Origin of the sequence: Streptomyces sp. M41(2017) (assembly GCF_002078175.1) — a bacterium.
Taxonomy (GTDB): domain Bacteria; phylum Actinomycetota; class Actinomycetes; order Streptomycetales; family Streptomycetaceae; genus Streptomyces.
The window spans coordinates 1543695-1658784 of the sequence record NZ_MWFK01000001.1; the positions used below are offsets into that span (position 1 = coordinate 1543695).

General features: G+C 73.1%; 96 protein-coding genes and 2 pseudogenes (1 of these 98 running past the window's edge). 42 read left to right on the plus strand and 56 right to left on the minus strand.

Translation table 11 applies throughout. The features are described from left to right. The 5 genes from B0675_RS06710 to B0675_RS06730 form a co-directional block, all read right to left on the minus strand. Window positions 1-1407: the 5' portion of a D-aminoacylase gene (locus tag B0675_RS06710; protein WP_081217826.1), read on the minus strand. 324 nt of this gene lie to the left of the window's left edge; only the first 1407 of its 1731 coding nucleotides appear in the window; it begins with the start codon at window positions 1405-1407; its stop codon lies off the left edge, out of view. A 14-nt stretch (window positions 1408-1421) separates the two neighbouring features. Continuing rightward, window positions 1422-2540 (minus strand): LLM class flavin-dependent oxidoreductase, encoded by a 1119-nt coding sequence (locus tag B0675_RS06715; protein WP_081217827.1) that lies wholly within the window; start codon window positions 2538-2540, stop codon window positions 1422-1424. 98 nt (window positions 2541-2638) lie between these two features. Further along, window positions 2639-3415 (minus strand): glucose 1-dehydrogenase, encoded by a 777-nt coding sequence (locus tag B0675_RS06720; protein ID WP_081217828.1) that lies wholly within the window; start codon window positions 3413-3415, stop codon window positions 2639-2641. Window positions 3416-3425: 10 nt separating this feature from the next. Further along, window positions 3426-4367 carry an LLM class F420-dependent oxidoreductase gene (locus B0675_RS06725; RefSeq protein WP_081217829.1) on the minus strand — a complete coding sequence of 314 codons (942 nt, stop codon included), beginning with the start codon at window positions 4365-4367 and terminating at the stop codon, window positions 3426-3428. A gap of 111 nt (window positions 4368-4478) precedes the next feature. Continuing rightward, the gene (locus B0675_RS06730; RefSeq protein ID WP_081221631.1) at window positions 4479-5738 is read right to left on the minus strand and encodes an amidohydrolase family protein; all 1260 of its coding nucleotides are present in this window, start codon (window positions 5736-5738) and stop codon (window positions 4479-4481) included. A gap of 247 nt (window positions 5739-5985) precedes the next feature. On the opposite strand from B0675_RS06730, the gene B0675_RS06735 reads away from it, so the two are divergent. After that, the gene (locus B0675_RS06735; protein ID WP_081217830.1) at window positions 5986-8943 is read left to right on the plus strand and encodes an AfsR/SARP family transcriptional regulator; all 2958 of its coding nucleotides are present in this window, start codon (window positions 5986-5988) and stop codon (window positions 8941-8943) included. 243 nt (window positions 8944-9186) lie between these two features. Next, on the plus strand, window positions 9187-9366 hold the full coding sequence (locus tag B0675_RS06740; protein WP_081217831.1) for a hypothetical protein: 180 nt from the start codon (window positions 9187-9189) through the stop codon (window positions 9364-9366). 292 nt (window positions 9367-9658) lie between these two features. On the opposite strand, the gene B0675_RS06745 is transcribed toward B0675_RS06740, so the two are convergent. Further along, window positions 9659-11257: a FadD3 family acyl-CoA ligase gene (locus B0675_RS06745; protein ID WP_081217832.1), complete on the minus strand. Its 1599-nt coding sequence runs from the start codon at window positions 11255-11257 to the stop codon at window positions 9659-9661. 99 nt (window positions 11258-11356) lie between these two features. Here B0675_RS06745 and B0675_RS06750 point away from each other — a divergent pair, with 99 nt between their 5' ends. From B0675_RS06750 to B0675_RS06760, 3 genes are read left to right on the plus strand one after another with little or no spacing between them, the layout of a single operon-like run. Beyond that, window positions 11357-12505: a lipid-transfer protein gene (locus B0675_RS06750; protein WP_081217833.1), complete on the plus strand. Its 1149-nt coding sequence runs from the start codon at window positions 11357-11359 to the stop codon at window positions 12503-12505. A gap of 13 nt (window positions 12506-12518) precedes the next feature. Continuing rightward, the gene (locus B0675_RS06755) at window positions 12519-12944 is read left to right on the plus strand and encodes a zinc ribbon domain-containing protein (RefSeq protein WP_081221632.1); all 426 of its coding nucleotides are present in this window, start codon (window positions 12519-12521) and stop codon (window positions 12942-12944) included. Next, window positions 12941-13774: an enoyl-CoA hydratase/isomerase family protein gene (locus B0675_RS06760; RefSeq protein WP_081217834.1), complete on the plus strand. Its 834-nt coding sequence runs from the start codon at window positions 12941-12943 to the stop codon at window positions 13772-13774. Before B0675_RS06755 ends, B0675_RS06760 begins: the two co-directional genes overlap by 4 nt. A gap of 16 nt (window positions 13775-13790) precedes the next feature. Here B0675_RS06760 and B0675_RS06765 read toward each other — a convergent pair whose 3' ends face one another. The 3 genes from B0675_RS06765 to B0675_RS06775 all read right to left on the minus strand — a co-directional run bounded on the left by B0675_RS06765 (window position 13791) and on the right by B0675_RS06775 (window position 17833). Continuing rightward, window positions 13791-14423 carry a hypothetical protein gene (locus B0675_RS06765; RefSeq protein WP_081221633.1) on the minus strand — a complete coding sequence of 211 codons (633 nt, stop codon included), beginning with the start codon at window positions 14421-14423 and terminating at the stop codon, window positions 13791-13793. 62 nt (window positions 14424-14485) lie between these two features. Beyond that, window positions 14486-16813, minus strand: a complete 2328-nt coding sequence (locus tag B0675_RS06770) for a serine/threonine-protein kinase (RefSeq protein ID WP_081217835.1) — start codon at window positions 16811-16813, stop codon at window positions 14486-14488. Window positions 16814-17077: 264 nt separating this feature from the next. Further along, entirely contained in the window at window positions 17078-17833 is a 756-nt protein-coding gene (locus B0675_RS06775) for a VOC family protein (protein ID WP_081217836.1), read from the minus strand. A 158-nt stretch (window positions 17834-17991) separates the two neighbouring features. Between B0675_RS06775 and B0675_RS06780 the strand changes: the two genes are divergently transcribed. Further along, window positions 17992-18639 carry a TetR family transcriptional regulator gene (locus B0675_RS06780; protein WP_081217837.1) on the plus strand — a complete coding sequence of 216 codons (648 nt, stop codon included), beginning with the start codon at window positions 17992-17994 and terminating at the stop codon, window positions 18637-18639. Between the two features lie 337 nt (window positions 18640-18976). On the opposite strand, the gene B0675_RS41880 is transcribed toward B0675_RS06780, so the two are convergent. The 3 genes and pseudogenes from B0675_RS41880 to B0675_RS06795 form a co-directional block, all read right to left on the minus strand. Then, window positions 18977-19447, minus strand: a complete 471-nt coding sequence (locus B0675_RS41880) for a nitroreductase family deazaflavin-dependent oxidoreductase (protein WP_241539907.1) — start codon at window positions 19445-19447, stop codon at window positions 18977-18979. Further along, a pseudogene (locus B0675_RS40435) lies at window positions 19439-19651 on the minus strand (nitroreductase family deazaflavin-dependent oxidoreductase); the annotation flags it as partial. The pseudogene B0675_RS40435 and the gene B0675_RS41880, both read right to left, overlap by 9 nt. Before the next feature lie 467 nt (window positions 19652-20118). Next, window positions 20119-21306 carry an acyl-CoA dehydrogenase family protein gene (locus B0675_RS06795; RefSeq protein ID WP_081217840.1) on the minus strand — a complete coding sequence of 396 codons (1188 nt, stop codon included), beginning with the start codon at window positions 21304-21306 and terminating at the stop codon, window positions 20119-20121. Window positions 21307-21448: 142 nt separating this feature from the next. Between B0675_RS06795 and B0675_RS06800 the strand changes: the two genes are divergently transcribed. Continuing rightward, on the plus strand, window positions 21449-22642 hold the full coding sequence (locus B0675_RS06800) for an acetyl-CoA acetyltransferase (protein WP_081217841.1): 1194 nt from the start codon (window positions 21449-21451) through the stop codon (window positions 22640-22642). Window positions 22643-22708: 66 nt separating this feature from the next. After that, on the plus strand, window positions 22709-23365 hold the full coding sequence (locus B0675_RS06805) for a pyridoxal 5'-phosphate synthase (protein WP_081221634.1): 657 nt from the start codon (window positions 22709-22711) through the stop codon (window positions 23363-23365). On the opposite strand, the gene B0675_RS06810 is transcribed toward B0675_RS06805, so the two are convergent. The 4 genes from B0675_RS06810 to B0675_RS06825 form a co-directional block, all read right to left on the minus strand. Then, window positions 23313-24302, minus strand: coding sequence for a GNAT family N-acetyltransferase (locus tag B0675_RS06810; RefSeq protein WP_107482573.1), 990 nt, complete (start codon window positions 24300-24302; stop codon window positions 23313-23315). The genes B0675_RS06805 and B0675_RS06810 overlap by 53 nt on opposite strands. 102 nt (window positions 24303-24404) lie before the next feature. Then, the gene (locus B0675_RS06815; RefSeq protein WP_081217842.1) at window positions 24405-25010 is read right to left on the minus strand and encodes a GNAT family N-acetyltransferase; all 606 of its coding nucleotides are present in this window, start codon (window positions 25008-25010) and stop codon (window positions 24405-24407) included. Between the two features lie 31 nt (window positions 25011-25041). Continuing rightward, entirely contained in the window at window positions 25042-25488 is a 447-nt protein-coding gene (locus tag B0675_RS06820; RefSeq protein WP_241539716.1) for a Zn-ribbon domain-containing OB-fold protein, read from the minus strand. Then, entirely contained in the window at window positions 25485-25937 is a 453-nt protein-coding gene (locus tag B0675_RS06825) for a DoxX family protein (protein ID WP_081217843.1), read from the minus strand. The genes B0675_RS06820 and B0675_RS06825 overlap by 4 nt, the downstream gene beginning before the upstream one ends. Before the next feature lie 435 nt (window positions 25938-26372). Here B0675_RS06825 and B0675_RS06830 point away from each other — a divergent pair, with 435 nt between their 5' ends. Continuing rightward, window positions 26373-27587, plus strand: a complete 1215-nt coding sequence (locus B0675_RS06830) for an NAD(P)/FAD-dependent oxidoreductase (protein ID WP_081217844.1) — start codon at window positions 26373-26375, stop codon at window positions 27585-27587. A 148-nt stretch (window positions 27588-27735) separates the two neighbouring features. On the opposite strand, the gene B0675_RS06835 is transcribed toward B0675_RS06830, so the two are convergent. Further along, the gene (locus tag B0675_RS06835; protein ID WP_081217845.1) at window positions 27736-28161 is read right to left on the minus strand and encodes an SRPBCC family protein; all 426 of its coding nucleotides are present in this window, start codon (window positions 28159-28161) and stop codon (window positions 27736-27738) included. Window positions 28162-28238: 77 nt separating this feature from the next. Between B0675_RS06835 and B0675_RS41885 the strand changes: the two are divergent. The 3 genes and pseudogenes from B0675_RS41885 to B0675_RS06850 form a co-directional block, all read left to right on the plus strand. After that, window positions 28239-28573, plus strand: a pseudogene (locus B0675_RS41885) (flotillin family protein); the annotation flags it as partial. Window positions 28574-28673: 100 nt separating this feature from the next. Continuing rightward, complete coding sequence (locus B0675_RS06845; protein ID WP_081217846.1) at window positions 28674-30899, plus strand: acetate--CoA ligase family protein; 2226 nt, start codon at window positions 28674-28676, stop codon at window positions 30897-30899. A gap of 58 nt (window positions 30900-30957) precedes the next feature. Further along, window positions 30958-31893, plus strand: a complete 936-nt coding sequence (locus B0675_RS06850; RefSeq protein ID WP_081217847.1) for an enoyl-CoA hydratase-related protein — start codon at window positions 30958-30960, stop codon at window positions 31891-31893. Between the two features lie 66 nt (window positions 31894-31959). Here the strand turns inward: B0675_RS06850 and B0675_RS06855 are convergent, their stop codons facing one another. Beyond that, entirely contained in the window at window positions 31960-32928 is a 969-nt protein-coding gene (locus tag B0675_RS06855; protein ID WP_081217848.1) for a hypothetical protein, read from the minus strand. A gap of 157 nt (window positions 32929-33085) precedes the next feature. Here B0675_RS06855 and B0675_RS06860 point away from each other — a divergent pair, with 157 nt between their 5' ends. Next, window positions 33086-33700, plus strand: a complete 615-nt coding sequence (locus tag B0675_RS06860) for a flavin reductase family protein (RefSeq protein WP_081221636.1) — start codon at window positions 33086-33088, stop codon at window positions 33698-33700. A gap of 71 nt (window positions 33701-33771) precedes the next feature. Here the strand turns inward: B0675_RS06860 and B0675_RS06865 are convergent, their stop codons facing one another. Next, window positions 33772-35106, minus strand: a complete 1335-nt coding sequence (locus tag B0675_RS06865; RefSeq protein WP_081217849.1) for an MFS transporter — start codon at window positions 35104-35106, stop codon at window positions 33772-33774. Between the two features lie 71 nt (window positions 35107-35177). Between B0675_RS06865 and B0675_RS06870 the strand changes: the two genes are divergently transcribed. Then, window positions 35178-36221, plus strand: a complete 1044-nt coding sequence (locus tag B0675_RS06870; protein ID WP_081217850.1) for a helix-turn-helix domain-containing protein — start codon at window positions 35178-35180, stop codon at window positions 36219-36221. 81 nt (window positions 36222-36302) lie between these two features. Here B0675_RS06870 and B0675_RS06875 read toward each other — a convergent pair whose 3' ends face one another. From B0675_RS06875 to B0675_RS06885, 3 genes are all read right to left on the minus strand, one after another. Next, the gene (locus tag B0675_RS06875; protein ID WP_081217851.1) at window positions 36303-37352 is read right to left on the minus strand and encodes a Zn-dependent alcohol dehydrogenase; all 1050 of its coding nucleotides are present in this window, start codon (window positions 37350-37352) and stop codon (window positions 36303-36305) included. A gap of 71 nt (window positions 37353-37423) precedes the next feature. After that, window positions 37424-38659 (minus strand): acyl-CoA dehydrogenase family protein, encoded by a 1236-nt coding sequence (locus B0675_RS06880; RefSeq protein WP_081217852.1) that lies wholly within the window; start codon window positions 38657-38659, stop codon window positions 37424-37426. A gap of 45 nt (window positions 38660-38704) precedes the next feature. Further along, entirely contained in the window at window positions 38705-39616 is a 912-nt protein-coding gene (locus tag B0675_RS06885) for an SDR family oxidoreductase (RefSeq protein ID WP_081217853.1), read from the minus strand. A 95-nt stretch (window positions 39617-39711) separates the two neighbouring features. Here B0675_RS06885 and B0675_RS06890 point away from each other — a divergent pair, with 95 nt between their 5' ends. After that, window positions 39712-40638, plus strand: coding sequence for a cyclase family protein (locus B0675_RS06890; RefSeq protein WP_081217854.1), 927 nt, complete (start codon window positions 39712-39714; stop codon window positions 40636-40638). A 460-nt stretch (window positions 40639-41098) separates the two neighbouring features. Here B0675_RS06890 and B0675_RS06895 read toward each other — a convergent pair whose 3' ends face one another. From B0675_RS06895 to B0675_RS06915, 4 genes are all read right to left on the minus strand, one after another. Further along, window positions 41099-41560 carry an ATP-binding protein gene (locus tag B0675_RS06895; RefSeq protein ID WP_081217855.1) on the minus strand — a complete coding sequence of 154 codons (462 nt, stop codon included), beginning with the start codon at window positions 41558-41560 and terminating at the stop codon, window positions 41099-41101. Between the two features lie 488 nt (window positions 41561-42048). Further along, on the minus strand, window positions 42049-42951 hold the full coding sequence (locus B0675_RS06905) for an acyl-CoA dehydrogenase family protein (RefSeq protein WP_081217857.1): 903 nt from the start codon (window positions 42949-42951) through the stop codon (window positions 42049-42051). Window positions 42952-42958: 7 nt separating this feature from the next. After that, the gene (locus B0675_RS06910) at window positions 42959-44113 is read right to left on the minus strand and encodes an acyl-CoA dehydrogenase family protein (RefSeq protein WP_081217858.1); all 1155 of its coding nucleotides are present in this window, start codon (window positions 44111-44113) and stop codon (window positions 42959-42961) included. Next, a complete protein-coding gene (locus B0675_RS06915; RefSeq protein ID WP_081217859.1) occupies window positions 44113-45300 on the minus strand; it encodes an amidohydrolase family protein in 1188 nt (395 codons plus the stop codon). The genes B0675_RS06910 and B0675_RS06915 overlap by 1 nt, the downstream gene beginning before the upstream one ends. 208 nt (window positions 45301-45508) lie before the next feature. Here B0675_RS06915 and B0675_RS06920 point away from each other — a divergent pair, with 208 nt between their 5' ends. Next, window positions 45509-47041, plus strand: a complete 1533-nt coding sequence (locus B0675_RS06920) for an AMP-binding protein (RefSeq protein WP_081217860.1) — start codon at window positions 45509-45511, stop codon at window positions 47039-47041. A gap of 105 nt (window positions 47042-47146) precedes the next feature. Here the strand turns inward: B0675_RS06920 and B0675_RS06925 are convergent, their stop codons facing one another. Next, the gene (locus B0675_RS06925; protein ID WP_081217861.1) at window positions 47147-47659 is read right to left on the minus strand and encodes an EF-hand domain-containing protein; all 513 of its coding nucleotides are present in this window, start codon (window positions 47657-47659) and stop codon (window positions 47147-47149) included. Between the two features lie 227 nt (window positions 47660-47886). Then, window positions 47887-48255, minus strand: coding sequence for an STAS domain-containing protein (locus B0675_RS06930; RefSeq protein ID WP_081221637.1), 369 nt, complete (start codon window positions 48253-48255; stop codon window positions 47887-47889). A 539-nt stretch (window positions 48256-48794) separates the two neighbouring features. Between B0675_RS06930 and B0675_RS06935 the strand changes: the two genes are divergently transcribed. Continuing rightward, window positions 48795-49376, plus strand: a complete 582-nt coding sequence (locus tag B0675_RS06935) for a sigma-70 family RNA polymerase sigma factor (protein WP_081217862.1) — start codon at window positions 48795-48797, stop codon at window positions 49374-49376. Beyond that, window positions 49373-50752, plus strand: a complete 1380-nt coding sequence (locus B0675_RS06940; RefSeq protein ID WP_081217863.1) for a zf-HC2 domain-containing protein — start codon at window positions 49373-49375, stop codon at window positions 50750-50752. The genes B0675_RS06935 and B0675_RS06940 overlap by 4 nt, the downstream gene beginning before the upstream one ends. 168 nt (window positions 50753-50920) lie before the next feature. Here B0675_RS06940 and purU read toward each other — a convergent pair whose 3' ends face one another. Both purU and B0675_RS06950 read right to left on the minus strand, forming a co-directional pair. Further along, window positions 50921-51805, minus strand: coding sequence for a formyltetrahydrofolate deformylase (purU, locus tag B0675_RS06945; RefSeq protein WP_081217864.1), 885 nt, complete (start codon window positions 51803-51805; stop codon window positions 50921-50923). Between the two features lie 102 nt (window positions 51806-51907). Then, window positions 51908-52408 (minus strand): hypothetical protein, encoded by a 501-nt coding sequence (locus B0675_RS06950; RefSeq protein WP_081217865.1) that lies wholly within the window; start codon window positions 52406-52408, stop codon window positions 51908-51910. Between the two features lie 116 nt (window positions 52409-52524). Between B0675_RS06950 and B0675_RS06955 the strand changes: the two genes are divergently transcribed. Next, a complete protein-coding gene (locus tag B0675_RS06955; RefSeq protein ID WP_081221638.1) occupies window positions 52525-53826 on the plus strand; it encodes an ABC transporter substrate-binding protein in 1302 nt (433 codons plus the stop codon). Between the two features lie 141 nt (window positions 53827-53967). On the opposite strand, the gene B0675_RS06960 is transcribed toward B0675_RS06955, so the two are convergent. Together B0675_RS06960 and B0675_RS06965 are read right to left on the minus strand one after the other, a co-directional pair. Continuing rightward, window positions 53968-55680 (minus strand): hypothetical protein, encoded by a 1713-nt coding sequence (locus tag B0675_RS06960; protein WP_081217866.1) that lies wholly within the window; start codon window positions 55678-55680, stop codon window positions 53968-53970. A 368-nt stretch (window positions 55681-56048) separates the two neighbouring features. Continuing rightward, window positions 56049-57434: a transcriptional regulator gene (locus B0675_RS06965; protein ID WP_081217867.1), complete on the minus strand. Its 1386-nt coding sequence runs from the start codon at window positions 57432-57434 to the stop codon at window positions 56049-56051. 306 nt (window positions 57435-57740) lie between these two features. Here B0675_RS06965 and B0675_RS06970 point away from each other — a divergent pair, with 306 nt between their 5' ends. The 3 genes from B0675_RS06970 to B0675_RS06980 all read left to right on the plus strand — a co-directional run bounded on the left by B0675_RS06970 (window position 57741) and on the right by B0675_RS06980 (window position 60934). Then, the gene (locus B0675_RS06970; RefSeq protein WP_081217868.1) at window positions 57741-58394 is read left to right on the plus strand and encodes a bifunctional DNA primase/polymerase; all 654 of its coding nucleotides are present in this window, start codon (window positions 57741-57743) and stop codon (window positions 58392-58394) included. A 132-nt stretch (window positions 58395-58526) separates the two neighbouring features. Further along, window positions 58527-59324, plus strand: coding sequence for an ABC transporter ATP-binding protein (locus tag B0675_RS06975; RefSeq protein WP_081217869.1), 798 nt, complete (start codon window positions 58527-58529; stop codon window positions 59322-59324). Further along, on the plus strand, window positions 59321-60934 hold the full coding sequence (locus B0675_RS06980; RefSeq protein ID WP_081217870.1) for a transporter: 1614 nt from the start codon (window positions 59321-59323) through the stop codon (window positions 60932-60934). Before B0675_RS06975 ends, B0675_RS06980 begins: the two co-directional genes overlap by 4 nt. Before the next feature lie 52 nt (window positions 60935-60986). Here the strand turns inward: B0675_RS06980 and B0675_RS06985 are convergent, their stop codons facing one another. Both B0675_RS06985 and B0675_RS06990 read right to left on the minus strand, forming a co-directional pair. Then, window positions 60987-61853 (minus strand): alpha/beta hydrolase, encoded by an 867-nt coding sequence (locus B0675_RS06985; protein WP_081217871.1) that lies wholly within the window; start codon window positions 61851-61853, stop codon window positions 60987-60989. Between the two features lie 775 nt (window positions 61854-62628). Continuing rightward, window positions 62629-63321 (minus strand): metal-dependent transcriptional regulator, encoded by a 693-nt coding sequence (locus B0675_RS06990; protein ID WP_081217872.1) that lies wholly within the window; start codon window positions 63319-63321, stop codon window positions 62629-62631. 383 nt (window positions 63322-63704) lie between these two features. Here B0675_RS06990 and B0675_RS06995 point away from each other — a divergent pair, with 383 nt between their 5' ends. Continuing rightward, a complete protein-coding gene (locus B0675_RS06995; protein ID WP_081217873.1) occupies window positions 63705-64460 on the plus strand; it encodes an SIS domain-containing protein in 756 nt (251 codons plus the stop codon). Window positions 64461-64542: 82 nt separating this feature from the next. Here B0675_RS06995 and B0675_RS07000 read toward each other — a convergent pair whose 3' ends face one another. After that, window positions 64543-65925 carry a PAS domain-containing protein gene (locus tag B0675_RS07000; protein WP_081217874.1) on the minus strand — a complete coding sequence of 461 codons (1383 nt, stop codon included), beginning with the start codon at window positions 65923-65925 and terminating at the stop codon, window positions 64543-64545. A 903-nt stretch (window positions 65926-66828) separates the two neighbouring features. Between B0675_RS07000 and B0675_RS07005 the strand changes: the two genes are divergently transcribed. Then, window positions 66829-67893 carry a 2-oxoglutarate and iron-dependent oxygenase domain-containing protein gene (locus tag B0675_RS07005; protein ID WP_081217875.1) on the plus strand — a complete coding sequence of 355 codons (1065 nt, stop codon included), beginning with the start codon at window positions 66829-66831 and terminating at the stop codon, window positions 67891-67893. A 39-nt stretch (window positions 67894-67932) separates the two neighbouring features. Here B0675_RS07005 and B0675_RS07010 read toward each other — a convergent pair whose 3' ends face one another. Further along, window positions 67933-69033 (minus strand): citrate synthase 2, encoded by a 1101-nt coding sequence (locus tag B0675_RS07010; RefSeq protein WP_081217876.1) that lies wholly within the window; start codon window positions 69031-69033, stop codon window positions 67933-67935. 444 nt (window positions 69034-69477) lie between these two features. Between B0675_RS07010 and pdxH the strand changes: the two genes are divergently transcribed. After that, window positions 69478-70116, plus strand: a complete 639-nt coding sequence (pdxH, locus tag B0675_RS07015) for a pyridoxamine 5'-phosphate oxidase (protein WP_081221639.1) — start codon at window positions 69478-69480, stop codon at window positions 70114-70116. 149 nt (window positions 70117-70265) lie between these two features. On the opposite strand, the gene B0675_RS07020 is transcribed toward pdxH, so the two are convergent. The 11 genes from B0675_RS07020 to B0675_RS07070 all read right to left on the minus strand — a co-directional run bounded on the left by B0675_RS07020 (window position 70266) and on the right by B0675_RS07070 (window position 86041). Then, window positions 70266-70883 carry a TetR/AcrR family transcriptional regulator gene (locus B0675_RS07020; RefSeq protein WP_081217877.1) on the minus strand — a complete coding sequence of 206 codons (618 nt, stop codon included), beginning with the start codon at window positions 70881-70883 and terminating at the stop codon, window positions 70266-70268. Continuing rightward, window positions 70871-71605, minus strand: coding sequence for an enoyl-CoA hydratase family protein (locus B0675_RS07025; protein WP_081217878.1), 735 nt, complete (start codon window positions 71603-71605; stop codon window positions 70871-70873). The genes B0675_RS07020 and B0675_RS07025 overlap by 13 nt, the downstream gene beginning before the upstream one ends. Beyond that, window positions 71602-73167, minus strand: a complete 1566-nt coding sequence (locus B0675_RS07030) for a 4-coumarate--CoA ligase family protein (protein WP_081217879.1) — start codon at window positions 73165-73167, stop codon at window positions 71602-71604. Before B0675_RS07030 ends, B0675_RS07025 begins: the two co-directional genes overlap by 4 nt. 17 nt (window positions 73168-73184) lie before the next feature. Beyond that, on the minus strand, window positions 73185-74348 hold the full coding sequence (locus B0675_RS07035) for an acyl-CoA dehydrogenase family protein (RefSeq protein WP_081217880.1): 1164 nt from the start codon (window positions 74346-74348) through the stop codon (window positions 73185-73187). 87 nt (window positions 74349-74435) lie between these two features. Continuing rightward, window positions 74436-76307, minus strand: a complete 1872-nt coding sequence (locus B0675_RS07040; RefSeq protein WP_081217881.1) for a biotin carboxylase N-terminal domain-containing protein — start codon at window positions 76305-76307, stop codon at window positions 74436-74438. Window positions 76308-76315: 8 nt separating this feature from the next. Beyond that, window positions 76316-77914: a carboxyl transferase domain-containing protein gene (locus B0675_RS07045; protein WP_081217882.1), complete on the minus strand. Its 1599-nt coding sequence runs from the start codon at window positions 77912-77914 to the stop codon at window positions 76316-76318. After that, window positions 77911-79629 carry an acyclic terpene utilization AtuA family protein gene (locus B0675_RS07050; protein WP_081217883.1) on the minus strand — a complete coding sequence of 573 codons (1719 nt, stop codon included), beginning with the start codon at window positions 79627-79629 and terminating at the stop codon, window positions 77911-77913. The genes B0675_RS07045 and B0675_RS07050 overlap by 4 nt, the downstream gene beginning before the upstream one ends. Next, window positions 79626-80429 carry a TIGR03084 family metal-binding protein gene (locus tag B0675_RS07055; protein WP_081217884.1) on the minus strand — a complete coding sequence of 268 codons (804 nt, stop codon included), beginning with the start codon at window positions 80427-80429 and terminating at the stop codon, window positions 79626-79628. The genes B0675_RS07050 and B0675_RS07055 overlap by 4 nt, the downstream gene beginning before the upstream one ends. A gap of 288 nt (window positions 80430-80717) precedes the next feature. After that, window positions 80718-81680 (minus strand): EamA family transporter, encoded by a 963-nt coding sequence (locus tag B0675_RS07060; RefSeq protein WP_081217885.1) that lies wholly within the window; start codon window positions 81678-81680, stop codon window positions 80718-80720. 207 nt (window positions 81681-81887) lie between these two features. Beyond that, window positions 81888-83012, minus strand: coding sequence for a peptidoglycan bridge formation glycyltransferase FemA/FemB family protein (locus tag B0675_RS07065; RefSeq protein WP_081217886.1), 1125 nt, complete (start codon window positions 83010-83012; stop codon window positions 81888-81890). Between the two features lie 80 nt (window positions 83013-83092). After that, window positions 83093-86041, minus strand: coding sequence for an FAD-binding and (Fe-S)-binding domain-containing protein (locus tag B0675_RS07070; RefSeq protein WP_241539908.1), 2949 nt, complete (start codon window positions 86039-86041; stop codon window positions 83093-83095). A 421-nt stretch (window positions 86042-86462) separates the two neighbouring features. On the opposite strand from B0675_RS07070, the gene B0675_RS07075 reads away from it, so the two are divergent. The 7 genes from B0675_RS07075 to serC all read left to right on the plus strand — a co-directional run bounded on the left by B0675_RS07075 (window position 86463) and on the right by serC (window position 93675). Then, entirely contained in the window at window positions 86463-88454 is a 1992-nt protein-coding gene (locus tag B0675_RS07075; protein ID WP_081217888.1) for an ATP-binding protein, read from the plus strand. Continuing rightward, entirely contained in the window at window positions 88451-88858 is a 408-nt protein-coding gene (locus tag B0675_RS07080) for a roadblock/LC7 domain-containing protein (RefSeq protein ID WP_081217889.1), read from the plus strand. The genes B0675_RS07075 and B0675_RS07080 overlap by 4 nt, the downstream gene beginning before the upstream one ends. Then, window positions 88855-89211, plus strand: a complete 357-nt coding sequence (locus B0675_RS07085; RefSeq protein WP_081221640.1) for a DUF742 domain-containing protein — start codon at window positions 88855-88857, stop codon at window positions 89209-89211. Before B0675_RS07080 ends, B0675_RS07085 begins: the two co-directional genes overlap by 4 nt. Beyond that, window positions 89192-89830: an ATP/GTP-binding protein gene (locus tag B0675_RS07090; RefSeq protein ID WP_239155265.1), complete on the plus strand. Its 639-nt coding sequence runs from the start codon at window positions 89192-89194 to the stop codon at window positions 89828-89830. Before B0675_RS07085 ends, B0675_RS07090 begins: the two co-directional genes overlap by 20 nt. Next, window positions 89827-91041, plus strand: coding sequence for a cytochrome P450 (locus tag B0675_RS07095; protein WP_081217890.1), 1215 nt, complete (start codon window positions 89827-89829; stop codon window positions 91039-91041). Before B0675_RS07090 ends, B0675_RS07095 begins: the two co-directional genes overlap by 4 nt. Before the next feature lie 99 nt (window positions 91042-91140). Further along, entirely contained in the window at window positions 91141-92373 is a 1233-nt protein-coding gene (locus B0675_RS07100; RefSeq protein ID WP_081217891.1) for a cytochrome P450, read from the plus strand. Between the two features lie 183 nt (window positions 92374-92556). Further along, complete coding sequence (serC, locus tag B0675_RS07105; RefSeq protein WP_081217892.1) at window positions 92557-93675, plus strand: phosphoserine transaminase; 1119 nt, start codon at window positions 92557-92559, stop codon at window positions 93673-93675. A 127-nt stretch (window positions 93676-93802) separates the two neighbouring features. Here the strand turns inward: serC and B0675_RS07110 are convergent, their stop codons facing one another. Continuing rightward, the gene (locus B0675_RS07110) at window positions 93803-94813 is read right to left on the minus strand and encodes a hypothetical protein (protein ID WP_081221642.1); all 1011 of its coding nucleotides are present in this window, start codon (window positions 94811-94813) and stop codon (window positions 93803-93805) included. 178 nt (window positions 94814-94991) lie between these two features. Here B0675_RS07110 and B0675_RS07115 point away from each other — a divergent pair, with 178 nt between their 5' ends. Both B0675_RS07115 and B0675_RS07120 read left to right on the plus strand, forming a co-directional pair. After that, window positions 94992-95675, plus strand: a complete 684-nt coding sequence (locus B0675_RS07115; protein WP_081217893.1) for an SGNH/GDSL hydrolase family protein — start codon at window positions 94992-94994, stop codon at window positions 95673-95675. Between the two features lie 122 nt (window positions 95676-95797). Further along, entirely contained in the window at window positions 95798-96790 is a 993-nt protein-coding gene (locus B0675_RS07120; protein WP_081217894.1) for an aldo/keto reductase, read from the plus strand. Window positions 96791-96919: 129 nt separating this feature from the next. Here the strand turns inward: B0675_RS07120 and thpR are convergent, their stop codons facing one another. The 3 genes from thpR to B0675_RS07135 all read right to left on the minus strand — a co-directional run bounded on the left by thpR (window position 96920) and on the right by B0675_RS07135 (window position 99799). Further along, entirely contained in the window at window positions 96920-97510 is a 591-nt protein-coding gene (gene thpR / locus B0675_RS07125; protein WP_081217895.1) for an RNA 2',3'-cyclic phosphodiesterase, read from the minus strand. Window positions 97511-97679: 169 nt separating this feature from the next. After that, the gene (locus B0675_RS07130; RefSeq protein ID WP_241539717.1) at window positions 97680-99254 is read right to left on the minus strand and encodes an MFS transporter; all 1575 of its coding nucleotides are present in this window, start codon (window positions 99252-99254) and stop codon (window positions 97680-97682) included. 107 nt (window positions 99255-99361) lie between these two features. Continuing rightward, window positions 99362-99799 (minus strand): MarR family transcriptional regulator, encoded by a 438-nt coding sequence (locus B0675_RS07135; protein ID WP_081217896.1) that lies wholly within the window; start codon window positions 99797-99799, stop codon window positions 99362-99364. Between the two features lie 144 nt (window positions 99800-99943). On the opposite strand from B0675_RS07135, the gene B0675_RS07140 reads away from it, so the two are divergent. Beyond that, the gene (locus tag B0675_RS07140; protein ID WP_081217897.1) at window positions 99944-100126 is read left to right on the plus strand and encodes a ribbon-helix-helix protein, CopG family; all 183 of its coding nucleotides are present in this window, start codon (window positions 99944-99946) and stop codon (window positions 100124-100126) included. Between the two features lie 33 nt (window positions 100127-100159). On the opposite strand, the gene B0675_RS07145 is transcribed toward B0675_RS07140, so the two are convergent. Then, on the minus strand, window positions 100160-101611 hold the full coding sequence (locus B0675_RS07145) for an NCS2 family permease (RefSeq protein WP_081217898.1): 1452 nt from the start codon (window positions 101609-101611) through the stop codon (window positions 100160-100162). Window positions 101612-101851: 240 nt separating this feature from the next. Here B0675_RS07145 and B0675_RS07150 point away from each other — a divergent pair, with 240 nt between their 5' ends. Further along, window positions 101852-102124, plus strand: a complete 273-nt coding sequence (locus B0675_RS07150) for a DUF2530 domain-containing protein (protein ID WP_081217899.1) — start codon at window positions 101852-101854, stop codon at window positions 102122-102124. A 124-nt stretch (window positions 102125-102248) separates the two neighbouring features. Beyond that, entirely contained in the window at window positions 102249-104648 is a 2400-nt protein-coding gene (locus B0675_RS07155) for a cation-translocating P-type ATPase (RefSeq protein ID WP_081217900.1), read from the plus strand. 25 nt (window positions 104649-104673) lie between these two features. Here the strand turns inward: B0675_RS07155 and B0675_RS07160 are convergent, their stop codons facing one another. The 3 genes from B0675_RS07160 to B0675_RS07170 all read right to left on the minus strand — a co-directional run bounded on the left by B0675_RS07160 (window position 104674) and on the right by B0675_RS07170 (window position 110171). Then, a complete protein-coding gene (locus B0675_RS07160; RefSeq protein WP_081217901.1) occupies window positions 104674-105531 on the minus strand; it encodes a DUF5707 domain-containing protein in 858 nt (285 codons plus the stop codon). Window positions 105532-105750: 219 nt separating this feature from the next. Next, window positions 105751-109005: a molecular chaperone Hsp90 gene (locus tag B0675_RS07165; RefSeq protein WP_081217902.1), complete on the minus strand. Its 3255-nt coding sequence runs from the start codon at window positions 109003-109005 to the stop codon at window positions 105751-105753. Between the two features lie 239 nt (window positions 109006-109244). Beyond that, window positions 109245-110171 (minus strand): DUF3027 domain-containing protein, encoded by a 927-nt coding sequence (locus B0675_RS07170; protein WP_081217903.1) that lies wholly within the window; start codon window positions 110169-110171, stop codon window positions 109245-109247. A 415-nt stretch (window positions 110172-110586) separates the two neighbouring features. Between B0675_RS07170 and B0675_RS07180 the strand changes: the two genes are divergently transcribed. From B0675_RS07180 to B0675_RS07195, 4 genes are all read left to right on the plus strand, one after another. Continuing rightward, the gene (locus B0675_RS07180; RefSeq protein WP_081217904.1) at window positions 110587-112011 is read left to right on the plus strand and encodes an MFS transporter; all 1425 of its coding nucleotides are present in this window, start codon (window positions 110587-110589) and stop codon (window positions 112009-112011) included. A gap of 94 nt (window positions 112012-112105) precedes the next feature. Further along, entirely contained in the window at window positions 112106-112603 is a 498-nt protein-coding gene (locus tag B0675_RS07185; protein WP_081217905.1) for a DUF2771 domain-containing protein, read from the plus strand. 26 nt (window positions 112604-112629) lie between these two features. Beyond that, window positions 112630-113328: a futalosine hydrolase gene (locus B0675_RS07190; protein WP_081221644.1), complete on the plus strand. Its 699-nt coding sequence runs from the start codon at window positions 112630-112632 to the stop codon at window positions 113326-113328. Further along, a complete protein-coding gene (locus B0675_RS07195; protein ID WP_081217906.1) occupies window positions 113312-114175 on the plus strand; it encodes a 1,4-dihydroxy-6-naphthoate synthase in 864 nt (287 codons plus the stop codon). Before B0675_RS07190 ends, B0675_RS07195 begins: the two co-directional genes overlap by 17 nt. Before the next feature lie 43 nt (window positions 114176-114218). On the opposite strand, the gene B0675_RS42415 is transcribed toward B0675_RS07195, so the two are convergent. Next, window positions 114219-114602 (minus strand): cold-shock protein, encoded by a 384-nt coding sequence (locus B0675_RS42415; protein ID WP_081217907.1) that lies wholly within the window; start codon window positions 114600-114602, stop codon window positions 114219-114221. Between the two features lie 210 nt (window positions 114603-114812). Between B0675_RS42415 and B0675_RS07205 the strand changes: the two genes are divergently transcribed. Beyond that, window positions 114813-115064, plus strand: a complete 252-nt coding sequence (locus tag B0675_RS07205; protein WP_081217908.1) for a hypothetical protein — start codon at window positions 114813-114815, stop codon at window positions 115062-115064. Window positions 115065-115090 lie beyond the last annotated feature (26 nt).

A 115090-nucleotide genomic window follows, 5' to 3' on the forward strand; every position in this document is an offset into this window, starting at 1 on the left:
GCCGCGCAGACAGTCGCCGAGGAACCGGGTGGTGTACGGGGCCCCGCACATCCGGTCGAGATGGGCGCCGGCGTCGGACCCGCCGAGCAGGACGTCGGGGTGCTGCCAGGTCTCGGCGCGCAGCGCCCAGGAGTCGGGGTCGTTGTCGGTCGGCATCGGCCACAGGACCGTGCGCAGGTCGTCGGCCGCGCAGATCTCCACCAGGCAGGCGAAGGGTTCCTGACCGCGTTCGGCGGCGATGTCGCGGACCACCCGCCCGGTCAGGCCCTCGTTGGCGGCGCTGTAGGTGTCGCCGATGACGTAGCGGCCGAAGTCGGCGAGCCGTCGGAAGACGCCCGCCTCCTTGCTGTTCGCGCGCCGCAGCATCTCGGCGCGGACCTCCGGTTCGCGGAGCCGCTCGATCCGCTCGGGGACGGGCAGTCCGAGGACCGGTCCCCAGCCGGGGATCAGGTTCAGCGCGCAGAAGGTGCCGAGCGACATGTTCATCGGGGTGAGGATCGGCATGGTGAGCGCGACGACCCGGCCGCCGGACTTGCGGGCGCGTTCGCTCGCCTCCAGCTGGCGCGGTACGCGCTCGGGGACGGCGGCGTCGATGGTCAGGACGTTCCAGTTGAGCGGCCGGCCCGCCGCGGCGCTCATCTCCGCGAACAGGTCGATCTCGGCGTCGCTGAACTGGTCGAGGCAGCCGGCCACGATCGCCTCGATCTGCGTGCCCTCGTGCTCCCCCACGGCCCGGGCGAGGGCGAGGAGTTCCTCGGGGCCCGCGTGCCGGGAGGCGACCGGGCGGCCGTCACCGTCGGAGTGGGTGGAGGACTGGGTCGTGGACAGGCCCCACGCGCCGGCGTCCATGGCCTGGTGGAACAGGGCGAGCATGGCGTCGAGCTGTTCCGCCGTCGGCCGGCCGCCCACCGCGTCGGCGCCCATCACGTACCGGCGCAGCGCGCAGTGCCCCACCATGAAACCGGCGTTGACGGCGATCCGCCCCTCCAGGGCGTCGAGGTACTCGCCGAAGCTGTGCCAGGTCCAGGGGGCGCCCTCCTCCAGCGCGACCAGGGACATGCCCTCGACCTTGGACAGCATGCGGCGGGTGTAGTCGGCGTCCTCGGGGCGGTCGGGGTGCAGCGGGGCGAGGGTGAACCCGCAGTTGCCGCCCGCGACCGTGGTGACCCCGTGATTGAGGGACGGGGTGGCGTAGGGGTCCCAGAAGAGCTGGGCGTCGTAGTGGGTGTGCGGGTCGACGAAGCCGGGGGCGAGGACGAGTCCGTGCGCGTCCTCGCCGGTCCGGGACGGCTCGGTGACCGAGCCGATCACGGCGATGCGGCCGTCCCGGATCCCGACGTCCGCGGTGTGGGCGGGCGCGCCGGTACCGTCCACGACGGTCGCGCCCTTGATCAGGTGGTCGAGCATCGCGGAAGTACCCCCTAGACGGCTTGGCGGAACCGGGTCGTGCGGTGCACCGGGTCCGTGTCGATCTTCGGAATGACGTGTTCGCCGATCAGCCGGATCGTCTGGAGGGTCTCCTCCTTGGGGACGCCGACGGGCAGTCCGAAGCTGAGCTGGTCGGCGCCGGCCTGCTCCCAGCGCTTGCACTGGCTGAGCACCTCGCCGGGGTCGCCGCAGATCAACAGCTCCTCCTGGATGAGGAGTTCGACGAACTCGGCGTTGTACTCCGGGAGGGTCTCCGGCCAGACGGGGAAGCCCTCGGGGCGCGGGAAGGTGTCGTGGTAGCGGAAGACGAGGGAGGGCAGATAGTGCAGTCCGCCGGCGACGGCGATGCGGATCGCCTCGTCGTGGGTGGGGGCGCAGATCGCGGTGGTGGTCACCATCACGTTGTCGTTGACGAAGTCGCCGATGGGTTCGGCGTTCACGACGGCGGTCTTGTACTGCTCCAGGACCCACTCCATGTCGGAGACCTTCTGCACGCTGAAGCCCAGCACGCCGAGCCCCTTGCGGGCGGCCATGGAGTACGAGGGCGGCGACCCGGCGGCGTACCACATCGCGGGGTGCGACTTCCCGTACGGCTTGGGCAGGATCTTGCGCGGCGGGAGCTGCCAGTGCTTGCCCTGGAAGCCGACGTACTCGTCCTGGAGCCACATCTTGGGGAACTCCCCGATGGTCTCCTCCCAGATCTCCTTCGTGTAGTTCATGTCGGTGATGCCGGGGAGGAAGCCGAGGATCTCGTGCGAGCCGGCGCCGCGCCCGGACCCGAACTCGAAGCGGTTGCCGGTGAGATGGTCGAGCATGGCGACCTTCTCGGCGACCTTCACCGGGTGGTTGACCTGGGCGAGCGGGTTGAAGATGCCCGAGCCCAGGTGGATGCGGTCCGTGGCGTGCGCCAGATAGCCGAGGTAGACGTCGTTGGCCGAGAGGTGCGAGTACTCCTCCAGGAAGTGGTGCTCGGAGGCCCAGGCGTACTTGAAGCCGGACTTGTCCGCCTGGATGACGTACTCGGTCTCCTCCATCAGCGCCTTGTGCTCCGCGAGCGGATCGGTCTCGGCCCGCTTGCCCACGTATCCCTGTACAAAGAGCCCGAATTCCAAGGAGGTTCACCGTCCCCATCCCGTTATCTGACGAACCGTCAGATCGTGTGAGCCGACTGTTCCACCGCGCGCATGGACCGTCAAGAGCTGATACGGCGTCAGAGAACGCTGACGCCCGCGAGCCAGCCCCCGTCGACCACGAACGGCTGCCCGGTGATGTACGAGGAGTCCTCGCCCGTCAGAAACAGGGCGAGCCGCGCCACGTCCTCGGGCCTGCCGATCCGGCCGAGCGGCACGAGTTTGCTGTAGAAGGCGTCCAGCGCCTGCGAGGCCTCCGCGCCGTCCGTGCCGGGCGAGAGCTGCGCCGGGTTGCTCATGGCCGTGTCGACGGCGCCCGGGCAGACCGCGTTGACGCGGATCCCCTTCTCGGCGAGTTCGAGCGCCGCCACCCGCGTGAGGCCCACGATGGCGTGTTTCGTCGCCGCGTAGGCGCCCACGTACGCCATGCCCGTGAGTCCCGTGAACGAGGCCGTGTTCACGATCGTGCCGCCGCCCGCCTCGGCGATCTCGGGCGCGAGGGTCCTGATCCCGAGGAACACGCCGATCTGGTTGACCTGCACGATCCGCACGAACTCGTCGAGGGGCGTGTCGACGAGCGCGTTGAAGCGCAGGATGCCGGCGTTGTTGACCAGTCCGTCGATCCGTCCGTACGCGGCCTTCGCCGAGCGCACCGCCTCCGCCCAGTCGGCCTCCTGGCTCACGTCCAGATGGACGTAGTGCGCGCCGATCTCCTTCGCCAGCGCCTCCCCCTGCTCGTCGAGCACGTCCGCGACGACGACGCGCGCGCCCTCCGCCACGAAGAGCCGCGCCTCCTGTTCGCCCTGCCCGCGCGCCGCGCCGGTGATGACGACGACGCGCCCGTCCAGCTTGCCCATGACCGACTCCCTAGTTGAGGTGGGGTGCGACGTCCGAGCCGAACGCCGCTATCTGGTCGAGGAGTTCGGCGCGGTCCCGGCTGCGGAACCGCACCTGGATCTGGTGCACGCCCATCGCGCCGTACGCCCGCAGCGACTCGGCGAGCGCCTCGGGCGCGCCGTGCAGCGTGCGGCGTCCGACCGCCCAGCCGGGCTCGCCGACGTAGAGCGGTTCGGTGATCGCGCCGACCGTGAGGGGTTCCTCGACGCCCGCCGCCTCGCGCAGTTCCCGCAGCCGGGCGATCTGGCCGGGCAGCCGGTCGCGCGGATCACCCTGCGGCAGCCAGCCGTCGCCGCGCAGGGCGGCCCGGCGGACGGCCGCGGGCGAGGAGCCGCCCACCCACACGGGCACCCGCTGCTGGGTGGGCCGGGGGCGCTGGCCGAGCCCCTCGAAGTCGTACGTCTTGCCGTGGTGGACGGGGAACTCGTCCGGCCCGAGCGCGGCGCGCAGCGCGTCGATCGTCTCGTCGAGGACGGCTCCCCGGTGGGTGAAGTCCGCTCCGACGGCGGTGAACTCCTCCTCCACGTGGCCGGCCCCGACCCCGAGGACGAGACGGCCGCCGGACAGGTGGTCGAGGGTCGCGTACTGCTTGGCGGTCACCAGCGGATGCCGGAGCCCGACGATCGCGACGTGGCTGAGCAGCCGCACCCGTTCGGTCACCGCCGCGAGGTGGGCGAGGGTGGCGACCGGGTCGTACCAGACGGTACTCATGGCGTCGGCGAGCCGGTGCGGGATGGCGACGTGGTCGCAGGCCGCGACGTAGGCGAAGCCGGCGCGGTCGGCGGCGCGGGCGATGTCGACGAGGTCCGCGGGTCCGGCGTCCGCCTCCCACGCCTCCGCGTACATGGTGCTCTGCGACTGGACCGGGAGCTGCATCCCGTACGCCAGCCGCCCTTCGGGCAGTACCTGCATGGGCCCGCACCCCTTATCTGACAGACCGTCATGTGACGGCTGTCGCCATCGTCGTAGCTGACGGTCCGTCAGACAAGGGGTCGGCGGACACCGGGGCCGCCGCCGGGTGCCTCAGCCGGCCCAGAGCCCTTCGGGGGTGAGCCCGAGGAGGTCGATCGCGTTGCGCCGGACGATCCGGTCGACCACGTCGGCGTCCAGGTGGCCCATCTGGGCCTCGCCGACCTCCCGGGACTTCGGCCAGGTCGAGTCGGAGTGCGGGTAGTCGGTCTCGTAGAGGACGTTGCCGACGCCGATCGCGTCGAGGTTCCTCAGTCCGAAGGCGTCGTCGAAGAAGCAGCCGTAGACGTGCTCGGTGAACAGTTCGGACGGCGGCCGGTGGACCTTGTCCGCGACACCGCCCCAGCCGCGGTTCTCCTCCCACACCACGTCGGCGCGCTCCAGGATGTAGGGGATCCAGCCGATCTGCCCCTCGGCGTACATCACCTTCAGGTTCGGGAAGCGCTCGAACTTGCCGCTCATCAGCCAGTCGACCATCGAGAAGCAGCAGTTGGCGAAGGTGATCGTGGAGCCGACGGCGGGCGGCGCGTCGGCCGAGGTCGACGGCATCCTGCTGCTGGACCCGATGTGCATGGCGATGACGGTGCCGGTCTCGTCGCAGGCGGCGAGGAAGGGGTCCCAGTCGTCGGTGTGCACGGAGGGCAGCCCGAGATGGGGCGGTATCTCGGAGAAGGCGACCGCCCGGACACCGCGCGCCGCGTTGCGCCGCACCTCCTCCGCCGCGAGCCGGGCGTCCCAGAGCGGGACGAGCGTCAGGGGTATCAGCCGCCCCCGGGCCTTCGGCCCGCACCACTCCTCCACCATCCAGTCGTTGTACGCCTTCACCCCGAGCAGCCCCAGCTCGCGGTCGTCCGCCTCGGTGAACGTCTGGCCGCAGAAACGGGGGAAGGTGGGGAAACACAGGGCGGACTGGACGTGGTTGACGTCCATGTCGGCGAGCCGCTCGGGCACGTCGTACGAGCCGGGGCGCATCTGCTCGTAGGTGATGATCTCCAGCTTGATCTCGTCGCGGTCGTAGCCGACGGCCGTGTCGAGGCGGGTGAGGGGGCGGTGCAGGTCCTCGTAGACCCACCAGTCGCCCACCGGGCCCTCGTCACCCGGGGCACCCATGACGGGCGCGAACTTCCCGCCCAGGAAGGTCATTTCCTTCAGGGGCGCCCGGACGATGCGCGGGCCGGTGTCCTGGTACTTCGCGGGCAGCCTGTCCCGCCAGACGTCGGGCGGTTCGACCGTGTGGTCGTCCACCGAGATGATCCTCGGAAAGGCGGTCCCGTCGTCCGCCGAGGGGCTCTGCGGGGATTCCGTGGTCTCCATACCGGCCACGGTAGCGCCGATCTGACGACCCGTCAGCTCCCTGTCGGGCCCGCTGTGGACGACCTCCGTCCGGCAAGTGATCGTGCGCGGAGCAGCGCGGATGACCGCGGGCGGGTGCGAAGGCCGTGTGAGGACCCTGTGGGGCAGCCGTGCCCCGCCCTGTGATCGCTGTCTCGCACGGCTGACGCATCCCCCGAGAACAAGGCAAACTGGCCTCGTTGTACTGACGTTCGGCAGGGGGACAGCGATGGACGGTGTGCCGCGGGTACCGGAGCAGCGGCGCCCGGGCTCCGAGGAGCCCGCCGCGTTGCGCTTCAGCGTGCTCGGACCGGTGCGCGCCTGGCTCGGCGAGGAAGCGTTGCCGGCGGGGTCCCCGCAGCAACGCGCGCTGCTGGCCGCGCTGCTGCTCCGCGACGGCCGCACGGCCACGGCCGCCGAACTGATCGACGCCCTGTGGGGCGACGAGCCGCCCTCCCAGGCCCTGGCCGCCGTCCGCACGTACGCCTCCCGGCTGCGCAAGGCGCTCGGCCCGGAGGTCCTGGTCAGCGAGTCCGGCGGCTACGCGATCCGCTCCCTCGGCGAGGGGGCGCTCGACCACACCCGCGCCCAGGAACTCGCCGGCCTCGCGGAGAAGGCGCGCGCCGAGGGCGACCTGCCCCGCGCCCGCGACCTGCTCCGGGACACCCTCGCCCTGTGGGACGGCGAACCCCTCGCGAGCATCCCCGGCCCGTACGCGGAGACCCAGCGGGCCCGGCTGGAGGAGTGGCGGCTGCAACTCCTGGAATCCCGCCTCGACATGGACCTGGAGCAGGGCGCTCACGCGGAGGCCGTCTCCGAACTCACCGCGCTGACCGCCGCACACCCGCTGCGCGAGCGGCTGCGGGAGCTGCTGATGCTGGCGCTGTACCGCTCCGGCCGGCAGGCCGAGGCCCTCGCGGTGTTCGCCGACACCCGGCGGCTGCTCGCCGACGAACTGGGGGTGGACCCGCGGGCGGGCCTGCGGGAGCTCCAGCAGCGCATCCTGCAGGCCGATCCCGGCCTCGCGGAACCCTCCGCACCGGCGGCCGAACCCGCCGCCGCTCCCGTGCGCCCCGCCCAGCTCCCGGCCACGGTGACCGACTTCACCGGGCGCGCCGCCTTCGTCCGGGAACTGAGCGACGTCCTCGCCGCCGCCTCCTCCGAGGAGGGCCGCGTCATGGCCGTCTCCGCGCTGGCGGGCATCGGCGGTGTCGGCAAGACGACCCTCGCCGTGCACGTGGCGCACCAGTCGCGCGGCGCCTTCCCCGACGGGCAGCTGTACGTCGACCTCCAGGGCGCCGGATCGCGGGCCGCCGAACCCGAGGCGGTGCTCGGCGCCTTCCTGCGGGCCCTCGGCACGGCGGACACCGCCATCCCCGACTCGCTGGAGGAGCGCTCGGCGCTGTACCGCTCGGTCCTCGACGGCCGCCGCGTCCTCGTGCTGCTCGACAACGCCCGGGACGCCGCCCAGGTGCGCCCGCTGCTGCCCGGCACCGAGGGCTGCGCCGCCCTGGTGACCTCCCGGATGCGGATGGTGGACCTCGCGGGCGCCCATCTCGTCGACCTCGACGTGATGTCCCCCGAGGAGGCCCTGCAGCTCTTCACGAAGATCGTCGGCCGGGAGCGGGTGGCGTCCGAGCGGGAGGCGGCGCTCGACGTGGTCGCCGCGTGCGGGTTCCTGCCGCTGGCGATCCGTATCGCGGCGTCCCGGCTCGCCGCGCGGCGCACCTGGACGGTGTCGGTGCTCGCGGCGAAGCTCGGCGACGAGCGGCGCCGGCTGGACGAGCTCCAGGCCGGCGACCTCGCCGTCAAGGCCACCTTCGAACTCGGCTACGGCCAGCTGGAGCCCGCCCAGGCCCGCGCCTTCCGGCTGCTCGGTCTGGCCGACGGCCCCGACATCTCCCTCGCGGCCGCGGCGGCCGTGCTCGACCTCCCGGCCGAGGACACCGAGGACCTCCTGGAGTCCCTCGTCGACACCTCGCTCCTGGAGTCCGCCGCCCCCGGCCGCTACCGCTACCACGACCTCGTCCGCCTCTACGCCCGATCCTGCGCGGAACGCGACGAACAGCCCCCGACGGAACGGGCGGCGGCGCTCTCCCGCCTGCTGGACTTCTACCTGGCCACGGCGGCGGGCGTGTACGCCCTCGAACGGCCGGGGGACCGGCTGGTGGACCATCTGGAGCCGACCCGGACGGAGGGCCTCGCCTTCGCCGACCGGAAGGCCTCCTGGGACTGGCTGTACTCGGAGGCCGTCCCGCTGCTCGCCTGCGTACGGCAGTCGGCCACCGGTCCGACGCTGCGCCGCGCCATCGACCTGCTGTGGGCGGCGGTGGACCTCGCCGAGTCCGGAGCCAACTCCAAGGAGTACGAGGCGGCGGCCGCGGCCCTGCGCGACGCCGCCCGCGGCGCCTCGGACACCCGCGCCGAAGGGCGCGCGGGCGTCGTCCTGAGCAACGCGCTCCTGTTCTCCGGGGTGTTCGACCAGGCGTACCGGGAGGCCCAGCAGGCACTCCGGCTCGCCGAGGCGTCCGACGACCCGCTGCCCTGCTGCTGGGCGGCGAACATCCTCGGCAGCATCGCCTTCTACCAGAAGCGCTATGCCGACGCGGAGGGCTACTTCAGCCGGGCCATCGAGGAGTTCCGCGGCTGCGGCGACCTCGCCGGGTCGGCGAGCCCGCTCTGCAATCTGTCGCGGCTGCACCTCGCGACGGGGCGGGCCGACAGCGCCGTCGTCCTCGCCGGCCAGGGCACCGAGATCTACGAGACCCTCGGCCACACCCTGCGCGTGGCCAACGGCCGCTACGCCCTCGGGATGGCCCTCGGCAAGAGCGGCCGGCATTCCGACGCCACGAGCGAGCTGGAGGAGGCGCTGCGGGTTTTCCGCGACAGCCGCCAGCGCCTCTGGGAGGGCATGGCCCTGTGCCGCCTCGCGGAGGTCGACCTCGACGCCCGCAAGCCGGCCCGCGCCGCGAGCAACGCGGAGATGGCGCTGACCGTGCTGCGGGGCATCGGGGGTGAGTGGCGCCGGGGCAACGTCCTGACCGTCCTGGGCAAGTCGCTGAGCGGCATCGGCCAGTCCGGCCGGGCGCAGGTCTGCTGGCGCGAGGCCCTGGAGATCTACGAGAAGCTGGACTCCCCGGAGGCCGCGGAGGTCCGCACCCTGCTGACCCCGGTCGCCGCCGCGTAGAGCCTGACGGGAGCGCTCGCCGCGAGGAGCCAGTCCGCAGCGGGCGTTCATCGTTCGTTTATCGCCACGCGGCAGTCTCTGTGTTGTCGATCCGTCGCGTCGGGGGGCAGACGGACCGCCGAAGTGGTCGCCGAACTCGCAGTCTAGGGTGGGCGATCCGAGTGGCCCGCCCGGCCGTCCTCGGGGGAATGGCCGGGCGGGCCCCGTAGTCCCATGAAGAGCCACCAAAGGGGAGGCAGCACCATGAGCGAGACCGAGAAGCCGATCGCCGAGCCGGACAACACGCACGTCACCGGTGGTGAGGACGGCGAGGAGATCACCCCGCTGAACACCCACGTGACGAGCAGCCCGATCAAGCCGCTCGCCGCGTCGGACGGCGAGGCCAAGCCGGACAACACCCACGTGACGGACAACCCGGCCTAGAGCCGCACCGGACGGGGACCGTGGGCCGCGGCGGCGCGGAGGGGGAGCCGCCGCGGCCGACGTGTGCCGGGGGACGGCCCGTGGGGGGACCAGCGGGGGCCGGCCGTGTCCGGACGCGGACCGGAGGGAGCGACGACGGGGGAACGACGGCGGCGGGTGTCCCGGGGGGGCGCCCGCCGCCGTCGGCGTGCCGTGGGCGTGTGCCGCCGTCGGCGTGCGCCCGGGACGGCGTCGGCCACGGCCGGCCCGGGTCCCCGGGGGCGGCGGCCCCACCGTGCCGCCGGCCCGTGTCTCACCGCCCCCGCAGCTCCCCCTTCACCACCTTCCCGCTCGCGTTGCGCGGGAGTTCGTGGACGAAGTCGACCGTGCGGGGGACCTTGTAGTTGGCCATCTCGCGGCGGGACCAGGCGATCAGGTCGTCCGCGGTGAGGGTCGAGTGGGCACGGCGGACGACGTAGGCGCGGCCGACCTCGCCGAGGCGGGTGTCCGGCGTGCCGACGACCGCGACGTCGGCGACGTCCGGGTGCAGGCCGAGGAGTTGCTCTATCTCGGCGGGATACGCGTTGAAGCCGCCGACGATGAACATGTCCTTGATCCGGTCGGTGATGCGGAGGTTCCCGGCGGCGTCCAGGACACCCACGTCCCCGGTGCGCAGCCAGCCGTCCGGTGACACCACCTCCGCCGTCGCCGCCGCGTCCTCGAAGTAGCCGCTCATCACGTTGAATCCGCGCACCAGCACCTCGCCGGGCGTGCCGGGCGGCGCGTCGGCGCCCGTGGTGTCCACCACCCGTACCTCGGTGTCCGGGACGGCCCGGCCCGAGGTCGTGGCGATCACCTCCGGCGGGTCCCCCCTGCGGCACATGGTGACGATGCCGCTCGCCTCGGAGAGGCCGTACGCCGTCAGGACCGTGGCCACCCCGAGTTCCGTGCGCAGGCGTTCCACCAGGCGCAGCGGCACCACCGCCGCACCGGTGACGACCAGGCGCAGGGCGGAGAGGTCGTGCGCGTCCCGGGAGGGGTGGTCGAGCAGCGACTGGTGGAGCGTGGGCGGGCCGGGCAGGACGGAGACGCGTTCCGCCGCCACGTTCGCGAGGACCGTGTCCACGTCGAACACCGGCTGCGGGATCATCGTCGCCCCGCGCATCAGGCAGGCGATGATCCCGGCCTTGTAGCCGAAGGTGTGGAAGAACGGGTTCACGATCAGATAGCGGTCGCCCTCGCGCAGTCCGGCGAGGTCGCTCCAGATCTCGTAGCCGCGCAGGGTCTGCGCGTGGGTGATCAGGGCGCCCTTGGGACGGCCGGTGGTGCCGGAGGTGAAGACGATGTCCGAGGGTTCGGCACCGGACACGGCGGCGGCCCTGCGGCGGACCGCGTCGTCCCCCACCGCCTCCCCCGCCGCGAGGAAGTCCTTCCAGGTGCGGAAGTCGGCGGGGGCGTCGTCCGCCAGGACCACGACCTGTTCCAGGTGCGGGAGCCCGGGCAGCGGGCCGGGACCGGGCCCCTCGCCGGCCGCCCGCCGCAGCGAGGCCACGTACGAGGTGCCGAGGAACGTGCCGGTGACGAACAGCAGCTTCGCCCGGCTGCGGTCCAGCACGTACGCCGCCTCGGCGCCCTTGAAGCGGGTGTTGAGCGGCACGAGGACCGCGCCCGCCGACACCGCGCCGAGGGCGGAGACGATCCAGTCGAGCGTGTTCGGGGCCCAGATGGCCACCCGGTCGCCGAGCCGGACACCGCTCGCCATGCAGGCCGCCGCCGCCCGCTCCACCCGGGCGCCCAGCTCCTCGTAGGAGACACGGGTCCGGCCCTCGACGACCGCCTCGCGGCCGGCGAAGCGTGTGGCCGCCGACCGCACCAGCCCCGGGACGCTTCCCCACTCCAGGTCACCGCGCATCGCGTACCTCCCGCCGCAGCACCACTAGCTGACTGACCGTCAGATTAGCTGTAGCCTGACGGCCTGTCAGCAGCCGGGACCGGTCGCGGAGGTGCACCCATGCCAGGGATCAAGGACGCCACAGCTGTCGTCGGCATCGGCCAGACCCCCTTCGCCAAGCAACTCCCCGACTCCGAGAAGACCCTGGCCTGCCAGGCGATCCTCGCCGCGCTCGACGACGCCGGCATCGCGCCCGCGGAGGTCGACGGCCTCGCCTCGTACACCATGGAGGAGACCGACGAGGTGGAGGTCGCCAAGGCCGTCGGGCTCGGCGACCTCAGCTTCTTCAGCAAGGTGGGCTACGGCGGCGGCGGTTCGTGCGCCACCGTCGCCCATCTCGCCGGTGCGATAGCCGCCGGCCAGGCGACGGTGGGGGTGGCCTGGCGGTCACGGAAGCGCGGTTCGGGACCCCGGCCGTGGAAGAACACCGCCGTGCAGCTCCCCACCCCGGCCCAGTGGACGCGACCCTTCGGGCTCCTGCGGCCCGCCGACGAGATCGGCATGCTCGCCCGCCGCTATCTGCACGAGTTCGGCGCGACCCGCGACCACCTGTTCAACGTGGCACTGGCCTGCCGCAACCGCGCCAACCAGAACCCGGCCGCGATGATGTACGAACGCCCGCTGACCCGCGAGATGTACATGACCTCCCGCTGGATCAGCGAGCCCCTCTGCCTCTTCGACAACTGTCTGGAGACGGACGGCGCGCTGGCCTGCGTGATCGTCTCCGCCGAGCGCGCCCGCGACTGCCGGCAGCGGCCCGTGTACGTCCACTCCGCCGCCCAGGGCCTGCCCGCCCAGCACCACGGCATGGTCAACTACTGGAACGACGACCCGCTCACCGGCCCCGCCTGGGCCGCCGCCCGACACCTGTGGAAACACGCCGACTTCACCCCCGACGACGTGGACGTCGCGCAGATCTACGACGCGTTCACCCCGCTCATCCCCCTGTCCCTGGAGGGCTACGGCTTCTGCGGCCGGGGCGAGGGCGCGGCCTTCACGGAGGGCGGCGCGCTGGAGATCGGCGGCCGGCTGCCCGTGAACACCGGGGGCGGCGGGCTCAGCGAGGCCTACGTGCACGGCTTCAACCTCATCAACGAGGGCGTGAAGCAGTTGCGCGGCACGAGCACGGCGCAGGTGCCGGGTGCGGCGACCTGCCTGGTCACCGCGGGGGAAGGGGTCCCCACCTCCGCTCTTCTGCTGAGGAGTTGAGATGGACGAGTCCCTGCTCTCCCCCGTCCTCGACGACGACGGCGCGCCCTTCTGGGAGTACGCCGCGCAGGGCGAACTGCGGGTCCAGGGCTGCGCCGACTGCGGCGAGCTGCGCTTCCCGCCCCGGCCCTGCTGCCCGCACTGCCACTCCTTCGCGAGCGCGTGGCGCAGGATGACCGGGCGGGGCAGGATCTGGTCGTACGTCGTCCCGCATCCGCCGCTCCTGCCCGCCTACGCGGAGCTGCCCGGCTACAACGCGATCGTGGTGGAACTGGCCGACGCGCCACGGATCCGGCTGGTCGGGAACCTGGTGAGCGGTCCGGACGCGGCCCTCAACTCCGTCTCCCCGGACCGGATCCGCATCGGGGCCCGGGTGCAGGCGGTGTTCACCGAGGTGAACGGCGTGACCGTGCCGCGCTGGGTCCTGGAGCGGGCGTGAGCGGCGAGCGGACCCGGACCACCGGCACCGGAGGCCCGGCGGGCGGCGACGGCGGCCGGGGCCTCGCGGTCGCCGTCGACCAGGACACCGGCGTCGCCGTCCTCACCCTGGACCGGCCGCATCGGCTGAACGCGATCGACCCGGCGACCGCCGCCGAACTGGCGGCCACCTGGCAGGCGTTCCGGTTCGACGACACCGTACGGGCGGTCGTCGTCACGGGCGCCGGGCAGCGCGCGTTCTGCACCGGCATCGACCGGGACGCGCAGGTGCCGCAGCCCTCTTCCCCGTACATGGTGGACGACCCGCTCGCCACGATCGGCCCGAAGGCCAACGACCTGTGGAAGCCGGTGATCGCCGCCGTGCACGGGATGGCGTGCGGCGGCGCCTTCTACCTGCTCGGCGAGGCGGAGTTCGTGGTCGCGGACGAGACGGCGTCCTTCTTCGACCCGCACACGACGTACGGCATGGTCAGCGCCTACGAGTCGGTCTACCTCGCCCAGCGCATGCCGTTCGGGGAGGTGGCCCGGATGGCGCTGATGGGAACCGCCGAACGGATCTCGGCCCGCCGCGCGTACGAGGTCGGACTGGTCTCCGAACTCACGCCCCCGGGAGGCGCGGTGGCGGCGGCCGTGGCGTGCGCGGCCGTCATCGCGTCCTATCCGGCCGACGCCGTGCAGGGCACCGTGCGGGCGCTCTGGCAGGCGCAGGAGGCGACCCGGGCGGCAGCCCTCGCGCACGCCCCGCAGCTCGTCTCCCTCGGCAACCTGCCCGGCGACCGTCAGGCGGAGCTGTTCGCGGGGCGACGCCCGGGGGGATTCCGGACGCGGTGAGCGCCGCCGGGGGTCGTCAGCGGTCGACCGTGGCCCGTCGGTCGACCACGCAGTGGTCCAGCCGGTCCACGGCCCCCGTACTCGCGACGGCGACGCGGACGGTCGCCTTGCCGTTCGCGGGCACCGTCACCTGGTCGCCCGACTCGGCCAGGGTGGAACCGGACGCGTCCTTGTACGTGATGTTCACCGTGAAGACCGCCTCGCGCCCGTTGGGGTTCCTGACCTCGGCGGTCGTGTACGGGTCGTCGTCCGTGCTCGCGCACCGCTTGAGCACCGCGGTGCCGTCCTTCAGCGGCCGGGAGGTGCCGGACGAGGTCGCGGTGGCAGTGGAACGGTGAGTGGGCCGCGAACGGTACGTGCCGCCGCTGGTGCCGGTCCCGGAGCCGTACGCGTCGTCGGACGAGCCGCCGTACGGGTCGCTGGACGAACCGCCGTACGGGTCGCTGCTGGACGAGCCGCCGCCGTACGAACCGCCGCCCGACGTCGATGTCGACGACGAACTGTCGTGGTCCTGGCGGGAACTGCTGCATCCGCCGCCGCTGCTGTGATGACTGCGGCTCCCGTGACGGCCTGTCGAGAAGCCGGTCAGAGCCAGCACGACCATCACCGACACCGCTGTGAACCTGAGTGTGCGCCCCCGCGTGTACATGACCGTCACCCTACCCAGGACGGCCGGACGCACTCCGCCGAGGGACGCACCGGCGCGGAGCCTCAGGTCGTCCGCGCCGTGCCGGTCCCCTTCTCCGCGTCCAGCGCGTACACGCAGCGGTCCTTGCTGCACGCGTAGACCACACCGTCCTTGACGACGGGGGCGCCGGTGATCTCGCCCCCGGTCGCCAGCTTCCAGCGCAGCCGGCCGTCGTCGGCCTTCAGCGTGTAGAGCAGGTGGTCCGTCGAGCCGAAGTGGATGCGGCCCTCGGCGACCGCGGGGGCCCCGACCAGGTCGCCGCCGGCCTGGAAGCGCCACTTGGGGGTGCCGGTCACCGCGTCCAGCGTGTACAGACCCTTGCCGCTGCCCACGTGGACGTGGCCCGCGGCGACGAGGACCGGCTCCACGGAGGCGCGGGACTCGGTGGCGATGCGCCAGCGGTCGCGGCCGTCGGTGGCGTCGAGGGCGTACACGGTGCCCAGGTAGTCGGCGAGATAGACCCCGCCGCCCGTCACGGCCGGACCCGGGGCGAAGGTGGGCGGGCTGAGGAAGACGGCCGGGGCCTCGAAGTGCCAGCGGACCCGCCCGCTCGCCACGTCGACGGCGAGGACGCGGGTGCCGGCGGAGATGTACACGTAGCCGTCGGGGGCGTGGGTGATCCGCACCGGTACGCCGCCGCAGGAGGCCGCGTCACCGATCGGGTAGGACCAGCGCTCCTCGCCGGTACGGGCGTCCAGGGCGCGCAGCCGGGCGTCCTTCCAGACGTACACCGTGCCGTCGTGGACGGAAGGGCCCGCCTCCGGCGACTCGAAGTCCGTCTGGGCCCCGCTGATCTCCCAGAGTCTCTGGCCGTTCGAGGCCTCCCAGGCCTGGACGCCGCCGCCGCGCGTGCCGGTGACGACCGTTCCGCGGTCGGCCTTGAGCGAGTAGACCCAGCCGTCCGTGGACAGCCGCCACAGGTCGGCGCCCTCGCGGGCGTCGAGCGCGAACAGGGTCGGCCCGTCGGAGGCGTGGATCCGCCCGTCCGCGACGGCCATCGACCAGGCGACGTCCCGCGTCTTGAAGCGGCGGCGGCCGGTCGCCACGTCGAGGGCGTGCACCTCGAAGGAGGTGACGTAGACCAGGTCACCGGCGACCGAGGGCGTGCCCCACACGTCGTTCGACATGCGGAAACGCCAGGGACGCCAGCCGGCGGGAGCGTCGGGCGAGGGGGCCGGCGGAGCGACCGTGGGCGCCGGGTCGGCGCCGTTGACCCCCGCGCGCGGCCGGGACCAGGAGGCCGCGAGACCGGCCTCCGGCGGCGGCGCCTTGACGGCGGCGGCGCGGGCGTCGGCCACCCGCGGACCGGGCCCGATGGGCACCTTGGCGCCCGCGAGGCGCACCGGGCCGGTGTCGGGCGCTCCGACCACGACCGGGGCGTGCGACGGGGGCGGCGGCAGCGCGGGGCGTCCGCCGCCGCTGCGCGCGCCGACGGACGCGGGCTTCACCGGCGGACGGCCGCCGCGGCGCGTCTCGATGAGGCCCACCGCCCGCTCGGGCAGCCACGCCGACGCCGTACCGCTGTCGTCGGAGCCGGAGCCGAAGAGGTGGGGGGCGAGCTGTGCCTGGAGGTCGGCGGGGTTGGGGCGGGCCGTGGCGTCCATCTGCATGCAGGACTCGATGAGCGGGCGCAGCTCCTCGGGGAGCCCTTCGAGGTTCGGTCCCTCGCGGAGCAGCATGAACACCGTCTCGACGGGGTTGGCGCCGTGGAAGGGCGCGTGTCCGGTCGCGGCGAAGACCAGCATCGAGCCGAGCGAGAAGACGTCGCTGGCGCCGGTCACGCTGCGCGAGTCCTTCGCCTGCTCGGGCGACATGTACGCGGGGGTACCGACCGCGACGTTCGTCATGGTCAGACGGGTGTTCGAAACGCCGGACGCGATGCCGAAGTCGATCACCCGCGGTCCGTCCTCGACCACCAGGACGTTCGACGGCTTCAGGTCACGGTGGACGAGACCGGCGCCGTGGATCGACTGGAGCGCCTCCGCGACGCCCGCCGCGAGCCAGCGCACCGCCTGGGCCGGGAGCGGCCCGCACTCGTTCACTATTTCCTCGAGCGAGGGGGCGGGGACGTAGGCGGTGGCGAGCCAGGGCACCGCGGCGCGCGCGTCGGCGTCGACCACGGCGGCCGTGTAGAAACCCGACACGGCGCGGGCCGCCTCGACCTCGCGCGAGAAGCGGACCCGGAACAGCTGGTCCTCGGCGAGTTCCGTCCTGACCGTCTTGATCGCCACACGCCGGCCGGAGGCCGAGCGCGCGAGATAGACCAGCCCCATGCCGCCGGCACCCAGCCGTCCCAGCACCTCGAACGGCCCGATCCGCCGCGGATCGTGCTGCGTCAGCTGATCCACCACTTGCCTGCCACCTCCCCGTACGGGTCGCGTCATCCACGTGTGAACGCGGCCCAGTGCAGCGTCTCACCACCGCACCGCCGTGGCGGCACGCACCCCGATTCTTCCTGGCCGAGCCACAGGTTGCGAACCCGGACGCGGATCGGGGTGTCTCATGACAAAACACCCGCTCCAGGAGGAGTACGGGCGGCCCGGTCCGGCCGTTCACGGCTGAATGACGCCGCTCGTCCGGGATGTACCCCGTCCCCCGGTGCCGGATGTCCCGTCTCAGCGTTCGAGGACGGCGAACGACGCACCCTGATTGTCCGTGACCACGGCCACCCGTCCGTACGAGGCGTCGAAGGGCGGCACCTGGACCCGGCCGCCGAGCCGGATCACCGTCGCGAGCGCCTCGTCGCAGTCGCCGACCCCGAAGTGCACGAGGAAGTGGGGCGGCATCTCGGCCGGGAAGACGCCGGTGACGGGGACGCGGCCGAAGTCGGGGGTCGCGTCGGGCCCGAAGAGGGCGTCGTGGAACAGGGTGCCGTAGAAGCGGTCGACGGTCGCGGTGTCCCGCGCGTACAACTCCGCCCAGCAGAAGGTGCGGCGTTCGTGGCGGCGGCCGAATCCGGCGTGGCTGCCGGGCTGCCACAGGCCGAACACCGCACCCTCGGGGTCCGTGACGAGGGCGGCGCTGCCGAGGTCGCCGGAGGATCCGGGCAGTTCGGTCGGCGCGGTGATGACGTGTCCGCCCGCCGCCGCGATCCGCCGGGTCAGTGCCCGCGCGTCCGGCGTCGCGAAGTACACCGTCCACACCGTGGGCATGCGCCCGTCCCGCTTGGGCGTGAGGCCCGCGACCGGCGCACCGTCCAGCTCCGCCGGAATCATCGGGCCGGCGCCCGCGGTCTCGTCGGCGGTCTCCGGGAACGTCCAGCCGAACAGTTCGCCGTAGAAGCGCTTGCCCGCCCGCACGTCGGGCAACTGGACGTCGACCCAGCAGGGCACACCCTCGGAGAACCCGGCGACAACGGCAGATTCGGCCATGCGATCAAGCTAACGGCCGCGCGCTCATCGCGCAGGGCGGGCGCATCCGCACCGGTGACACCCCTGTGCAGGGCGTCCACGACCCCTGTGACGGAGGGCCGCACCCCATTTGCAGTCGGCCGAATCGCGCTCCGATCACCCCTCGGTAAGCTGACGGCATGACAGGACAAGTGCGTACCGTCGACGGCCGCGTGGCCGGACGGCGTGGGCAGGCGACCCGGCAGAAGCTGCTCGACTGCCTCAGCGAGATGCTCAGCTCGTCGCCCTACCGGGATGTCAAAGTCATCGACGTCGCCAGGAAGGCGGGCACGTCGCCGGCGACCTTCTACCAGTACTTCCCGGACGTCGAAGGCGCCGTCCTGGAGATCGCGGAACACATGGCCGCCGAGGGCGCCGGGCTGACCCAGCTGCTCGAAGGGCGCTCGTGGGTCGGCAAGGCCGGCTGGCAGACCGCACAGGAACTCGTGGACGGTTTCCTGGAGTTCTGGCGGAAGAACGACGCGATCCTGCGCGTGGTCGACCTCGGCGCGGCCGAGGGCGACAAGCGCTTCTACAAGATCCGCATGAAGATCCTGAACTCCGTGAACAACTCGCTCACGGACTCGGTGGCCGACCTCCAGGCCAAGGGCAAGGTCGACAAGGACGTGAACCCGGCGGCCATGGCCGGTTCCCTCGTCGCCATGCTCGCCGCGGTCGCCTCGCACCAGAGGGGCTTCCAGACGTGGGGCGTCAAGCAGGCTGAACTCAAGCCGAACCTCGCGCTGTTGGTGCATCTGGGCGTGACCGGGAAGAAGCCGACGAAGTAACTTAATCGATCTTTTTCGCCCCAACTCCTGTCATGCGGGCGGTAGTTCATCTCGGAGGCACACTCCGGCGGACTGCCGCCCGCTGCGCTGTGCGGTGGCGGGAGCACACGGCGCCGGTCACGAGAGTACGCGGCGCCGGTCCGGGCACGGGAGCGCACAGCACCGGTCCGGGCACGGGAGCGCACAGCACCGGTCCGGGCACGGGAGCGCACAGCACCGGTCCGGGCACGGGAGCACACGGCGGCGGTCCGGGCACGGGAGCGCACGGCGCCGGTCCGGGGCACGGGAGCACACGGCGGCGGATCGTCCACGGCGTCCGGGCGCCGGGCGGGGCCGGCTACGCGGGCGGTGGTCCGTCCACGGCGTCCGGGGTGACGGTCGCCTGTCGCCGGACGATCCTGAAGAGCCGGATCTCCCGGTCCACCCGCGCCTGGTAGGTGGCGTAGGGCGGCCAGAAGGCCAGCGCGGTCCGCCACACCGCGGCCCGTTCCTCCCCCGTGAGCAGCCGCGCCGTCACGGGGATGTCCTCGCCCTTCCAGCTGATGACCGCGTCGGGGTGCGCGAGGAGGTTGGCGGTCCAGGCGGGGTGGCCCGTACGGCCGAAGTTGGAGCCGACGAGGATCCAGCCGCTCTCCGGAGCGCCCGCGCCCCCCTCGGCCTCCGGTGTCCGCCCGGCGTCCGGCGTCCCCCCGGTGGCCACGCTCCCTCCGGTTCCCCCGGTTCCCCCGGCCGTCCCGGTCCTCCCGGTGGCCGCGGCCCCTCCGGCACCCGTCTCGTCCCCGACCCGCGCCGCCCCGGCCTCCGGCATGCAGGCCAGGGGTGTGCGGCGCTCCAGCCCGCTGCGGGCGCCGCGGGCGGTGAGGACGATCCCCGGCAGCATCTGGGCGCTGAGCAGCACCTTTCCCCGGGTCAGGCGGTGCACGGCCCGGTCGAGGGCCGGGATGAGGTGGGGGGCCACCTTGGCGAAGGCCCGCGTCGAGGAGACCCGCTGCACCAGCCGGACCCCGGGCATCCTCCGCGCCCCGGTCCCGGTCCCGACGGCGGCACCGGGCGCCCCTCCGACCGGACCTCCCCCTCCACTCGTCCCGGACCCCTCTCCGCTCGTACCCCCGACACCGGTCACCCCGGGCGGCCCTCCGCTCGTCCCGCCCGCGGCCGCCGCCCGGGACGAGCCCCCTGCAGGCCCTTCGGCAGCGCCCACCCCGGGCGGTCCCCCACCCGGGCGGTCACCACCCTTCACCCCGGGCGCCCCTCCGGCCGGCCCGCCGTCACCGGTCACCCCGGGCGGCCCTCCGCCCGGGCCCCCGTCACCGCTCGCCCCGGCCGCCCCGCCACCGGACCGTCCGCCGTCCCGACTCCCCGCACCGTTCACCGCGTCACCCTCCGCCCCGTCACCACTCGCCTCGTCCGCACCGGCATCCACCGCGCTCGCCATGTCCTCCCCCTCGGCCTCCCCCGGGCCCCTGGCCGCCGGCGGCATCAGACCCTCACCTCTCCGGCGTCGAAGAGGCGGGCGGCGTCGGCGGCGTGGGCGCGCAGGCGGTGGACGGGGCCGAAGAGGAGTTCGTCGCCGGCGGCGCGCTTGAAGGAGAGGTGGGCGTCGTGCTCCCAGGTGAAGCCGATGCCGCCGTGCAACTGGATGCCCTCGGAGGCGGCGGTGCGCAGGGCCTCCAGCGCCTGGGCCAGTGCGAGTCCGCCCACACGCTCCGCGCCCGCTCCCGTGGCCCAGGCCGCGTAGTACGCCGCCGAGCGGGCCGCCCGCACGCCCACGTACACGTCGGCGAGCCGGTGCTTGACCGCCTGGAAGGAGCCGATCGCGCGGCCGAACTGCTCGCGCGACCGCACGTGTTCGACGGTGCGTTCCAGCGCCCGGTCGGCGGCGCCCACGGCCTCGACCGCGAGGACCGCGGCCGCCGCGTCGCCGGTCGCGGCGAGGGCGGCGGGCACGTCGGCGCCCTCGTCGCCCAGCAACTCGGCCCGTACGTCGCGGAGTTCGATCCGCGCCTGGGGACGGGTCGCGTCGAGCGCGGTCTGCCGTGCGCGGACCATGCCCGCCGCCTCGGCCCGCACCAGGAAGAGCAGGGTCCGGGAACGGGCGAAGCCGCCGGTGTGGGCGGCCACCACCAGCAGCCCGGCACTGTGCCCGTCCAGGACCTGCGCCGCCTGTCCGTAGAGCCGCCACCCACCGTCCGCGCGGCGGGCCTGGACGCCTCCGGCGCGGCCGTCGCCCGCCCAGTCGCCGCGGTTGTCGCCGACCAGCGCGAGCGCGGTGGCCAGGCCCGCGCCCGGTACGGCGAGGGCGGCGGTCAGTTCGCCGGAGGCCAGGCGGGGCAGCAGGGCGGCGCGCTGCGCCTCACCGCCGAGGGCCAGGATCAGCGGGGCGGCGAGGGCGGCGGTGGCGAACAGCGGCGTGGGGGCGAGGGCGCGGCCCGACTCCTCGCAGGCCAGGGCGAGTTCGGTCACCGAGCAGCCGATCCCGCCGTAGCGCTCGGGCAGCGCGAGGCCGGGCAGTCCGAGCTGCCGGGAGAGGGTCTCCCAGAGCGCCCGGTCGTGGCCCTCGGGGCTGCGCGCGGCGGCCCGGAGGTCGTCCGGGCCGCACCGTTTGACCAGCACCTCCCGCAGGGTGCGCCGGACCTCCTCCTGCTCCGCGGTGAGACGGGCGTCCATGGGCGAGCTCCTCCCTGGGGCAGCCTGCGGGATCCGCCGATCCCCAGATCTGACGGGCCGTCATGTTAGGTCGGCCGGTTCCAGATGCACAGGGGTGCGGGCACCTCCCGGCGACGCGGTTATCTGATGTACCGTCAGATCCATGACGCATGCCACCCCGGGCCGGAGCGGTCGCAAGGTCGCCGTCGTCGGTATATCCCTCTCCGACTGCGGTCGCGTGGACGAGGCGACTCCCTACGCGCTGCACGCCCAGGCGGCCCGGCGCGCGCTCGCCGACTCGGGCCTGGACCGCTCGGTGGTCGACGGTCTCGCGTCGGCGGGCCTCGGCACCCTCGCCCCCGCCGAGGTGGCCGAGTACCTGGGGCTGCGGCCGACCTGGATCGACTCGACCTCCGTCGGCGGGTCCACCTGGGAGGTCATGGCGGCCCACGCGGCCGACGCCGTCGCGGCGGGCCACGCCAACGCGGTTCTGCTCGTCTACGGCTCCACCGCCCGTGCCGACATCAAGGCGGGGCGGCGCACCGGGAACCTGTCGTTCGGCGCCCGGGGACCGCTCCAGTTCGAGGTCCCGTACGGGCACACCCTGATCGCCAAGTACGCGATGGCCGCCCGCCGTCACATGCACACCTACGGCACCACGCTCGAACAGCTCGCCTCGGTCGCCGTCCAGGCCCGCGCGAACGCCGCCCACAACCCGGAGGCGATGTTCCGCTCCCCCGTCACCGTCGACGACGTCCTGTCGGGGCCGATGATCGCGGATCCCTTCACCAAGCTGCACTGCTGTCTGCGCTCCGACGGGGGCGCGGCGGTGCTGCTGGCGGCCGAGGAGTACGTACGCGACTGCCGTACGGCGCCGGTGTGGGTGCTCGGCGCGGGGGAGCACGTCTCGCACACGAGCATGTCGGAGTGGGCGGACTTCACCGTGTCCCCGGCGGCGGTGAGCGGCCGGCTCGCCTTCGAGCGCGCCGGGGTGCGGCCCGAGGAGATCGACGTCGCGGAGATCTACGACGCCTTCACCTACATGACCCTGGTGACCCTGGAGGACCTCGGCTTCTGCGCGAAGGGCGAGGGAGGCGCGTTCGTGGAGGCGGCGAAGGGGCGGCTCCTGGTCGGCGGGGAACTGCCGGTGAACACCGACGGAGGCGGGCTGTCGGCCCAACACCCGGGCATGCGGGGCCTGTTCCTCCTGGTGGAGGCCGTACGGCAACTGCGCGGCGAGGTACCGGAAGCCCGTCAGGTGCGCCGGGCCGACGGCGCTCTTCCGCAGTTGGCGGTGGCGTCGGGGACGGGCGGATGGTTCTGCTCGTCGGGAACGGTGGTGCTGGGCCGGGGGTGAGACGGCGTGTGCCGGTGTCCGTCCGGCGACGGCGGGCGTCCGCGCTCCGGGGCGATACTCGACGGCATGGAACCGGATCTTCATGAGCTGCTGAGATCACTGCGGGTGTGGGACACGGAGCTGCCGGGCTTCGAGCCGGAGAGCGCACCGGCGGACCCGCTGACCCTGTTCGCCCGGTGGCTCGCGGAGGCCGCGGCCGCGGGGCAGACCGAGCCGCACACGATGTCGCTGGCGACGGCCGACGAGGACGGGCTGCCCGATGTCCGCACGGTGATGCTGCACGGCGCGGACGACCGGGGCTGGGCGTTCGCTACCCACGTGACCAGCCGCAAGGGCCGCCAGCTCGCCGCCCGCCCGCACGCGGCCCTCGGCTTCTACTGGCCGGCGCAGGGGCGCCAGGTCCGGCTGCGGGGCCCGGTCACCGTCGCCTCGGCCGAGGAGAGCCGGGCGGACCTGCATGCACGCTCCACGGGCGCGCTGGCCGCGGCCCTGGTGGGCCGGCAGAGCGACGTCCTGCCCTCCCTGGCGGACCTGGAGCGCGCGTCGGACGCGGCCTGGGAGCAGGCCGAGCGGTCCCCGGACACCCCGGCGCCCACCTGGACCCTCTACCGTCTCCGGCCCACGGAGGCGGAGTTCTTCCAGGGCGACCCCCGCCGCCGCCACGTACGCCTCACCTACCACCGCACGACCGAGGGCTGGACGACGGACCTGCTGTGGCCCTGAGGCCCCCCGGGGCGGCCCGTGGGCCGCTCTGGCTCCGGCCCGCGCCGGCGGTCCCGCCGTCCCGTCCCCGGGCGCCCGTGAAGGCGTAGGCGGCGAAGTCCGCGACGGGGCGGTAGCCGATGCGCCGGTAGAGGCCGTTGCTCGTGGGATGGGCGAGGTCGGCGAAGAGCAGTACCTCCTGGGCTCCGGCCGTCCGCGCGGCCCGGCTCACCTCGACGGTGACGGCGCCGGCGTAGCCGCGGCCGCGCAGGGAGGCCGGGGTGTAGACGGGGCCGACGCGCACTTGGCCGGCGACCGGCGGTGTCGCGCCCGCCATCGCGACCGGGGTGCCGTCGGGCGTCTCCCAGAGCGAGACCCCGCCGTAGGAGATCCGGTCGTCGGCCCACTCCCCTTCGTCGCGCTGCGCGGTCCCGCCGATGGCGTCGGCGAAGTCCCGGTACCAGCGGGCGAGCAGCCCCCGGTCGGCGGCGTTCGCCACCCTGGCGCGCCCGGCGGGCACGGGGCCGGGAGGCGTCAGGTCCGCGAGCCGGTACAGCCGATCGCTGCCGTCCCGTACCGCCGTGGCCCCCGTGCGCCGCCGCCAGGCCTCGGCGAAGGCGCCGCCCGTGTCCGGCTCCGCCATGACGCCGGGCAGCGCGCCGTCCACGTCCGCGAGCCGCGCGGCGAGGGCGTCCGCGTCCCGCTCGTCCACGGCCGTGAGGTTCAGCCGGTACGGCGGCGTGCGGAAGAAGGCCCCACGAACGGCACCGCCCCGCTCCAGCACGCCGAAGAGCGGCGGGTCATCGCCGTACCCGCCCGTCCCCCGCCTGCGCAGGGCGTCCGTCACCGTCAGCGCAACCGTGTGCCGCGCGGGCCTCGACCGCAGGAAGCCCCCGGCCCGGCCGAGGAACTCGTCGAGGTCGCGGGTGAGCTGCCAGTCGTACGCCACGGACGTCATACGCGATGATCCCGTGAGCCCGTGGCCGGACGCCTCGGGTTTTTCGGCGGTCGTCCGCCCCGGACCCGCTCCCGCCGGGCTCCGGGAGGCCGCCGGCCTGCCTCACCCCCCGGCCGCCGGCTCCGGGTCCCCCGCGACGCGGCCGTGCAGGTGGACGTCGCGGAACGCGTCGTGGCGGCCCGCCTCGAACATGGCGCCGCGCAGGGTTCCCTCGGCTCGGAAACCGCAGCGTTCGGCGACGTGGCAGGAGATCTCGTGGCCCAGGGCGTGGCCGAGTTCCAGGCGGTTCAGGGCGAGGTCGTCGAAGCCGTGGCGGGCGGCGAGGGTCAGGGCGCGGGTGGCGACCCGGCGGCCCCGCGCGTCCGGGAGGACCCAGTAGCCGACGCGGGCGGAGCTCATGACGTGGTCGATCTCGTTGACGCCGATGTGGCCCAGGATCTCGCCGCTCTCCGCTTCCGTGACGCAGAACGAGACGTTGGTGCCGTTCGTGGCGCTCGCGATCCGGGACCGCAGCGCCTCCCGGGCGCCGTCGATGTCCCGGACGAACCGCAGCGGGGTGTTCCAGCGCTGGAACTCCGGATCCGTCAGCCCGCGCAGAAACGCCGAGACGTCGGCGTCCGACTCCGCTTCCCAGGGACGCAGCCGAAGACCGAGCCCGCTCAGCTCGGGAAACGGGTGGACGGCGAACTGTTCGTGGACCTCGGCCATCCAGCCATTGAAACCCCTTCGGCCACCGGGGTCACGTCCGGGGCCGTCCCGGCCCACCCGCCCCGGCCGGCCCGAAGACGGGGATCCCGGACCGGAAAGCGACCTCCAGGTCCATGCCGATCCGCAGCTCCGCGTGCTCGCATCCGACGACCTCGGTCATCATCCGGGGCCCCTCCGCCAGGTCGACGACGGCGGCGACGTACGGCACACGGCTCCCGAACGGCGGCAGGTCGTTCCGGTGGACGACGGACCAGGTGTAGAGCGTGGCCCGGCCGCTCGCGGGCCGCCAGCTCACGTCCTCGCTCCAGCAGAGCGGGCAGAACTCCCGGGGGTAGTGGTGGACGCGGTCGCAGGCCGCGCAGTGCCGGATCAGCAGCCGCCCCTCGGCCGCCGCGTCCCAGTAGGGGCGGGTGAACGCGTCCACGTCCGGCAGGTCGAGGCCGCGCTGCGTCCCCGGCCCGCCCACCGTCCCGCTCACCGGAACAGTCCCAGCGCGTCGTCCAGCGACCAGGTCTGCCAGGCCATCCCGAACAGCGCGACGGCCGAGATCAGCGCCATCATCGCGTTCTGCCCCTGCTCCGCCCAGTCGTGGATCATCAGCGTGAAGTAGAGGAGATTGAGGAGCAGGCCCGCGATCAGGGCGACGGGGGTGAGGAATCCGGCCACCAGGCCGAGCCCGAGGGCCAGTTCGGCGTACACGACGACGTACGCCATCGCCCGCGGGCGCGGGGCGACGACGGTGTCGAAGCCCGAACGCACCGCTCCCCACCGGTGCTTGTGCGCGACGTCCGCCGCCCACGCGATCCCGGTCCCCCGCTCGAACCAGCCCTTCTTGTCCTTGTGCCGCCAGCTCTCCAGCCACCACAGCCCGAGGCCGATCCGCAGCACGGCCAGCCACTCCGCACCGCCGAGCCAGATCGTGTCCATGGAGCAACCTCCCGGGGAACGCCGTGGGTGCGGCCGGCCGAAGCCGTATCTGACGGTACGTCAGTTTCGATGTTCCGGGCAGGCGCGCGCAAGAGGCGGGGCACGGACACCCTTGCGGTCCGGGCGTGGACGCCCGTGCGGGCGGGGCGAGTTGGGCCGCACGCTCGACCGCCCGCGCGGAGTCACCCCCGCGCGACGCACCCGCGCTCCGGCGAAGGGGCCCCGGAGCGCCACGCCCCCTCGTCCCCTCACCCCCGAACGGGCCGTGGACCCACCCCCCACCTGCCACGATCACTCCCTTCCCGCCCCCCTCCACCCCGATGAGGTGACCTACGCCACCGGCCGCACCCCTCCTCCACCAGCCGTGATCAGTTCGCAACCGATTCCGGTCTTGACCGAGACCTATCAACCGAAGTCGTGATTACGCTCGCGCACATGGCCGACTCGACTGCTTCCACGACATCCCGCCCGGTGCCGTCCCACGAGGACCGCCCCGTGTACGTGATCGGGGGCGGCCCCGGCGGACTCGCCGCGGCGCACGCGCTGCGCGCCCGGGGCGTACGGGCCGTCGTGCTGGAGAAGTCGGACCAGGTCGGCGCGTCCTGGCGGCGGCACTACGACCGGCTCCACCTGCACACCACCCGGCGCCTCTCGGCGCTTCCGGGACTCCCGATGCCGCGCAGGTTCGGACGCTGGGTGTCGCGCGACAACGTGGTGCGCTACCTGGAGAAGTACGCCGAGCACCACCAGTTGGAGATCGTCACCGGCGTCGAGGTCTCACGCATCGAGCCCGCCCCGGGCGGCGACGGCTGGCTGCTGCACGCCACCGGCGGCCGGGAGCTGACCGGCAGCGCCGTGGTCGTGGCGACCGGCTACAACCACACCCCGCGCATCCCCGACTGGCCCGGCCGCGACACGTACACCGGTGAGCTGCTGCACGCCGGCGAGTACCGCAACCCCGCGCCCCACGCCGGCCGCGACGTCCTCGTCGTCGGCGTGGGCAACACGGGCGCCGAGATCGCCGTGGACCTCGTCGAGGGCGGGGCCGCGCGCGTACGGCTCTCGGTGCGCACCGCGCCGCACATCGTCCGGCGCTCCACGGCAGGCTGGGCGGCCCAGTTCACGGGGATCGCCGTACGGCGCCTCCCGGTCCGTCTGGTGGACGCGCTCGCCGGACCGATGGCGAAGCTGAGCGTGCCCGACCTGGCCGCGCAGGGCCTGCCCCGGCCCGACACCGGGCTCTACTCCCGGGTCAACGAGGGGTCCATCCCCGTGCAGGACGTCGGCCTCATCGACGCCGTGCGCAAGGGGAACGTCGAGGTCGTGGCCGCGGTGGAGGGATTCGAGGACGGCAAGGTGGTCCTCGCGGACGGCGACAGGATCGGCCCGGACACCGTGATCGCCGCGACCGGCTACGACCGCGCCCTGGAGGGCCTCGTCGGACACCTCGGCGTGCTCGACGGCCGTGGCCGTCCGGCCGTGCACGGCGCGCGCACCCCGAAGGACGCGCCCGGCCTGTACTTCACCGGGTTCACCAACCCGATCAGCGGCATGTTCCGCGAACTGGCCCTGGACGCGGAGAAGATCGCGAAGGCGGTCGCCCGGCACACCGGTTCCGCACGCCGGGACACGGCGGCCACCACGGGCTGAACCGCTTCCCTTCTCCGCCCTTCGCGAAAGGCGCAATCCGCTCCGGCGAACGCGTCGCGGAGGCGGAGGAGGAGGTCAGGGCCGCACTGTGACAGCCCACGGCGCCCCGCCCGTGCACGGGCGGGGCGCCGCCGTCACGCGGCCCCGGTCAGGAGGCCGCCGTCAGTTCCGCCAGCTTCTGGAACTCGCCGAGGTCGTAGTTGGCGAGCGTCGAGTCGAGGTTCGTGAGCGCGCCGAGCCGCTCGACGAAGCCCTTGGGGTCGTACTCGATCTGCACGGTGACGCGGCTGGTCGTGTCGCTCAGCCGGTGGAAGGTGACCACTCCGGCGTGTTCGACGCCCTCCACGGTGTGCCAGGCGATGCGGTCCTCCGGGACCACCTCGGTGAGCTCCGCGACGAAGTTCTTGTCGGCGCCGGGCAGTTGGAGCTGCCAGGCGAAGCGCTGTCCGTCCAGCCTGTCGACCCGGCGCACGTGGCTCAGGAAGGCCGGCCACCGGGTGACGTCGCTCCACAGTGCCCATGAGACGGAGACGGGGGCCTGGACATCGACGGTTTCGACCAGAGAGGCGGACAAGGCGACTCCTCACAGATTCCGGGCTCCGGACGGAGCGTTCCGGCGGTTCCGAGTACCCCCACCGGGACCACGCATGCGACGCCGCCCGCTACCAGGCCGAGCAGGAGGCAGAGGCCCGCCGCATCGCCCTGGCCGAGCAGGCCGAGGCGGACGCCCGGCGCTCCCCGCTGACGGGTGAGGGCGAGAAGGCGCACCGCGCCGCGCTCGCCGACGCGGTCCGGACCGAGGGCGAGGCCGAGGCCGCCGCGATCGGCGCCAAGGGGGCCCCGAGGCCGAGGCGATGCGCAAGAAAGCCGACGCCTGCGCCCGGTACGGTGACGCGGCCGTGCCGCAGACGCCGGTCGAGGTGCTGCCGCAGGTCGTCGCCAAGGCGTCCGGGCCGCTGAGCGCCAACGACAGGATGACGGTCCTCCGAGCCTTTGCCTGCACAACTATTCCTGACACGGCGTCAGTTACGTAATCTGACAGTGCGTCAGTTATCAGTTGGCTGTCACACAGGAGCGGGCGGACCGATGCTTGGATCAACCCACGGCACCCTCACCACCGACTCCCGCCGGGCCCGGGTCATCGCCTGCGGCGAGCAACCTTCGCCGGTCGTGCACGGACGGCCGGCCGAGGTCGACGACCTGGACGTCAGCGGGCGCCCGCTGTACGCCGACGCACCCGACCTGGACCGGTTCTTCCGGCCCGGGTCGGTGGCCGTGATCGGCGCCTCCGACGCGGAGGGGCGGCCGAACACCGGGATCACCCGGCAGCTGATCGGCTGGGCCGAGCGGGTCGGCGCCCGGCTGCACCCCGTGCACCCCACCCGGGCGTCCGTCTTCGGCCTGCCCTGCCTCCCCTCCGTCGCGGACCTGCCCGAACAGGTCGACCTGGCCGTCCTGCTGGTGGCGGACCCCCTCCCGGTGATCGAGGAACTCGCCGAGGCGAAGGTGCGGTTCGCGGTCGCCTTCGCCTCCGGGTTCGCCGAGACGGGGGCCGAGGGCGCCGCGGCGCAGACCCGGCTCGCCGACGCCGTGCGCCGCTCGGGCCTGCGGCTGCTCGGGCCCAACACCAACCTCAACGCCTTCGAGCACTTCCGCGACGACCTGGAGGGCCCCTCGGTCGCGCTGATCACCCAGTCCGGACACCAGGGGCGCCCGGTGTTCGCCCTGCAGCAGCTCGGTGTCCGCCTCTCCCACTGGGCTCCCACCGGCAACGAGGCCGACCTGGAGACCGCCGACTTCATCTCCTACTTCGCCGAGCGGCCCGAGGTCGGCGCCATCGCCTGCTACATCGAGGGCCTCAAGGACGGCCGTTCCTTTCTGCTCGCCGCCGACCGTGCCGCCCGGCGCAAGGTGCCCGTCGTCGCGGTCAAGGTCGGCCGCACCGAGACCGGCTCACGGACCGCCGCCTCGCACACCGGCAAACTGACCGGCGCCGACGCGGTGGTGGACGCGGCGATGCGGCAGTACGGCGTGATCCGCGTCGACGGACTCGACGAGCTCCAGGACACCGCCGCCCTGCTGGCCCGCGCCCGCGCTCCGCAGGCCGACGGCGTCGTGGTCTATTCGATCTCCGGGGGCACGGGGGCGCACTTCGCTGACCTGGCCGGCGCGGCGGGCCTCGACCTGCCCGTGCTGTCCGACGCCAAGCAGGCCGAACTGCACACGTGGATACCGGACTACCTGAACGTCGCCAATCCGGTCGACAACGGCGGCCACCCCGTCGGCGACTGGCGCGGCCCGAAGATCATCGAAGCGCTCCTCGCCGACCCGGCCGTCGGCGTGCTGATCTGCCCCATCACCGGCCCCTTCCCGCCGATGAGCGACAAGCTGGCGCAGGATCTGGTGGACGCGGCGGAGCGGACGGACAAGCTGGTGTGCGTGGTCTGGGGGTCGCCGGTCGGCACCGAGGACGCCTACCGCACGACCCTGCTCGGCTCCTCCCGGGTCGCGACCTTCCGCACCTTCGCCAACTGCATCACCGCCGTCCGCGCCCACCTGGACCACGCGCGGTTCACCGCCGCCTACCGCTCGCCCTTCGACGAGGCCCCGCGCACCCCCTCTCCCTCGTTCCGCAAGGCGCAGGCGCTGATGCGCCCGGGTCACCAGCTCAGCGAACACGCGGCCAAGCAGCTGCTGCGCGCGTACGGGATCCGGGTGCCGCGCGAGCAGTTGGTGACCAGCGCGGCGGCCGCCGTGCGCGCGGCGAGCCAGGTGGGCTACCCGGTGGTCATGAAGGCGTCCGGCGCGCAGCTCGCCCACAAGACGGAACTCGGCCTCGTGAAGATCGGGCTGACCTCCGCCAGCCAGGTCCGCGACGCCTACCGCGAGCTGACCGACATCGCCCGCTACGAGGGGCTGCCGCTGGACGGTGTCCTCGTGTGCCAGATGGTGGAGCGGGGCGTCGAGATGGTGGTCGGGGTGACGCACGACCAGCTCTTCGGGCCGACCGTGACCGTCGGGCTCGGCGGGGTGCTCGTCGAGGTGCTGCGCGACGCGGCCGTACGCGTGCCGCCCTTCGGCGACGGCGAGGCGCGGGCCATGCTCTCGGAACTGCGCGGCCGGGCCCTGCTCGACGGGGTGCGCGGGGCGCCGCCGGCGGATGTGGACGCGCTGGTCGAGGTCGTCGTCCGGGTGCAGCGGATGGCGCTCGAACTCGGGGACGAGATCTCCGAGCTGGACATCAACCCGCTGATGGTGCTGCCCCGCGGGCAGGGAGCGGTGGCCCTGGACGCCCTGGTGGTGTGCAGCTGACCGCCACCGCGGCTCCGGCCGACCGCGCGAACACCCCCGTACGAAACGGAGCAGCCCCATGACCGACTCCCGCACGCCCGAACCCCGGACTCCCGCTTCCCCCACGCCCGTCTCCCCCCGCGCGTCCGACGCCGCGTCCCGCGCCTCCGCGGAGTCCGCGGGCGCCACCGAACCGGCCGATTCCCCCGAACCGGCCGAAAAGCCCCTCGCCTCCTTGATACGGCACAGCACTGACAACGCCGTCTCGTGGATCACGCTGGACCGGCCCGAGGCGATGAACGCGCTCACCTGGGACCAGCGGGAACGGGTGATCGCGCTGCTCGCGGAGGCGTCAGCCGACCCGGGGGTGCGGGCGGTGGTGATCACCGCGACCGGCCGCGGCTTCTGCGCGGGCGCCGACCTGCGGGGCGGTCCGCCGTCGGGTGACCGGGTCGCGGGCGACGTCGCCCGCACCATCCGGCTCGGCGCGCAGCGCCTGATCGGCGCCGTCCTCGACTGCGAGAAACCGGTGATCGCCGCGGTCAACGGCACGGCGGCCGGGATCGGGGCGCACCTCGCCTTCGCGTGCGACCTCGTCCTGGCGGCCGAACCGGCCCGGTTCATCGAGGTGTTCGTCCGCCGCGGCCTCGTACCGGACGGCGGCGGCGCCTACCTGCTGCCCCGGCTGATCGGGCCGCAGCGGGCCAAGGAGCTGTTGTTCTTCGGCGACGCGCTGAGCGCCGTGGACGCGGAACGGATCGGGCTGGTCAACAGGGTCGTACCGGCGGAGGAGCTGGAGAAGACCGCGCGCGCGTGGGCCGAGCGGCTCGCCGCCGGGCCGACCCGCGCCCTGGCACTGACGAAGCAGCTCGTCAACGCCTCCCTCGACACCGACCGCGCCGCCGCCTTCGCCGCCGAGGCCGCGGCCCAGGAGATCAACATGACGACGGCGGACGCCCACGAGGGCGTCGCGAGCTTCGTGGAACGACGCACCCCGCGCTACGAGGGCCGCTGACCCGACCCGCACCGACGCCCCCGTACCCGGCCTCCGGCCGGGCGCCCGTCGGTCCCGTCAGTCCCGTCAGTCCCGTCGCAGGATGCGCAGGTCCCCCGAGTCGGGGTCGCCGAAGAGGACGAAGAGCTCGGGGTGGTCGGTGGTGCCGCCGATCGTCCAGTACGTGTCGTGGCCGCAGTCGGCGACGCGGACGACGACACCGGCCCGCTGTCCGGAGGTGCCCCCGTCGGCGTACGGGTCGTAGCGGCCCCCGGTGTCGAGGGACCAGTGGCCGGGTCCGTCGCAGCGGGTGAACTCCCGGGTGGCGACGTCCCCGAACTCGGGCTGGGCGGGCACCTCTGCGAGCAGGGCCCGGCCGCCGGGGTACAGCCGCAGGACGGCCCCGTGGTCGCCGCGCCAGACGCCGGTGAGCCGGTCGGCGCCGAGCCTCGGGGGCTCGTACTCCCGGATGAGTCCGGTGGCCAGGCCCACCGCGCCCGCGCCGGTGATCAGGACGCACGCACCGAGGGCCGCGAGTGCGGCACGGAGCCAGACGCGGCGGCCGCCGGGCGGGCGTCCGGTGCGCCGCTCGCGCCGCCGCACGTGGGCGACGGCCAGGGAGGGCAGGACACCGGACGCGGCGATCAGCAGCGCCGGGGCGCCGTCGGGGGAAAGGCCGCCCAGTGCGACGGCGGGCACGGCCCAGAGCACGCCGAGCGAGAGCGCCGACGCCAGCTGCCAGACGACTTCCGGGACGGGGGTGCGGCGGGCCGCGAGCCGGGCGGCGGAGGCGGCCGGCATCGTGACGGCCGCGGCGTGCAGGGCTCCCAGGGCGGCGAGGAGCGCGGGACCGAACACCAGCACGCAGAGCAGACCGACGGCGGCGAGGCCACCGCCGGATCCGGCGCCGTGGTCGTCGTCGTCGAACGTGCCGACCCAGAACACCGCGGTGACGGCCGCGGCCTGCGCCGCGCAGACCGCCGCGGCGAGGTTCACCTCGGCGCCGTCCCATCGCGGCCGGGCACGCGCGGGCGCCCCGGACTCTGCCCACCCCATGGGGCGAAAGATACGGGGCGGCGGGGACGCGGGCGACGGGTGGGCCTCGCCCGCGGCCACCTCGCCCGCACCGGCGGCGCCTGGCCCGTCGCGCCCGGGCGTCGCGGCTCCGCACCCCTTCCTATCTGACGCATCGTCAGCTTCAATGGCGGGTGTGATGGGACACGCAGGGATGGCCGCAGCGGCCGTCCGCTACCTCAGGTCGGCCGGGGCCCCCACCGTCGCGGGGCCCGTCGAGGCGTTGCCACGCCCGGATCTGCGCGCGGTCGGCGACGACGAACGCGCGCCCGTCGACCCGGCGGAGTTCCGGCGGGTCCTCGGCCACTTCGCGACGGGCGTCACGGTGGTGACGGCACCGGCCGCCGGCGACGGGGACCCGGCCGGCCCGGCCGGCTTCGCCTGCCAGTCCTTCGCGTCCCTCTCCCTCGATCCGCCGCTGGTCTGCTTCATGGTCGGCCGTACGTCGTCGACCTGGCCGCGCATCGCCCGTGCCGGCGCCTTCTGTGTGAACGTCCTCGGTGCGCACCAGGGCGACCTGTGCCGGGGCTTCGCGGTGAGCGGCGCCGACAAGTTCGCCGGGGTCGACCACGACGCGGCCCCCGTCTCCGGCTCCCCGCGCCTCGCGGGAGCCGCCGCGTGGATCGACTGCACGATCCACGCGGTGCACACCGGCGGGGACCATCTGATCGTGGTGGGCCGGGTGGACGCGCTCGGCACGGGCGGCGACGGCGTACCGCCCCTGCTGTTCCACAAGGGGCGGTTCCTGGCCTAGCGCCCGTCGTCCCTGGCGCCCGTCGTCCGGATCGTGCGGCGGACGCGGGGCAGGGCCCGTCTCCCGCCCGGTCAGGCGGTCGCGGGCGCCACCCTCACCTTTCGCGCGGCGGCCGGGCGGTCGCGCCGGATCACCAGGGCCATCAGGGCCGCCACCGCGCACAGCGCGCCCGAGGCGTACCAGACCACGTCGTAGGAGCCGAAGTGGTCGCGGGCGACGCCGCCGAGGAAGGCGACGAGGGCGGCACCGACCTGGTGGGAGGCGAGGACCCAGCCGAAGACGATGGCGCTGTCCTCGCCGTACTGCTCACGGCACAGGGCCAGGGTGGGCGGGACGGTGGCGACCCAGTCGAGGCCGTAGAAGACGATGAAGAAGATCATCGGCGGGTGCACGTTCGGGGCCAGCAGCATCGGCAGGAAGAGCAGCGAGACGCCGCGCAGGGCGTAGTACACGGCCAGCAGGCGGCGCGGCTCGAAGCGGTCGGTGAACCAGCCCGAGGCGATCGTGCCGACCACGTCGAAGACGCCGATGACCGCGAGGAGCGAGGCGGCGGCCGTGATGGGCATGCCGTGGTCGTGGGCGGCGGGCACGAAGTGGGTCTGGACGAGGCCGTTGGTCGAGGCGCCGCAGATCGCGAACGTGCCGGCGAGGAGCCAGAAGGGGCCGGTGCGGACGGCGGAGGCCAGGACGCCGATGGTGCGCCGGGCGGCTCCGCGCACCGGCTCGGGCTTCGGCACGAACTCCGTGGCGCCGTACGGCTTCTGGCCGACGTCGGCCGGGTGGTCGCGCAGCAGCAGCCAGACGAAGGGGACGACCGCGAGGGCGGCGAGGGCCACGGTGACCGCGGCCGGGCGCCAGCTGTGCTCGGTGACGATCCAGGAGAGCACCGGCAGGAAGATCAGCTGGCCGGAGGCCGAGGCCGCGGTGAGGATGCCCGTCACCAGGCCCTTGCGTTCGGTGAACCAGCGGTTGGTGACCGTCGCGGCGAAGGCGAGCGCCATCGAGCCGGAGCCGAGGCCCACGAGCAGGCCCCAGCAGAGCAGCAGTTGCCAGGCCGCCGTCATCCACACGGTGAGCCCGGAGCCGACGGCGATCACGGTCAGGGCGACGGCGACGACGCGGCGGATGCCGAAGCGGTCCATCAGGGCCGCGGCGAACGGCGCGGTGAGGCCGTAGAGCGCGAGGTTGATGGAGACGGCGAGTCCGATCGTGCCGCGCGACCACTGGAACTCGGCGTGCAGCGGGTCGATCAGCAGTCCCGGCAGCGACCGGAAGGCGGCCGCTCCGATGATCGTCACGAAGGTGACGGCGGCGACGAACCACGCGCGGTGGATGCGGTGCGGGGCGGCGGGCGGGACGGGCCGGGCGTCCTCCGCGGCGGGTGCGGCTTCGCTTGTCTCGGTCACGTCATCGAGCTTCGGGCAACGGAACCGGACGGACCACTGGCCCGGAGGACAGCATTCGTTAGGATCGGGCCATGGCCCCTTCGGGAACGTTCCGCCCGCACCGTGTCGTCGTCCTCGCCCTCGACGGACTGCTCCCCTTCGAGCTGGGCATCCCCCAGCGCATCTTCGGCAAGGCGCGGGACAGTGCCGGGACGTCGCTGTACGAGGTGGTCACCTGCTCGGCCCGGCCGCCGGGGCCGGTCACCACGGACGCCGACTTCGAGGTGCTGGTCGCGCACGGCCCCGAGGCACTCGCCACCGCCGACACGGTGGTGATCCCGGCGTCGTACGAACTCGGCCCCGTCGAGCAGGAGGGCGTCCTGACGCCCGAGCTGGCCGCCGCCCTCACCCACCTCCGCCCCGGCACCCGCCTGGTCTCCATCTGCACCGGCGGCTACGTACTGGGCGCGGCAGGCCTTCTCGACGGACGGCCGGCCACCACGCACTGGATGCACGCCGAGCACTTCCAGCGGCTCTTCCCGAAGATCCGCGTGGACGCGGACGTGCTGTTCATCGACGACGGGGACGTGCTGACCTCGGCCGGGGTCGCCGCCGGCATCGACCTGTGCCTGCACATCGTGCGCCGCGACCACGGCGCGGCCGTCGCCAACGACGTGGCCCGCCGCACCGTCGTACCGCCGCACCGGGACGGCGGCCAGGCGCAGTTCGTCCAGCGGCCCGTCCCCGAGGCGCAGTCGGCCGGCACGACGACCGCACGCGCCTGGGCGCTCGGCCGTCTCCACGAGCCGATCCAGCTCCGCGACATGGCCGAGCAGGAGTCCATGTCGGTGCGCACCTTCACCCGGCGGTTCCGCGAGGAGGTCGGGGTGAGTCCGGGCCAGTGGCTGACCCGGCAGCGCGTCGAACACGCCCGGCACCTGCTGGAGTCGAGCGGTCTGTCCATCGACCAGGTGGCCCGCGACGCCGGGTTCGGCACGGCCCAGTCGATGCGCCAGCACCTCCAGGCCGTCCTCGGTGTCACCCCCACCGCCTACCGGCGCACGTTCCGGTCGGGCGCCGCGATCGGGGGCGGGGACGGGGGCACGGAGGGCGCCGCCGCGGCGGCCCGGATGTGAGGCGCGCCCCGCGGCCGCGCGGGCGTCCCGGCGCCGCGCCCGCGCGGGGACGAGGTCCGGACGCCCCGGCGGGGCGCCGGTTCAGAACGTGAGCACCGCGCGCGCCACCTTTCCTGCGTGCGCGTCCTCGGCGGCCCGCTCGAAGTCCTCGACGGGGTACGTCGCGGTCACCAGCTCGTCGAGCAGCAGATGCCCCGCGCGGTACAGGTCGGCGTACAGGGCGATGTCGCGCTGCGGGCGCGACGAGCCGTAGCGGCAGCCCAGGATGGACTTGTCCAGGTACATGGAGGAGACGAGGAAGGACGCCTCGGCGGTCGCCGGGGGCACGCCCAGCAGGACGGCCTGGCCGTGCCGGTCGAGCAGGTCGATCGCCTGCCGGATCAGTTCCACGCGGCCCACGCACTCGAAGGCGTGCTGGGCGCCGGCGGGCAGGATGTCCTTCACCCCGTCGGTGGAGGTCAGGAAGTCGGTGGCGCCGAACTGGCGGGCCACCGCCTCCTTCGCCGGGTTGGAGTCCACGGCGACGATCCGCAGGGCGCCCGCGATCCGCGCGCCCTGGATGACGTTGAGGCCGATGCCGCCGGTGCCGATGACGAGGACGGTGTCGCCGCGGTCCACGCGGGCCCGGTTGAGCACGGCCCCGACCCCGGTGAGGACCCCGCAGCCGATGAGCGCGGCGGACGTGAGCGGGATGTCCTCGGGGATCCGGACCGCCTGCACCGCCTTCACCACCGTCCGTTCGGCGAAGGAAGAGTTGGCGGCGAACTGGTACAGCGGCTGCCCGGCCCTGCTGAAGGGCCGCTGCGGCATCCCGATCGCCTTGCGGCACATCGTGGGCCGGCCCCGGTCGCACTCGGCGCAGGCCCCGCAGTTGGCGAGCGTGGACAGCGCCACGTGGTCGCCGGGCCCGACATGGGTGACGCCCGCGCCCACGGCCTCCACCACGCCCGCGCCCTCGTGGCCGAGGACCACCGGGACGGGGAAGGGGATGGTGCCGTCCACCACGGACAGGTCGCTGTGACAGAGTCCCGCCGCGGAGACCGCCACCCGCACCTCCCCGGGGCCCGGGTCCCGCAGCTCCAGGTCGTCCACGACCTCGGTCCGCCTGCCGTCGAAGATCACGCCTCGCATCGCGCCAGCTCCCCTCTTCCCGGGCCGTCCCCGGGCTGTGCCGTTCCTGGGCCGTGCGGGGTGCGCCATGGCTAGCCCCTGGGTTCCTTCGGCAGGCCGAGCGCGCGCTCGGCGATGATCGTGCGCTGGATCTCGTCCGAGCCGCCGTAGATCGTGTCGGCCCGGCTGAACAGGAACAGGTGCTGCGCGGCGTCCAGTTCGTAGGGCGCTTCGGGTGACCAGTCCGAGGGACCGGCCGCCGCGCCCGCGCCCCGTACCCGCACGGCCAGTTCACCGAGCCGGCGATGCCAGCCGCCCCACAGGAGCTTCGCCGCGCTGGGCGCCGCCGTGTCCGCCGGATCACCCGAACCACTCAGCGTGCGCAGGGCGTTCCAGCGCATGGTGCGCAACTCGGCCCACAGGCGTACGAGCTGGTCGCGCAGCACGGGGTCCGCGGCGGCGCCGGTCGCGACGGCGGTCCGCAGGACGGTCCCCAGCTCCTCGGCGAAGCCGATCTGCTGGGCGAGGGTGGAGACCCCGCGCTCGAAGCCGAGCAGGCTCATGGCGACGCGCCAGCCGTTGCCGGCCCCGCCCACCAGGTGCTCGGCGCGGGCGACGGCGCCGTCGAAGAACACCTCGTTGAACTCGCTGGTGCCGGTCAGCTGGCGGATCGGCCGGACCTCGACGCGGCCCGGCTGGTCCATCGGCAGGAGGAGGAAGGACAGGCCGTGGTGGCGGGTGGAGGCCTCTTCGGTCCGGGCGAGCACGAAGCACCAGTCCGCCTCGTGGGCGAGCGAGGTCCAGATCTTCTGTCCCGTGACGCGGTACACACCCGAGGGTGCCCCCGCCTCCCGCACGGCGGACGGCGGCGCGGAGCCCCCGGCCGCGGGCGGGGACCCGGAGGCCGCCTCGCCGTCCGCGCCGTGCACCGCGGTCGTCCGGATCCCCGCCAGGTCGGAACCCGCCCCGGGTTCGCTGTACCCCTGGCACCACAGCTCCCGGCCCTGGGCGACCGGCGGCAGGAAGCGGCGCTTCTGTTCCGGTGTCCCGTGCGCCAGGAGGGTCGGGGCGAGGAGGTTCTCCCCGATGTGTCCGGACCGCGGGGGCGCCTTCGAGCGGGCGTACTCCTCGGCCCACACGACCTGCCGGGTCAGACCGGCGCGCCGGTTCCCGTACCCGTCCTCCGCCCAGCCGAGGCCGATCCAGCCGGCCCGCCCGAGCTCCCGCTCCCAGTCGCGGCGCCCCCGCGCACCGGTGACGTGCTCCGCGAGCCAGGCCCGCGCCTCACGGCGGAACTCCTCGTCCTCGGGGCCGAATGCGAAATCCACGCGCTCTCCTCCCACCAGGCCCGCGGACCGTGTCCGCGGGCGCCCTCACGCGTTGGGGCGGGCCCGGTCCGCGGCCGCGCGCGCCATCGCCTCCACCTGTTCCAGCAGGGGCATCGGATCGACGCCGACGGTGCCGGGCAGGAAGTCGGCGATCCGCTCCGGGGTCCACGCGCCCTCGGCGTATCCGGCGCGCAGTTCGCGGGGCTGGGCCCAGACGGCGATCTTGGGTCCGGCGATCGTGTAGACCTGCCCGGTGATGCGTTCCGCGCGGGCCCGTTCCGACAGCAGGTAGACCACGAGCGCGGCCACGTCCTCCGGCTCGCCGATCTCCTTGAGCTCCATGGGCACGTTCGCCGACATGCGCGTACGGGCCACCGGTGCGACCGCGTTGGCGGTGACCCCGTACTTGTGCAGCCCGAGGGCCGCGCTGCGCACCAGCGAGATGATGCCGCCCTTGGCGGCGCTGTAGTTGGCCTGGGCGACCGACCCCTGGTGGTTGCCGCTGGTGAACCCGATGAGCGTGCCGGACCCCTGTTTGCGCATCACCGCCGAGGCGGCCCGGAACAGGGTGAAGGTGCCCTTGAGGTGGGTGGCGACGACCGGGTCCCACTCCTGCTCCGACATGTTGAAGAGCATCCGTTCGCGCAGGATGCCGGCCACGCAGACCACGCCGTCGATCCGTCCGTACGCGGCCAGCGCGGTGTCGACGACCCGTTGCCCGCCCGCCATCGTCGAGATGTCGTCGGCGACCGCGACCGCCTCGCCGCCCGCCGCCTCGACCTCCTTGACGACGGTGTCGGCGACCGAACTCGTCGGCTCCGCGCCCTCGACGGACACCCCGTGGTCGTTGACGACCACGCGTGCTCCCTCGGCGGCCGCCGCGAGGGCGACCGCCCGGCCTATCCCCCGCCCCGCGCCCGTGACGGCGACGACCTTGCCCGCCAAGAAGTTCCCCACACCCGGCCCCTTCCCGCAGTTTCTGACGGTCCGTTAGATTCAACTCGGATTCTACGACCCGTCAGATACCTGGAGACAAGCCCCGGGGAGCACTCATGTCACTGCCTGCCGAGTTCCACGAGATCGCCAAGCGCGTGAACAACTGGGGGCGCTGGGGGGCCGACGACGAGATCGGCACACTGAACCTCATCACCGACGAGGTGGTCCGGCGGGCGGCGGCGACCGTGCGCAGCGGACGCCGCGTGCCGCTCGCGCTGCCGCTCCGACAGGACGGCGTGCAGACCGGGATGATCCCGGGACGGGTCAACCCGCTGCACGTGATGGTGCAGGTCAACCAGGAGATCTTCGGGCTCGGCACGGTGGCGTGCAGCGACGACGCGGTGACCATGGGGCTTCAGGCGGGCACTCATTGGGACGCGCTGACCCATGTCTCGCACTCGGGGAAGCTCTACAACGGGCGCCCGGCCGGCACGGTCACCCCGCACGGCGGCGCCGAGTTCGGCGGGATCGACAAGCCGCGGCACATCGTCTCGCGCGGTGTCCTGCTCGATGTCGCGCGGGCGCGCGGCGTGGACCGGCTGGCCGGCGGCCACGCGGTCACCCCGGAGGACCTGGAGGCCGCCGAGGAGCTGGCGGGCACGCGGGTGCGGGCGGGCGACATCGTGCTCGTACGGACCGGGCAGATCCAGGTGTATCTCGCGGGCGACAAGCACGGGTACGGGTATCCCTCGCCGGGCCTGTCGGTGCGCACCCCGGAGTGGTTCCACGCCCGCGACGTGGCGGCGGTCGCCAACGACACCCTCACCTTTGAGATCTTCCCGCCCGAGATCGAGGACCTCTGGCTGCCCGTACACGCGCTCGACCTGGTGGAGATGGGGATGCTGCAGGGCCAGAACTGGAATCTCGAAGAGTTGTCCACAGCCTGTGGACAAGAAGGGCGGTACGCCTTCCTGCTGTCGGCGATGCCGGAACCCTTCGAGGGGGGCACCGGCACCCCCGTGGCCCCGGTGGCCCTCCTCTAGATCCTGCCGTCCGGGTCACGCGACGGGACGCGGGGCGGCGGACGCGCGCGCCTCCCCGCACCCGATACCGGTGCGAGGTCCGGCTGGCGGCGCGCTTCCCCCACTCTCGACTGCGCCCGTCCGCGAGGTCCCCACCCCGCTCCGGGCACGGCACGCGCGCCGCCATCCGCCTCCGGCGTACTCGCCCCGCTCCTCAGCCCCTTGAGGAGCCGACGCCGAAGAGCGACCCGCACTCGCCGAGGACCCCCGTCACCGGAGCCCTCGCCGTCCCCTCGCGGCGAATCGCTGAACACAAGCGTGATCAAACGGACACGCCACGTCAACACCGGATCGGCGAATTGCCCCGTACATCCCTTATGAGGCAGCGCGTACGGAAGCACGGCCCGGCGCATTCGGCCGCGACCGTGGCCGTGTACAGCGCTTTCCTGCATAGATGCACGAAAGCGCGCGGGGAGGGAGGCTAGACCGCCTCGTACGCGAAGTCCTCGTAGGCCGGGTACGCGGGTCCGGCCGGGGCGCCCGCGACGCAGCGGTCCACCTCGCACCAGATGCGTTTGCCGGCGCCCTCGGGATTCCAGCCCCAGCGGTCCGCGAGGCCGTCGACGAGTTCCAGGCCGCGGCCGTTGGTCTCGTCGCCCTCGGCGTGCCGGGGGATCGGAGGCCGGGCACAGGAGTCGGCGACCTCCAGGCGCACCGTGGCGGCGTCACCGCCACCCGGCAGGCACAGCCGCAGCACGGCCGGACAGCCGGTGTGCACCACGGCGTTGGTGACGAGCTCGGAGACGAGCAGGATCAGCGTCTCGGCGAGCGGTTCGTCGGCCTCTATCCCGGAACCCGCGAGCCGCGAACGAGCCCACCGCCGGGCTCGCCCCACCTCTGCGGGGTCGGGCCGGATCTCCAGCTGCACTTGAAGCACCTGCACCGCTCACACCATCCGAACCGGCGGACACATCGCCTCGCGCCTCACAAGGGCCACGATCGTAGCCATTTTCTGCATGGCCAGAACAAGGATCACGGAACGTGATTCCCTTGCGAGACAGCATGGTTGACGTACAGTCACCCCAACAAGCGCTTCGGGCATATTCCAGCGCGAAGGAGTACGCGTGCGGCATACTGTGCGACGCTCGCCACGGGGAGTCGAACAGGCAGGTACGGGGATTCGTCCTGCCTCGCGAGCGGCGCGCATCGCCGTCTCCGGCGCCGCCTCCGGGGCAACACCGGGCCGGCTCAGCCTCGGAACCACTCGCATCCCACACAAGGTACCGGAGCACGACGCCGACTCCGGGCCGTGACGAGTCACGCGTAGGACACAACCCGGTATCGACGCTCCGTGATTCCGGTGTGCCACGTTCCGCGACATCTCTCCCCGCCGATGGTGCGGCGCCGCAGGACAGGGGCCCGTCAGACCGGTCAGGCGACCAGATCGTCCGCGAGCGCCTCCTCACTCTGTGTGCCGCCGCCCGCACGGTGGGTCCGGATCCACGCCCTCTTCAGATGCAGGTGGACGTCGGACTCCCAGGTGAAGCCCATGCCGCCGTGTACCTGGAGGCAGTCGCGGGCGCCGCGCACGGCGGCCTCGTCGGCGAGCAGCCGGGCGGCGGCCACGTCGGTGGGGTCGGCGGTGACGGCGGCGGCGTAGACGGCGGCGCGTGCCAGCTCGACCCGGACGAGCATGCCCGCGCACAGGTGCTGGACCGCCTGGAAGGCTCCGATCGGCCGACCGAACTGTTCGCGGGTCCGGGCGTGTTGCACGGCCGTCTCACAGGTCCGGGCGGCGCTGCCGAGTTGTTCGGCGGCGGTGAGCAGGGAGACGAGGAGGGCGGGGCAGGGGTCCGCGGGCGGCCGGTCCGGGGCGGTGGGCAGCCGGTGCAGGGGGGTCAGCGGGTCCAGCACGGCCAGGGGTTCGGCGCCGGTGGTGTCCCCGTGGACGACGTCGGCCTCGTCCAGCCATTCGACGAGGCCGGGGCCGGCGGCCGTGACGACGGTCTCCCCGGTGGCGGCGCCGGGCACGGTGCCCGCGGCGAGGTGGGTGGCGATCAGGGGTCCGGGCAGCAGGACGCGGCCCGCTTCCTCGAAGGCCAGGACGGCCTCGGGGAGCCCCTGTCCGACACCGCCGGCCGCCTCGGGCAGGCGCAGGGCGAAGAATCCCGCGGCCCCCAGTTCGCGCCACAGCGTCCGGTCGAGGACGTCCTCGCCCGCCGTCTCGGCCCGGCCGGCCGCAGCGCGCAGCGCGTCCCGCCCGAACCGGCCCTCCAGCAGTTCCCGTACGCCCCGCCGCAAGGCCTTCTGGTCCGGGCCGAGTTGGAAGTCCATGGCCGGCTCACCTTCCCCGGGGGAGGCCGAGGATCCGCTCGGCCACGATGTTCCGCTGGATCTGTGAGGTGCCGGCCGCGATGGTGTACGACAGGGACGACAGCCGGTCCAGGGTCCACTCGCGGCCGGCGTCGAGGGACTCGGGGCCGAGTACCTCGGCGGCGGCGTCGTACAGCTCCTGGCGTGCGTGGGAGTAGCGGAGCTTGAAGACCGAGCCGCCGACGCCGGGCACTCCCCCGGTCCGCTGGGCCTCGCCGACGTTCCACTGGGTCAGCCGCCACAGCGCGCGGAACTCGGCGTTCAGCCAGCCGAGGCGGCGGCGCAGTACGGCGTCGTCCCAGCGGCCGTTCTTCCGCGCCTCGCGGGCCACCTCGGCCAACACGCGGCGGCAGGCGACGACTTCGCCGACGAAGGCGGTGCCGCGTTCGTAGGACAGGGTCACCATGGTCACGCGCCAGCCGTCGTTCTCCGCGCCGACGCGGTGGGTGACCGGGACGCGCACCTCGTCGAGGAAGACCTCCGCGAACTCGGTGGAACCGGCGAGGGTGCGCAGCGGGCGGACGGTGATGCCCGGCGCGTCCATGGGCATCGCGAGCCAGGTGATCCCGCGGTGCCGGGGCGCGTCGGGGTCGGTGCGCACCAGCAGTTCGCACCAGTCGGCGACCTCGGCGTGGGAGGTCCAGATCTTCGACCCGCTCACCACGTAGTCGTCGCCGTCCCGCCACGCGCGGGTGCGCAGCGCCGCGAGGTCGGAGCCGGCGCCCGGCTCGCTGAAGCCCTGGCACCAGACCTCCTCGCCGCGCAGGACGGGCGGCAGCCAGCGGGCCCGCTGTCCTGCGTCCCCCTCGGAGGCGATGGTCGGGCCCGCGTGCAGCAGCCCGACGAAGTTGGCGCCGACGTAGGGGGCGCCCGCCTTCTCCGTCTCCTCCAGGTAGATGAGGTGCTGGGTCGGGGTCGCGCCCTGCCCTCCGGCGTCGACGGGCCAGTGCAGGCCCGCGTACCCCGCGTCGTACAGCCTGCGCTGCCAGCCGAGGTCGTAGGCGCGACGGGCGGGCCAGTCGCCGGGGGACGGTCTCGGGGGCAGGGCGGGGAGGGCTCCGGCGAGCCAGTCGCGCAGGCGGGCGCGGAACTCCTCCTCCTCGGGCGTGTACGTCAGGTCCACTACAGGTCCAGGTCCAGCATGCGGATGGCGTTGCCGCGCATCAGCTTGTGGATCGTCTCGTCGTCGAGGCCCTTCACGTGGTCGAGGGCGACCTCCTTGGTGTGCGGGAAGGTCGAGTCGACGTGCGGGTAGTCGGTCTCGAAGGTGGCGTTGTCGCGGCCGACGACGTCCAGGGACGCGACGCCGTGCTTGTCGCGGAAGAAGCAGCAGAAGATCTGCCGGTAGTAGTACGTGGAGGGCGGCTCCGGAATCAGGTCCTTCACGCCGCCCCAGGCGCGGTGCTCGGACCAGACGTCGTCGGCGCGCTCCAGGGCGTACGGGATCCAGCCCATCTGGCCTTCGGAGTAGGCGAGTCTGAGGCGCGGGAACTTCACGAGGACGCCGCTGAAGAGGAAGTCCATCATCGAGGCCATGGCGTTGTTGAAGGACAGCGAGGCCTGGACCGCGGGCGGGGCGTCCGGGGAGGCGGCGGGCATCTGCGAGGACGAGCCGATGTGCATGTTCACGACCGTGCCGGTCTCCTGGCAGACCGCGAAGAACGGGTCCCAGTAGCCGGAGTGGATGGACGGCAGGCCCAGATAGGTGGGGATCTCGGAGAAGGTGACGGCCTTCACGCCGCGGGCCGCGTTGCGGCGGATCTCGGCGACCGCGAGGTCGATGTCCCACAGCGGGATCAGGCACAGCGGGATGAGCCGGCCGCCGCTGTCGCCGCACCACTCCTCGACCATCCAGTCGTTGTAGGCCCGCACGCAGGCGAGGGCGACCTCCTTGTCGTGGGCCTCGGCGAAGGTCTGGCCGCAGAACCGCGGGAAGGTGGGGAAGCAGAGGCTGGCCTCGACGTGGTTGAGGTCCATGTCCCGGAGCCGCTCGGCGGGGTCCCAGCAGCCGGGCCGCATCTCGGCGCGGGTGATGCCCTCCAGCGTCATCTCGTCGCGGTCGAAGCCGACGGCGGCGATGTTGCGTTTGTACGGGAACTTGAGGTCCTCGTAGATCCACCAGTCGGTCGGCGGTCCCGCCGGGTCCATGGTGATCTGGTACTTGCCGGCGACGTAGGCGAGTTCACCGATGCCGGCCGTGAGCGGCCGCGGTCCGCGTTCCCGGTACTTCCGCGGCAGCCAGGTCTCGAAGAGGTGCGCGGGCTCGATCACGTGGTCGTCGACGCTGATGATGCGGGGCAGTTCGGTCATGGTCCCCTCCGCCTGGCGTACGGGTTCGTCCGCGGGTCTCCCCACCGACATATCTGATGGGTCGTCAGATCGCTGTCCACAAGCAGGCTAGCCCCGCGCCTATGGACCGACAAGGCGGTGAGCCCTACGCTCTGCGCACGATCTGACTGACCGTCAGCTCCGGCCCGTGCGACACGGACGCCGTGGCGAACGCCCCCGGGGGGTCGAAGTGAACGACACCGCACACGCCCTGAGTTCCGCCCGCACGCTGTGGGAACTGGTCGAGCGCCGCGCCCGGCTCACGCCCGACCGGCCCGTCCTGCTCCAGGGCGACCGCTCGCTGACCTTCGGCGCGCTGCGCGAGCGTTCCGAGCGGGTGGCGGCCGGCCTGTACGAGCGGGGCGTGCGCCCCGGCACGGTCGTCGCCTGGCAGCTGCCCACCCGGATCGAGACCGCCCTGCTGTCCTTCGCGCTGGCCCGCGTCGGCGCGGTGCAGACTCCGGTGATCCCCTTCTACCGGGACCGCGAGGTGGGCTTCGCGCTGCGCGAGTCGAAGGCGGCCCACTTCGCCGTGCCGGGCGAGTGGCGCGGCTTCGACCACACGGCGATGGCGCACCGGCTCGGCGCGCGGGACGTCTTCGAGGCGTACGACGACCTGCCCGACGGCGACCCCGCCGTGCTGCCCCCGCCGCCCTCCGACGGCACCACCGTCCGCTGGATCTACTGGACCTCGGGCACCACCTCGGACCCCAAGGGCGTGCTGCACACCGACCGTTCCCTGATCGCGGGCGGTTCCTGCCTCGCGCACGCCCTGCGCCTCTCCGCCGACGACGTGGGCTCGATGGCCTTCCCGTACGCGCACATCGCCGGTCCCGACTACACGGTGATGCTGCTGCTGTACGGCTTCCCCGCCGTGATGTTCGAGCACTTCGCGCTGCCCGCGGCACTGGAGGAGTACCGCAGGCACGGCGTGACGGTGGCGGGCGGGTCGACCGCCTTCTACGCGATGTTCCTCGCCGAGCAGCGCAAACACCCCGGCGGGCCGGTGCTGCCCGCGCTGCGGCTGCTCGCCGGAGGCGGGGCGCCGAAACCGCCCGAGGTGTACCACGCGGTCGTCCGGGAGATGGGCGTGCAGCTCACCCACGGATACGGGATGACCGAGGTCCCGATGATCACGATGGGCGCGCCGGACGACACCGCGGAGAACCTCGCGACCACGGAGGGCCGGCCGCCGGACGGCATGGAGATACGGATCGTGGACGCGGCGGGCGCGTCCCGGCCGGCCGGCGTCGACGGGGACGTGCGGCTGCGGGGCGAGGCGGTGTGCCGGGGCTATCTGGACCCGGCGCAGACGGCGGAGGCCTTCGACGCGGACGGGTTCCTGGTCACCGGGGACGTCGGGCATCTGACGGAGAGCGGGCATCTGGTGCTCACCGGGCGGGTGAAGGACATCATCATCCGCAAGGGCGAGAACATCTCCGCGAAGGAGATCGAGGACCTGCTGCACCGGCATCCGGCCGTCGGGGACGTCGCGGTGATCGGCCTGCCCGACGCCGAGCGCGGGGAGCGGGTCTGCGCGGTGGTCGAACAGCCGCCGGGGTCACCGGGGTTGACGCTGGCCGCGGTGACCTCGTATCTGCGCGGCGAGGGGCTCTCCGTGCACAAGCTGCCGGAACAGCTGGAGGTGGTCGAGGCCCTGCCGCGCAACGAGACGCTGCGCAAGGTGCTCAAGTACCGGCTCAGGGAGCGGTTCTCGGCGTGAGGAGGCGGCCGGGACCCCGTCGTCCGGGCCGTCCCGTGCGGGCGGGTGCGGCGCCGCGCGGCCGGGCCGCCGCGCGGGTGCCGTGGACTCCGTGGGCGCGGCGGACTACTCGGGCACCGTGAAGTAGCGGGCGAACGCGGCGACGACCTCGGTCTCGCCGATCCGTCCGTCGGTGTCGGCGTCGAGGGCGGTGGCCGCCGCCGCGGCGGTGTCCTCGTCCGCGCCGAGGGCCACGAGGACGCGCCGGGTCTCGTCGAGCGTGGCCGTGCCGTCCCCGTCGGTGTCCGCCACCGCGAGGGCCGCGTGCAGGAAGGGGCGGGCGATCTCGGCGAACCGCTCGGGGTTGTCCCGCAGCCGCTTCACCGCGCCGCTCACGAACTCCTCGCGGGTGATGCGCTGGTCGCCGTCCCGGTCCGCTATGCCGGCCATGCCCTGCCAGAACGCCTCGGCGCCGATGTAGAGGGCCTGGCCCTTGTCCGACCGGGCCGCCGTACCGAACGCGGAGAGCACGGCCTTGGCCGCGGCGTTGAAGTCCTCCCGGTCGATGTAGCCGTTGCCGTCCTGGTCGAATCCGGCGAACCGGGCGGCAATCCTGTGTTCGTACTCGCTGCTGACCATGGTGTGTTCGGACCGCCTCACTGCTCAGCCGGCCGTGGCCGGACTGCGGTTCATCTGGCACGGAGCGTACGACGCGCGGGCCGCGGCGGGAGGCGAAAACGACGGTTGTGCCAAGACCGCGGGAATTCCGGGACAACGGTGTGGCACTGCGTCGCGCGGTGCGCCGGGGACGTCACGGTGGGCGACGCCCGGGACGCGACGGTGACGGAGCGCACCCGCCGCGGTGTTCAGGCGGACAGCGGGCGGGACTCCTCGTCGAGCGCCTCGTCGACGTCCGGGTACACGTCGAAGAGGCGGCGCACGCCGAGCGCCGCGAGGACGCGGTTGACGTGGGAGCCCTCCACCGCGCCCTGGGCGGGCAGGATCAGCCGCAGCCGGCCCTGGCAGGACCGCATCAGACGGCGCGTGGCGATCAGGACGCCGACACCGCTGGAGTCGCAGAACAGGACCTCGGAGAGGTCCAGGACGATGCTGTGCCGCCCCTCCGCCACCACGTCGTGCACGCCCTGGCGCAGCACGGGCGCCGTCACGAGGTCGAGCTCGCCCGACACCCGCAGCACGGCCCAGTCGCCCACGTCGCGGCTCACCGCGTTCAGGCCGTCCGCGCGGCCCGTACCCGCTCTGCCGCGCGCGCCGCCCTCGCTGTCGGTCACGTCGGTCACCTCGGTCACCTTGAGCGTCACCGCCACGCCTCTCGCTCGCCTCGTCCCGCAGAAACGGAAGCCGTCCGTACGCTTCCTTCCAGCGCGGCTGCCCAGCCCTCATGACGCGAAACACCGATTCATGGTTGCGTGAATCGGCCTTCCATCAAACACGGATCCCGCTCGGAAGAAACGCCGGTCTACGGTCGAAAATGCTCGACGAGGGGCCTGTTTCGGTCGTGTACGGACTCATACGGTCATGCCCGGGGGTGGAAGCGGCGCGCTTCTACCATCCGTGGCCGGTTCGGGGGCGCACATTGACGCAAAGGGGCGTGCGCTGTCGGACGTGCCGACTACATTCAGGACAGCAGGAGCGCACACGCTGGAAGGCGGACCGCATGGCTGCCCGGCGAATGGGGACACGTCCGTACACAGGCCGGTCGCACGGACAGGCGCCGCGCACGACAGCGCACGACGAGGGGTCAGGGGGCCGCATGACCAAGCAGGACGCACCGCCCCGCTGGGACCGCAAGATGCAGCAGCGGCTGGCCCGCGGGGAGGCGGCCGCGCTCGGCGAGTTCTACGACCGGTTCGCCTCGCTCGTGCACGGCCTCGCCCACCGCGTGCTCGGCGACGAGCGGGCCGCCGACGGGATCACCCGCGAGGTCTTCACCCACGTCTGGGAGAACCCCGACGCGTACGACCCCAGGCAGGGGCCGCTGCGCTCCTGGGTGGCCGGTCTGACCCACCGCCTGGCCGTGCAGCGGCTGCGCGCCACCGAGACCGCGGCCCTCGCGCAGGGCGGCCACGGCACGGCCGAGGAGCTGGAGCGCAAGGTCCGCAGCGCCTCCGTCGCGGCCCGCGCGGACTACATCGTCACCTCCATGCCGGCCCCGCTCCGGGCCGCGCTGGACCTCGCCTACCTCCAGCGGCGGGACTACCGCCAGGCGGCGGCCGACCTCGGCGTGACCGAGGACGAGGCCCGCCGCCGGCTCCGGCTGGGCCTCCAGCTGCTGTCCACCGCCCACGACGCGGGACCCACCGGGCCGCCGTCGCCGTACGGGGGTGCGCGGTGAGCGGAGAGGCGGACCGCTCCGGGCCGCTCGGCCACGGTGACGGACCCGACGGCCCGGACGGCGACGGACGCCACCGGGAGCACCGGGATCCGGAGAAGCCGGAGGAGTACCCGGCGTATCCGGAGCACCCCGGGCACCCCGAGGCGGGGATACCCCTGCCGCGTTCCTCCGTGGAGGACACCGGACTGCCGCTGCCCGAAGCGGCTGCGGCGTCCCTCGCCGTGCCCGGCCCCGCGCCGCTCGTCCTGGAGCACCGTGTCCTGAAGTCGCTGCTCGGCGCGTGGGCGCTGGCCGCCTGCTCGGCGGACGAGACGACCGCCGTCGAGGAGCACCTCGGGGAGTGCGGTGCGTGCGCGGACGAGGCGCTGCGGCTGCGCGGGGCGGTCGGCCTGCTGCACCCGGCGGAGAGCCTCGACCTGGACCCGACGCTGCGCACCCGGGTCCTCGCGGGCTGCCTCGACCGGCGGCCGCCGCGTATCCCGGTCCCCGAGTGGGCCGCTCCCTACGACGCGGAGAGCGCCCGGCTCGACGCGCTGCTGCAGGACATCGGCGGCGCCGAGTGGCACGCCCCGGTGCGGCTGCACTGGTTCGACGGCGACGCTCCCACCAGCCGCCGTACGACGGTGGCGGGCGTCATCGCCCATCTGCTGAGCGTCGACGGCCTCGTGGCCGTCGCGCTGGGCCTGGACGACCCGCTCGGCGACGCGGGCGCGCCCGGGCAGACCCCGCAGGGGCGTACCGAGACGTACTGGCGCGCCTCGCACTTCCCGCCCACCCGGTCGGTGCGCGGGCCCTGGCGGGCGCAGAGCCACGACATCGTGCGGACGGTCTCGTTCGTGGACGGCGGCGGCTCCTCCCGCTCGGGCAAGGACGGTTCCGGCGGCCTGACCGTGCCGTACGGCGAGTTCGAACTGCCGCTGAGCGACTCGCTGCTGGACCGGGCCTTCGAGTGCTGGGTGCACGCCTGGGACATCGCGGAGGCGGTGGACTACCCGTACGAGCCGCCCGCCGCCCGGCATCTCCACCGGATGATCGACCTGGCCGCGCGGATGCTGCCCGGTTCGCTGGCCGAGCGGCGCAGGGCGGGGCTCTCGGCCCCGCCGGTACGGCATCTGGTCGCCGCGGGCACCGGGGGCCGCAGTCTGCGCCTGGAGATCGAGGGGTCCGGGGGCGGCGAGTGGCTGATCCCGCTGGACTCCCCGGGCGCCGTCGGGTCCGCCGAGCACGCGGTGGCCCATGTCGCCCTGGACGGCGTGGAGTTCTGCCGGCTCGCGGCGGGCCATGTATCCCCGGAGGAGGCGGCCGCAGGACAGGACGGCGACCGTGAGGCCATCAGGGACGTCCTGTTCGCGGCGGCGTCACTGAGCCGGATGTGACCGCGCCCGAACCGCCCGCGCCGCGACGGCCCGTACGCGCCTGAGCACGCGTGCGGGCGGGGCCGGTGTCCCCGGCCGGTCGCACAGCCCTGACCTCTGCGCCCCTGCCGGCTGCGCCCATGACCCGCCGGCCACCGGACCGGCGCCCGAAGGGGCTCGTCCGCCGGGCTACGCGAAGATGACCGTGCGGCGGCCGTTGAGCAGGATGCGGCGTTCCGCGTGCCACTTCACCGCGCGGGCGAGCGCCTGGCACTCGACGTCCCGGCCGATGGCGACGAGCTGGTCGGGGGTCACGTCGTGGCCGACGCGCTCGACCTCCTGCTCGATGATCGGGCCCTCGTCGAGGTCCGCGGTCACGTAGTGCGCGGTGGCGCCGATCAGCTTCACACCCCGGGCGTGCGCCTGGTGGTACGGCTTCGCGCCCTTGAAGCTCGGCAGGAACGAGTGGTGGATGTTGATGATGCGGCCGCTGAGCTGCTTGCACAGGTCGTCCGAGAGGACCTGCATGTAGCGGGCGAGGACGACCAGTTCGACACCCTGCTCGCGCACCAGCTCCAGCAGCTGCGCCTCGGCCTCCGCCTTGGTGTCCTTCGTCACCGCGATGTGGTGGAAGGGGACGTCGTAGGAGCCGACCAGTTCGGCGAAGTCCGTGTGGTTGGACACGACGGCCGCGATGTCGACGGGCAGGGCGCCGATCCGGGCGCGGAAGAGCAGGTCGTTCAGGCAGTGGCCGAACTTGCTGACCATGAGGACGATCCGCATCCGGTCCTCGGCCCGGTGGATCTGCCAGTCCATGTGGAAGGCGTCGCCGATCGCCGCGAAGCTCGCCCGCAGTTTCTCGACCGTCACCGGGGACTCCGCGGAGAAGTGCACACGCATGAAGAACAGGCCGGTGTCGTGGTCGCCGAACTGCTGACTGTCCTCGATGTTGCAGCCGGTCATGAACAGATAGCTGGACACGGCGTGCACGATGCCCTGCTTGTCGGGGCAGGACAGGGTCAGGACGTACTGCTCGGCGGCGGGCGCGCTCCCGCGGACGGACGGCTCATTCATGCGGGACAGGTTCCCATACCGGACCCTCGCGGGGCACGGGCGTCCCGCAGCGCGGACGTCCCCCGGTCCGGCGGGACCGCCGGGGGACCGCGGCCGGGGCCGCTACGCGGAGCGCGTGAGGATGCGCAGGACCTCCAGCGTGCGCGGCGGCACGTCGGGGTCCTCGCCGTCACTGGTCGCCAGCCGGACGTGGGCGGCGCGCGCGGCGTGCACGGCGTCCGGCCACGCCTGGTGGTCGACGTAGGCGGAGACGGGGGCGTCGGGGCCGACCTGGTGCATGATCCGCAGGACGCGCAGGACGGCGGTGTCCACGAGGACCGCCTCCTCGGAGTCACGGAAGATCGTGCCGACGTACTTCTCGGCGGACCAGTTGTCGAGCCAGGTGTCCTCGACCAGCCGGTACACGGCGTCGGTGACGTCCCCGTACCCGTCGACGCCGGCGAGCCAGACGTCGCGCTGGAAGGCGGGGTCGGAGAGCATGTGCAGCGCGGAACGCACATTGCTGCGCCAGCGCCACCACGGCATGTCGTTCAGTGGCATGCCGCCCATGGTGGATGAGTGACGGCCGCGACGGGAAGAGTTCTCCGAACCTTGCACGGTCACCGATCGTACGTTCCCTGTGGAAAACACATCACCGCCCCCTTCCTTCACCTCTGCGTCATCTCCTCTTGACCACGAGTCACTCACGGGTTCGCCGTGTGAGGGAATCGTGCATGTCCATGACCGGTAGGCGACGTACGCGCACCACCTCCCCCGTCCAGCGCCGTCGGCCCCTGAAGGCCGTACTGCTGTCCACGTGCGCGCTGGGGGCGTGTGCGTCGATCGCCGTCGGGTGCGGGGCCGTCCCCGGTGTCACGGGAGGCTCCGGGGACGGCTCGATCAAGGTGATGACCTGGGCGCCGGAGAAGACGGCCGCGACCAACCAACCCGGGATGCCCGCGATGGCCCGGGCCTACGCCCGCTGGGTCAACGCCCACGGCGGCATCGACGGCCACCGGCTGGAGGTCCTCACCTGCAACGACCACAACGACTCCATCGACGCCGCGCACTGCGCCGAACGGGCCGTGGACGAGGACGTCGTCGCGGTGGTCGGCTCCTACAGTCAGCACAGCACGTCGTTCTTCTCGCCGCTGGAGAGCGCGGGCATCCCCTTCATCGGCGGCTACGGCGTCACCGACGACGAGTTCACCAGTCCGCTCTCCTATCCGGTCAACGGCGGCCAGCCCGCGCTGCTGGCCGGCCTCGGCGAGCAGCTCGCCAGGAACTGCGGTCCCGTGTCGCTGATCCGCCCGGACACCACGGCCGGTGACCAGCTCCCGGTGCTGCTCGACTCGGGCCTGAAGGCGCAGGGCCACCCGCAGGCCGCCGACCAGCGGGCCGCCGAGGACGCCACGGAGTACTCCCGTCCGACGCAGCAGGCGCTCCGGCACGCGACGTCCGACCTGGCCAGGCGCGGCTGTGTGGTGCCCGCCCTCGGCGATCACACCGACACGTTCATGGACTCCTTCCGGCGGGACAGCACGAAGTACCCGAAGGTCCGCACCGGCACGGTCCTCGGCAGCGTCGACCAGTCGCGGATCGACGCCACCGGCGGCAGGTCGGGGCCGTACGAGGGGTCGTACGTGACCGGCTGGTACCCGGCCGCCGACGACGCGCGCTGGAACGAGATGCGCTCGGTGATCAAGGAGGAGGCGTTCGGCGACAACCGGATCGACCCGGCCGACGTCGGCGTGCAGACCACCTGGATCGCCTACACCGTGCTGAGGAAGGCGATCGAGTCGATCGGTTCGGACGAGATCACCCCGCTGGCCATCCGGCGGACGCTCGACAACGGCCTCAAGGTGAACACCGGCGGCCTCACGCCGACGCTGCGCTGGCGCTTCGAGGACCTGATCGGCGCCATCGACTTTCCGCGCCTGGTCAACGGGGACGTCACCTTCCAGGTCGTCCGCGACGGCCGGCTGACACCCGCACGCCGCGGGTTCGTGAACATGTCGAAGACGCTGGAGAGCGCCGAGTAGGAGCCGGCGGTCCCGTCACGACGAACGCCGGCCCGGCCCCTCCGGACGAACGGGGGGCCGGGCCGGCGTCCCGGTCACGGGACCCGGTCCCGCGGGTCCCGCCGGAGCGGGGCGCGGGCCGTCAGCACGGGGTGCGGGCCGTCAGAGCTGGGTGCGGGTGCGCTGGGTCAGCCCGTACTTCGAGGCGATGGAGTTCCAGAGCCGCGCGGCCTTCTCCTTCTGGGCGGAGGCCGTGCCGCTGGCCGCGTTGCCCGCCGCGGTCTGTCCGCTGCTGCGGGCGTGACCCTTGCGGCAGACCTTGCCGGCCTTGGCCTGGTCGGCCCAGGCCGCGTAGTGGTTGTCGGCCGACGCGGAGGCCTTCCAGCCGCTGGTGAGCGCGGCGGTCAGTTCGGCGTGGTTCGGGAGCTTGTCGACGGTGAGGCCGGAGAGCCGGGTGACCAGCTCGCCGCGCTGCTTGGCGGCGTCGCGCAGGCTGCCCGCCGCCTGGTCGAGGTTCCGGCACGCCTTCACGTCGCCCACGGCCTTGATCACGGAGTCGCGGCTGCTGGTGCTGTCGGCGAGGAGCTTGTCGAGCTCGACCGCCTGGGCCTTCACCGGGTCGGCGGCCGCGGCCGAGGAACCCTGCGACGCCGGCGCCGTCGCGGCCACCGTCCTGCCGGTGTCGCCCTTCGCGTCGTCGTCCCCCCCGCCGCTGAGCAGGGCCCCCGCGCCGATCCCGAGGACCACGATGCCGATGCCGACCGCGGCGATCAGCGGGACACGCGAACGGCTCCTGCCACCGCCGCCCTGGCCGTCGTGGTCCGAGGGGCCGCCACGACGGGCGGCCGCCCGGCCGGCCGGGGCGTACGCGCCGGGCGCGTCCGGAGCGGAAGGAGTGCCGTACGGGTCGTGCGCGCCGTGCGGGGCCGGCGCCGCGGGGTCGAAGCGCGGCAGCTGCTGCGTCGAGGGCGGCGCGTCCGGTTCGCTGCGGAAGAGGTTGTCGAACTCCGCCGGGGGCTGCCGCTCCTCGGGCGCGCCCGGGCGTACCCCGTAGGAGTCGGCGGGCTGGGCCGGCACGGGAGCCATGAACTGGGTGGGATCGGCGTCGGAGCCGCCCGCCGGAGGCAGCGGGCCGGAGCCGTCCTGCTGGGCGTGCCCGAGGTAGCGCATCCCGTCGGCGCCCTGGACCTCCGGCGGCAGCGCGCCCGGTCCGACGGGCGGTATGTACTGCGTGGCGCCCTCGTCCGGCGCCGCGGGGACGGGCGGGATGAACTGGGTCGCCCCCTCGTCACCACCCGGCCCGGCGGGTATGTACGGAATGTACTGGGTGGCACCCTCGTCCGCGGCCGACGGCAGCGGCGCGGGCTGCGCGTCGGACCGGCCGTGCCGGGCGTGCGAGCCCTGCTGCCCGTCCGCGGCGCCGTACCCGTCGTACGCGTCGTAGCCCCCGGTCGCACGGCCGCCGTGCGCACCGTGCGTGCCGTGGCCGTAGCCGTCCTGCCCGCCGTACGAGGACTGCGCGCCCTCGGGCGGCAGCGGGCCCGCGCCGGACGGCTGCTGCCAGCCCTGCGCTCCGTGGGAGTCCGCCGGCGTGACGGTGCCCCACTCCTGGGCGGAGGGTGCGGAGCCGGACTGCTCGGGGGCGGCCCAGGTCTGGCCGCCCTGGCCCTGCGCTCCCCAGCCGTCGCCGGCCTGCGGGGGCGGGCCGGCCGGCTGGTCGGGGCCCCACGGGCGGCCCCATGCCTGGCCGCCCGCCGGGACGGCACGGTCACCCGTGGTGCCCGGCAGCAGCGGTTCGCCACCGTCCGAGGGCAGCACGATGCCTTCGCGCGCGGGCCGCGCCGAGGGCTCCTCGCCCTGTCCACTCTGCGTCACCGGGACTCCTACGAATGGGGGACCTTCGGAATCGTCGGCTCACGCTACCGGGTCCCAACAGGCCGGTGCCACGCAGCACCGGACGCGACCCGGGCACCCTGTGACACGGGTAACGAAACCGCCCCCGAATGCGCTGTATCTCACCCCGTTCCCCCACGGCGCCCGCGTTCTCCCGGTGTTCACGCGGACACCGGCCGAAAGTTCACAGGCGGGGCCCGCACGGCACGCGGCGTGACGCACACCGCACCGCACCGGGCGGCACCGGCGCACCGGACCGGGGGCGCACACGCCGTGCGCCCCCACCCCACCTCGCGCGGCATCGGCCCCTTCGGGGCGCACCACTCAACCCACGCGCCCCACGCGTCCGTTCAGGCCGCCGACTGCAACTCCATGCGCGCCCCGAACTCCCGCACCACCGCCTCGTCCCGGAACGGCTCCAGGCGTTGCTGGAGGTCGTCCAGGTACTCGGCGCCGCGGTTGGAGCGGAGGGTGCCGAGAAGTTCGACGGCCCGCAGTCCGGTGGTGCAGGCCTGCTCGATCTCGCGCTGCTGGACCTGTGCCGAGGCCAGCAGGACGTAGCCGATGGCGCGGCGGCGGGCCCGCGACTCGGGGTGCCCGGCGAGGGACTGCCCGGCGCACCGCGCGGCGGCCTCGGCCTGCCCGAGGTCGCGGTGGCAGTGGGCCAACTCGTCGGCCAGGTACGCCTCGTCGAAGTGCGCGATCCACGTCGGGTCGTCCCCGGAGGCCGCGTCGGCGCCCTCCAGCGCGGTGACGGCCCGTCCGGACGCCGACTGCGCGGCCCGCGCGTCTCCCATCAGCGCGTGCCCGCGCGCCTCGGCGGCGAGGAACATCGCCTCCGCGCGCGGCGTCACCCGACCGCGCGCACCCTCCTGGGCCGCACGCGCCAACTGCGCGATCTCCCGCGGGTTGCCGAGCTGGGCGGCCAGGTGGCTCATGGACGCGGCCAGCACGTAACCGCCGTAGCCGCGGTCGCCGGCGGCCTGCGCGAGCCGCAGCGCCTGGATGTAGTACCGCTGGGCGAGACCGGGTTGGCCGGTGTCGACCGCCATGTAGCCGGCGAGTTCGGTCAACCGGGAGACGGCCGCGAACAGTTCACGGCCGACCGCCTCACGGTAGGAGCCGGCCAGCAGCCCGGAGACGACGCTGTTCAGGTAGTGCACGACGACCGGGCGCACATGCCCGCTGCCGTACTGGTGGTCGAGTTCGACGAGCGCCTGGGTCATCGCGCGGACCGCCGCCACGTCGGAGTGCCCGACGCGCGGGCCCGCCGAGCGCGCGACCTGCGCGTCCGGACCGGAGATCAGCCAGTCGCGGCTCGGCTCGACGAGCGCGGACGCGGCGACGGACGACCCGGACAGGAAGTCGCGCCGCCCCACGTCGCTGCGCCACAGCTCGCAGACCTGCTCGATGGCGCCCAGCACGGTCGGCGAGAACTGGAGGCCGACGCCGGACGCCAGGTTCTTGCCGTTGGCCATGCCGATCTCGTCGATCGTGACCGTCCGGCCGAGCTTGCGCCCCAGGGCCTCGGCGATGATCGCCGGAGCCCGCCCCCGCGGCTGCTGGCCGCGCAGCCAGCGCGCCACCGACGTCTTGTCGTACCGCAGGTCGAGCCCGTGTTCGGCACCGCACATGTTGACGCGGCGGGCCAGCCCGGCGTTCGAGCAGCCCGCCTCCTGGATGAGCGCCTGGAGCCGTTCGTTCGGCTGCCTGGCGATGAGCGGCCTTGCGGCCATGGCGTACCCCCTGTGGCTGCGGTGCCTGCCCACGCACCGAGTTGACGTGTCTTCGCCGGCCCACCCACCGAAAGAAGTCGGCCGGGAAGATCAATGCCCCGCGGACATGCCGAAGATGCGGGACATGTGAGGATTGCCGGGGTAAGGACGGTTGCCCGAACCCCACCCCTGGTTACCCACTCCCGGCTGCCGTTCCTCCCGCGCGCCCCCGCACGTGCATCCATGCGCCCCGGGCGGGGAATCGATGCCCCGCCCCCGCGCGCGTGTCCCCCGTAACCCGAGGTGGGCCGGGGAGTTGAGTTCCACGTGGAAGAGACCATCGCAGGCACCGAGACCGCGCAGATCCCCCAGCAGCGTGGCGAGTCGCTGCAGGAAACCGCCGTGCGCTACGCCGAGGAGCGCCACTGGGACGTGTTCCCCGGCACTTGGCTGGAAGCAGTCGACGGGGTGCAGCGCTGCTCCTGCGGCGAGCCGGCCTGCGCCGTGCCGGGGGCGCATCCGGCGCGCGACGACTGGGCGACCCAGGCGACGGGCAGCGCGACCGTGGCGCGGCGGCTGTGGTCGAAGCAGCCGACGGCGTCGATCCTGCTGCCCACGGGGCGCACGTTCGACGCGATCGACGTGCCGGAGTCGGCCGGGTTCCTGGCGCTCGCCCGGATGGAGCGGATGGAGCTCACGCTCGGGCCCGTGACGTGCACCCCGGACCGGCGGATGCACTTCTTCGTCCTTCCCGGTGCCACGGCGAAGGTCCCCGACCTCGTCCGCCGGCTGGGCTGGCCGCCCGCCTCCCTGGACCTGGTCGCGCTCGGCGAGGGCGCGTACGTGGCGGCGCCGCCCACCCGCTTCGGTTCCCGGGGCGCCGTGCAGTGGGCGTGCCGTCCGACGCCGGCGAACCGGTGGCTGCCCGACGCGGAGGAGCTGATCTCCCCCCTCGCCTACGCCTGCGGCCGGGACCGGTAGACCCGTCGAAGCGGCAGCGCCCAGGATGCCGGGACGGACGTTCCGGCGGCTTCGGCACGCCGCCCCCTATCTCGCCCGGGCAGCCCGGCTCTCGTCGACCCGGTTGGGGCGGATGGGCCCTAGGGTGCGTGTATGAGCGAGGGAGCGAAGGACGACGGGGTGCCCGCCGTGCGGGTGCGCGGGCTCTGGAAGCGGTTCGGGGAGCAGATCGCCGTCGCCGGCATCGATCTGGACCTGCCCGCCGGACAGTTCATCGGGCTCGTCGGGCCGAACGGGGCGGGCAAGACGACCACCCTGTCGATGGTGACGGGGCTGCTGCGGCCCGATCAGGGCGTCGTCGAGGTCGTCGGGCACGACGTGTGGCGCGACCCGGTGGCGGTGAAAGCGCGGATCGGTGTGCTGCCGGAGGGGCTGCGGCTCTTCGAGCGGCTCTCCGGACGCGAACTCCTCGCGTACACCGGCCGGTTGCGGGGACTGCCGGGCCCCGAGGTCGACAAGCGCGCGGGGCAGCTCCTCGACGTCCTCGACCTGGCGGGCGCCCAGCACAAACTCGTCGTCGACTACTCGACCGGCATGCGCAAGAAGATCGGCCTGGCCTGCGCCCTGCTGCACAACCCCGAAGTCCTCTTCCTGGACGAGCCGTTCGAGGGCGTCGACCCGGTGTCCGCGCAGACCATCCGCGGTGTCCTGGAGCGGTACACCGCCTCCGGCGCGACCGTCGTCTTCTCCTCCCATGTGATGGAACTCGTCGAGTCGCTGTGCGACTGGGTCGCCGTCATGGCCGCCGGCCGCATCCGCGCGCACGGCCCTCTCGCGCAGGTCCGCGGCGAGGCGCCCTCGCTCCAGCAGGCGTTCCTGGAGCTGGTCGGCGCCCACGGCCGCGACGCGGTGACCGATCTGGACTGGCTGGGCGGCGGGGCCGCGCGATGACCACCGTCCCGGACGTCTCCGCCGCGTCGGTCACCCCGGTCGTCGTCCGTCTGAAGCTCTCCCTGCTGCGCAACGGGCTGCGCCAGTCCGGGGGGCGGCGGGCCGCGTACATCGTCTCCGTCGTCGTCGCCCTGCTCGTCGCGGCGCTCCAGCTGCTCGGCCTGATCGCGCTGCGCGGCAACGAGCACGCCGCCGCCGTCTCGCTGCCCCTGGTCGCGGTGCTGGCGCTCGGCTGGGCCGTGATGCCGCTGTTCTTCCCCAGCGGCGACGAGACCCTCGACCCGACGCGTCTGGTGATGCTGCCGCTGCGCCCGCAGCCGCTGGTCCGGGCGCTGCTGGTCGCGTCCCTGGTCGGCGTCGGACCGCTGTTCACGCTGTGTCTGCTGACCGGTTCGGTGATCTCGGTCGCGCACGGGGCCACGGCCTGGGTGACGGCGGTCGTCGGGGTCGTCCTCGCCCTGCTGGTCTGCGTGGCCCTCGCACGGGCGGTCGCGGCGGCCAACATCCGGCTGCTGTCGAGCCGCAAGGGCCGTGACCTTGCGGTGCTCAGCGGCCTGGTCGTCGCGGTGGGGGCGCAGCTGGTCAACTTCGGGGCCCAGCGCCTCGGTTCCTCGGGCGGACTGTCGGCCCTGGATCCGGCGGCGGAGGTACTGCGCTGGGTGCCGCCCGCCTCGGCGATCGGCGCGGTGGACTCGGCGAGCGAGGGTTCGTACGGGAGCGCGGTCGTGCAGCTGGCGCTGTGCGGGGCCGCCCTGGCGGGGCTGCTGGCCCTGTGGTCCCGCCATCTGACGCGGCTGATGACCTCCCCGGACGGGTCGACGCTCCAGGCCGCGGAGCCCGCCGCGCGGGAGCGGGGGTCCTCGGGGCTCGGGCGGCTGCTGCCGGCCGGGCGCACGGGCACGGTCATGGAGCGCAGCCTCCGCTACGTGTGGCGCGACCCGAAGACCAAGGCGGCCTGGGTGACGTCCCTGGCCATCGGGCTGATCGTGCCGGTGTTCAACGCCCTGCAGGGCACCGGCTCGGCCTACTTCGCGTGCTTCGCGGCGGGCATGCTCGGGATCCAGATGTACAACCAGTTCGGGCAGGACACGTCCGCGTTCTGGATCGTCGCGATGACGATCTCCTCGACCCGGGACGCCTACGTCGAACTGCGCGGGCGGGCGCTGGCCCTGCTGCTGATCACCCTGCCGTACGCGACGCTGGTGACCGTGCTGACGACCGCGCTGCTCGGCGCCTGGCGGCAGCTGCCGGAGGTGCTCGGCCTGTCGTTCGCGCTGCTCGGGGCGATGCTGGCGACCGGGGCCTGGTCCTCGGCCCGTTTCCCGTACTCCATCCCGCAGGAGGGCTACAAGAACGTGGCGCCCGGGCAGGCCGGTCTCGCCTGGATCGCCATCTTCGGCGGGATGGTCTCGGCCGCCCTGCTGTCCGCCCCCGTCATCGCCCTGACGATCTGGCTGAACGTGAGCGCGGACGGGGACCGGTGGAGCTGGCTGCTGCTGCCGCTGGGGGCCCTGTACGGCGCCCTGATCACCCTGCTGGGGCTGCGTCTGGCGGCGCCCCGGACGGCCCGCCGGCTGCCGGAGATCCTGGCCGCGGTCAGCAAGGGGTAGCCGCCGGTCCGGACGGGCGGGTCCGGACGGGCGGGACGTCGCGGACGAGGCCCTAGCCGGTGAGGACGCCGTCCAGGAACGGCTCGATCGCGGCGCGCCACGCCTCGGGCTGGTCGTAGTGCACGAGGTGGCCGGCGTCGGCGACCTCCGCGTACTGGCCGCGGGGCAGGACGCGGACCATCTCCTGGGCCTCGGCGCGGCCCAGCTCGCCGTCGAGGCCGCGCACGACCAGCGTGGGGCACCGGACCTGCGCGAGCTCCTCCCAGTGCGCGTCGTACACCCACGTCTGGCGGGACTTGAGCATCTGGCGGGGTTCGAAGACGGGGCGCCAGCCGTCGGGGGACTCGTGCATCACCTCGGCGTAGAACTCGCCACGGGAGGGGGTGCGGCGCTCCACCCAGGGGTCGTCCTCGCCGAACCACTTCCGGACGTCGGCCAGGGTGGCGAAGGGGGCGGGCCAGGCTCTGAACCAGTCCTCCCACTCGCGCTGCGAGGCGGCGCCCAGTGCCGAGGCCCGCATGTCGCAGATGATCAGGGCGCGGACCAGGTCGGGGCGCTTGGCGGCGAGCTGCCAGCCGGTCAGGGCGCCCATCGCGTGGCCGATGACGACCGCCGGTCCGAGACCGAGCTGGTCGAGGGCGGCCTCGGCGTCCTCCACGTAGGCCTCACGGGTGTACTCGGCCTCCGGGGCCTTGTCGCTCTGTCCGTGTCCGCGCTGGTCGAGCGCGACGGCGCGGTGCCGCTCGGAGAGCCAGCGGGCGGTGGACGCCCAGTGCGAGGCGCGGCCCATCAGGCCGTGCAGTAACAGCACGCCGGGCGCCTCGGAGGCCCTCGGCTGGTCGGCCTTGGGAGGATCGGCGAACTCCCAGGCAGCGAGGCGTACACCGCCCGCTCCCGTCACGTCGATGCGCCGCACCATCGGTAATGGCACCCCCCTAGCTCGCTCGGACCCGCCCGCTCCCGCTCGACCCGGCCGGTCCACTCGTACCGCTTCCTGCCGCTGCTCCTGCTGGTCTGCTGCTCGGTGTGTCCCTGGGGTCTCTCCCGGTCCTCCCGCCACGACGCCACGTTATCGAATGGGGTTTCGAAACTGGCCTTTCCGGCCACAACACCCCTCGTTCGAGTGACCACCCCGGGGGATTGGCCGCCGCCCTCGCGGGGAGATCTTCAGCGGGGGGCGGACCGCTCGGGGAAACCGGTCCGAAGGGAATGACCCTGGGAGCTCGGGGCTCCGGGTCATGACGGGGGAGGACAGGCCCCGGCGCCATGCGGCGCCGGGGCCCTCTCCACGTCTGCGGCACATCCTTGCGCCCCCTCCCCGACCGCACACCGTCGCTCTCCGACACGGTCAAGAGCCCTCAGGTCATATGCCTCACGCGACAGCCTCGCACGCAAACGGTCCCGGCGCTGCGATTCCGCACACTGAATCTTGGTTTCGGCCAGCTCTCCCGGGCGTCACAACTGCCTCCGCCGTCCCGGCAGTTGGCGTGTCCGGTGGCGGGCAGGACGGCGGCGCGACGGGTCGCGCGGCGGGCACCCGGGTGCCGGCGTCGAGACCGGCGCACGCCGGTCCGTCGGCCGGCACCCGGGACCTGCCCCTCGCGGGTACCGAGGCCCGGGAGCGCCGAAGGGAGCGGCGCGGCCCGGGAGGGCGGTGGGCCGGCCCGGGGGCCGGCGCCTGCGCGGGCGGGGTGTCAGCGCTTGGCGACGAACACGTGCGAGGCGACCTCGGACTCCAGCTCCGCGGCCTCGCCGCCGCTGCCCACCAGCACACCGCCCGCCGACTCGGTCACGCTGACCACGGAACCGGGCTGCACGCCCGCCCGCCGCAGCGTGTACATCAGCTGGGCGTCCGTCTGGATCGGCTCACCGATCCGCCGGACGACCACGGTCTTGCCGTCAAGACCCGGGTCCAGCTCGGCCAGCGAGACCATGCCGGCGTCCAGGAACGGATCCGCGCCGTCCTTCTCGCCCAGCTCCTCCAGGCCCGGGATCGGGTTCCCGTACGGCGACTCGGTCGGGTGGCGCAGCAGCTCCAGGACGCGGCGCTCCACCGCCTCGCTCATCACGTGCTCCCAGCGGCAGGCCTCGGCGTGCACCTGCTCCCACTCCAGGCCGATCACGTCGACGAGGAGACACTCGGCGAGCCGGTGCTTGCGCATGACGCGCGTGGCCAGCCGCCGGCCCTCGTCGGTGAACTCCAGGTGCCGGTCGCTGGCGACCGCCACCAGGCCGTCGCGCTCCATGCGCGCCACCGTCTGGCTCACCGTCGGGCCGCTCTGGTCGAGCCGCTCCGCGATGCGGGCGCGCATGGGGACCACACCTTCCTCCTCCAGCTCGAGGATGGTGCGGAGATACATCTCCGTGGTGTCGATCAGTCCGGACATTCATGCCCCTTGATTAGCTCTGCCGGAGACTCGACATCCACCGGCGTGTGCGCTGGCCCTGAACTCAATTCTGACGCATAGCACTGACAAGCGTGCCTCGCCGTCGCAACCGCACGCTGCCGGATGCCCCGCGCGGGCCGCCGTCCCGGCATCCGGACGCCCCTACGCACCCCGGCCGCGGCGCCCCGACCCGCCCCGCAGGCCGTATTGACAGGGCACTGGTCCAGACCGCAACGTGATCCGCGACACGACGGGAGTACGGCCGCACCGGCGCACCGGTCCGGCCGCGCGCCCGCCCGGAGCCGACACCGCCCGGCACCGGGCCGACGCCGGCGGAACGTCCGGGACTTCCGAGCCGACGAGACTTCTAAGGGGCTTCGCCGATGAGCGACAGCAAGCTGGCCGGGCAGTTCTTCGACGCCGCGATCGGTCTGCTGCAGCGGGTGCGCGACGAGGGCGCCGCCGACATCGAGGCGGCCGGGACGCTCGTCGCCGACACCGTCACCGAGGGCGGCCGCCTCTTCGCGTTCGGCGCGGGCCACTCCTCGCTCGCCGCCCAGGACATCGTGTACCGGGCCGGCGGTCTCGCCCTGATGAACCTGCTGACCGTGCCGGGCGTCGTCGGCGTCGACGTCATGCCCGCCACGCTGGGCTCCGCCCTGGAGCGGGTCGACGGGCTGGCCGCCGCCGTCCTCGACTCCAGCCCGCTGCGCTCCGGCGACCTGCTGGTGATCATCTCGCTGTCCGGGCGCAACGCGCTGCCCGTGGAGATGGCGATGAACGCCCGCGCCCTCGGGGTGAAGGTCGTCGGTGTCACCTCCGTCGCCTACACCACCGAGACGACGTCACGGCACGTCTCGGGCACCTACCTCAAGGACCACTGCGACATCGTCCTCGACTCGCGGATCCCCGTCGGGGACGCCGAGCTGACCCTGGACACCATCGAGGCACCGTTCGCGCCCGCCTCCACCGTCGTCACCACCGCCCTCCTCCAGGCCGTCATGGCCACCGCCGCCGGCGCCCTCGCCGACCGGGGCATCGAGCCGCCGCTGCTGCGCTCGGGCAACGTCGACGGCGGCCACGAGTGGAACGGCCGGGTCATGACCGAGTACGGCGACCGGATCTTCTACCGCCGCTGACCCCGCGCCCGCGGCCCGCGCGGCCCGGCTCCCGAGAGGCCGGAGCCGCCCGGAAAGGTCCCCCGGGGCCGGGCCCGGCGGCTCAGGGCCGTGCGATCCGGTCCGCCAGATCCAGGGCGGACGCGATCCGTACGGCCACGTCCTCCGCGTACCGCGCGTCGGCGCGTTCGAAGCGGCCGCGGCCCGCGCCGCGCAGGAACGTGACGACGCCCAGCGTCCGCCCGCGGCTGCGCAGCACCGTGCACAGCGAGTGCACCGCGTCCGGCGGCCACTGCCGGGCGAGCGCCCAGCCGCGCGCCTGCTCGGCGTCGGCCGTGCCCGCGCTGGCCCGCACCGATCCGGAGCGCTCCGCGCACTGCAACGCCGGGTGCCCGTCCGCGTACCTGACCGGCAGCCCGGCCTTGCCGGTCAGCAGGCTCGGGCCGGGGGCACCGGCGGGGGTCGCGGCGGCGCGGACGAGCCGCACCGGCACGTCGTCGTCCTGGAGGAAACCGCCCGCCACCCGGTCGACCAGGGCGTGGTCGGCGAAGCCCGCGAGGGAGAAGTCGAGGTGGACGGTGGCGGCCTCGCCGGGGTCCTCGCACTCGGCGGCGGCGCGCGCGGCGCGGTGCAGCTGGTTGGAGCGGAAGCGCAGCAGCGCCGCCTCCTGCTCGGTCTGCTTGGCCTCCGTCACGTCCTGGAAGAGCCAGCCGACACCGAGCGGCACGGGTTCCTCCGCGAGCGGCGAGGAGAGCCGCAGGAAGCCGCTGCGCCAGCACCGCCGGGTGTCGCCCTCCGGGGTCCGCACGCTCACCCACATCTCCGCGGGAGCCGGGGGCGCGCCCTCGGCCAGGACGTGCGTGAGGGCGCTCTCCAGCTCTTCCACGCCCTGGGAGAGCAGTTCCCCGAGGGGGCGGCCGAGGACGGAGGTGCGTCCGGTGCCGAGAGCCTGCGCGGCGTGCGCGTTGACCACGGCGGGCCGCAGGTCGGCGTCGACGAGGACGACGCCCCAGCTGGCGTTCTCGAACAGGGCCTCGCTCAGGGCTATGGACCGTTCCAGGTCGATCTGCGCGTGGACCTCGCTGAAGGCGCAGTACACCCCGGCGGGCTTGCCGTCCGGGCCGCGTACGGCGGCGGACTGGGTGCGCACGAGGACGCGGCCGCCGTCCTTGGTGAGCAGCGCGAACTCGTGGACCTGCCGGCCCGGCGCCTCCATCGCGGACAGCAGCCGGGTCTCGACCTCCTCGGCGTCCGCGGTCCGCACGGCCCAGCCCGCGAACCCGTGCCGCCCGACCGCCTCGGCGGCGGTCCAGCCCAGGATGCGTTCGGCCTCGCGGTTCCAGTGCGTCACGACTCCGTCGGCGTCGAACGCGCACAGGGCCGCGTCCATGCCGTCCAGCAGCGCGGCCAGGAGATCCGAACCGTCCCGCTCGGGCTCGTCGGGCCCCAGCTCGTCGGTGGTCCCACTACGCCGGGAAGCACTCACCTGGACCCCCTGCAGGCTGCGTCCGCGTGTACGGCTCGACAGTTCGCTCGCCGGCTCTCATTCAACTCGAACGTGACCCAGCCCACATCCACTTCCCCGAAGACGGGACGAAATCGTTGCACCCCGGATTCCCGTCCCGCCCGCCCCAGCAGCCCCCGGCCCACCTCGCGGGACCACCCCGGCCCACCGGGCTCACGACCCTCGAATCCCAGCTCAGCACGTTGCGCAGCACGCTCTGTCACCACCGTCACCCTCCTCGACGTTCCCGGCACCTACCCACCGCACCGGCGGCTAACGGGGCCGTCCCGGACCCGTTCCGATAAATGGGTTGAGCCTCCCCCGATGTGTTCCTAAAGTGATCTGCACGTAGGAGAGGAGGTGGTTCGGCTCATGACGGAAACCCGGACATACGAGGTGGCTGCGGGCTAGCGGCCCGTTGTCGGACTCGGTTCGGCGCCGGACCCGCATGTGTGTTGTGCATGCAGCCGGCCCAATCCAACGCAGTCACCCGACCCGCGAACTCGCCGGTACGTCCGGCCCGGCTCCCCCGCCGTCAGGCGCAGGGAACCCGAGTTCGCGGGTCGTTCGCGTTCCCGGGGTGACGCCTTCGGCCGGGGCAGCGCCCGCTGCCGTGCGTACGGGCCGCCGGAGTGACGCGGGCCACTGGTGGATCGGGTGGGGCGCAGTACGCTGTGCCCATGCTTCCGATGCTCGTCCGACGCCGACACGTGGACTACGTGCGCGTCACGAGCATGGGCTGTCGGCCTTCCGCCTGACCCAGCCCCCGTTTCCGCCGCGCCGCTCGCGCTGCTCGCACCGCCTCTTCCTCCACCTGGCACCCGTGGCCCCCGCCCCACCCCCGGCGGCCCGCCCGGGCACCCGTACACCCCGCGGACGCATCCCATGACGACGAACACGTCTCTGCCGAACCCCACGCCCCGCCACAGCCGGCCGGCGTTCCCCTCCTACCAGCAGCTCCCGATCATCGACCTGTCCGCCGCCGACCGCGGCCCGCAGGCCCGGGCCCTGCTGCACGCCCAACTCCACAGCGCCGCCCACGACGTGGGCTTCTTCCAGCTCACCGGGCACGGTGTCACCGACGCCGAGACGCGTGCGCTGCTCGACGCCATGCACCGGTTCTTCGCCCTGCCCGAAGCGGACCGGCTCGCCCTGGACAACACCGGCTCCCCGCACTTCCGCGGCTACACCCGCACCGGCGACGAACGCACCGGCGGGAGCCGCGACTGGCGCGACCAGCTCGACATCGGCGCCGAGCGGCCCGCTCGCGCGCCCGGGCCCGGCGAGCCCGCGTACTGGTGGCTGGAGGGCCCCAACCAGTGGCCCGCCGCCCTCCCGGAGCTGCGCACCGCCGCTCTCGCCTGGATCGACCGGCTCAGCGCCGTCGCCGAACGCCTGCTGCGCGAACTGCTCACCGCGATCGGCGCCCCCGCCGGCTTCTACGACCCGGTGTTCGGCGACCACGCCCACCCGCACCTCAAACTCGTGCGCTACCCCGGCAGCGCTTCCGACGGCGCCGGCCAGGGCGTGGGCGCCCACAAGGACTACGGGTTCCTGACCCTGCTCCTCCAGGACCGGGTCGGCGGCCTCCAGGTGCAGCGCGCGGACGGCCTCTTCCACGACGTGCCGCCCCTGCCGGGAGCCTTCGTCGTCAACCTCGGCGAACTCCTCGAGGTCGCCACCGACGGCTATCTGCTCGCCACCAACCACCGCGTGGTCAGCCCGCCCGGCGCCACCGAACGGTTCTCCGTGCCGTTCTTCTACAACCCGCGCCTCGACGCGCGCGTCGAACCGCTGCCCTTCCCGCACGCCTCCGCCGCCCCCGGCGTCACCGACGACCCCGCGAACCCGCTCTTCGCCGAGTACGGCTTCAACGAACTCAAGGGCAAGCTGCGCGCGCACCCGCTGGCCGCCGCCCGCCATCACGCGGAGCTCCTCACCCCCGCGTGACGGCCGACGGCACCGTGGACCGGCTCCCGCGGGAGCCGGTCAGCGGGCGATGTCCCCGTAGCCCTCGATCTCCTGCGGGCCGCGCGTGCCGGGGCCCACGTAGGTCGCGGAGGGCCGCACCAGGCGGCCGGTGCGCTTCTGCTCCAGGATGTGCGCCGACCAGCCCGCGGTACGGGCGCACGTGAACATCGACGTGAACATGTGCGCCGGGACCTCCGCGAAGTCCAGGACGATGGCCGCCCAGAACTCCACGTTCGTCGCCAGGACCCGGTCCGGACGGCGGGCGTGCAGCTCGGCCAGGGCGGCCTTCTCCAGCGCCTCGGCCACCTCGAAACGGGGCGCGCCCAGCTCACGGGCCGTACGCCGCAGGACGCGGGCCCGCGGGTCCTCCGCCCGGTACACGCGGTGCCCGAAGCCCATCAGACGCTCGCCCTTGTCGAGGGCCTGGCGGACGTACGCGTCGGCGTCACCGGTGCGCTCGATCTCCTCGATCATGCCGAGGACCCGGGAGGGCGCGCCGCCGTGCAGCGGACCCGACATGGCCCCCACCGCTCCGGACAGCGCCGCCGCCACGTCCGCGCCCGTCGAGGCGATCACCCGCGCGGTGAACGTCGACGCGTTCATGCCGTGCTCGGCGGCCGACGTCCAGTACGCGTCGACCGCGGCGACGTGCTTCGGGTCGGGCTCGCCGCGCCAGCGGATCATGAACCGCTCGACGACGGACTGCGCCTTGTCGATCTCGCTCTGCGGAACCATCGCGTGGCCCTGCCCGCGGGCGGACTGGGCGACGTACGACAGCGCCATCACGGCGGCGCGCGCGAGGTCCTCGCGGGCCTGCCGCTCGTCGATGTCGAGGAGCGGTTTGAGGCCCCAGACGGGCGCGAGCATGGCGAGCGCGGACTGCACGTCGACACGGATGTCGCCGGAGTGGACGGGGATCGGGAACGGCTCGGCGGGCGGCAGGCCGGGGTTGAAGGCGCCGTCGACGAGGAGCCCCCACACGTTCCCGAAGGAGACGTGGCCGACCAGGTCCTCGATGTCGACGCCCCGGTACCGGAGTGCGCCGCCCTCCTTGTCCGGTTCGGCGATCTCCGTCTCGAACGCGACGACTCCTTCGAGTCCGGGTACGAAGTCGGACATCAGGCGGCTCCTCGTGACGTGTTCGGCAGATGGTGTTGTCGGGGCGCGCACGCCCCTGTCCCACCGGGTGGGTGCCGGTCGGCGGTCGTGCGGTCCGCACACCGGATCCACGGTCGTTTCCGAAGACTCTCGAATACTCTTCGAAGAACCCTCGCCGACTCGCGGTCCGAAGCGGACACCCCGGTCATGCCCCGTGCGGCCGGTCATCCAACCGGAACGGCCCCAGCACGATATCTCCGGGTGCCTGCTTTGGGGAGAGTCCGCGGCACTCAGTGCCACCACGTGACGAAGCACACCCGCCCCCGGGAGCCGCCCCGCATACGGCAGGATGGCCGCGTGAACGATCGTTTCCCGGACGAATCCGCAGCCGAACCCCTCATCCGCCGCGCCGCAGAGACGGCCGAGGGCCTCGACGAGAGCGACCTCGCCCCGGACCCCGCCGCGATGCGCGCCCACTACCGCGCCGAGGGCCTCGACGAGAGCGACCTCGCCCCGCACCCCATGGAACAGTTCGCCCGCTGGTTCCGGCAGGCCGCCCAGGCGGCCCTGCACGGCTTCGTCCACGAACCCAACGCGATGGTCGTGTCCACCGCCGACGCCGACGGCCGCCCCAGCTCCCGCACCGTGCTGCTCAAGCAGTACGACGAACACGGCTTCGTCTTCTACACCAACTACGGCTCCCGCAAGGCCCGTGAACTGGCCGAGAACCCGTACATCTCGCTGCTGTTCCCCTGGCACCCGCTCGCCCGGCAGGTCATCGTCACCGGAACGGCCCGCCGCACCGGACGCGACGAGACCGCCGCCTACTTCCGCACCCGTCCGCACGGCTCCCAGCTCGGCGCCTGGGCCAGCACCCAGTCCACCGTCATCGACGCACGCAGCGAACTCGACGCCACCTACGAGGAGTTGAGCGCCCGCTACCCCGAGGGCGAACAAGTGCCGGTGCCGCCGCACTGGGGCGGATTCCGGATCGCGCCGCAGAGCGTGGAGTTCTGGCAGGGCCGCGAGAACCGTCTCCACGACCGGCTCCGCTACGTCGCCGAGACCGACGGCAGCTGGCGCCGCGAACGCCTCAGCCCCTGAACCCGTACGACCGGACGGGGCCTACGAGCGGACGGGACCGGACGACGGACGGGGCCCCTGCGACCGGCGGCCGGACGACGGACGGGGCCGGGGCCGGACGACCGGCACGCTGGCTCCGGCCGACGAAGGTGACGCGAGGCCGCGAGCCGTCAGCCCAGGGCCTCGTCCACGATCACGCCCCACTGCGCCACCACCCGCTCCCGGCGCGCCCCGTCGTCCGTGAGCAGGTTCGCCAGGCCCAGACCCCGCGCCATGTCCAGCAGACCCTGCACCGTCTCCCGCACCCCCGGCCGCGACTCGTCCGCGCCCAGCAGATCCACCGCGATCCGGTGACTCTCCCGGCCGACCCGGGCCTCCAGTTCGGTGACCCGCGCCCGCAACTGCTCCTCGTCGGACGCCGCCACCCACAGATGCAGCGCCGCCCGGAACAACGGCCCCGTATAGAGACCGACCAGCGCCGCGACCACGGCCCGCCGGTCGGCCGCACCCTCCGGGAACAGGGCGCGCAACGCCGTCGACCGCTCCTCCGCGACATACTCCACCGCCGCTGTGAACAGGTCCTCCCGCGTCGGGAAGTGATGCTGCGCCGCCCCCCGCGACACACCGGCCCGCTCCGCGACGACGGACACCGTGGAACCCGCCCAGCCGTACTCGGCCAGACACGCCACCGCCGCGGCCAGCAGCCGCTGCCGGGTCGCCCGGCTGCGGTCCTGCTTCGGCTCGTGCGGCACCCGAGCCGCAGGCTCCGCCGCGCTCACACCACCCATGCGGGATCCCGTCGTTCGAGGAAGGCCGACATCCCCTCGCGCGCCTCGCCCGAGGAGAACAGCCGGGCCGAGAGCGCGGTCAGATCCGCCGCGTCCCGGTCGAAGGCCTCCAGCACCTTAGCCGTGAGCAGCGCCTTCGTCTCCGCCAGACCCTGCGGCGAGGACCGGCGCAGCCCGTCCAGCAGCGGCGCCAGCACGGCGTCCACCTCGTCACCGGCCGCCGTCAGCAGCCCCGCACGGACCGCCTCCGCCCCGTCGAACCGCTCCCCCGTCAGGTAGTAGCGGGCCAGCACCCGCGGATCGCAGCGCGGCAGCAACGGCAACGAGATGACCGCCGGAGCGACCCCGATCCGCACCTCCGTGAACGCGAACGTCGCCGCACCGCCCGCCACCGCCAGATCACACGCACCGAGCAGCCCCAGACCACCCGCCCGCACATGACCCTCCACCCGCGCCACCACCGGCTTGCGCAACGCCACGATCCGCCGCAACAGCCCCACGAGGGCGTCCGGATCCGGCGGATCCCGCAGATCGGCACCCGCACAGAACGTGTTCCCGGTGTGCGTCAGCACCACCGCGCGCACCACGTCGTCCTTCTCGCACTCCACCAGCGCCTCGGCCAGCTCACCCACCAGCACCGCCGACAGCGCGTTCCGGTTCGCCGGCGCGTCCAGCGTCAGCGTCGCCACCGCCCGCTCGCACCCCACCACGACCACCGTCACGACCGCCCCCGCAGCTCACGGCGCAGGATCTTCCCCGAAGCCGCCCGCGGCACCCCGTCGAGGAACGTCACCCGACGCACCCGCTTGTACGGCGCCACCCGCTCCGCGACGTACATCATCACCTCGCCCTCCGACAGGTCCGGCGCCGACGGCTGCCGCACCACGAACGCGTGCGGCACCTCGTTGTGGTCCTCGTTGTAGGCCCCCACCACCGCCGCGTCCGCTATCCCCGGATGCGTCAGCAACAGGGCCTCCAACTCCGCCGGAGCGACCTGGAAACCCTTGTACTTGATCAGCTCCTTCACCCGGTCCACCACGAACAGCCAGCCCTCCGCGTCCACATGACCGACATCCCCCGTGTGCAGCCAGCCGTCCGCGTCGATCATCGCCGCCGTCGCGTCCGGCCGCCCCAGATAGCCCTTCATCACCTGCGGACCCCGGATGACGATCTCCCCCGCCTCACCGACCCCCAGATCCCGGCCCGGATCCTCCAGCGACACGATCCGCATCTCCGTACCCGCGATCAGCTTCCCCACCGTCCCCGCCGGAGGATCCACCGCGTCCAGCGGAACGACATGCGTCCCCGGCGACAACTCCGTCATCCCGTACGCCTGACCCACCGGCGGCAGCCCCAGCCGCGCCGAACACGCCGCCGCCAGACCCGCGTCCAGCGGAGCCGCCGAACAGATGATGTACCGCAACGACGACAGGTCGTACTCCGCGACCGCCGGATGCTTCGCCAACGCCAGCACGATCGGCGGCGCCACGTACAACGCCGTGATCCGATGCTCCTGGATCGCCCGCAGAAACTGGTCCAGCTCGAACCGCGGCAGCACCACCACCGTCGCACCCTGCCGCAAAGGCGCGTTCATCAACGCCGTCAGACCGTAGATGTGGAAGAACGGCAGCACCGCCAGCACCCGCTCCCCCGCCTCCATCGGGATCAGCGGCGACAACTGCGCCAGATTCGTCCCGATCGAACGGTGCGTGAGCATCACCCCCTTCGGCACCCCCGTCGTCCCCGACGAGTACGGCAACGCCGCCACGTCCACCACCGCGTCGATGACCACCTCCGGCTCCGGCGCCGAACCACCCAGCAGCTCCGCCAGCGAACGCACCCCCGGCGCCCGGTCGCACACGAAGATCTCCCGCACACCGCCCGCCAGTTCGGCCGCCCGCCGCGCCACCTCCAACAACGGCGACACCGTCACCACCCACCGCGCCGAACAGTCCCGCAACTGCTTCGCGAACTCCTCCGGCGTCGCCAGCGGATGCACCGTCGTCACCGACGCACCCGCCCGCGTCGCCCCGTAGAACACCGTCGGGAACGCGATCGTGTTCGGACTGTGCAGCGCAAGCACATCCCCCTTGCGCAGCCCCGCCTCCACCAGAGCAGCCGCCAACCGGCGATGGAACAGATCGAGTTGCCCGTACGTGAGCGTCGTGCCGTCCACCCCGTCGACCAGCGCCGGCACCTCACCCCACTCACCGGCACGACCGAGCACCGCCTCGTGGATCGGCTCCTCGACCGCCGGAACATCTGCGTACTCGCTACGGAACACAGTTCCTCCTCAGACGCTCAGTACGACTTGGGCAGACCCAGGGTCTGATGGGAGACGTAGTTCAGAATCATCTCCCTGCTGACCGGCGCGATACGAGACACGCGCGACGCCGTAATCAGCGACGCCAGACCGAACTCCCGCGTCAGACCGTTCCCGCCCAGCGTGTGCACCGCCTGGTCCACCGCCCGCACACACGCCTCACCCGCCGCGTACTTCGCCATGTTCGCCGCCTCACCCGCCCCCACGTCGTCCCCCTCGTCGTACAGGAACGCCGCCTTCTGCATCATCAGCCGCGCCAGCTCCACCTCGATGTGCGCCTGCGCCAACGGATGCGCGATCGCCTGATGCGCCCCGATCGGCGCCCTCCACACCGTCCGCTCCCGCGCGTACTCCACCGCCCGCGCCAGCGCGTACCGCCCCATGCCGATCGCGAACGCCGCCGTCATCACCCGCTCCGGATTCAGCCCCGCGAACAACTGCAGCAACCCCGCGTCCTCATGACCCACCAGCGCGCCCGCCGGCAACCGCACCTCGTCCAGCGTCAGCTCGAACTGCTTCTCCGCACCGTGCAGCTCCATGTCGATCTGCCGCCGCCCGAACCCCTCCGCATCCCGCGGCACGATGAACAGACACGGCTTCAGACTCCCCGTCCGCGCATCCTCCGTACGCCCCACGATCAACGTCGCGTCCGCGATGTCCACCCCCGAGATGAACACCTTCCGCCCGCTCAGCACCCAGTCCGTACCGTCCCGACGGGCCGTCGTCGTGATCCGGTGCGAGTTCGACCCCGCGTCCGGCTCCGTGATCCCGAACGCCATCGTCCGCGAACCGTCCGACAACCCCGGCAGCCACGCCCGCTTCTGCTCCTCCGTACCGAACCGGGCGATCACCGTCCCGCAGATCGCCGGCGACACCACCATCATCAGCAGCGGACACCCCGCCGCCCCCAGCTCCTCCAGGACGATCGACAGCTCCGCTATCCCACCGCCCCCACCGCCGTACTCCTCCGGCAGGTTCACCCCCAGATAGCCGAGCTTCCCCGCCTCCGACCACAACGCGTCCGGATGTCCCCCCTCCGCGACGACCTTCGCCAGATACTCCCGGCCGTACCGCCTGCCCAGCGCGGCGACGGCCGATCGAAGCGCCTTGTGTTCATCGGTCTCGGTGACAGCAGCACTCATGAGGGCTCCTCAGAACGATCGGAACGGAGAAACGGAGAAACGGAGAAACGGAGAGAACTTCCTGAACGCACCTGATCCACTGCGGAGTTACGACACCGACTCCGGCAGCCCCTCGCCCCCCGCCTCCCGCACGACGGCCAGCAGGGCACCCACCTCCACCTGCTGCCCGACCGCGACCCGCAACGCCGTCAACGTCCCCGCCGCGGGCGCCGAGATCCGGTGCTCCATCTTCATCGCCTCCAGCCACAACAACGGCTCACCCGCACCGACTTCGGACCCCACCACGAGACCCTCCGCCACCCGGACCACCGTCCCCGGCATCGGCGCCAGCAACGACCCCGGCGCCCGGTCCGCCGCCGCGTCCGGGAAACGCGGCACCACCGTCAGCACCACGTCGTTCACGAACACCCGGCCGTCCCCGTACGCCGCGACCGCGAACGCCCGACGCACACCGTCCACCTCCAGCACCACCCGACCCGCGTCGACGTGCAGCACCCGCACCCCGTCCGCCACCGGACCCCGACGCGTGTACCGGTACGCCGCCTCGTGCTCCACCCCCGCCATCCGGTACCGCTTCACCAACGGCTGCGACGCCACGTTCCGCCAGCCACCGAACCGCGACCGCCCGAACCCGTCCGCCAACGCCGCCGCCAACGGCGCCAGCCGGTCCACCACCGGCTCCGTCAACGCCTCCAGATGACGCTCGTAGAACCCCGTGTCCATCCGGGCCCCCACGAACTCCTCGTGCCGCAACGACCGCACCAGCAGATCCCGGTTCGTCACCGGCCCGTGCACCACCGCCCGCTCCAGCGCACCCGCCAGCTTCCGCACCGCCGCCGCCCGCGACCCCGCATGCGCGACGACCTTCGCCAGCATCGGGTCGTAATGCACCCCCACCACGTCACCGCCGACGACACCCGTGTCCAGCCGCACACCCTCCGGCACCCCGAACCGGTGCAGCCGACCCGTCTGCGGCGCCCAACCGGACGCCGGATCCTCCGCGTACAACCGGGCCTCCACCGCATGCCCCCGCGCCACCGGAGGCTCCCCCTCCAACCGCTCCCCCTCCGCCACCCGCAACTGCAACGCCACCAGATCGACCCCGAACACCGCCTCCGTCACCGGATGCTCCACCTGGAGCCGCGTGTTCATCTCCAGAAAATGCGCCCGCCCGTCCGCGACCAGGAACTCCACCGTCCCCGCACCCACGTAGTCCACCGCACGCGCCGCCCGCACCGCCAACTCGTACAACGACTCCGTCAGACCACCCAGACCCGGCGCCGGCGCCTCCTCGATCACCTTCTGATGCCGCCGCTGCAACGAACAGTCCCGCGTCCCGAGCGGCCACACCGTCCCGTACGCGTCCGCCAGGATCTGCACCTCCACATGCCGGCCGCCCTCCACGAACGGCTCGACGAACACCTCACCGTCCCCGAACGCGCTCAGCGCCTCCGCCCGCGCCCCCTCCAACGCCCCGTCCAGCTCCGCGAGATCACGAACAACCCGCATCCCCCGCCCGCCACCCCCCGCGGCCGCCTTCACCAGCACCGGCAGATCCCCCGCCGTCACCCGCTCCAACGGCGCCAGCCCCATCAGCTTCTTCGCCCGCGTCTTCGACGCCATCGACTCGATCGCCTCCGGCGACGGACCCACCCACACCAGCCCCGCCTCAAGCACCGCCCGCGCGAAATCCGCGTTCTCCGACAGGAACCCGTACCCCGGATGCACCGCGTCCGCCCCCGCACGCAACGCCGCCGCCACGATCAGATCCCCCCGCAGATACGTCTCCGCGGGCGAAGCACCCGGCAACCGCACCACCACATCCGCATCCCGCGCATGCAACGCACCCTCATCGGCGTCCGAACACACCGCCACCGTCCGCACCCCCAGCTCACGACACGTACGGAACACCCGACAGGCGATCTCGCCCCGGTTCGCCACCAACAGACTCGAAATCACGGGAACCCTCACATCCGGAAGACGCCGAAACCACCCCGCGCACCCTCGAAAGGCGCCGAGTGGATCGCGGACAGACACAGACCCAGCACCGTGCGGGTGTCCCGCGGATCGATCACCCCGTCGTCGTACAACCGCCCCGACAAGAACATCGGCAACGACTCCGACTCGATCTGCTGCTCCACCATCGCCCGCAACGCGGCGTCCGCGTCGTCGTCGTACGGACGCCCCTTCGCCACCGCCGACTGCCGCGCCACGATCGACAGCACACCCGCCAACTGCTGCGGCCCCATCACCGCCGACTTCGCACTCGGCCACGCGAACAGGAACCGCGGATCATAGGCACGCCCGCACATCCCGTAATGCCCCGCCCCGTACGAAGCGCCCATCAGCACCGACAGATGCGGAACCCGCGAATTGCTCACCGCGTTGATCATCATCGCGCCGTGCTTGATGATCCCGCCCTGCTCGTACTCCCGGCCCACCATGTAGCCCGTCGTGTTGTGCAGGAACACCAGCGGAATGTCCCGCTGATTCGCCAACTGGATGAACTGCGACGCCTTCTGCGACTCCGCGCTGAACAACACCCCCTGCGCGTTCGCCAGCACCCCCACCGGATAACCGTGCAACGACGCCCACCCGGTCACCAGACTCGTCCCGTACAGCGGCTTGAACTCGTCGAAGTCCGAACCGTCCACCACCCGCGCGACCACCTCCCGCGGATCGAACGGATGCCGCAGATCCCCCGGAACGATCCCGAGCAGCTCCTCCACGTCGTACCGGGGAGGCTCCACCACCCCCGGATCCGCGTACGCCTTGCGATGATTGAGCCGCGCCACCACCCGGCGCGCCTGCCGCAGCGCGTCCCGCTCGTCGACGGCGAAATAGTCCGCCAGCCCCGACACGCGGGCGTGCATCTCGGCACCGCCCAGCGACTCGTCGTCGCTCTCCTCACCCGTCGCCATCTTCACCAGCGGCGGCCCGCCCAGAAAGACCTTCGCCCGGTCCTTCACCATGATCACGTGATCCGACATCCCGGGGACATACGCACCACCCGCCGTCGAATTCCCGAACACGACGGCCACCGTGGGAATCCCCGCCGCGGACAACCGCGTGATGTCACGGAAAATGGCGCCACCCGGAATGAAGATCTCCTTCTGCGACGGCAGATCCGCACCCCCCGACTCCACCAGACTGATACACGGCAGCCGGTTCGCGAGCGCGATGTCGTTCGCCCGCAGCGCCTTCTTCAGACTCCACGGATTGCTCGCACCACCACGGACGGTCGGATCGTTCGCCGTGATCAGACACTCGACGCCCTCCACGACCCCGATACCGGTGACGAGCGAGGCTCCTACGGCGTATTCACTGCCCCATGCGGCAAGCGGCGACAATTCGAGGAAAGGGGTGTCATCATCGAGAAGGAGCTCGATCCGCTCACGGGCGGTCAGCTTCCCCCGCTTCCTGTGCCGCTCCACATACTTCTCACCACCCCCCGCCAACGCCTTCCCGTGCTCGGCATCCAACTCCGCGAGCTTGCCGAGCATGCTCGCCCGGTACTCCGCGTACTCGGCACTCTTCGGATCGAGCGCGGAGGAAAGCACGGTCACAACAGGACCTCCGGGATATCCATGTGACGGGAACGAAGCCATTCACCGAGAGCCTTGGCCTGAGGATCGAAACGGGCCTGCGAGGCGACGCCCTCGCCGAGGATGCCCTCGACGACGAAGTTGAGGGCGCGGAGGTTGGGCAGCACATGTCTGACAACTGACAGATGACGGCTTTCAGGTATCAGAGTCTGAAATCTGTCAGTTGTCAGTTCGTGGACCAGCCATCGCCAGGCGTCGTCCGTGCGGGCCCAGACTCCGACGTTCGCGTTCCCGCCCTTGTCCCCGCTGCGCGCTCCCGCGACCCGTCCCAACGGTGCCCGCCGCGTCGGCCCTTCGGGCAGCGGCGGGGGAAGGGACGGTTCTTCCGGCGTCTCCAGTACGAGGGTCTCGCCGGGTGGGGTCACCGGGATCCGGCGGCCGTCGTCGAGGACGGCGACGTGGTCGACCGCGTCCTGCGGGATGTGCGCGTCCTCGAAGACACCGTAGGGCGCGGCGGCTCCTGGGGGTGCCAGGACGTGGAATCCGGGATAGCTGGCGAGCGCCAGTTCGATGGCGGCGCCGCTGAGGGTGCGGCCGACGGCGGCCTGGTCCTGGTCGCGGACGACGAGGCGGAGCAGGGCGCTGGCGGTTTCTTCGGTGGGGGCGTCGGGGTGGTCGGTTCGGGCGAGGTCCCAGCGGATGTCGGCGGGGCGGGTCTTGGCGGCGTCGAGGGCGGTTTCCATCTGGGCGCGGACGAGGTCGGCCTTGTTTTGGATGTCGAGGCCGGTGAGGACGAAGGCGACCTCGTTGCGGAAGCCGCCGAGTTTGTTGAGGCCGACTTTGAGGGTGGGGGGTGGGGGCTCGCCGCGGGTGCCGGTGACGCGGACGCGGTCGGGGCCGTCCTGGGTGAGGGTGAGGGTGTCGAGGCGGGCGGTGACGTCGGGTCCCGGGTAGCGGGCGCCCTGGGTCTCGTAGAGGAGTTGGGCGGTGACGGTTCCGAGGTCGATGATGCCGCCGGTGCCGTCGTGTTTGGTGATGACGCTGGTGCCGTCCTCGTGGAGTTCGGCGAGCGGGAAGCCGGGGCGGTGCAGGCGGGTGGGGTGGTGGTCGGTGAAGAAGGCGTAGTTGCCGCCGGTGGCTTGGGTGCCGCATTCGAGGACGTGTCCGGCGACGACGGCTCCGGCGAGGCGGTCGTGGTCGTGGGGTGTCCAGCCGAAGTGGGCGACGGCGGGTCCGGTGACGAGGGCGGCGTCGGTGACGCGTCCGGTGATGACGATGTGGGCGCCTTCGCGGAGGCAGGTGGCGATGCCGGCGCCGCCGAGGTAGGCGTGGGCGGCGAGGGTGCCGGGGTGGTGGCTGGTGCGGTCGTCGCCTTCGACGTGGGCGACGCGGGTGGGGATGCCGAGGCGGTCGGCGAGGTCGCGGACGGCGTCGGCGAGGGCGGCGGGGTTGAGGCCGCCGGCGTTGGTGACGATGCGTACGCCGTGGTCGTGGGCGAGGCCGAGGCATTCCTCGAGTTGGCGCAGGAAGGTCTTGGCGTAGCCGCGGCGGGGGTCTTTGAGGCGGTCGCGGCCGAGGATGAGCATGGTGAGTTCGGCGAGGTAGTCGCCGGTGAGGATGTCGAGGGGGCCGCCGGTGAGCATGTCGCGCAGGGCGTCGAAGCGGTCGCCGTAGAAGCCGGAGGCGTTGCCGATGCGCAGGGGGCTTCGGGGTGCCGGGGGTGCGGCGGGGGTCACCGGTGGGTTTCCTCGGGTCGGCGTCCGGGTCCGGGTGGGCCTGCGAAGGCTTGGGCGATGTCGAGCCAGTGGTCGGCGTCGGGGCCTTGGGCGTGGACGGCGAGGTCGGTGCGGTGGGCTCGTTGGGTGACGAGGAGGCAGAAGTCGAGGGCGGGTCCGGTGACGCGTTGGGGGGCGTCGGCGGGTCCGTGGGTCCAGAGGTCGCCGGTGGGGCTGTGGAGTTCGACGCGGAATTCTTCGGTGGGTGCGGGGAGGCCTCGGACGGCGAAGGCGAAGTCGCGGGCGCGGACGCCGATGCGGGCGACGTGGCGGAGGCGGTCGGTGGGTTGCCGTCGTATGCCGAGGGTGTCGGCGATGTCCTGGCCGTGGGCCCAGGTTTCCATGAGGCGGCCGGTGGCCATGGAGGCGACGGACATGGGGGGTCCGTACCAGGGGAAGCGGGTGCCGGGTGGGGTGGCGCGGAGGGCGTTTTCGAGGGCGGTGCGTCCGGTGCGCCAGGTGGTGAGGAGGTGTGCGGGGGGTTGGGTGGCGCCTTCGTCGGCGCCTTGGTCGACGAAGGTGTCGGGGGCGGCGAGTGCTTTGGTGACTTCGTCGGCGAAGGCGTCGGTGTCGGTGACGGCGAGGAGGGCGGCCCGGTCGGTCCAGGTGAGGTGGGCGATCTGGTGGGCGATCGTCCAGCGGGGGGCGGGGGTGTCGCGGGCCCAGTGGGTGTCGTCGAGGTGGGCGACGAGTTGGTCGAGTTCCTCGCTCTCGTGGTGCAGGTCGTCGATGACGGCGGCCACGGGCGTCGGGTCGGACACGGTGCGCTCCCTCGGGACACGGCGGTGTGTGGCTGGGAGCATGGCAGCGTCCGGAGAAACAAGCAAGCATGCTTGCATTAATTCAGGTCGTTGCCGTGCGGCCGGTCCGTGGCCGGGGGGTGGGCGGGGGCGCCTCAGGTGGGTCGCTGGGATGTGCGTGGCGGCCTGTGCCGTACGTCGAGGCGGGGGCCCTCGTCGGGTCGGCGTCGTGGGTCCGGGTCGCGGGGTCCCGGGTCGCCGCTCGCGGTGGTCGTGGTGGTGGGCCGCGGTGGTCGTGTCGGCGGGGGTCTACGCGTCCGGGGCGGGCTGGAGGGTCGTGGCTTTTCCTCGGCCGATCTGGGTGCGGACGGCGCCCATGCTCGCGGCGATGACGAGGGCGATGGCGAGGGATTCGGGGAGGGAGAGGGACTGGTCGAGGACGAGGAAGCCGGCGGTGGCGGCGACGGCGGGTTCGAGGCTCATGAGGATGGCGAAGGTGGAGGCGGGGAGGCGGCGCAGGGCGAGGAGTTCGAGGGTGTAGGGGAGGACGGAGGAGAGGACGGCGACGGCGGCACCGAGGGCGATGGTGGTGGGGGCGAGGAGGCGGGTGCCGGATCCGGCGATGCCGAGGGGGAGGAAGGCGACGGCGGCGACGACCATGGCGAGGGCGAGGCCGTCGGCCTGGGGGAAGCGTCGGCCGGTGCGGGCGCTGAAGACGATGTAGGCGGCCCACATGGCGCCGGCGCCGAGGGCGAAGGCGACGCCTGCGGGGTCGAGGCTGGTGAAGCCTCCGCCGCCGAGGAGGAAGACGCCGCCGAGGGCGAGGCCGGCCCAGAGGAGGTTGACGGCGCGGCGGGAGGTGATGACGGAGAGGGCGAGGGGGCCGAGTACTTCCAGGGTGACGGCGGGGCCGAGGGGGATGCGGGCGACGGCTTGGTAGAAGAGGCCGTTCATGGCGGCCATGGTGAGGCCGAAGACGATGACGGTGTTCCAGTCGGCGCGGGAGTGTCCGCGGACGCTGGGGCGGCAGATGGCGATCAGCACGATGGCGGCGACGAGCAGGCGCAGGCTGACGACGCCGAGGGCGCCGACGCGGGGCATGAGGCTGACGGCGAGGGCGCCGCCGAACTGGACGGAGATGCCGCCCGCGAGGACGAGGCCGACGGGTCCGAGGGCGCCGCGCCGGCCGGGTCCGGTGGGTGCGCCGGCCGCGGGTGCGGTGGCCGGGGCGGCCGGGGCCGGGGTGGTGGGGGCGGCGCTGGGGGTGTTCACGGGGCCTTCCTGGGGTTCGACTCGGGTTCGTGCATCATGCTGTACCTGCTGGTCCAGAGTAGTGGACTGGGTCAGGCGTGTGAACCCGTTATGCAACTGTCGCAGAAGTGTCCGGGAGGTGCTTGCCGGGGGCGGTGTCGCGCGGTGGGGGCGGGTGCTGCCGCGCGGCACCGTTCGGGGGCGGGCGGGCTTCGGGTCGGCGGCGGGTCAGCGGCGGGTCATGTAGAGGTCGAGGGCCTTGTGGAGGAGGCGGTTGAGGGGGAAGTCCCATTCGCCGAGGTATTCGGCGGCTTCGCCGCCCGCGCCCGCCTTGAAGCGGAGGAGGCCGACGAGGTGGTCGGTCTCGTCGAGGGTGTCGGTGATGCCGCGGAAGTCGTAGACGGTGGCGCCGAGTTCGTGGGCGTCGGTGATCATGCGCCACTGGATGGCGTTGTTGGGCTGAACCTCGCGGCGGCGGCTGGTGGAGGCGCCGTAGGAGTACCAGACGTGGGTGCCGACGGTGAGCATGGTGGCGGCGGCGAGGATGTCGCCGTCGTGGTGGGCGAGGTAGAGGCGCATGCGGTCGGGGTCCTCGGTGGTGAGGGCGGTCCACATGCGCTGGAAGTAGGGCAGGGGGCGGGGGATGAAGCGGTCGCGTTCGGCGGTCTCCGCGTACAGCTCGTAGAAGGCGGGGAGGTCGTCGTAGCCGCCGCGGACGACTTTGACGCCGGCCTTGTCGGCCTTCTTGATGTTGCGCCGCCACTGCTGGTTGAGGCCTTGGTGGACCTGGTCGAGGGTGCGGCCGGCGAGGGGGGTCTGGAAGACGTAGCGGGGCTGGCCGGCGGCGAAGCCGTCCTCGCCGCCGGGTTCGGTCCGCTGCCAGCCCATGGCGCGCAGCCGGTCGGCGATGTCGGCGGCCGCGGGGTCCTCGGAGGTGGGGGGTACGTCGGCGAGGCGTCGTGCGGCGGGGTCGGCGATGGCGGTCTTGACGGTGTCGGCGCTCCAGCGGCGGGCGACGACGGGCGGTCCCATCTTGACGGTGAACGCGCCGCGTGACTTGAGGTGGGTGAGCAGGGGGCGGAGCCAGCGTTCGGCGAGGTCGGGGGCGTGCCAGTCGATGACGGGGCCCTCGGGGAGGTAGGCGAGGTAGCGCTTGATCCTGGGGAGGGGGCGCAGGAGGACGAGTCCGGCGCCCTGGAGGTGTCCGTGTTCGTCGAACCAGCCGAGGCTCTCGGTCTGCCAGTCGGGTTTCACGTCGCCCCAGGACGGGACCTGCATGTGGCTGGCCGAGGGGCGGGATCGGACGAAGGCGAGATGGTCGTCTCGGGTGATCGTCTGGAGGCGGAGGGTCATGCGGGTGTGCTCCTCGTGGTCCTCGGTCCGGCGGGGCCCGGTGGTGTGGCGGCCGTGGTCGGCCGGGGTCAGCGTACTGATCAGGGGGTGCCGGAGCCGGTGTGCCGGGCGCGGGTCCGCAGGGCCTCGGCGAGGACCTCCGCCAGGTGGCGGCCGGTGCGGTCGCTGTGGTGGGCCAGTTGGGTGCGGCAGGAGTAGCCGTCGGTGAGGATCACGGCGTCGGGGGCCGCGGCGCGTACGGCGGGCAGGAGTTGTTCTTCGGCGCAGGCGGTCGACACGTCTTCGTGGCCTTTTTCGAAGCCGAAGTTGCCGGCGAGGCCGCAGCAGCCGCCGGAGAGGGTGCCGGTGAGACCGGCGGCGGCGCGCAGGCGTTGTTCGGCGTCGTCGCCGAGTACGGCGTGCTGGTGGCAGTGGGTCTGGCCGGCGACGGGGCGGTCGAGGCGGGGTGGTGTCCAGTGGGGGGCGTGGCGTTCGAGTGCTTCGGCGAAGGTGACGACGGCGGTGGCGAGGCGGTGGGCGCGGGGGTCGTCGGGGAGGAGTTCGGGGAGGTCGGTGCGCAGGGTGGCGGCGCAGCTGGGTTCGAGGACGACGACGGGGAGGCCGTCGATGGCGAGTTGGGGCTCGATGAGGTCGAGGGTGTGGCGCAGGACGGTGCGGGCGTGGTCGAGCTGGCCGGTGCTGATGTAGGTGAGTCCGCAGCAGGTGCGTCGGGTGGGGTGGGGCAGGAGGTGGCGGGGGTGGAGGGGGCCCCGGGTGGTGCCGTCGCCGACGGGTCCGTGGCGTCGGGAGGTGCGTGGGGGGAGGAGGACGGTGAGTCCGGCGGCTTCCAGGACGTGGACGGCGGCGCGTCCGACGGAGGGGGTGAGGTGTTCGGTGAAGGTGTCGGGCCAGAGGAGGACGGTGGGGCCGGCGGGGGTGGAGTCGGTGGGGGCCGGGCCGTCGGGGGTGGGGGCGGCGGGGCCGGGGGTGAGGTCGTCGGGGGTGGGGAGGGTGGGTGGGGGTGTGGGGTGGCCGGGTTGTTCGTGGGTGCGGGCCCGGTCGCGGAGGCGTTCGGTCCACCACTGGGTGAAGGTGCGGGGTGCGAGGCGGGGGATGGTGCGGTCGGGGGCGATGCCGGCGAGGTGTTTGGCGAGGGCGGCGGCGGGGGGCAGGGCGGCGAGGGCGTTGACGATGCGGGCGGTGCGGGTGCGGGTGACGGCGGCGAGCCAGCCGGGGAGACGTCCGAGGGTGTAGTGGCTGCGGGGGCGGCGGCGGCCGGCGTAGTGGTGGTGGAGGAATTCGGCCTTGTAGGTGGCCATGTCGACGCCGACGGGGCAGTCGGAGCGGCAGCCCTTGCAGGAGAGGCACAGGTCGAGTGCGTCGCGGACCTCGGTGGAGCGCCATCCGTCGGTGATGATCTCGCCGGCGAGCATCTCGTGGAGGAGGCGGGCGCGGCCGCGGGTGGAGTGGGTGTCGTCGCCGGTGGCGCGGTAGGAGGGGCACATGACGTCGTGGCCGGGTGGGGTGGTGGTGCGGCATTTGGCGACGCCGACGCAGCGGCGGACGGCGGCGGTGAAGTCGCCGTCGTCGGCGGGGTAGCCGAAGGTGACGTCGACGGGGCGCTGCGGGAGGGGGGCGAAGCGGAGGTTCTCGTCGAGGCGGTGGGGGCGGACGAGGATGCCGGGGTTGAGGAGGTTGTGGGGGTCCCAGAGGTCTTTGGCGCGTTCGAAGAGGTGGACGAGGTCGGGGCCGTACATGGCGGGGAGGAGTTCGGCGCGGGCCTGTCCGTCGCCGTGTTCGCCGGAGAGGGAGCCGCCGTGGGAGACGACGAGGTGGGCGACGTCCTGGGAGAAGTGGCGGAAGCGGGCGATGCCGGGGGTGGTGAGGAGGTCGAAGTCGATGCGGACGTGGATGCAGCCGTCGCCGAAGTGTCCGTAGGGGGTGCCGCGGAGGTGGTGGTCGGCGAGGAGGGCGCGGAAGTCGCGGAGGTAGGCGCCGAGACGGGCGGGGGGTACGGCGCAGTCCTCCCAGCCGGGCCAGGCCTCGGCTGCGGGGCCGGTGGTGGCGGGGATGCGGGTGGCGGTGCCGGAGGCGTCCTCGCGCAGTCTCCACAGGGCGCGTTGGGCGGCGGGGTCGGTGACGACGAGGGCGTCGGTGACGTCGGCGGCGCGGACGACGGTGTCGGCGTGGGCGCGGGCTTCTGCGGGGGTGGTGCCGCCGGTCTCGACGAACAGCCAGGCTCCGCCGCGGGGCAGGGCGGTGGGGGTGGGGACGAGGTCGGCGGCCATGCCTTCGAGGGTGAGGGGCCGGTGTGGGAGGAGGCCGGCGGCGGCGTCGGCGGCGGCGCTCTCGTCGGGGTAGCCGAGGACGGCGAGGGCGCGGGCGGGGGGTGTCTCGACGAGGCGGATCTCGGCTTCGGTGAGGATGCCCCAGGTGCCTTCGGTGCCGCAGTAGGCGCGGGCGACGTCGGTGCCGTGTTCGGGCAGGAGGGCGTCGAGGGCGTAGCCGGAGATGCGGCGGGGGAGGTCGGGGTATCCGGTGCGCAGCAGGGCGAGTTCGCCGGTGACGAGGTCGAGGAGGCCGTCGGGGGCGCCGGCTCCGTGGCGGCCGAGGTGGGCGGTGCGGCCGGTGGAGTCGATGACGGTGAGGGTGTGGACGTTGTCGGCGGTGGTGCCCCAGGCGACGGAGTGGGTGCCGCAGGAGTTGTTGCCGATCATGCCGCCGAGGGTGCAGCGGCTGTGGGTGGAGGGGTCGGGGCCGAAGCGCAGGCCGTGCGGGGCGGCGGCTTCCTGGAGGCGGTCGAGGACGGTGCCGGGCTGGACGCGGGCGGTGCGGGTGGTGGGGTCGAGGTCGAGGACGCGGTTCATGTGGCGGGTGAGGTCGAGGACGATGCCGGTGCCGGTGGCCTGTCCGGCGATGGAGGTGCCGCCGCCGCGGGGGACGACGGGGATCGCGTGGTCGCGGCAGACGGCGAGGGTGGCGGCGATGTCGTCGGCGTCGTGGGGGGAGACGACGCCGAGGGGGACGCGGCGGTAGTTGGAGGCGTCCATGGTGGTGAGGGCGCGGGCGGTGCTGTCGAAGGCGACGTCGCCGCGGACGGCGCGGGTGAGGGCGGCCCGTAGGTCGGGGGTGGCTTCGGGTGTGTCCGGGGAGGTGCCGGGCGGTCGGGTGGGGTGTGCCCGGGAGTGTGGTTCCGGTCGTCGTTCCGGCTGTCCGTGGGGCCGTCCGCCGAGATCCGTCATGGGTCCAGGATGCCGCCGGGTGTCCGTGGGGGCTGCCCGGCGGGTATCCGAATGGCCCCGTTTTGCCGGGCCGATCATGAGACCGCTTTCCGAACCTTCCCAATCCGATCACGAACTCTCATATAGTGACCGCCAGTTGAGCACCAGGTGTCGCTTCTCGCCCAGGACCCGACCGAGGACACGACCGAGGACACGTTCTTCCCCCAGGAACACGACCGAGGACCGATTGATGACCCCGCCCCTGCCCTCCGGCGAACGACCCGCCCTGCGCGCCATCGCACCCCCGGTGCTGACCGCCGCCGCACTGGCCGCGATCGCCGTGGTGGCCGCCGTCCTGCTCGCCCCCACGACCGCCCGGACCCCGCTCGCCTGGGGTCTCGGCACCGCCGCCGTGCTGCTGTGCGCGGCCGTGGCGGTGGCCGCCCGGTCCGTCCGGGCCGCGCGCCTTCTGCGCGGCCGGCTCGAGTCGGTGACCCAGGACGCGGGCCGGCTCCTGCACGAACGGGCCCGACAGGCCGAGGAGTTCGGCCAGGAACGGGCCCGGCTCGCGGACGAGGCCGCCCGTGACCGCGTGCACGCCGCCGAGAACGCCGACCGTGAACGGACCCGGCTGACCGAGGACGCCGCGCGCGAACGCGACCGCCTCACCGCAGAGTTCACCACCGAACGCGACCGCCTCACCGCGGAGTTCACCACCGAACGCGACCGCCTCGCCGAGGAGGCCGCCGCGGAACGCGACCGGTTCGCCGCCGACCGCGCCCGCCTGACCGCCCGCAACGCCGAACTCGACGCCCGCGCCCGGCAGGCCGCCGGCGAGCGTGCCGCCGCCATCTCCGCGACCGCCAACGCGGCCGGACGCATGCAGGCGCTGTCCACCGGCATGCTCGCCGACCTGCGGGCCATGGAGGAGAAGCACTCCGACGAGGACGTCCTCGCCGACCTCCTCCACCTCGACCACCGCACCGCGCAGGCCGGCCGGCTCGCCGACTCCGTCGCCGTCCTGGCGGGCGCCCGCTCCGGACGCCGCTGGGCGCGCCCCATCGTCATGGAGTCGATCCTGCGCGGCGCCATGGGCCGCATCGGCGGCTACCAGCGGGTGCGCGTGCACTCCGCGAGCGAGGCCGCCGTCGCCGGGCACGCCGCCGAGGGCGTCATGCACGCGCTCGCCGAACTCCTCGACAACGCCGCCACGTTCTCCCCGCCGACCGCCGAGGTCCACGTGTACGTGGAGGAGGTCCCGGCCGGCGTCATCGTCTCCGTCGAGGACAGCGGCCTGGTGATGGGCGACGTCCAGCTGCGCCGCGCGGAACGCGCCGTCTCCGGCGAGGCCGCGGACACCGGCGGCCTCGGTGGCCTCACCGGCACCCGCCTCGGCCTCGCGGTGGTCGGCAGGCTCGCCCGCAAGCACGGCCTGAAGGTGTCGTTCCGGCCCTCCGCGCGCGGCGGCACCGGCGTCCTCGTCCTCATCCCGCAGGACCTGCTCACCCCGCCGAGCACCGTGCCGGGCACCGCGCCCGACGCCACACCCGGCACGACCCCCGCGGCCGGCACGGCGCCCGCGCCCGCCGCCGTCGCCGGCCACACCTCGGCGCCCGGCACCCGCGCCCACCGGGAACCCGAGGCGCAGCACGGCCCCGGCGAACGGCGGGAGACGGCCGGTCCGGACGGGGGCCACGACGACGCCCGCGCCGTCCGGCCCGCCGAGGACTCCCCCACCGCCCCGGTGTCGTACGCGGCGGGCCGCGCGGCCGGTGACCTCGACCCCGACCCCGTACCCGCGCACGACTCGCCCCGGCACGAACCGGGGCCCTCCCCCACCGGCGGACTGCCCAAGCGGCGCCGGGGCCGTACCCTCGCCCACGCCGAGCGCAGCCGCTCCCACACGACACCGCAGCCCGCCCCCGAAGCCCGCGGCGGGGAGGACCCGAGGACCCGGTCCGCGGCCCGCTTCGGCAGCTTCCGGCAGGCGGTGCGCGGCACCGCGCCGGACGCCCCCGAGGCCGTACGGGCCGAGGAGGCGCAGGGCGGGGAGCCCGCGGGGGCCCGCGCCGAGAAGCAGGTCCCCGGACAGCGGACCGCACCCGACGCGGACCGCACCCGCGGCACGAACGGCACGGACGGCCCCCGCGGCGCGGCCGACGCACAGGGCGCTCCGCCCGCCCCCCTTTCGACGAACACCCCCACCCAGCACGCGCTCCCGGAAGGCGACACCACCTCATGACCGGCACCATCACCGCCGACGAGAAGCTCTCCTGGCTCATCGAGGGCCTTCTCGAGCGCACCCCGGGCGCCCGGCACGCGCTCGTGCTCTCCCGCGACGGCCTGAAGCTGTGCCGCACCCCCGAACTGTCGGTCGACCAGGCCGACCAGCTCGCCGCGATCGCCGCCGGTATCCAGTCGCTGTCGCACGGCGCGTCCGTCGAGTTCGGCGACGGCTCCGGAGGCGTGCGCTCGGCGATGGCCGAGTTCTACGGCGGAGTGCTGTTCATCGTGGAGGCCGGCGACGGCGCGCATCTCGCCGTCGTCACCGCGGAGGACGCGGACGCCGGGCTCGTCGGGCACAACATGAGCGAGCTCGTGGAACAGCTGGGCGAGTACCTGAGCGCGCCGCCGCGCACGTCATGAGCCGTCCCGGCAGGGACGACGCACCCGACCGGCTGTACACCCTCACCGGGGGCCGCAGCCGGTCCGGTCCCGACACCCCCTTCGACCTGGTGACCCTGGTGGTCGCCGAGTGCGAGCCGGTGACGGGAATGCAGTCCGAGCACACCGCGATCCTGCGGTTGTGCGAACGGCCCACCGCCGTCGTGGAGATCGCGGCGGAACTCGCGCTGCCGGTGTCGATCACCCGCATCCTGCTGTCCGACCTGCTCGCCGCGGGCCGGGTCAGCGCCCGTCACCCGCACACCACCGTTCCCTCCGGTCTTCCCGATCCCGACATCCTGGAGCAGGTGCTCGTTGGACTCCGTAACCTCTGACGCTCGTGCGCCCCTGTCGGCGTCGGCCGACAACGGCCTGAAGATCGTGGTCGTGGGCGGCTTCGGCGTCGGCAAGACGACCCTGGTCCGCTCGGTCAGCGAGATACGTCCTCTCAACACCGAGGAGACGATGACGCAGGCCGGCGAGGCCGTCGACGACATCAGCGAGGTGCGCGGCAAGTCCGCGACCACCGTCGCCTTCGACTTCGGCCGCATCACGCTCGACGCCCGCAACGTGCTGTACCTGTTCGGGGCGCCCGGCCAGGAACGGTTCTGGTTCCTGTGGGACCGGCTGTTCTCCGGCACGCTCGGCGCCGTCGTCCTCGTCGACACCCGCCGTATCGACGACTCCTGGTACGCCATCGACCGGCTGGAGCACCACGGCACCCCGTTCATCGTGGCGTGCAACGACTTCGGCGGACCCACGCACACCCCGGCGCAGATCCGGGAGGCCCTCGACCTCGACCCGCACGTGCCGCTCCTCGACTGCGACGCCCGTTCCCGGGAGTCCAGCAAGCGCGTGCTGATCACGCTCGTGGAACACCTCCAGTCCCTGCACGCCCGCCACGGCGCCGCCACCGCGGAGGACGCCCTGACCGCACCGGAGCCCGCGCTGTGAGCCCCACCCCCGCCCCCGTCCCGCTCAGCGGCCCCCGGTTCCAGACCGAACCGGCGGAGCTGTACCGGGAGATGCGGCGCGACCACGGATCGGTCGTGCCCGTCGTCCTCGACGGCGACATCCCCGCGTTCCTCGTCGTCGGCTACCGCGAACTCCACCAGGTGACCGGCGACCCTCAGCTGTTCAGCCGCGACTCGGACCTGTGGAACCAGTGGGACCGCATCCCCGACGACTGGCCGCTGCTGCCGATGATCGGCCGCAAGCAGCCGTCCATCCTGTACACGGTCGGTGAACGGCACCGCGAGCGTGCCGCGATGATCAGTGACGCCCTCGAAGCCGTCGACCCCTTCGAACTGCGCTCGCACGCCGAGAAGTTCGCCGACGAACTCATCGACGCGGTCTGCGCCAAGGGTGAGACGGACATCGTCGCCGACTACGCGGCCCTGCTCCCCGTCCGGGTCCTCGCCACGCTCTACGGCTTCTCCGACGAGCAGGGCCCCGGCCTGGTCACCGCGCTCAACGACATGATCAACGGGCGGGAGGGGGCGCTCGACGGGCAGCGTCATCTCGCCGCCTCCATGGCGCGGTTGCTCGCCGACCGCAAGGAGACACCGGCGAACGACGTCGTGTCCCGGATGCTCGCCGACCCCTCCGGGTTCACCGACGAGGAGATCGCCCAGGACCTGATGGTCATGATGGCCGCCGGGCACCAGCCCACCGCCGACTGGATCGGCAACTCGCTGCGCCTGATGCTCACCGACGACCGCTTCGCCGCCTCCCTGTTCGGCGGCCGGCACAGTGTCGCCGAGGCCATGAACGAGGTCCTGTGGGAGGACACCCCCACCCAGAACGTCGCAGGACGGTGGGCCTCGCGCGACACCCAGCTCGGCGGGCGCCGCATCCGCGCCGGCGACCTCGTGCTCCTCGGCCTGCAAGGCGCCAACTCGGACCCGCAGGTCCGCACCGACAGCTCCGCGCTCACCGGCGGGAACAACGCCCACTTCTCGTTCGGGCACGGCGAGCACCGCTGCCCGTTCCCCGCGCAGGAGGTCGCCGAGGTCATCGCGCGGACCGGCATCGAGGTCGTCCTGGACCGGCTGCCCGACATCGACCTGGCCGTGCCCGCCGAGTCCCTCACCCGGCGCCCCTCCCCGTGGCTGCGGGGCCTGGACGAACTGCCCGTCACGTTCACGCCCGTGCCCGTCCTCTGAGACCCCGACGCACCCGGCCGGCCCATCCGCCGGCCGGGCTCCGGGGGCTGCCCCCGGGAAGACGCCGTACTCCTACCCCGCCCCTGGAGGGACCCCCGCATGAGCACCGGTACCGAAGAGACCCGCATCGTCCTGGACCCCTTCGTCACCGACCTGGACGGCGAGAGCGAGGCGCTGCGCGCCGCGGGCCCCCTCGCCGCCGTCGAGCTGCCCGGCGGCGTCCCCGTGTGGGCGGTCACGCACCACGCCGAGGCGCGCGCCCTGCTCACCGACCCCCGCCTGGTCAAGGACATCAACGTGTGGGGTGCCTGGCAGCGCGGGGAGATCGCCCCCGACTGGCCGCTGATCGGACTCGCCAACCCGGGCCGCTCCATGCTCACCGTGGACGGCGCCGATCACCGCAGGATGCGCACCCTGGTCGCGCAGGCGCTCACCCCGCGGCGGGTGGAGCAGATGCGGGAGCGGATAGCGAAGCTGACGGAGGGGCTGCTCGACGATCTCGACGGGCTCGACGGCGACGTCGTCGACCTGAAGGCCGACTTCGCGTACCCGCTGCCCATGTACGTCGTCGCCGACCTGATGGGCATCGAGGAGGCGCGACTGCCGCGTCTCAAGGAGCTGTTCGAGAAGTTCTTCTCCACGCAGACGCCGCCCGCCGAGGTCATCGCGACGCTCACCGAGCTGGCCGGGATCATGGCGGACACGGTCGCGGCGAAGCGGGCGGCGCCGGGCGACGACCTGACCAGCGCGCTGATCCTGGCCTCCGAGGACGGCGACCACCTCACCGACGAGGAGATCGTCTCCACCCTGCAGCTGATGGTCGCCGCCGGCCACGAGACGACGATCTCCCTGATCGTCAACGCGGTCGTCAACCTGTCCGCCCACCCCGAACAGCGCGCCCGCGTCCTGTCCGGCGAGGCCGACTGGTCCGCGGTCGTCGAGGAGACCCTGCGTCACTCCACCCCGACCTCGCACGTCCTGATCCGGTTCGCGACCGAGGACGTCCCGGTCGGCGACAAGGTGATCCCGGCGGGCGACGCGCTGATCGTGTCGTACGGGGCGATCGGCCGGGACGAGAACGCGCACGGCCCGACGGCGGGCGCCTTCGACATCGGCCGCTCGGAGGGTCCCCGGCACATCTCCTTCGGGCACGGCCCGCACGTCTGCCCCGGTGCCGCCCTGTCCCGCCTGGAGGCGGGCGTCGCCCTGCCCGCCCTGTACGCGCGTTTCCCCGGCCTGGACCTCGCGGTGCCGGCGTCGGAGCTGCGGAACAAGCCGGTGGTGACGCAGAACGACCTGTTCGAACTGCCGGTGCGGCTGATCGCCGGATGAGGTGACGGGGCGTCCTCCCCGGAGGACGCCCCCGGCGGTGCCCGCCGGCCCGGGGCCGGCGGGCCGCCCCCGCCTCTCCCTGCACCGCCCCGGCTCTTCCCGTTCTCTCCGTCCCGTCCTCCTCCCGTCTCAGCCGCCGGACGACGTTTCGACCAGGTTTCCCCGACCGGCTAGGCTCCCCGCGTGGCTGATATCCAGATCCCCGCTGACATCAAGCCCGCCGACGGACGATTCGGCGCTGGCCCCTCCAAGGTGCGGACGGAGGCGCTCGACGCGCTGGCCGCGACCGGCAGTTCCCTGCTCGGCACCTCCCACCGCCAGGCCCCGGTCAAGAACCTGGTCGGCACGGTCCGCGAGGGCGTGCGTGAGCTGTTCTCGCTGCCCGACGGATACGAGGTCGTCCTCGGCAACGGCGGCTCCACCGCGTTCTGGGACGTCGCGACGCACGGACTGATCGACAACAAGTCGCAGCACCTCACGTTCGGCGAGTTCTCCTCGAAGTTCGCGAAGGCCGCCAAGCTCGCGCCGTGGCTCGCCGACCCGACCGTCGTCTCCTCCGACCCGGGCACCCACCCCGAGCCGGCCGCTGAGGCGGGCGTCGACGTGTACGCCTTCACCCACAACGAGACCTCGACCGGTGTCGCCGCCCCGATCAAGCGGGTCGCGGGCGCCGACGAGGGCTCCCTCGTGCTGGTCGACGCCACCTCCGGCGCCGGCGGCCTGCCCGTCGACATCGCCGAGACCGACGTCTACTACTTCGCCCCGCAGAAGTCGTTCGCCTCCGACGGCGGCCTGTGGATCGGCGTGTTCTCCCCGGCCGCCGTCGAGCGCGCCGAGCGGATCCACGCCTCGGGGCGGCACGTCCCGGAGTTCTTCTCGCTGCCCACCGCGATCGACAACTCCCGCAAGAACCAGACGTACAACACCCCGGCCCTCGCGACGCTCTTCCTGCTCAACGAGCAGCTGGAGTGGATCAACAGCCAGGGCGGCCTCGCCTGGTCGACGGCCCGTACGAAGGACTCCTCCTCGCGTCTGTACCGCTGGGCCGAGGACAGCAAGTACGCGACCCCGTTCGTCACCGACGCGGCGAAGCGCTCGCAGGTCATCGGCACGATCGACTTCGCCGACGAGATCGACGCCGCAGCCGTCGCCAAGGCCCTGCGCGCCAACGGCATCGTCGACACCGAGCCCTACCGCAAGCTCGGCCGCAACCAGCTGCGCGTCGCCATGTTCCCGGCGATCGACCCGGCGGACGTCGAGGCGCTCACGCAGTGCATCGACTACGTGATCGAGAAGCTGTAACCACCGTTCCCCCGCGAGGACTTCGGGCGGTACGGGCGAGGGGCGCCCGGCACGGGAACGTGCCGGGCGCCCCTCGCGCCGTCGTGTGCCGGTGCTCGTCCCGGCCCAGAGGTCCGGTCCGTCCGGGTCAGTCGCGGCGCAGCAGCCGCCGCAGGCCGAGGACCACGGCGAGCAGCGCGGCGGCCGCGACGGCGCCGACCTTGAGGCTGCCGCTCAGCGGGCCGTCGTCGTCGCCGGAGGCGGAACCGCCGCCCTGTGCGGGGGACTTGCCGTCGGATGCGGACGCGCCGGGGGCGTCCTCCGGCTGGACGGGGCTGTCGGCGCCTTCGCTGCCGTACATGAGTTTCGTTCCGTCGGTGGTGTAGGTGACGGACTCGCCCTGGCCCTGGAGGGGCACGTTCAGGCGGCTCTCGCGTTTGATGGCGCCGCCGTTCCAGTCGTAGAGGATGCCGCCGAAGTAGCCGCGTACGGCGAGGTGGCGGCCGTCGGGGGAGAACGCGCCGTCGGTGACCCACAGGTCGACGGTGGCGACGGGCTTGAAGACGTTGGTGCCGGTCGCGGAGAGCTGGGCGGGGCCTTCGTAGAGGTGGCCGCCGTCCTCGTCCTTGTCGGCGATGTACACGCGGCCCGTCTTGGGATGGACCATCAGGGCTTCGGCGTTGCGGGCGCCGTCGGAGTACTTCACGACGTACTGGGTGGCGCGGATCGTCTGGTCCTTGAGGACCTTCGGCTCGGGCAGTCTGTAGATCCACACGTGGTCCCACTTGCCGCCGAGGTTGTCGCCGATGTCGCCGACGTACAGGTCGCCGTCGGGGCCCAGGGAGATCGCCTCGACGTCGCGGGGCGCGCCGACGCCGCTCATGGTGACCGTCGCGACGGTGCGGCCCGTCCGGCTGTCGACGGCGTACAGGTAGGCGCCGTCGTCGCTGTCGTTGTGGGTCCAGTACACGCCGGGATGGATGCGGGAGGCGGCGAGGCCGCTGGACTCGGTGATGCGGGGGTCCTTGATGGTGAATCCGTCGTCCCCTCCGTCGGCGAGGGCCGGCGCCGCGAAGGCGAGGGAGGCGACGGCTACGACAAGGGCTCCGGCGAGGGCTCCGGCGGCGGTCCCGGTACGGAACGAGGGCGATCGGCGCATGGCCCAAGCCTGCCACCCCGCCCCGGCGTTCGCGTCGGCGGCGCCCGCCGAACGGCCCGGCACCGGCCGCGGTCCGCCAACCGGCGGGCCGTGGAGGGGCGGTGGGCCGTGCGCACAGTGGCAGGCCTCACATCGGGAGGGCTCATCCGGGCCCCCGCCGATCGTTCATGATGAGCGGATGCTCAGGTTCATGCCCGTCGGGGACTCCATGACGATCGGTAGCGCGGGCGAACACACATGGCGCTACCGGATGTGGCAGCACCTGCGGGCGACCTACGGGGGCCCGTTCGAGATCGTCGGTCCGCGCGAGACGCTCTACGACATGGCGACGGGCGCCGCCGACTCCTACGAGTACGCCGACCCCGACTTCCCGCGCGGTCATCTGGCGGGCTGGGGCGAGGGCTGGCAGCACATGGCGCCGGTCGTCCGCGAGACGGTCCGCGCGCAGCGTGCCGACGTCCTGCTGGTCTCCCTCGGCCTGATCGACCTGGGTTTCTACACCAACGCGGTGCAGACGGCCGACAACGTCCGGCTGTTCGTGGCGGAGGCGCGGGCCGCGAACCCGCGGGTGCGGATGGTGCTGCTCCCGGTGATACCGAACGTGCGCGCCGAGTCCGACGTCCCCTTCGCCGCCGAGGTCGCCGCGTTCAACGAGTTGCTCGCCAAGACGGTCGCCGACCTGGACGAGCCGCGCTCCCCGCTGCTCCTGGCGTCGCCGCCGCCGTCGTACGACATCGCCTTCGACACCTACGACGGCACGCATCCGAACGCGCGTGGCGAGCACAGGATCGCGGAGGGTTTCGCGGCGGCGATGCACCAGGCGTGGGGCCTGGGCGAGCCGTACGCGGCGATCGCTTCCTGAGGGATCGCGGAGGGGGCGCGCCGGGGTGCGGAGGGTCCTCGCCGGGGTGGTGCCCGGGGCTCGGGCGGCGGGCCGCGTGTGCCCTTGCTTCGAGCGGGCTCGAAGGCGTTGGCTGAGGCCTCATGAAGTACACACAGCTCGGACGCACGGGGCTCAAGGTCAGCCGGATCGTCCTCGGCACCATGAACTTCGGACCGCAGACCGACGAAGGCGACAGCCACGCCATCATGGACGCGGCGCTGGACGCGGGCATCAACTATTTCGACACGGCGAACGTGTACGGCTGGGGCGAGAACAAGGGCCGTACGGAAGAGATCATCGGGAACTGGTTCGCCCAGGGCGGCGACCGGCGCGAGCGGACGGTTCTCGCGACCAAGGTGTACGGGAACATGGGCGCCGACGGCGAGCCGTGGCCCAACCAGGACAAGCTGTCCGCCCTGAACATCCGGCGGGCCGTCGACGCCAGCCTGAAGCGGCTGCGGACCGACCACATCGACATCTACCAGTTCCACCACGTCGACCGGACGACGCCGTTCGACGAGATCTGGCAGGCGATCGACGTCCTGGTGCGGCAGGGCAAGATCCTCTACGTGGGGTCGAGCAACTTCCCCGGATACAAGATCGCGCAGGCCAACGAGATCGCCGCGCGCCGCGGCGGCACCATCGGCCTGGTCAGTGAGCAGTGCCTCTACAACCTCGCCGAGCGGCGCGCGGAGATGGAGGTCATCCCGGCGGCCCAGGAGTACGGGCTCGGGGTCATCCCCTGGTCGCCACTGAACGGCGGGCTGCTGGGCGGGGTCATCAGGAAGCAGGTCGAGGGCGGCCGCCGGGCGAGCGGCCGGGCCGCGGACGCCCTCGCCGACACGGCCGTGCGCGACCGGATCCAGGCGTACGAGGATCTGCTCGACAAGCACGGTCTGGAGCCCGGTGAGGCGGCCCTGGCGTGGCTGCTGACCCGTCCCGGGGTGACCGGCCCGATCGTCGGCCCGCGCACCGCGGAGCAGCTGGAGTCGGCGCTGCGCGCCGTGGAGCTGGAGCTGTCGCAGGAGGTTCTGGACGGTCTCGACGGGATCTTCCCGGGTCCGGGTCCCTCTCCGGAGGCGTTCGCCTGGTAGGGGGCGCGTCCGGGGTCCGGCGGTGGCGGTCGCTACCTGACCGCCGCCGCCAGTGCCACGACGGCGAACATCAGCACGAGCACACCGGCCATGATCCGGTTACGGGTCTTCGGGTTCACGCCATCGAGGTTAACGGTCCGCCTGCCCGGTCCCGTCGCCCGCCCCCAGCGGCCGGGCGGCCAGTGTCTCGTAGCGGGGCCGTTCTCCGGGGATCCCGGAGTCGGGCAGGTTGCTGCGGACCAGGCACAGCTCGCCCACGGTCCAGGGGCGTCCGGCGAAGCCGTCGAGGGCGGTGAGGTACGGGGTGAAGTCGGCGGAGTCGCGGCTGCGGGCCAGGGTGAGGTGGGGCCGGTAGTGGCGGTGTTCCTTCATGGCGATGCCCGCCTTGCGTCCGGCGGCCTCCGCGCGGGCGGCCAGCAGGCGCAGGCTGTCGATGTCCCCGGTGGCGCCCGCCCACAGGGCGCGGCCGCCGAAGTGGCCGCCGCCGTGCAGGGCCAGCGGGAAGGGCGCGGTGCGGTGGGCGGCGCGGGTGAGCCGCTCGGTCAGGTCCGGGACGGTGGTGTCGGCGACCTCGCCGTAGAAGGCGAGGGTGAAATGCCAGCCGGGGCGGCCCGTCCAGCGCAGCGCGTCGGCGCCCGGTGTCCGCCGCAGCAGGTCGGCCTCCGTGGCGAGTTCACGCACCGCGTCGGCGGGCGGCAGCACGGCCGCGAAGAGTCTCATGCGCCCACTTTCCCAGCCTCCACGCGGCCGCGTGGAGGGAAATGGAGGGGAGGGAAGCAGAGGGAAGCGGAGGTAACCGGTCGGCGCCCGTTCCCTCGCACGCGACGGCCGGCCCCCCGCTTGCGGGTGGCCGGCCGTCGCGTCGGACCGGCGGTGCGCCGGCGGGGTCTCACACCGTGGCCAGGTGCTCCTCGGTGCGGGTGCGGGGCACGAAGCGGACCCGGGGTGCGCCGCGGTGCCAGCCGAGGGAGACGCGCAGACCGCCGAGGCGTGCCAGGACCAGGCCGATCGTCGTCGCCGCGGCCATCGAGACGAGGCCGCCGAGCGCGAAGCCGATCCGGGGACCGTAGGCGTCGGTGACCCAGCCGACCAGCGGGGCGCCCAGCGGTGAGCCGCCCATGAAGACCATCATGAACAGGGCCATGACGCGGCCGCGCATGGCCGGGTCGGTGGCCATCTGGACCGAGGTGTTCGCGGTGACGTTCACCGTCAGGCCGGCGATGCCGATCGGGACCATCAGCAGGGCGAACAACCACAGCGAGGGTGCCGTCGCGGCGACCACTTCGAGCGCGCCGAAGGCGATCGCCGCCGCGATGAGCACGCGCAGCCGTGCGGTGCCGCGCCGGGCGGCGAGCAGCGCACCGGCCAGCGAGCCGAGCGCCATCAGCGTGTTGAAGAGGCTGTAGGCGCCCGCGCCGGCGTGGAAGGTGTCGTCCGCGTACGCCGACAGCCAGACGGGGAAGTTGAACCCGAAGGTGCCGATGAAGCCGACGAGGACGATCGGCCAGATCAGGTCGGGGCGGCCGGCGACGTAGCGCAGGCCCTCGCGGAGCTGGCCCTTGCCGCGCGGGGTCCGCTGGACGACGTGGAGTTCCCGGGCGCGCATCAGGAGCAGGCCCGCGATGGGGGCCACGAACGACAGTCCGTTCAGGAGGAAAGCCCATCCGGTGCCGACGCCGGTGATCAGGAGTCCGGCGACGGCGGGGCCGACCAGGCGGGCGGACTGGAAGTTGGCCGAGTTCAGGCTGACCGCGTTCTGCAGCTGGCCGGGTCCGACCATCTCGGAGACGAAGGACTGGCGGGCCGGGTTGTCGACGACGGTGGCGAGACCGACGGCGAACGCGGCGAGGTAGACGTGCCAGACCTGGACGTGTCCGGAGAGGGTGAGGAAGGCGAGCGCCAGACCGGTGAGGGCCATCGCCGTCTGCGTGACGAGCAGCGTGGGGCGCTTGGGGAGCCGGTCGACGAGGACGCCGCCGTACAGGCCGAAGAGCAGCATCGGCAGGAACTGCAGGGCGGTGGTGATGCCGACGGCGGCGGAGGAGCCGGTCAGGCTCAGCACCAGCCAGTCCTGGGCGATGCGCTGCATCCAGGTGCCGGTGTTGGAGACGACCTGGCCCATGAAGAACAGCCGGTAGTTGCGGACCTTCAGCGAGCTGAACATCGAGGAGGAGCGCGGGGTGCGGGGGGAGGGGCCGGCGGTGCCCGGCCCGGTCCCGGCGGTGCCCGGCGCGGTCCCGGCGGTGTCCGGCGCGGTCCCGGCGGTGCCCGGCGCGGTCCCGGCGGCGGACGAGGGGGCCGCGGGCGTGGCCTGCGCGGGGTCCTCCACGGGTGCGGGGTCCACGGCCGGTGCGGGTTCCGCGCCGGCCGGGGAGGTTCCGGCCGTGGCCGGGGAGTCGTGGGCGGCTGAGGAGTCGTGGGTGGCTGGTGCGGGGGCGGAGTGTGCTCCGGGTCCCGTACTCAAAAGGGCTCGCCTCCGGGGAGTCGTGGACGTCGGCGTCATGGGGGGCGTCGGCGCTTGCTGGGAGCGGCCCCCGCCGATCGGGTATCGGTGGGGGCCGGTGGTGCGGGTCAGATGTGGGCGAGCTTCTCCAGGACGGGGGCGGCCTCGCGGAGCTTGGCCCATTCGTCCTCGTCGAGGGCCTCGACCAGCCCGGCCAGGAACGCGTTCCGCTTGCGGCGGCTCTCTTCGAGCATGGCCTCCGCCTTGTCGGTCTGCGTGACGACCTTCTGGCGCCGGTCCTCGGGGTGCGGCTCCAGCCTGACGAGTCCCTTGGCCTCCAGGAGCGCCACGATGCGCGTCATGGACGGCGGCTGCACGTGCTCCTTGCGGGCCAGTTCGCCGGGCGTGGCGGTGCCGCAGCGGGCGAGGGTGCCGAGCACCGACATCTCGGTCGGGCTCAGCGACTCGTCGACCCGCTGGTGCTTGAGTCGACGCGACAACCGCATCACTGCGGATCGCAAGGCGTTCACGGCGGCCTCGTCGTCGCCCTGGGTGAGGTCAGGCATGTTCTTTAGCGTAACTCATTACTCTCGCTAAAGACCAACGGGGTGCCCGTGAAGCGCGCCACCGAACCCCGGGGTCACTCATATGAGTGAGCCGGATCCGGAAAGCGACCCGGTGCCGCCCGGCATGCGGCGACCCTCGACTCCATGGGGACCAGCGTGCTCAGCCTGCGTATAGACGGGGAGCTGCTCGACCGGCTCCGCCACCATGCCGCCAAACGCGGAATGAGCGTCCAGGACTATGTGGTCCGGACGCTCATTCGCGACGACTTCGACGAGCGGTTCCAGACCGCCGTCGACGAGACGGAGAAGTTCTACGGGGTCACGTGAGGCCGCGTGCCCGTGTCACCGTCCCGGGCCTGCTCAGGTCAGGCCGAGGGCCGGCATCAGGTAGTAGAAGGTGAACACCGCCGACACCACGTACATCGCGACCGGGACGTCCCGCCCGCGGCCCGCCGCCAGGCGCAGCACCACGAAGGTGATGAAGCCCATGCCGATGCCGTTCGTGATCGAGTAGGTGAACGGCATCAGCATCATCGTCACGAAGGCCGGGATGGCGATCGTGTAGTCCGCCCAGTCGATCTCCTTGATCGAGTGGGACAGGATCAGGAAGCCGACCGCGATGAGCGCGGGGGTGGCGGCCTGGGACGGGACCATCGTGGCGACGGGGGTCAGGAAGAGGGCGACGGCGAAGAGCGCGCCGGTGACCACGTTCGCGAAGCCCGTGCGGGCGCCTTCGCCGACACCGGCCGTGGACTCCACGAAGCAGGTGGTGGCGGAGGAGGAGGACGCGCCGCCCGCGGCGACGGCGATGCCGTCGACGAAGAGGACCTTGTTGATGCCGGGCATGTTGCCGTGGGCGTCGGTCAGCTTGGCCTCGTCGCCGATGCCCATGATCGTGCCCATCGCGTCGAAGAAGCACGACAGCAGCACGGTGAAGACGAAGAGGATGCCGGTCAGCACGCCGACCTTGTCGAAGCCGCCGAAGAGGCTGACCTTGCCGACGAGGCCGAAGTCCGGGGAGGCGACCGGGTTGCCGGGCCACTTGGGCGTGGTCAGGCCCCAGGACGGGACGGTGGCGACGGCGTTGATGATCACCGCGACGACGGTCATGGTGACGATCGAGATGAGGATCGCGCCCGGCACCTTGCGGACCATCAGGGCCAGCGTGAAGAGCGTGCCGAGGATGAAGACCAGGACCGGCCAGCCGGTGAGGTGTCCGTCGCCGCCGAGCTGGAGCGGGACGGTGGTCTGGGCGACGTCCGGGATGCGGGAGACGAAGCCGGAGTCGACCAGGCCGATCAGCATGATGAACAGGCCGATGCCGATGGCGATGCCCTTGCGCAGGCCGAGCGGCACGGCGTTCATCACGCGCTCGCGCAGCCCGGTGGCGACCAGCAGCATCACGACGAAGCCGGCGAGGACCACCATGCCCATGGCGTCCGGCCAGGACATCCGCGGGGCGAGCTGGAGGGCGACGACGGTGTTGACACCGAGGCCCGCCGCGAGCGCGATCGGCACGTTGCCGATGACGCCCATGAGGAGCGTGGTGAACGCGGCGGTCAGGACGGTGGCGGTGACCAGCTGCCCGCCGTCGAGGTGGTGCCCGTACATGTCCTTCGCGCTGCCCAGGATGATCGGGTTCAGCACGATGATGTAGGCCATCGCGAAGAAGGTGGCGAAACCGCCGCGGATCTCGCGCGGGATGCTGGAGCCGCGCTCGGAGATCTTGAAGTAGCGGTCGAGGGCGCTCTGCGCGGGCCGGGACTCCGGCTCCTGCGGGGCGGGGGCCTGGGTGGCGGCCGAGGTGGACATGCGGGTCCTCAAACGAGCAGGGGAATGGGGAACATGATCAAGTCTGGCCAGTGTCCGGTCACCGACGGGTTTCCCCCAGGTTTCCGTTGGTGTTTCGTACGAATACAACCGGCCAGACTTGGACGGTTTCAGTATGAACATATGAGTCCGAAATCGCTATCTCCGCGCGTAGACCGTTGGTATACAAGGGAAGCGAGGGTGCGGGCGTCGGCCGGACCGCGCCCCTCGTAAGCTGTGCACATGGCGAAGTGGACCCCCAAGCACGAGGCGCCGGAGCCCCTGGAGGGCCCCGTCGTCGCCACCATCACGGGCGGCACGATCCTCTGGTTCGTCCTCTTCCTGGTGCAGCTGCCGTTCTACGGCTGGTTCGACGACCACGGGCACCTGTGGTGGCTGTGGACCTGCCTGGCCGGCGCGGGCCTCGGCCTGATCGGCATCTGGTACGTCCGCAGGCGCGACGCCGCCATCAAGCGCTCCCTCACCGAGGGCGCCACCTCCCCCGTGACGGAGTAACGGCCACCCCCCGGGCCCTCCCCTACGTCCACGGCAGCATTCCCCGCCGCCCCCGTCCTCCCCAGGTCGGATCTTTCGGGCGCTCGGCGGGTGAAGCCGTATATCCGCACGTACCGTCGAATGCATGACCCACATCGACGCGGGCGCCGGACTCGATCCCGTTCACCCCGTGCCCATACCCGCGTCCCGGCGGGCGAAGGGGCTGACCGCCGCCGAGGTGGCCGAGCGGGTCGCGCGCGGCGAGGTCAACGACGTCCCCGTCCGCAGCAGCCGCTCCATCGGCGAGATCGTCCGGGCCAACGTCTTCACCCGGTTCAACGCGATCATCGGCGTCCTCTGGCTGATCATGCTGGCCGTCGCACCGTTCCAGGACAGCCTGTTCGGCTACGTGATCATCGCCAACACCGGCATCGGCATCGTCCAGGAATGGCGGGCCAAGAAGACCCTCGACTCCCTCGCGGTGATCGGCGAGGTGAAACCGACGGTCCGCCGGGACGGGGAGGCCACCGAGGTCGGCACCTCGCAGATCGTGCTCGGCGACCTCATCGAGATCGGGCCGGGCGACAAGGTCGTCGTCGACGGCACCTGCGCGGAGGCCGACGGGCTGGAGATCGACGAGTCGCTGCTCACCGGCGAGGCGGACCCGGTGGTCAAGCACCCCGGGGACGAGGTGATGTCGGGCAGCTTCGTGGTCGCCGGCGGCGGCGCGTTCACCGCGACGAAGGTCGGCCGGGAGGCGTACGCGGCGCAGCTCGCGGAGGAGGCCTCCCGCTTCACGCTCGTCCAGTCCGAACTGCGCACCGGTATCTCCACGATCCTCAAGTACGTGACGTGGATGATGATCCCGACCGCCATCGGCCTGATCATCAGCCAGCTCGTCGTCAAACAGCACGGCTTCAAGGACTCGGTCGCGCGCACCGTCGGCGGCATCGTGCCGATGGTCCCCGAGGGGCTCGTCCTGCTCACCTCCGTGGCCTTCGCCATCGGCGTCGTCCGGCTCGGCCGGAAACAGTGCCTCGTGCAGGAGCTTCCCGCCATCGAGGGCCTCGCCCGCGTCGACACCGTCTGCCTCGACAAGACCGGCACCCTCACCGAGGGCGGCATGGACGTCACCGAACTGCGGCCCCTGGACGGCGCCGACGAGGGGTACGTGCGCACCGTGCTCGGCGCGCTCGGCGCGTCCGACCCGCGGCCCAACGCCTCGCTCAAGGCGATCATCAACGCCTACCCGGACACCGGGGACTGGCGGTGCACCCAGGCCCTGCCGTTCTCCTCCGCCCGCAAGTACAGCGGCGCGGGGTTCGGCGAGAGCGACGGCACGTCCAGCGCCTGGCTGCTCGGCGCCCCCGACGTGCTGCTGGCCGAGGGCGACCCTGCGCTCGCCGAGACCGAGCGGCTCAACGAGGCGGGACTGCGCGTGCTGCTGCTCGCCCGGACCACCAAGGACCTGGAGGATCCCGGCGCGAAGGAGGCCGCGCGGCCCACCGCGCTCGTCGTCCTGGAGCAGCGGCTGCGGCCGGACGCGGCGGAGACCCTGCGCTACTTCGCGGAGCAGAACGTCGAGGCCAAGGTCATCTCCGGCGACAACGCGGTGTCGGTGGGCGCCGTCGCCGACAAGCTGGGGCTCGAGGGCGAGGTCGTGGACGCGCGCCGGCTGCCCTCCGAGCAGGACGAGATGGCGAAGTCCCTGGAGAAGGGCACGGTGTTCGGCCGGGTCACCCCGCAGCAGAAGCGGGACATGGTCGGCGCCCTCCAGTCACGCGGGCACACCGTCGCGATGACCGGCGACGGGGTGAACGACGTGCTGGCCCTCAAGGACGCCGACATCGGGGTCAGCATGGGCTCGGGGTCCGAGGCGACCCGCGCGGTGGCCCAGATCGTGCTGCTCAACAACAGCTTCTCGACGCTGCCCTCGGTGGTCGGCGAGGGCCGCCGGGTCATCGGCAACATCACCCGGGTGGCGACGCTGTTCCTGGTGAAGACGGTCTACTCGGTGCTGCTGGCCGTGCTGGTGGTGTGCTGGCAGGTCGAGTACCCGTTCCTGCCCCGGCACCTGACCCTGCTGTCCACCCTGACGATCGGCATCCCGGCGTTCTTCCTCGCCCTCGCGCCCAACAAGGAGCGTGCGAAGCCCCACTTCGTGCGGCGGGTGATGCGGTACTCGATCCCCGGCGGGGTCGTCGCGGGCGTCGCCACCTTCGTGACGTATCTGATCGCCCGGCACCACTACACCGGGAGCGGCTCGCTGGACGCCGAGACGAGCGCCGCGACGCTGACGCTGTTCCTGATCTCGATGTGGGTGCTCGCGATCATCGCCCGGCCCTACACCTGGTGGCGGATCTGCCTCGTCGCCTCGATGGGCGGGGCGTTCCTGCTGGTGCTCGTCGTGCCGTGGCTCCAGCACTTCTTCGCGCTGAAGCTGGTCGGCACGACGATGCCGTGGATCGCGGTGCTGATCTCGGTGATCGCGGCGGCCGTCCTCGAAGCCCTGTGGAGGCTGGTCGACCGCCGCGTCCCGGCGTGAGCGGTGTTACCGGCTACCGGGTGGGTTACTGCACGTCGACGTAGTCACCCGTGGCCTTGACGGCCGGGGTGGTCGAGGTGCCCGCGAAGTTGTAGCGGAAGTAGCCGTCGGCGGTGGCCGTCGTGGTCGTCTTCAGGTTGCCCTTCGAGTCCGACTTCACCGTCTTGAGGGTGGACGTGTAGGTGGAGACGGACTTCTTGCGGAACTGGAGCCCGACCGGCTGGACGGTGTAGCCCGCGTACTTGCCGGTGTCCCAGTTGGCGCGGGACAGCAGGCCGGTGACCGTGATGGTCTTGCCCTTCTTGACCGGCTCCGGCGAGGCGTTGACCGTCAGCTTGGAGTAGCGCTGGACCCGGGCGGTCTTGTAGGCGTCGGTGATGACGTAGTCGCCGTCATTGCCCTGGGCCCCGGCCCACACCTTCCAGCTGCCGGCGAGGATGTTGCTGTAGATGTTCTCGTTCGGGTCGGCGACAAGCGTGACCTTGCAGGTCGCGGTGGTGGCGCCGGAGGCCGTGCAGGTACCCGTCTCCGCGTCCGGGACGATGGCGCCGTCGACATCGTCATCGATGTTCGAACCGTGCCAGAGCATGGCGTAGCCGTCGTTGATACCGGACGGGTCGCTGGCCGTCACGGTGACGGTGAAGGTCTTCTTCTTGCTGATGCCGACCACGATGTCGCTACCACCGTTGACGGTGACGCTCGTGATCTTGGTGTCGCCCACCTTCTCGTCCGCCGGGGAGGACCCGGTGAACGGCGTGATCTTGGAGGTGGAGGGCACCTTCGAGGCAAGGCTCCCGTGGCCGTCGGCCTGCGCGGCCGGCACGGCGAGGGCGGAGAGGGCCAGGGCGCCGGAGACGGCGGCCACGGTGGCACGTATGCGCATGCGATCCCCAAGTGGAGAAAGGGGCCGGCCGGTGGTCGTTCCTCGCGGTTCGTCGACACCGGGGCCCAAGTGATCGTGGAGTCTGTTGACTCCGGTGATCAGATCAGCGAGGGGGGCGAATAGTTGTACGGGTGATGAAGATTTTGTGCACGCGTTACCAAGATCGCAGCGGGCGGGCGGAGCAACCGCCCACCCCGGACGCGATCGGTCCCGGCCGGCTCAGTCGAACCAGCGGTCCCGGGCCAGTTCCTCGGTGCGGGACGGGTCCTCCAGGAGCGCGGCGACCTCGAAACGGCGCGGCCACTGGCCCGCCGACCAGGCGAGTCCGGCGGCCACACCCTCCACGGTGGCGGCGTGCAGCACACCGTCGCGGGTGACGCGCCAGTCCAGCTCCGTCCCGTCCACGACGAGTTCCTCGTGCTCCAGGTACGAGGCGGGCGTCGCCGGCCCCAGCAGCAGCCGTACGGACTCCGGGACGTCGTGCTCGGTGCCCTCGGAGGTGACCTCGCCGGTGACGGATTCGCTGAGCCGCCGCACCTGGAACAGCTCGGCGAGTTCCGCGGCCCGCGCCGGACGCACCGGCAGCAGCGGCAACCCGTCGGTGAAGGCCAGCAGGTCGGGTGAGTCGACGACCACGGCGTCGGCGGCGTCCACCACCCGCACCTCGCCGTCCACGACGGCCCGCAGCTCGTCCGGCAGCGTCACCTGCTCGGGGTCGAGGTCGGCCAGCGCGCCGTAGAGGGCGTGCAGTTGGGCACCGGAGACCTCGCGGTCCGGGTCGGCGAGCCGGTCGAGGAGTTCGGCGGCGCCCCCGGGCTCGTCGAGCAGGGCGGCCACCGACGTCCGGACGCCGAGCGCCCGCAGCACCTGTTCGTCGTCGAAGCCGGTCGCGTCCGCCTCGTCGTACAGGCCGCGCAGCAGCGGATCGCCGCCGGCCGCGCGCAGACCGGCCGGCCTGCGCCCGTCGAGCACCGGATGTCCGCGCAGCCACCACGCCGTGTAGGGCCGGACGACCTCGTGGGTGCCGTCGGGCAGCAGGATGCGCATCTGCTGGGTGATCGCGTCCCGCAGCGGCGGCTGCGCGAGCAGGGCGAGCGCCTGCGGCCACCGGTCGTCGTCGATGAGGTCCAGGTCCCGTACGGCGACGATCTCGGTCGCGACGGGCGGCACCGGGGAGTCCGGCAGCCGGTCCAGGACGTCCTCGCACCACACGTCCACGGCGTCGAGCAGCCCCGCGTCGTCGGGCTGGGCGAAGTCTCCCTCGCGGGGCTCCAGTTCGTCCGGGTCGAGGACGACGTCGGTGGCCCGCACCAGGGCGAAACCGGCGAGCACCCCGCAGGCGGCCAGCGGCTGCCCGCCCCAGCGGTCCGCCAGCTCCGCGTCGACGAAGGCGAGTTCGTCCTCGCGCATCACCTGGGCGAACGGGCTTCCCGGCAGCACGAGTTCACCGGCGGGCGCGATGTCGCCCTCCTCGTCCGGCAGGGCCAGCGCGCCGAGCCAGGGTTCGTCACCGGGTTCGAGCCCGGCGTCGCGCACCAGCGCGAGCACGGTGTCCGCCAGTTCCTCCGCGTCCGGGGTGTCCTCGTCCCAGGCCCCGCCGTCGTCGTCCAGCGAGGCGGCCACCGCGGCCCGCACCTGCGGGGTGGTGAGCACCGCGCGCGGCGTCGCGGGCAGCGCGCCCAGCTTCTCCAGCAGCGGATGCGCGGCGTCCGGGTGCGCGACCTTCAGACCGAGCCGGGCGAGGGTGTCCGGCGCGACCGGCGAACCGCCGGCGGTGGGCAGCAGCACCTGGCGCGGCCCGATCGTCGTCCGGCCGTCGGCCAGCGGTACGGGCAGCCCCGACAGCCGGTCCGGGTCGACCCCGGCGAGGCTGTCGTAGAGGCGGTGCCACCAGCCCGGTTCCTTCTCCAGACCGGCGAGCCGGTCCACGGCCTCCGTGAGGGGGACCCGGGCGACGCCCAGGGTGCGCAGCTCCGCGCGCCGTTCCAGCCCGGCGGGCAGCAGACTCGGCAGGACCTCGGCGAGGACCCGCACCGTCTCGGCGCCCGCTCCCTCCACCACCTCCGCGTCACGCGGCCGCAGCGCGGCCGGCTGCTCGGCCGGGCTGCTGCCGGGCCAGTCGACGGGGTTGTCCGCGGCCGGTGTCTCGTCCGGCGGGGCGGCGGGCGGCAGGAAGGCGGTGCGCGGGAGCCGGTCCAGGACGGCCCGGCGCAGCGCGCCGTCCAGTTCGCCCTTGCCGAGCGGTCCGGGCACCAGGTCGATGATGCCGGTGTCCACCGGCCGCCACGCGGCGAGCAGTTCGGCGTACGCGTCCGCCGCGCGCTCCACCAGGAAGTCCGTCAGCGGACCGGGGGCCGCGTGGCGCCGGGTGGTGTCCAGCGGGAGGGACGCGATGAGCAGCGCGGGCACGCCGAGTGCCTCGTCGCTGGGGGTCGGCGCGTGGACGACGGGGCTGGTCCGGGGGCGGGCCGGGGTGCCGTCCGCGTCGACGGGGACGGCCCAGGTCACGGACCAGTGCGGTCGCAGCCGTTCCTCGACCGGGCGGTCGGCGAGCAGGGCGGCGTCGAGGGAGCCGTGGTGGGCGACGGTGCGGTAGCGGGTGGTGCCGTCGCGGGAGTCGTCGATGGTGACGAGGCCGTGGCCGGCGGCGGCCCGCGGGTCGCCCGCGCCGGTGGCGTGCGGGGTGCCGGCTGCTGCCGGTGCGGGGGTGTGACCGGCGTCCGCGTCGTCGCCGGGGCGGGTGCGCCGCAGGGTGCGGACCTCTCCCTCGCCGGTCTCGACGACCACTTCCTCCAGGCCGGGCAGGGCCAGCAGGAGGGCGTCGTCGACGGTGCGCAGGAGGCGCTCGGCGAGGTCCTGTGCCGCGGAGTCGCGCAGCGGGAGGATCACGGCCGTGTCGTACGGGTCCGGGGCGGTGCCCTCGGCGGCGAACGGCAGCCGGAGCAGCGGCACATGGCCGTCTCGGCGGCGGATCTCGTCGCCGAGGCCCGCGCTGTCCCCGGCGGTGCCGGCGGCGAGGTCGCGGGCCTCGGCGAGGGCCCAGCGGACGCCGCCGTGCCGGCCGACGACCGCGGGTTCGTCCGTGACCGCGAGGACGGCGGCGAAGCCGACGCCGAACCGGCCGACGGCCGTGTCGTGGGCGTCCCGTTTCGAGGAGGCGCGCAGCGTGGAGAGCGACTCGACGCCTGCCGCGTCGAGGGGGGCGCCGGTGTTGGCCGCGATCAGGACGCCGTCGCGCAGGGTCAGCCGGAGGCGTCCGGGGGTGCCGGCGCGGGCGGCGGCGTCGGCGGCGTTCTGGGCCAGCTCCACGACGAGCCGGTCGCGGTACCCGCCGAGGACGAGGTCCTCCTCCGCGTTGGCGTCCTCGCGGAACCGGGCGGGGCTGGCCGCCCAGGCGTCGAGCACGCCACGGCGCAGGCGCGCCGTGCCGAACGGGTCCGCGCCCTCGGCCGCGGGCCGCACGAACTTACTCACGGATTCACTCTCCCTCTCGGGTGGCGCGTCCGCGCGGGCGGCGGGTCGCGGCTCGAAGGTACCCCGCGCCCTCCCGTGCTCCCGCCGGGGGCGGCGGCCGGAACCAGCCCTGCGGCGTTCGAGGAGCGGGGTACGGGGCGGAGCCCCGAGTACGGGACGGGCAGGGGCGGAGGGGGCGAGAAGGGCTATGACCCGTCCCGGGAAAGGGGCCGGAAGCGGCCCCGGGAGGGTGCGGGCCGCTACGAGTGGCCGAGCTCGGCGGTGGACTCGTCGGGGGCCGCGGAGACCGACCCGGAGTCGGGGGACGGCCGCAGGGGGAACGGGTCCACCCGGGTCTCGTCGATCACCGGCTGAGGCGGCCGCGGAGGCGCCGGCATGACGGCGGCCTCGGAATGCCCTCCGCACCCGTACGCGAGGGACACCACATGCCCGTCGGCGGGCGAGAACTCGTTCGCGCAGACCCCGAACGCCTGTCCGAGCGTCCCGCCGATCCGGTTGAGGAAGCCACAGCTGACGCAGGTCGCGGGCGCGGCCTGCGCCATCGCGGTCTGCGGCCCGTACGCCTCTTCCCAGCGGTCGGCCGCGACGTGCAGACCGTAACGGGACAGGACCCGGGCCCGGCGCAGGCCGAGTTCCTCGGCGACCGCGGCGATCGAGCCGCGGCGCGGGGCCATCGGAAGGTTCGCGGGGGTGCCCGCGGTCACCTCGATGTCCTCGGCCTCCACCAGCTCGGCCATGTCGTCCGAGACCGCGGAGTTCGGCGCGGGCTCGTCCTCACCCGAGAATCCGGGTTCGAGCCGCAGGTCCTCGGCGTCCGTGGGCAGCAGGTCGCCGGGGCCCATGTCGCCGGGGCGGAGCCGCTCGCTCCACGGCACCCACTCGGGGGCCAGCAGCGCGTCGGTCCCCGGGAGGAGCACCGTCTCGTCGAGGGTGACGACCTTCGCGCGGGAGGCGCGGGCCACGGTGGACGCCCAGCGCCAGCCGCGGTATCCCGGTTCCTTGCACTCGAAGTAGTGCGTGACAACGCGGTCCCCCTCGGAGACCATCCCGAGGTGCTCGCCGACGATGCCGGGATACGCGACCTCCTCGGCAGCCGTCCGGGCGAGGTCGATCGCCTCGGCGCACAGGCGGTCGGGGGTGCGGCTTCGCGTTGTCGCTGCGCTCACAGGTATCGCTTCTCTCCTACGCCGTCTCACGGGTGCGCCATTCCTCCGGCGGGGGTGCGGACGGAGCGGACCGGTGGGCCGCGTCGACGTCCGCGCCCGATCGCACTCGGGCGCACCTACGCCATCCATTCTGCGGGATGGCCGAGAGGCGCGCGGCCGAGAACAATCGCCGCATGCGCGTTACGCACGCTACCTTCTCCTGGCCCCTGGGCCCACACCGGCGGGCGTCTTCGGCGCTCCGCGCCGGTATCCGGGCCGCTCCACGGCGTGCCGCCGGACCGCCGGACGCCGCCGTTCCGGCGGCCCGCGCCACGGCTCCCGCACCCCCCGGCGCGCCCCGCTCCCCCACAAGCCGCCGCCCCCCATCCGCGCGGTAACCGCACTACAAACCCCGATCTCGGGGCACTATGACGGGGTGGCATCCGCGAGGTCGCCCCAGGGAGCCACCGGTGTCGGTGGCGCCAAGGGGAGCAACGAAGGCGGCGGATCGGGCCGGGTGAGCGGTTCCGTCCGTGCGGTGGGGCGTGCCCTGAACTTCCCCGTGACCAAGACGGCGCGCGGCATCCGCCGGGCGACGCACGCGCACGGGGCGGGCGAGTCGGGCCTCGGAAAACTCATCGAACTGCACGCGGTGAACGGCGCGGGCGACGTCATGATCACCGTGGCGCTGGCGTCCACGGTGTTCTTCTCGGTGCCGACCGACGAGGCGCGCGGCCGGGTGGCTCTCTACCTGGGCATCACGATGGCCCCCTTCGCGCTGCTCGCCCCGGTGATCGGCCCGCTCCTGGACCGGCTGCCGCACGGCCGGCGCGCCGCGATGGCGGGCTCGATGCTCGCCCGGGCCATGCTCGCGCTGATGCTGGCGGGTGCGGTGGTGAGCGGCACGTTCGAGCTGTATCCGGCGGCGCTCGGGGTCCTGGTGGCCTCGAAGGCGTACGGCGTGGTGCGCAGCGCCGTGGTGCCCCGGCTGCTGCCGCCGAACTTCTCCCTGGTCAAGGCGAACTCACGGGTCACCCTGGGCGGGCTCCTGGCCACCGGTGTGGCCGCGCCCATCGGGGCGCTGCTCCAGTCGCTGGGGGCCCGCTATCCGCTCTACGGCGCCTTCGTGATCTTCATCGCGGGCACGTTCCTGTCCTTCTCGCTGCCGCCGAAGGTCGACTCCGCCAAGGGCGAGGACAAGGCGCTGCTCGCCGCCGACGAGGGGCACCTGCACGGCCCGCACCTGAAGAAGCCGCCGCGTCCGGGGCTGCGGACGGTGGGCACGGCGGTCACGCACGCGCTCGCCGCGAACGCCTCGCTGCGCTGCCTGTCCGGCTTCCTGATCTTCTTCCTCGCGTTCCTGCTGCGCGAGCACCCGCTGAGCGGCAAGAGCGCGGCGGTCTCTCTGGGCCTGGTGGCCGTCTCGGCGGGCGTGGGCAACGCGCTCGGCACGGCGGTCGGAGCCTGGCTGAAGCAGCGTGCCCCGGAGCTCATCGTCGTGACGGTGGTGGCGTTCGTGCTGGGCGCCGCGATCACGGCGGCGGTCTTCTTCAGCACCGCGCTGGTGGCCTGCCTGGCGGCCGTCGCGGGGTTCGCGCAGGCCCTCGCGAAGCTGTCGCTGGACGCGATGATCCAGCGCGACGTCCCCGAACTGGTCCGCAACTCCGCGTTCGCCCGCTCCGAGACGCTGCTCCAGATGGCCTGGGTCCTCGGCGGTGCCATCGGTATCGCGATGCCGCTGAACGGGTCGCTCGGCCTGTCGGTGGCCGCGGGGATCGTCGCCCTCGGCTGGCTGACGACCGTGCGGGGACTGCTTTCCGTGGCCCGGCGCGGGGGTTCGGGGCGCTCACGGGTGTCCTGAGCCGAGCGGGCGGTGTCCGGGCCGCTCGGGTCCGGGTACGGCACGCCGTACCCCACGTGGGGGGACTGGTGGGCCTGCCCGATAGCCTTCGCCCATGACCTCCCTGCCCCGCGGCAGAGCCGCTAATGGACGACGCGCCGCCCGCAGCCGCCGCGCCGTCGCCGCCGTCGGCGCCGTTTCCGCCGGACTCCTCGCCCTGTCCGCCTGCGACAAGCCGACGCCGTTGGCCACCATCACGGTCGGCGACAACTCGGTGAGTTCCGAGACCGACTGCTACAACGACGGCGACGCGGTGAAGACCGCCGACCTGGCGAAGTGCCTGCAGTCCAAGGACATCAAGTCCATCAAGGTCGATCCCGACGCGACCGTGCGCTTCGGTGTGGACCCGAAGATCGCGGACAAGGGCTGGACGATCCTGATGAACGGTCAGCCGCTGACCGACGCCAGCACGAAGACGTACCGGACCATCCCGGGCAGCGTGTTCTTCAACGAGCAGTACGGCGCCAAGGGCAACTCGACGGTCGTCTCCATCAAGGAGGGCGAGAAGGACGTGTCGGGCCTGTGGTCCTTCAAGCTCCAGAAGGACGCCTGATCGCTGCCGCTGGGCCCAGGGTGCTCGTGGCCACCGCCGTCCCCGCCGAGCGGGACGCGGTGGCCGGGGTGTCCCCCGGCCCCGGCCGTGAGACACGGCTGCCCGGGGCGACCCTGCTCCGGACCGGCGCACTCGATCTGCTGGCCGCCGGTGTGGGGCCGGCCCTCGCCGCCTCCTCCGTCTCCGCCGCGCTCACCGCGGCGGCCCTCGCGGGCACGCCGTACGGGCTCGTCGTCTGCGCCGGGGTCGCGGGCGGTTTCCAGCCCGGCGCGCCGGTCGGCTCGCTGGTGGTCGCCGACGACATCGTCGCGGCCGACCTGGGCGCCGAGTCCCCCGACGGCTTCCTCCCGGTCACCGAACTGGGCTTCGGGACCGTCAGTCACCGGCCGCCGGATTCACTCGTACGAGAGGTCGCGGCCACCACGGGCGGGCAGGTCGGGACGGTGCTCACCGTGTCGACCGTGACCGGCAGCGCGGCGCGCGCCGCCGAACTGCGCGCCCGGCATCCGCTGGCCCTCGCCGAGGCGATGGAGGGCTTCGGCGTCGCCGAGGCGGCCGGCGCGCACGGGGTGCCCGTGCTGGAGATCCGCGCGGTGTCCAACCCCGTCGGCCCGCGTGACCGCGCCGCGTGGCGCATCGGCGACGCGCTCACCGCACTCGCCGGGGCGTTCGGGAAGCTGACGCCCCTCCTGGAGAGTTGGAACGGACATGACCGTACGCACTGAACCTTCCGAAGACCTGCGGATCGCCTACTCGCCCTGCCCGAACGACACCTTCGTCTTCGACGCCTGGGCGCACGGCCGGATCCCGGGGGCGCCCCCGCTCGACGTGACCTTCGCGGACATCGACATCACCAACGGCATGGCCGAGCGCGGCGAACTGGACGTGCTGAAGGTGTCGTACGCCGTCCTGCCGTACGTCCTCGACGACTACGCGCTGCTGCCGTGCGGCGGCGCGCTGGGCCGGGGCTGCGGGCCGCTGGTGCTGACGCGGGAGGCGGGCGCCGACCTGACGGGCCGTACGGTCGCGGTGCCGAGCGAGAGGTCGACGGCGTATCTGCTGTTCCGGCTGTGGGCGGCGGACACCGTGCCCGGCGGGGTCGGCGAGATCGTCGTCATGCCGTTCCACGAGATCATGCCGGCGGTGCGGGACGGGAAGGTCGACGCGGGTCTCGTCATCCACGAGGCGCGTTTCACGTACCAGAACTACGGGCTGCACAAGCTGGCCGACATGGGCGAGCACTGGGAGCGGACGACCGGACTGCCGATCCCGCTGGGCGCGATCATCGCGCGGCGCTCGCTGGGCGCGGAACGGCTGCGGGCCCTCGCCGACGCCACCCGGGCCTCGGTCCGCGCCGCCTGGGACGACCCGGAGGCGTCCCGCGGCTACGTCCTGGAGCACGCCCAGGAGATGGACCCGAAGGTCGCGGACCAGCACATCGGCCTGTACGTGAACGAGTTCACGGCCGATCTCGGCGAGGACGGGTACGCGGCGATCCGCGGACTGCTCACGCGTGCGGCGGCCGAGGGGCTGGTACCGCCCCTCGGGCCGGACGCGCTCGACTTCCCCTGATCCGGGCGGATCCGGAGCCCTCGGGCCGTCCGGATCCCTCCGGTCAGACGTCGAGCTGGTCGGCGACCGCGCGCAGCAGGCCCGCGATCTTGGAGCCGGAGGCCTTGTCGGGGTAGCGGCCCTTCTCGAGCATCGGCGTGATGTTCTCCAGGAGGGTCGTCAGGTCCTGGACGATGGACGCCAGTTCGTCGGGCTTGCGGCGCTGGGCCGCCGCGACCGAGGGGGTGGGGTCGAGGATGGTCACCGAGAGCGCCTGGTCACCGCGCTGACCTGCGACGACTCCGAACTCCACACGCTGGCCGGGCTTGAGAGCTTCGACTCCGGCGGGCAGGACCGAGGAATGGACGAAGACGTCGCCGCCGTCGTCGCGGGAGAGAAAGCCGAAGCCCTTCTCGCTGTTGAACCACTTGACCTTGCCCGTTGGCACCGTCTGTCCTCGTCCTCGTACTCGTCGGGAACTGCTCGGGAGAATCGTCGGGAGACCGCTCGGGTCGTTGCAGGGGCAACTGCCCGTGAAACGGCCCCGGATAGCACGACAGCGGGTCGCCCGACCCGCCGGTACCCAGGCTAATGGTCCGGTGGCCGGTGACAAGACGTCGCCGGATTGTTCCTTCGCGCAGGGAACTACCCTGGTCGAGTGCGTGACAAAACCCAAGCGAATTCCCGCGAAGCCGGGGACCGGCTGATCCGTGCCGGTGCCATCGTGTTCTTCATCGGAGCCGTGGCCACACTGGTCACCGTGGCACCGCTGTTCCTCGGCACGAATCCTTTTCCGACCTACATGTTCGGGCTGAGCATGCTCATGGGGGTCGGCTTCCTGCTGGCGGCCGCCGGCGTGCTGCGGTCCGCCGCGGAGGGCCGCCGCCGGGCGCGCGCCGCGAGCTCCTGACCGGCGGCGCGCCCGGGGATCCCGCC

What these genes read in the sequence shown, in the direction of transcription:
- B0675_RS06720 (WP_081217828.1), bottom strand. Translation starts at nt 3,415, where the DNA reads ATGGGCAAGCTGGACGGGCGCGTCGTCGTCATCACCGGCGCGGCGCGC.
- B0675_RS06725 (WP_081217829.1), bottom strand. Translation starts at nt 4,367, where the DNA reads ATGCAGGTACTGCCCGAAGGGCGGCTGGCGTACGGGATGCAGCTCCCG.
- B0675_RS06730 (WP_081221631.1), bottom strand. Translation starts at nt 5,738, where the DNA reads ATGGAGACCACGGAATCCCCGCAGAGCCCCTCGGCGGACGACGGGACC.
- B0675_RS06735 (WP_081217830.1), top strand. Translation starts at nt 5,986, where the DNA reads ATGGACGGTGTGCCGCGGGTACCGGAGCAGCGGCGCCCGGGCTCCGAG.
- B0675_RS06740 (WP_081217831.1), top strand. Translation starts at nt 9,187, where the DNA reads ATGAGCGAGACCGAGAAGCCGATCGCCGAGCCGGACAACACGCACGTC.
- B0675_RS06745 (WP_081217832.1), bottom strand. Translation starts at nt 11,257, where the DNA reads ATGCGCGGTGACCTGGAGTGGGGAAGCGTCCCGGGGCTGGTGCGGTCG.
- B0675_RS06750 (WP_081217833.1), top strand. Translation starts at nt 11,357, where the DNA reads ATGCCAGGGATCAAGGACGCCACAGCTGTCGTCGGCATCGGCCAGACC.
- B0675_RS06765 (WP_081221633.1), bottom strand. Translation starts at nt 14,423, where the DNA reads ATGTACACGCGGGGGCGCACACTCAGGTTCACAGCGGTGTCGGTGATG.
- B0675_RS06775 (WP_081217836.1), bottom strand. Translation starts at nt 17,833, where the DNA reads ATGGCCGAATCTGCCGTTGTCGCCGGGTTCTCCGAGGGTGTGCCCTGC.
- B0675_RS06780 (WP_081217837.1), top strand. Translation starts at nt 17,992, where the DNA reads ATGACAGGACAAGTGCGTACCGTCGACGGCCGCGTGGCCGGACGGCGT.
- B0675_RS41880 (WP_241539907.1), bottom strand. Translation starts at nt 19,447, where the DNA reads ATGCCGGAGGCCGGGGCGGCGCGGGTCGGGGACGAGACGGGTGCCGGA.
- B0675_RS06795 (WP_081217840.1), bottom strand. Translation starts at nt 21,306, where the DNA reads ATGGACGCCCGTCTCACCGCGGAGCAGGAGGAGGTCCGGCGCACCCTG.
- B0675_RS06800 (WP_081217841.1), top strand. Translation starts at nt 21,449, where the DNA reads ATGACGCATGCCACCCCGGGCCGGAGCGGTCGCAAGGTCGCCGTCGTC.
- B0675_RS06805 (WP_081221634.1), top strand. Translation starts at nt 22,709, where the DNA reads ATGGAACCGGATCTTCATGAGCTGCTGAGATCACTGCGGGTGTGGGAC.
- B0675_RS06810 (WP_107482573.1), bottom strand. Translation starts at nt 24,302, where the DNA reads ATGACGTCCGTGGCGTACGACTGGCAGCTCACCCGCGACCTCGACGAG.
- B0675_RS06815 (WP_081217842.1), bottom strand. Translation starts at nt 25,010, where the DNA reads ATGGCCGAGGTCCACGAACAGTTCGCCGTCCACCCGTTTCCCGAGCTG.
- B0675_RS06825 (WP_081217843.1), bottom strand. Translation starts at nt 25,937, where the DNA reads ATGGACACGATCTGGCTCGGCGGTGCGGAGTGGCTGGCCGTGCTGCGG.
- B0675_RS06830 (WP_081217844.1), top strand. Translation starts at nt 26,373, where the DNA reads ATGGCCGACTCGACTGCTTCCACGACATCCCGCCCGGTGCCGTCCCAC.
- B0675_RS06845 (WP_081217846.1), top strand. Translation starts at nt 28,674, where the DNA reads ATGCTTGGATCAACCCACGGCACCCTCACCACCGACTCCCGCCGGGCC.
- B0675_RS06850 (WP_081217847.1), top strand. Translation starts at nt 30,958, where the DNA reads ATGACCGACTCCCGCACGCCCGAACCCCGGACTCCCGCTTCCCCCACG.
- B0675_RS06855 (WP_081217848.1), bottom strand. Translation starts at nt 32,928, where the DNA reads ATGGGGTGGGCAGAGTCCGGGGCGCCCGCGCGTGCCCGGCCGCGATGG.
- B0675_RS06860 (WP_081221636.1), top strand. Translation starts at nt 33,086, where the DNA reads ATGGGACACGCAGGGATGGCCGCAGCGGCCGTCCGCTACCTCAGGTCG.
- B0675_RS06870 (WP_081217850.1), top strand. Translation starts at nt 35,178, where the DNA reads ATGGCCCCTTCGGGAACGTTCCGCCCGCACCGTGTCGTCGTCCTCGCC.
- B0675_RS06875 (WP_081217851.1), bottom strand. Translation starts at nt 37,352, where the DNA reads ATGCGAGGCGTGATCTTCGACGGCAGGCGGACCGAGGTCGTGGACGAC.
- B0675_RS06890 (WP_081217854.1), top strand. Translation starts at nt 39,712, where the DNA reads ATGTCACTGCCTGCCGAGTTCCACGAGATCGCCAAGCGCGTGAACAAC.
- B0675_RS06905 (WP_081217857.1), bottom strand. Translation starts at nt 42,951, where the DNA reads ATGGACTTCCAACTCGGCCCGGACCAGAAGGCCTTGCGGCGGGGCGTA.
- B0675_RS06915 (WP_081217859.1), bottom strand. Translation starts at nt 45,300, where the DNA reads ATGACCGAACTGCCCCGCATCATCAGCGTCGACGACCACGTGATCGAG.
- B0675_RS06925 (WP_081217861.1), bottom strand. Translation starts at nt 47,659, where the DNA reads ATGGTCAGCAGCGAGTACGAACACAGGATTGCCGCCCGGTTCGCCGGA.
- B0675_RS06935 (WP_081217862.1), top strand. Translation starts at nt 48,795, where the DNA reads ATGACCAAGCAGGACGCACCGCCCCGCTGGGACCGCAAGATGCAGCAG.
- purU (WP_081217864.1), bottom strand. Translation starts at nt 51,805, where the DNA reads ATGAATGAGCCGTCCGTCCGCGGGAGCGCGCCCGCCGCCGAGCAGTAC.
- B0675_RS06955 (WP_081221638.1), top strand. Translation starts at nt 52,525, where the DNA reads ATGACCGGTAGGCGACGTACGCGCACCACCTCCCCCGTCCAGCGCCGT.
- B0675_RS06965 (WP_081217867.1), bottom strand. Translation starts at nt 57,434, where the DNA reads ATGGCCGCAAGGCCGCTCATCGCCAGGCAGCCGAACGAACGGCTCCAG.
- B0675_RS06975 (WP_081217869.1), top strand. Translation starts at nt 58,527, where the DNA reads ATGAGCGAGGGAGCGAAGGACGACGGGGTGCCCGCCGTGCGGGTGCGC.
- B0675_RS06980 (WP_081217870.1), top strand. Translation starts at nt 59,321, where the DNA reads ATGACCACCGTCCCGGACGTCTCCGCCGCGTCGGTCACCCCGGTCGTC.
- B0675_RS06985 (WP_081217871.1), bottom strand. Translation starts at nt 61,853, where the DNA reads ATGGTGCGGCGCATCGACGTGACGGGAGCGGGCGGTGTACGCCTCGCT.
- B0675_RS06990 (WP_081217872.1), bottom strand. Translation starts at nt 63,321, where the DNA reads ATGTCCGGACTGATCGACACCACGGAGATGTATCTCCGCACCATCCTC.
- B0675_RS06995 (WP_081217873.1), top strand. Translation starts at nt 63,705, where the DNA reads ATGAGCGACAGCAAGCTGGCCGGGCAGTTCTTCGACGCCGCGATCGGT.
- B0675_RS07005 (WP_081217875.1), top strand. Translation starts at nt 66,829, where the DNA reads ATGACGACGAACACGTCTCTGCCGAACCCCACGCCCCGCCACAGCCGG.
- B0675_RS07010 (WP_081217876.1), bottom strand. Translation starts at nt 69,033, where the DNA reads ATGTCCGACTTCGTACCCGGACTCGAAGGAGTCGTCGCGTTCGAGACG.
- pdxH (WP_081221639.1), top strand. Translation starts at nt 69,478, where the DNA reads ATGCGCGCCCACTACCGCGCCGAGGGCCTCGACGAGAGCGACCTCGCC.
- B0675_RS07020 (WP_081217877.1), bottom strand. Translation starts at nt 70,883, where the DNA reads ATGGGTGGTGTGAGCGCGGCGGAGCCTGCGGCTCGGGTGCCGCACGAG.
- B0675_RS07035 (WP_081217880.1), bottom strand. Translation starts at nt 74,348, where the DNA reads ATGAGTGCTGCTGTCACCGAGACCGATGAACACAAGGCGCTTCGATCG.
- B0675_RS07065 (WP_081217886.1), bottom strand. Translation starts at nt 83,012, where the DNA reads ATGACCCTCCGCCTCCAGACGATCACCCGAGACGACCATCTCGCCTTC.
- B0675_RS07070 (WP_241539908.1), bottom strand. Translation starts at nt 86,041, where the DNA reads ATGGACGCCTCCAACTACCGCCGCGTCCCCCTCGGCGTCGTCTCCCCC.
- B0675_RS07075 (WP_081217888.1), top strand. Translation starts at nt 86,463, where the DNA reads ATGACCCCGCCCCTGCCCTCCGGCGAACGACCCGCCCTGCGCGCCATC.
- B0675_RS07080 (WP_081217889.1), top strand. Translation starts at nt 88,451, where the DNA reads ATGACCGGCACCATCACCGCCGACGAGAAGCTCTCCTGGCTCATCGAG.
- B0675_RS07085 (WP_081221640.1), top strand. Translation starts at nt 88,855, where the DNA reads ATGAGCCGTCCCGGCAGGGACGACGCACCCGACCGGCTGTACACCCTC.
- B0675_RS07100 (WP_081217891.1), top strand. Translation starts at nt 91,141, where the DNA reads ATGAGCACCGGTACCGAAGAGACCCGCATCGTCCTGGACCCCTTCGTC.
- B0675_RS07110 (WP_081221642.1), bottom strand. Translation starts at nt 94,813, where the DNA reads ATGCGCCGATCGCCCTCGTTCCGTACCGGGACCGCCGCCGGAGCCCTC.
- B0675_RS07115 (WP_081217893.1), top strand. Translation starts at nt 94,992, where the DNA reads ATGCTCAGGTTCATGCCCGTCGGGGACTCCATGACGATCGGTAGCGCG.
- B0675_RS07120 (WP_081217894.1), top strand. Translation starts at nt 95,798, where the DNA reads ATGAAGTACACACAGCTCGGACGCACGGGGCTCAAGGTCAGCCGGATC.
- thpR (WP_081217895.1), bottom strand. Translation starts at nt 97,510, where the DNA reads ATGAGACTCTTCGCGGCCGTGCTGCCGCCCGCCGACGCGGTGCGTGAA.
- B0675_RS07135 (WP_081217896.1), bottom strand. Translation starts at nt 99,799, where the DNA reads ATGCCTGACCTCACCCAGGGCGACGACGAGGCCGCCGTGAACGCCTTG.
- B0675_RS07140 (WP_081217897.1), top strand. Translation starts at nt 99,944, where the DNA reads ATGGGGACCAGCGTGCTCAGCCTGCGTATAGACGGGGAGCTGCTCGAC.
- B0675_RS07145 (WP_081217898.1), bottom strand. Translation starts at nt 101,611, where the DNA reads ATGTCCACCTCGGCCGCCACCCAGGCCCCCGCCCCGCAGGAGCCGGAG.
- B0675_RS07150 (WP_081217899.1), top strand. Translation starts at nt 101,852, where the DNA reads ATGGCGAAGTGGACCCCCAAGCACGAGGCGCCGGAGCCCCTGGAGGGC.
- B0675_RS07155 (WP_081217900.1), top strand. Translation starts at nt 102,249, where the DNA reads ATGACCCACATCGACGCGGGCGCCGGACTCGATCCCGTTCACCCCGTG.
- B0675_RS07160 (WP_081217901.1), bottom strand. Translation starts at nt 105,531, where the DNA reads ATGCGCATACGTGCCACCGTGGCCGCCGTCTCCGGCGCCCTGGCCCTC.
- B0675_RS07185 (WP_081217905.1), top strand. Translation starts at nt 112,106, where the DNA reads ATGACCTCCCTGCCCCGCGGCAGAGCCGCTAATGGACGACGCGCCGCC.
- B0675_RS07195 (WP_081217906.1), top strand. Translation starts at nt 113,312, where the DNA reads ATGACCGTACGCACTGAACCTTCCGAAGACCTGCGGATCGCCTACTCG.